Here is a 114067-nt window from a genome sequence, read left to right on the forward strand (position 1 = left end):
TACCGTCGCCTACCCGACCCTCGCAGTGCCAACGGCCTGCTCTGCACTGCGACCGTCGCCTACCCGACCCTCGCAGTGCCAACGGCCTGCTCTGCACTGCGACCGTCGCCTACCCGACCCTCGCAGTGCCAACGGCCTGCTCTGCATTGCGACCGTGCGCACCGACCCCCGCAATGCCCAGCACCGTAAGCGGCTCCCTGTCCCACACGAGCCGCCCCGCGATGCCAGCACGCCATGTCCGGCCAGCGACTTGGCGCCCGCCGCCAGGCGCCAGCCAGCGACATGCCCACCCACGCGCCGAACGCCGGGCGCCACCGCCCCCTGCCCGGCCTGCGGCCCCGCACCGCCACCCCGCACCGCCACCCCGCGTGGCGCTACCGCGCGCACAGGCCCCGCCGCCCACAATCAGCTGCACCGCCGCTTGCTGAGCCCTTCCTCCACCCGCCCGTCGCCGCGTCCCGGCGCGCCCCGCGTAGCGGCAGCTGGCCGGCGCAGCCGCGCGTACCGGATCAGCCGTAGCCGAGTTCGTGCAGGCGAGCGTCATCGATCCCGAAGTGATGCGCGATCTCATGCACCACCGTGATGTTGACCTCATCCACAACATCCTCGACCGACTCGCAGATCTCCAGCGTCGGATTGCGATAGATCGTGATCCGATCAGGCAGCACCCCGCCGTAGTAATGCCCGCGCTCAGTCAGCGGAATCCCCTCATAGATCCCCAAGAGATGCGGATCACTAGCCGGCGCATCGTCCTCCACGAACACCGCCACGTTGTCGATCAACGCCGCCAACTCCCCCGGCACCTGATCCAGCGCTTCGGACACCAGTACTTCGAAATCGGCCCGGCTCATCTCGATCACCACACCACCCTAGTGACCCGCCCCACACCCAGCGTTTCCTCACCGCCCGCCACACGCGACGACCACCCAACACGACCCCAGTGCACCCCTCCACCACGATCTCCCCTCAGATCGCCAACCACGCCCTCACAGCCCCCAATCCACGCTCCTACCCCTCCTCCACCAGCCTCAACGACCGCCCTCAAGAACTCGTTTTGGACCTCAGCCCGGTCTCCTCTATGCTTACGGCTGTCCCAAGGAGCTTCGGCTCCCGCGGTCCGAGTCCCCATCGTCTAGTGGCCTAGGACGCTGCCCTTTCAAGGCGGTAACGCGGGTTCGAATCCCGTTGGGGATACGGTCGAAAGACCGATGTCAGCAAGGCTCGAAAGATGGTGTAGCATCGTCGAGCAATCTGGCCCAGTAGCGCAGTTGGTTAGCGTGCCGCCCTGTCACGGCGGAGGTCGCGGGTTCGAGTCCCGTCTGGGTCGCCAGGAGAGTGGCGGCGGGTGTCCATCACCGCCGCCATTAATCTCTCCCGGTCAGGTAGCTCAGCTGGTAGAGCGTCCGCCTGAAAAGCGGAAGGTCGGCGGTTCGAGACCGCCCCTGACCACCCAATCTTGAGCGTGGATCTCGGTCCGAGATCCGCCCAACCTCCCGCGATTACCGCAACCGGTACCGCAACGCCTATCCGGCAACCATCTCCTCAAGCTGTTCGAGCGCCTTCCGCTGGTCCTCCAGCGATGCATGGGCATAGACAGCCATCGTCACCTGTACGTCGGCGTGCCCGACGATCGCCTGCACGATGTGCGGCGGCACCTTCAGTCGCAGGAGCAACGTCACACACGAGTGCCGCAGGTCGTGGAAGCGCATCTCCCCCAGCCCGGCCGCGCTCCGGATCGGGTACCAAGTACGCCGGAGGTTGTCCGGCTCGATCGGAGTTCCGATCTCGGTCGTGAACACGTAGCCCGTATCGACCCACTTCGCGCCGGCCAACAGCCGTTCCTTCGCCTGCTGACGCTTGTGGCTCGCGAGTGCTTCAAGACACACCTTGATCAGCGGCACGGTCCGCTTCGATTTCTTGGTCTTCGGTGTCACCGCCTGCAATGCGCCATCAACCCGTTGCAGCGTCCTGCGAACTTCGAGGGTCTTCTCCACCTGGTCGATGTCCGCCCACTTAAGGCCGAGCAGCTCGCCGCGCCGCAGTCCCATGTAGAGCGCCATGACGTACAGCGCGTAGAGCCGTGTCGGCTTGGCCGCCTTGAGCAGGAGGCGAGCCTGTTCCTCGGTTGCGCCTCGGTTGACGTCGTACTGCGCGCCTTGCACCTGGACCAGCTTGGCCACATTCCGCTGTAGGACTTCCTCTCGCACGGCGGCTTGCAGCGCGTTCCGCAGAACGGCGTGGACTTGCTCCACTAGCCGGTCTGAAGGATGGCGCTCGCAGCACTGACCGACCGCGCAGCACCTCGCCTTATCGCCCCGCCTTGCGTCGTATCCGTGCTTGCAACAAAGGCAGGTGTTCCGCAGGCGCTTCATGAACAGCCGGACATCGGCGCCGGTCAGCTTGTGCAGCTTCTTCTTGCCGATGTCGGGAATGAGATGCACCCGCGCGACCAACTCGTATCCCTGGTAGGTCTTCGGCTTCTTCGCAGGCTTCACGATGTGCTCCAGCCAATAGCGCAGGAATGCTTCCACTTGCCAGTTCGTCGCCTCAGCCGGGATTCCCTGGTCCGAGTCCGTTTGCAGTTTCCGGAGCTTCTGAACCACCACGTCACGGTCCTTGGATGAAACCTCCTTCCGGGCGGTCGTCCCATCGGCTTGCAGCACGTAGGCCGCGCCGTACCACCGGTCCTTGCTGGCGCGGTAGTAGATCGATCCGTCACCGTTCGCGGCCTTCATGCTGCGGTCTCCTCTTCCAGCAGTTGAATTGCTTCCTCCAGAGCCGAGACCCGCACCAACCGCCGAGCGCCGATCTTCACGGTCTTCAGCTTCCGGCTGCGAATCAGGTCGTAGAGAGTCGAGCGGTGAATACCCAGCCGTGCGGCAGCGTCGTCGGTGGTGATCAACAGCCGGTCCGCGTCAGCGATCTGAACCATGGTCATCTGAGGTACAGCTCCGTTCTGTCCGGGCGTGCTCATGCGGTCTCACGGGTGTCGTCGGAAAGGGCAGGAACAGGTCTGGGTCCCCAAGCCGTCCCAGCCGTCCCAGGCGTAACTTCCCTGGTCAGGCCCGGGACGGCTTGAGTGGCTGGGACGGCTTGAGCCGTCCCAGAGCTTGAAGCCGTCCCCGTGCTGACCTGCGAAGGGACGCCTGGGACGGCTGGGACGGCTTCCCCATCGGTGGTCTTCGGCTCGGGGCAATACCGGCTCCACGCGTCGGCGAAGTCGCTGCGGGCATACCCCTTGGCCTGCCCGGTGGTGAACCGAATGTTGCCGCTGCGGATCTCGAAGTCCCGCAGCAGGTTGCCCATCTTCATCGGGGTAAGACCGTTCGGTCCATGGGTTGCCCAGGGCGCTTCGGGGTCGGACTTGAGCCGGTCGAGCAGCACGGCGGTCGGCAGCGCGTCTGCGTCTTGAAAGGCAATCCGGCAGTCCGCCAGGAGCCGCGTGTGCAGCGATCCTTCGTCGCCCGCGTCGCGGTCGCTGGTGAGGGCGACAGCGGCTTTCCGTGCGGCGCGTGGCCAGTTGCCACCCGCGAGGTCCGCAACGGCAATCAGCGGCTCCCAGGTGTCTGCGGCGCGGTCTTCCAGCGGCATGTCCGGCGCGGCGTCGGTGAGGTCGTCCAGGTGCGAGGCAAGCCACTGGTTGAGCCGCTGCCGCAGCTCGTCCAGCTCGGGCCCATCGCGGCGGACTCGGTACGGCTGGACGCTCTCGCCCGGCGCACGGCGACGCATCCGGACGACAGCGGCACGGTCCTCGATCGTGTCCGGCATCGCACCGATACCGGCAAGCGCGGCCATGGCGAACGTGACGTGCTTTTCGACCTTGTCCCGTCCTGCGTTGTAGCGCAGGGTCGTACGTCCGCGCTGGTGGCCGGCGTTGAGCAGTCCGCGAAGATCTTCGTTGTCGCCCGCCTTGGCACCAAAGATCGTGTCGGCCTCATCGATCAGCAGAGTCGGCGGATCGCTCGGATTCATGCCGATCGAGCGGTAGACCGCTGACGGACTGGCATTGGTGGTCATCAACGGCCGGTGACACATGCCCTCGACCATGTCGAGCAGGCGCGACTTCCCGCACCGCTTCTCAGGTGCCCGGATCACCAACCGTGGCGCGCAATTCCATGCCGGTACTGCGTGGCTCGCAGCGATCCACAGCACGACAGCAATCAGCGCGGACGTGCTGGGCAGGATGACGTAGCGGCTGATGGTGGAGGCGACGTCGTCCAGCAGCTCGGCGCCGTCGATGGCCTCGCCCTGGTCGTGATTGTGCTCGGTCATGCGGCGATCCCTTCGTCACGGAAACCGCCGGCGATGGCGGCCCTGATATCCCGGTCGGTTTGGGCGGCTTGATGTCCTACGTAGGTCAGTGCGGTGACGGCGGCGGCCTGGTCGATGACTCCGGCCGCGACCATCCGCGCAACGCCACGTGCGGCGCCGTACAAGGTGGTGCGGCGCCTGCCTGTCGGGGCGCGACGGACGGCGTCCAGGTGGGCGTCCAGGAGCTTGTCCGGGTGGGAGATGCCCCCGCCCCGTTGCGTCGTGGCCGGGCCGGTTGGCGGGATGGACGATTCGGCCGGCACAGGTGGCAGGCACGCGGTGACGAGGGCGGGGGGCATCTCCTCCACCTCGGGTCCGGTGGTGGTCGCCCACCGGTACGGCAGCCCTGTGCGGTGGTGAATCGAGGGCGGGAGGACGACGTAACCGCCATCGGCTTTGATGTCGATTCCCGGTCGTCCTGGCATCGGCCGGGACGGCATCGGGCGGCCGGGTTCGCGGTAGTACAGGTGCTGCCCACCCGAGCCGGTGACGACCCGCAACGTGCGCGGCAGTAGGCCATCGTGGACGAGCTGGTGAAGGCTGTCGTTTCCGCCGTGGGCCGGGTCGATATCGACCACCAGGAGCCCGGACACGGCGCCGGTTCGGACGGCGAGCTGCCCGTACGGAACAGCGGCAACGATCCCTGTGAGGCGGTGTGGGTCGGTGGTGGCGGCGTAGAAGCCGTGGCAGGTCAGGTGCCCGCAGCTCGCCGGATCGTGGTCGGTCGCGGTGCGGCAGGCGTGGCAGTTGGCTACGGGCCGCTTGGACCGGGCCAGCATGAACACCGGCCAGCCACGGCCGGCGGCAGCGAGTGCAGCGGTCAGGATCTCGTTCATCGGTAGGTCCCCTCGAGGAATGTCAGGCGGCGTAGGCGTTGGGGGTGGTGTTGCGGTAGTCGCCGGTCATGCACTCGACGCAGCGGCCGTCGCTGGTGGGGATGCAGTAGTCAGTGACCGTGCCGCACTGCCCGCAGGTGCGGCGGGCTTGCATGGCTTTGTCGAGCGCGTTGAGCTGGGCCGGTGACGCGACCCGCGAGGGGCGGGCGAGGTCGAGGCGGTACAGCCACGCCCAGCGCTGCCCGTTGCGCCATACCAACAGCGCGTACGGTTCCTGCCCGCCCGGACACATCCGCATGGCGCGGAGCTGCCGGCGGGTCGCGAGTCCTGCGGGAGCCCACTTGAACTTGAACACCGGTGTGCCGTGGTGGTCCCAGCCGAGAGCTTGTTTGCCGTTCCACAGCTCGACCCAGCGTGCCCGTGCCGGGTGCAGGCTCGCCTTGTCCATCAGCCGCCTGGTCATGCCGCTGCCCCGCTCGCTTCGACGGCGGCGATCCGGCGGGCGATCCACTCGAACACCGGCACCGGCACCGAGTTGCCGAGCTGGGCATACCGCGCCGGGTCGGCCTGCGGGACGCCGTTGGCTGTAGCAGTCCAACGGTCCGGGAACCCTTGCAGCCGTTCGCATTCCAGTGGGGTGAGGCGTCGGGGGCCGGTTTCGGGTTGGACGACGTAGGTCACCATCGACGGGTCCTGTTTGTCGTTGCCGCCGTGGCTGACCAGCGAGTAGGCAGCCGCCGGCGCCCAGGTCATGCCGCCACCGTGGCCGGTTCGCTGGCTGCGGCCTGTTCCAGTGCTGCTCGCAAGGATGGCGGGAGGTTGCGGCGTCGCCGTTCGGTGCGGGTGAGCATTCCCCGGCACACGGTCGGGTTCAAGGAGTACTTGGACAGGTGCGGTCCGGTCTCCAGAATGTCCGACAAGGACGAGTCGGCGACGCCTGTGGGGTACTCCGAAACCGCGAGCGTCCAGGACCCGCCAGGCTGCGTCCATCCCGAGGCCGGCCAGGTCCCCGAGGACGGCGCCGAAGTCGTGTCCGTCGTTGACCGAGAGAAGGCCAGGGACGTTCTCGCCGACGAACCAACGGGGATGTAGTTCCGCCAGCAGTCGCGCGACGTGCACCCACAGTCCTGAGCGTGGGTCATCCAGGCCGCCACGACGGCCCCGAGATGAGTTGCCCTGGCAGGGCCATCCAGCGGCGACGACGGTTCGGTCGGGAACAACTCCAACTGCGATGAGGTCATCAGCGGTCACCTTCGTCAGGTCTTCGAACAGGGCGGTGGTCGGGAACCGGTCGGCCAGGACACCGCGAGCGGCAGCGTCGATCTCCACAGCGGCGATAGTCGGGATGCCTGCACGATGGAAGCCGAGATCGATGCCACCGATGCCCGCGCACAGCGACACCAGGTGCAGCCCGTGGCCGGTCACTTGCGAGCGCCTTTGCTGGTGGAGTTGCTGGCAGCCGTGTGGGTGCGCCGGTAGTAGGAGACGACCTTCCTGCCGAACCGGACTCGCAGGCCGGAGCCGTCGCAGCGTCCGCAGTGCCTGTAGGCGTTGCCGAACGGGGATTTGAACTTGCCGGCGCCTTTGCAGCGGCGGCACTTCCCGAACGGCCAGACAGCACAGGTGAGCAGGTAGAAGCCAGCGACGGCGATCACGATGAGTGCGACCGTGGCGATCTGTCCGGCGGCGTGGACGGTGGCGGTGAGGTCGATCGAGGCGCTACCCAGGTAGCTACCGTGGGTAGCGGCGCCTGGGATAGCGGTAGCGGCAGTGCTGGACACGGGAAGCCTCCAGAGGGCTGTTTTTGGGCGTGAGGAGCCGTGGCCGCTACCCGCTACGCGAGGATGAACGGCCAGGTGGCGGCAGGGTTGCGGGGTAGCGCGCCGGGTAGCGTTGCCGCTACCGGTAGCGGCCAGGCCGCTACTTCATCCGTCCCACCACCGCTATGCAGTTGGTGACTCTCTGTTGATCGCGGGTTAGGTGTTGCGGCGGGCGATGGCGGCGCGGATGTCGTCGGCCTTGGCGCCCTTGCGGGTCGCGCCGTCGCGTTTGACGTTGACGCTGGACACGTTCAGTCCGCGCGCCTGAGCAGAGATCGCGTCGGGGGTGGTTCCGTCGTACTGCTCGGGCATCTGGTCGGCCAGCCGGCCGGCGATGGTGTCCCAGTGCGCGGCGGTGTCGGCGCCCATCACGGTCAAGATGTCGGCCAGGACGTCACGAGAGCCGCGCCGCATCTCTTCGCCGGCGGCCATGCCGGACAGCAGCCCGAGCCGTTCCCGCAGCACGCGGGCAGCGGTCAGGATCTTGTCCGCGTCGGTGGCGTCGGCCAGCTCGGTCCGCACGGTCGGCGTCGCGTCGGACGCGCCGTACAGGTAGCCGACGCCTCGGTACTCGTCCCCGACCGGCAGGGTGGCCGCGTCGAAGCCTTCCTGATAGGCGTCACCGCCCAAGATGGCCTCGGACACGACCCGGTTGCCGCACTTCAGCGCGAACCGCAGCGTGTGGTTGTCCCTGTACCGGTTGAACAACCGGGCCACGTCGCCGGCGCCGACACCGGACGGCTTCTGGGAACTGGACTCGATGATCACCCCGGCTGATGGGCCTACGGCTTGGATGCGGGACAGCTTGGCGGCAATCTCCTTGTTCACGTTCTGGTCCTCGGTCTCGAAGTAGACCTGGAACTCTTCCATCACCAACACGAGGACGTGCAGGTCCGGATAGCGCGGATCGTTGTGGAGTTCCTCGGTCAGCTTGCCTTCGGGGCACAGCTCCACCGGCAGCGTGGTCAGGATCGAGTTCACGCGGTCAATGTGGGCAAGGATCTCGTCCAGGATCGCGCGGAACGTCTCGATCGGGTCATCGGTGTTGGGGTTGGGATGGGTACCGAAAACGATGCGGTGGGCAACCTTCTTGAACGCCAGCCAGTCAGGCGAGTTCTTCCCGTCGACCACGATCAACCTGACGTTCGGGTCCAGGGCTGCGTACAGGGCCAGCAGGCGAGCGAAGTACGTCTTGCCCTTACGGGGCTGGGCACCGACCAGCAGCGAGTTCCACATCAGCGACAGCTTCACCGGCGAGTCCCGCTCATCGCGGCCGATCACGAACGCCTTCCAGATCGAGCGGCGCTTGCAGTCCAGCAGCGACGTCCGGCCCACCGGCACCGCGAGCGGGTCACGGTCGGCCACGAACAACGTGTGCCGGCGCGAGCTGGTCTTGTCCGGCGTCAGGAACACCTGGTTCACGTGCACGTCCAGGCCGCTAGCGATCTTCTCGCGGCAGTTCGCCACGTCGGTCCAGCCCTTGCCGTACGGGAGATCCACCAGCACCTGAGACCCGGTGTTGCGGGCATCCCGCGACATCTGCGACCCGAACCGGATCTCTTGATCGGTCTTGTCGGGCTTGCCCAGTCCGGCCGCGTAGTAGGCCCGCAGCACGATGTCCGAGTTCAGCTTCCGGAACCTAGGCGCGACCACCGCAGTACCCACCAGCGTCTGACCAGCCGGACGGCCGTAGTGCGCCGCAGCAGCGACCAGACCGGCGCCGGCAGCCGCTACAGCGACCGTAGGAGCCGCATTCAGGGCGATCGGGGCACTGATGGCAAGGCCCAGGTTCTGAGCCGCGAGAACGAAGCCACGCCACAGCCGGGTCCGCTTCAGCTCGCGGTGGATCTTCTCCCACTCCTTCAGCTCGTTGCCGTCAGCGGCCTTCTGCTCCAGGGCAAACGAGTTCGGCACCCACCACCACCGCAACTGATTACGCACCACACGCGCGAACCCGCGACCGGCGAACCAACCCAGCTTGCAGCCGTACCAAGGCGACCGCACCACATGGAACGCGGCCACATGCCCCGACCGGATCAACGCGCGGCGGACCGTGGCTCGCAGGTTCTCCGGGCGCAGGTGAACCGGGATGATCGGCAGCCGCTCCCCCACAGCTGCTGCCACCGGCGCGGCAGCAGCAGTGTCCACCGGAACCAGCACCTTGCCCGCACCAGGAGCGGTGTCGGTCTCGTCGTCCAGGGCGACTTCGTAAGCGGTATCCATCCGCTCGACGTCACCGGCCGACAGCGGCACCGCAACGCCGGCCGAATCACTCTCCGGCTGGGCAGTCTCGTCGCGGCGGGCACGGCGGGCGTCCAGGTTGATCGGCTCGGGCACGGCATCGTTCAGAGGCTCGGTCATGGCTACTTCTCCCCGTTCTTGAACAGGCGGGCGCGGAGCTGACGGAACCGGCTCGGTGGCCGAACCGGCTGGGGTCCGGCGTGGACCAGGTGGGCAAGGGCGGCGCCCATGCCGAGCACGGCGACGGGCAGGCAGGCAACGACAGTGGTGATCCACCACGGCGCCTGAGTGACGCCGGCCGCGTCCAGCAGGTGATAGGCGACCTGACCGAGCGCACCCAGGACCAGCGAAGCCAGGGCGGACACCTTGGCGAACCTGCGAGCCGCTGCCGGGACCTGTCCGGACAGCCAGACCCGCAGCGCGAATGCCGCGTAAGTCTCGACCCCGATCGGGAGGGTGATGGCGGAGTTGATGGTGAAGTCGTCCGCGATACCGGGCAGCGGGTGGACGACGCCGAAGCCGGTCAGGGTTCCGAGTCCGACCCAGCCGGACCAGACCGCGACGAACGCGGGCAGTGCCAGCAACAGGACCGGCCAGGACCGCACCGGCCGACCGGTCTCAGCAGGCTGGTCCGTCGCCTGCGGGAGGGAAGCCGCGGGGACCACCTCGGAAGAGGTGGGTTCGGCAACCGTCTCCGGGTCTACAGGCGCTGTGACCTGCGGAGATGCCCCCTCGCCCGGCGCGGAGGGCATCTCTCCCTCAGCTTCGGTCGGGTCCGGGTCGGGCAGGTTCTCCACCGCGCGCAGGTGTGGCTCGGTCGGTTCCGGCTCGGGGTCTGGCGCGGCCTCCGAGCCGGGTCCGGTGATGGCATCGAGGACGGTCCGCGCCTTGTCGGCGCCGATCCGGTACTCCTTCATGATCCGGTTCCGCGACGGGACCGAACCCAGGTCTTCCGCGAGCTTGCGCGCGGCCGGGATCAGGTCCTCTACCGGGACCGGGTAAGTGCTGCGAAGTGGCGTGCTCATGCGGCAACCTCCTTGCCGGCAAGGGCGCGGCGGGCGTCAGCGACGAACCCCGACAGCGCCCACAAGTCGCCGTGGGCGGTGGCGACCTGCGCGGAATCGGCCGGGGCGTCGCCGGTCAGCGTCGCCCACAGCGCACCCAGACGGGCTTCAAGTTCGTCGTGCACCTGGTCCTCAGCGACGCCGAAGCGCTCAGCGAGAACCGCACTGAGACCGGTCGAGCGGCGGCGGCTCATCACGCGACCTCGTCGCCGTCGAGGCCACGCCAGACGATGATCTGGTCGTTGCGGTCCCAGGTCGAACCGCACGAGGAGCACTGCTCGCCACCATTGCGCAGCGAGCTGGTAACGACGCCGGACGGGCAGGCGCAGGGATGGACCCCGCCACCGGCGCGTTCGGCCAGCTTCCGCTGAACCGCCAACACGCGACGCTCAGCGCGTCGCAGCCGACGCCAGTCGATCTCGGAGGCAAACGCCCCGGCGTTGAGCTGGGCAATCTGGGCATTCAGTACGTCCAAGTTGGCCGCGATCAGCGGCCACTCACGATCGATCTTGGCGAGATCCGCCTCGGACGGTCCTTCGTCACTGACGGACGAAAGGTGGATGATGCTCATTGGGTTGTGCTCCTCTACGCAATGGACTAGTGCGACCCAGACGCCTCGGCGGTGACAGCCGCCGGGGCGTCGCTTCAAAGCTGATTCCGATCTGACTAGCCTGACTAGCCAGGTCGTCATGTGGCTAAGTTACATAGGCTGGCTAGCCAGGTCAAGCTTTTCGGGACAGCTCGCCTAGCCTGCCTAGTCGGGTAGTAGAATCCGGGTCATGGAGCAGCAGCTAGACCCGACTGACCCGCGCCCGCCGTACAAGCAGGTCGCCAACGCGCTGCGCGCGGCGATCCTTACGCACAAGTTCAAGGCCGGGGAGAAACTCCCCTCACAGAACGACCTCGCCACGCAGTACGGCGTCGCCCGCATGACCATCCAGCAGTCTCTGCGAATCCTGCGGGATGAAGGTCTGATCGTGTCGCGCGTCGGCAGCGGCGTGTACGTCCGCGAGCAGGCCGACCAGGCCGTGGGACTCCGTCCCCACATCGAGAAGGCTTTCGAGCGCGACTCAGTCACGATCGACTTTGCCGGCCTAACCGGCGAGACCCTGCTCGGCGCTCTCGAAGAGCCCATCGACCGCATCAGACGCGGCCGCCTCACCCCTCAGTCGATCACGATTCGGATGCTCCTGCCGGACCTCTCCCAGCCCATGGCCGTGCCTTCGCGCGCGGGCAAGAACCCCGGCGACGACCCGGCTGTGCGAGCACGCGTCGAGAAGATCGCGAACCGGTCGGCCGGGGAGATCCTTGAGTCGATCCGCGAGCTAGGCGAGCTGGGCTTGGTCTCCAAGGTCGCCGCCGAAGTAAGGGTCGTCGGCCTGCCGATGATGTTCAAGCTCTATGCCCTGAACGAAGAAGAGGTCTTCTTCGGCTTCTACCCCGTCGTAGAGCGCGAAGTCGAAATCGACGGCAAGCCAGTTTCGACCTTCGATGCTGTAGGCAAGGACACCGTCCTCTTCCATCACTCCACCAGCGACGACGACCGAGCAACCGGCTCGCAGTACGTCGATCAGGCGCGGCGCTGGTTCGACAGCCTCTGGGAGACCCTCGGGCAGGCCCGCGACCTATGAATACTGATCCCCTGATCCAAGTCCTCAGCTCCGCTGAAGCCCTCCTCTTCGACTTCGACGGTCCCATTTGCTCAGTCTTCGACGGCTACCCAGCTCCACAGATCACTCGCGAACTGCTAGAGCTGGCGCGCCAGATTCGCGGCGAGTTGCCGCCGGCCCTGGAACGGGCTTCAAGCCCGCACGAACTCCTCCTCGCGGCGGCAGGCGACGAGGAACTAGCCCACCAGCTTGAAGCTGCTCTCCAAAAGGCCGAACTAGCGGCGATCGAGACAGCCATACCGACGCCCGGCGCAGCCGAGTCCATCGCTGCCTGCGTCGCGACAGGAAGACTTGCAGCCGTCGTAAGCAACAACTATGCGGAAGCTGTAACGGCATACCTCGCCAGAACTGGGCTAAACGAGAGCGTTTCTCACGTCGAGGGACGCAACCCATCCGACCCCACACTAATGAAACCCGATCCGCACCTTATCGAACGAGCGGCCCGTGCTCTCGGCATCAGCCCGGCCTCATGCGTCTTCATTGGCGATCAGATAACTGACATGGCGGCGGGGCGAGCGGCAAACGTTGGAACGATCGGCTATGCCAATAAGCCAGGAAAAACAGTCGCCTTGAAATCTGCCGGTGCAAACTTCATTGTCACCAGCATGTTCGACCTGGCACGTGCAGTTCGCTAGCGTGGACTAGTCTTCCTCGGGGCTGTCCGGGTTGACAAGGTCCTCGACCGTGACGACTACCGGTGAGGCCTTCCCCTGCTGACTCGCACTGGGCGTCGGCAACGCGCGAACGCTAACGAGATAGACCCTGACACCCGAGACAGTGAGGTGCGGTGGCCACGTCTTCACCTCGTCGTCGACGACGAACGATAGAGCGCGGCCAGAAAGGTTGATCACGACCAGATACGCGACCTGTTTCCCATAGTCCAAGGCATATTGGATGGCCTGATTGAAGCCAGATGCAATCTCGCGTTTCTTGCGGCTGATCGCATCGAATACCTTGACCTCACAAACAAGAGGATCATCAGAATCAAGGGACGACAATACGTCGGACTCACCGGAAGCTGACCGCGCCTGAGAGAACGGCATATTGATACCCTCGCCGAAGAGGAAACTTCTCAGGTGCTCGTCATAGACATCCTCGGTCTTCCTGGTATCGGCCATTGCACGCTCGTAGAGACCCTCGCGATCGAACCACTCAACGCGTCGAACGTAGCGCTCAAGGACATAGAGGATACTACTCTCTGCTGCAACATGCTCTGTTAAGTAGTCGAACATAGGCTGCAGGATCTGTTCGGTGAAATCTCTCCATGCGTCGTTGAGATTCGTCTTTCTGGTGAAACTACTGGCGTAGTTGATCCCAATTCGGTCGGAGTCGATACCGTTGGCGATGTCAGCAACCATCTGCTGCATCAATCTCCAGACGAGACTTGCACGGCCCGCCTCGGTTCTACTCGGCCATACAAACGTCGCCCCATAGTCATTGAAACTCCTACGGAACGCCTCGAAGTCCAGATCAGGTTCGACGGAGTCTGCCTCTGTAAGGATGGCCAACAGCGCCGGGCGGCTCTTGAGCCAGTTGACGGTGAGACTGACCTCGTGGCCGGCTGAGCTGAACGTAGTGATCATCAGGCGACGGAATCGCTCCCGTACCGCTATTTGAAGGTCCTCTTGGTACCTCACTGCCACAGTCCCTTCAGCGCCTGTTGAATCTGGTTTTCGATCGACTCTCCCGCGTTCTGCAGACCACCGTCATTGTCCCGGAGCCAGATCCGAACGTGACAGCATGGACAGAGCACCGCGCCTTGAGCGACGATTTCGCTGTACTGAAGCCATACTTCGTAGCCGCACGCCGGGCACGCAGCCTCTAGATCGCTGTGCAGAAGTCGCAAGCCTAAAGGGTCGTCCATAGCCCAATCATGGCGCTAATCGCAGGCCCCGACGAGACCTGAGCGCCCTTCGCCTGCCGTACGACCCACATGCAGCCGTGCGTACCGCAACGGGTACCGCAACAACCACCGACGCCACGCGATGCGTTGCGCCGTCGACCCACGCGTAGCGGACATCCCATCGGATCGGCCTCGGGCCGCTGTCGAACTGAAAAGCGGAAGGTCGGCGGTTCGAGACCGCCCCTGACCACACTCACCCTCTCCGTCACCCGGGGAGGGATTTTCTTTCCCACGCGAGCGTTGCAGCCGACCTCCGTCGCTCCGCTCCTCCGGTCGGCTGCTACGCCCACTCCCACCCACCCTCCGGCTACCGCCGGCGCAGCTTGCCTCCTCCGCCGGCGTCTTCCAGCTATCGCCGGCCTTTGCGGCTGACGCCGCGTCACGGGCTATCGCCCGACTCTGCGCTGTCGCGGGGCAACCACCGGTCACGCTCACCAATCGCCTCCGGCTCACGTCACCCGCCTGCGCCGACGACTTTTGCCTGCTGACATCCGTCACATCCACATCCAGCCTGGCTCGCTCATTGCTTGTCTCGTGAACCGTCAGTGCCAGGGCTGGCGGCCGGCTCGGCAGGCCGTGGACACTTCGATACGCGGAGGGCTGCTGGAAGCAATCTGGTGCCGTGACTGCTCAGCCGAGGCAGAGCTCACCGGACGATCCCCGGCGAGGTCCTCCGCCTGCTATCGGCGAAATGGCACGAGCAGTTCCTCAGCGAATAACGCGGCGCTCTCGATGCCGCGCACGAAGTGTGGCGCTATCAGCAAGGAATAACCTCTTGCCCGCGGGTGCGGGTGAACCCGGTGCCCCTCTACCTGGACGCAGAGCGGCCTCGCACTAGCAGTTGCCCTGGATCGAACGTCGCAGGCCGCCGGAGCGACCACGACATCGGATCCGGTCAGCGCCGACGGGCCGGGCCGGGCAGAGGGTGGCGTCAAGTTCCTCTGGGCGGACGCAGGCTTTCTGGCAGCTCCTCGACGAACGGGATCTTGCTGACGGACTGGTGGTACTGCTCGGCAGCCTCCTCCACCGAGAGGTGTCCGAACTGGAGCGACGTCAGCACACCTTCAAGTTCTGTACTGCAAACCTCTGCGGCAGTGACGCGGGCTGCGAGATCCTGAGATTTGCTCAGGTTGCTGGAAACGACCGACACCAGCGAGACAATCAACGCGGCCACGCAGAGGGGCCTCCAAACAGCCGCGCCGCTGCTGAGCGACAATTCTCGTTTGACGGTGTCTGTGAATGGCATGCCCGCCAAGGCCGGACCTGCCACCAGAACGGCGGCCAACGCACTACTGATGATGCTGATATTGGTCAGGCGATTGCGGCGCGGTCGGACATCGTGCAGAAAGGCAGCGATGCCCGCGCGCCGAGTTTCGATCTTCGTCCGTAACTCTGCCCGGACTCTAGGATCGTCGTCGGACATCCCGTCCTCCTGCCTCCCCCGGCCGGCCAGGTCTGCGATCAACGGCGGCCAGCGGATAGTGCCAGGTCGTACAGGAGTCACAGAGCCTGCGATGAGGGCTCAGTCGTCGCCATGAGTCTTGCACCGCGACTTAGTTTCCGCCAGCCCGCAAGCAGCACCAAGCGGAATCACGCCGGCCATGCCGCACTAATACCTCGAGGAATGCTTACGCACGCGGCTAAATATCTAGCTCCGTTCGCGTTCAAATGTTTGTTGCAAGGGGCCAAACATGCTGAGCAACGGACTGGCCCGAGCACCCGGGAAGTGCCTGTCGGACTGCAAGGCGGAAGGTCGGCGGCTCCTCCTCGCGGAAACGGTCGGGCGGGCAAGCGGTCCGTGACATGCCTTTGGAGCCTTCGGTCTATCGTGCCGAGGGCATCCGTTTGGTTGCTGAACTCGACGGTTAAGCAGCCAGGTATCTCGCCGCGGTCGAGCGCTGAAGGCGCCTTACTCACAGAGGAAACGATGACTGACCAGTCGATCACAATGCAGCCGGTTGCCCACGTCGTTGGCGGTCGGGTCGAGCCTACGGACGACTACTGGGGTGGCACCCGAGCGATCATTCGCATCGATGACCCACGCCTCGATGTCGACTCCACCAAGGGTCTCGAAGAGTTCTCGCACCTGGAGGTCGTCTTCCATTTTCACCTGACCGATCAGTCAGACCTTCACCTCGGAGCACGGCCCGCCCGCAACAACCCTGACTGGCCGGCGGCAGGGACCTTCGCTCACCGCAACATGCGTCGCCTCAACTGGCTAGGTGTCTCCCGTTGCCGGCTGCTCAAGATCGACGGGCTGGACCTCCATGTCGAAGACCTCGATGCAGTCGACGGCACTCCCGTCCTCGACATCAAACCCTGGTTCGCCGAATTCGGCCCCCGCGGCCCAGTCCACCAACCCACTTGGCCCACCGAGATGCTCACCAACTACTTCGCCCCCGCGTCTGGCCAAGCCGATCTCTAGGCTGCCGCTAGGTCGGGCGTGTTGTTCTGGTGGCATGGCCAGTTTGAGTTCGGATCGCTTGGCGAAGTACGAACGGCGCAGTGGTTGGTTGCTCAGCGCTGCTGCGGTGCTGTTTCTGGTGGTGTACGCGTGGCCGATCCTTGATCCTGATCTGCCCAGTGGACTTGTTCGCGCCTGTTCGATCGCCAACGTGGCGATCTGGGTCGGGTTCGCCGTCGACTACCTACTGCGTCTGGGGCTGGCGCCCAGCAAGGTTCGATTTGTCCGTGGTCATGTTCCTGATTTGCTGGTCCTGGCTCTGCCGCTCCTGCGCCCTCTGCGCGCCTTGCGAACCGCCACAGCACTAGCGCGGCTCGGCCGAGCATCGATGACCTTCCGGGGCCAGACCATCGCGTACGTGGTGGGCGCCGTCACTCTGCTGGGGTTTGTTGCCGCCGTTGCTGTTCTCGACGCAGAACGCGAGAGCGAAGGCGCCAACATCAAGTCTTTTGGAGACGCCCTTTGGTGGGCGGCCACCACCATTACCACTGTGGGGTACGGGGATCAATTTCCGACGACCGCCGAAGGCAAGTGGGCAGGTGTCGGCCTGATGCTGGGCGGTATCGCCCTAGCTGGAACGATCACGGCTGCCCTGGCCTCGTGGTTCATAGAACATCTCGGCACTGTCGAAAAGGCCGATGCGGAAGCCCAACACGAGATTGCCAGCCTGACCGCCGAAGTGCAGGCGCTTCGCACTCAGCTCGCCACCGCACAGGCTGCGCACCAAGGCGACAGGTGAAGGACGATCCCTAGGCATGACGGCAATCGAAAACACCGGAGAGCGCCGGCGGCGGTGCGGTCGGGGTGCGGGGTCGCGTCAAGTGGTCGCAGAGCGGGCGACGGAGGAGCACGCGGACCGGGGTAGGTGGGAGCGGCCGACGCGGAAGCGACCGGCGCAGCCGAAAGCAAGGGCCGGCGCAGCCGGAAGCAAGGCCGGCGCAGTCGGAACACCCGGCGCAGCCGGAAGGAAGGCCGGCGGAGCCGGAGGGTGGGTGGGTGCGGGTGTAGCGGGAGTCGTGAGGAGCGGAGCGACGAATGACGGACGCGGAACTCGCGTGGGGAGATGGTTGTTTGACGGGGTTGTTGGTTGTCGGGGAAGATGTGGGGACGGCGTGCGGCTCGCGCCGCACCTTCGGTGGCCGGCCCCAGCCTGGTCCTTGGAGAAGGCAAAGGGATCTCGGATCTCGGGTCGCGCTCGTCCTGGTCGTCTGCCTCGGGCGGGGTTGCTGGGGGATCGCGTGCGAGTGCGTGGAAGGCCAGATGACAGCGCACAGGAACTTCAAGCGACGGGTTCGGGCCCGCGCCGCCAAGACGGGCGAGTCCTATACGGCTGCCCTCCGGCACTTCCGTCCTACTCCCCAGGGAGAAAAGATGCCGGAAAACTCTCAGACCAGTTTGCGGATCGCGGTTGCTCAGTCGACGGTTCGCCAGGATCCCAGTGATGCCGACGCGTTGCGTGCGAGTGCCGCGGAGGTGCGTCGGCTCATGCAGGACGCCGCGAATGAAGGCGCGCGTTTGGTGCACTTCGCCGAGGGCGCGCTCTGTTTCCCGGACAAGGTCGTGATGTCCGAGCTCGGGCCGGACGAGATCGGGCCGTCCGACTGGAGCAAGGCCGACTGGACCGTGCTCCAGGAGGAACTCGACCGGATCGCTGCTCTGTCAGGGCAACTGGGGATCTGGACCGTGATCCCCTCGATCCATCAACTGCCCGCAGCGCGCCCGCACAACAGCGTGTACGTCGTTTCTGACCAAGGCAAAATCTTTACCCGGTATGACGAACGCATGCTGTCCACCACCAAGGTCACCTGGATGTACACGGCCGGCGAGAAGCCGGTGACGTTCGAGGTCGACGGGTGGCGGTTCGGTCTCGCGCTCGGGCTGGACGTGCTGTTCCCGGAGCTCTTCACGGAATACGACCGGCTCGACGTGGACGCAGTACTGGTGTCCTATGCGACCACCGGCGTGCCGCAGAACGAGCACATCGGAGTACAGGTTCGTGGGACCGCTTCGATGAACACCTGCTGGATCAGTCTCGCGGTACCGGCTAATCCCGGCGCCGGCCTTGAGTCGGGAGTGGCTGATCCGACCGGGACGTGGGCGGCCAAAGGGCCGGAGGACGGTACGCCGGGCATCGCGGTAACCGACCTCGAGAAGGCTGAGGTGAGTCAGATCGGCCGGGATTTCCGGCGTAGGACCCGGGAACGCGTCAACTCCTGACCCAGGCCTTTGAGGGGCCACCCCAAAAGGTGGCCCCTCAAATGTCAGCCGCAGATCGCCTTGTCCACAAAGGCTTCGGCCACGTCGTCGGGATCGTTGCGGAAGGCCGGCGTGAACGCGAGGGTGACCTGTCGCTTGCCGTCCTCCGTCGAGAACGACCAGGCGTTGTAGGCGAGCGCGTCACCGTCGTTGCCGTAGACCCGGATCCCGCAAGTGGTGTCCCACCACGCCAGCCCGAGGCCGTAGTTCCGCTTGTCGGTCCCCGGCGTCTTCATTGCCTCTAGCAAGTGTTTCGGCAGCAGGGTGCCGTCGAGCAGGGCGGCGAAGAACCGGTTGAGGTCCTTGGTGGTCGAGATGATCTCGCCACCGGCACCGAACAACGTCGGGTTGATGACAGTCAGGTCGACCATCCGGGTCCCGTCGGCGTACTTGATCGGCACATACCCGTGCGGGTGCGGCCCGCGGATCCTCGGGAACGTCCCCGGTACCTCGGTACCGTGCAACCGCAACGGCCGGATCACCCGGCGCTCGATCTGGTCACCGTAGGACTCACCGGTCACCTTCTCCACGATCTCGCCGAGCAACGCGTAGTTCGTGTTCGAGTACGAGTACTGCGAACCCGGCGTCTCGAAGACAGGCGGGTGCGCCAATGCGCGCCGGATCTGCTCCTCAGCGGTCCACGTGCGCCAGCGATAGTCCAGGAACCCCGGCTCCGGCGGCCGCGTGAGTGTGCGCAGGAAGTCGTACAGACCGCTGGTGTGGTTGAGCAACTGCTTCACGGTGATGTTCTGACCGTTCGGCACGAGACCGGGCAGCCACTTCTCCACGGGGTCGTCCAACTGCAACGCCCCCTCGTCAACCAACTGCAGTACGACGGTGGCGAGGAACGTCTTGGTAATGCTGCCCGCCCGGAACCGCGCCTCAACCGGAACAGGCCGGCTCGACCCCAGTACTGCGACCCCGCTCGACCCCCGCCAGACGCCACCCTCGTCACGCACCTCAGCCAGCGCACCAAAGGCACTGGCAGTAACTACCCCATCCAGTTCTCTCTGCAACTCGGCACGGTTGCCGCCATCGCCAGGCGAAGCACTCGCAGCCACCGGCGCCGCAAGCACCCCCAGCCCGGTCGCCACAGCCACCAGCACCTGATGTACCCGCCTCATCCAGACCTCCTGTGAAAAAGTTCGTCCGGAACAGCCTCACCGAGCACGGCTCGCCAGACCTCCGGGAACGCCCCTGCTTCTCCCCCGAGGCCCGCACCCCGGATCCCTTGCCCTGGGCACCACTAGGGTTCAGGGGAACGGGAGGAGATTCGTGGTGGTTGTTGCGGCGTTGATGCGGTCAGGCCATCGGGTACTGCGGTTGTGGTGGCGGGTGCGGAAGCCATCGACGTACGGGGTGAAGGTCCTGGTCCTGCACCCGCAGCACCCGGGGCGGTGCCTGGTGGTGCGGCACTCGTACGTCGACCAGCAGTGGTGGGGACTGCCCGGCGGCGGCTACAAGCCCCACAAGGAGACGGCGGAGGCGGCTGCAGTCCGCGAGGTCTTCGAGGAGCTCTCGCTACCGATCAGCAAGACGACCGTGCTCGAGACGTTGACCACCAACCGGGAAGGCAAGGTCGACAGTCTGACGATCCTGACCGCCGAGGCCGAGTCTGAGGAGTTCAAGCTGTCGGCGGAACTGGCTGAAGCGCGTTGGGTGAGCACTGACCTGGCCGACCTCCCCGCAGACGCCTCGATCTCGCAGTGGCTGCAGCGAGCCTTGGCAGCCAGCAGACGCGGCTAGGGTTTGACCTGTGGCAAGAAAACTAAGACCAGGGCAGACGGCCGAGCTGTATGTGGTCGACGTGACGACGGGCGAGCGGAGGCTGGTCTACAGCTCCGACAGTTTGTTGTTCGAGGCCCCTAACTGGGTCGGCGACCGGTTGATCGTCAACGGCGACGGCAGCCTGTTCCACATCAACGTCACCGGTGGTGAGCTCACAAAGATCGAACTCCTCGGCGTGCCCGAGCTCAACAACGACCACGTCGTGAGCCCGGACGGCAGCACCGTTTACGTGTCGGCCGAGGACGGACATCTGTACGCCGTACCGATCGCCGGCGGGCCCGGCCGGCGGATCAGCAACGATCATGGGGTTCACCACTACCTGCACGGGGTTTCGCCGGATGGCAGCCAGCTGGCATACATCGGGTTGGAAACCAAGGACGGCCGGCGAATCACCAACGTGTACACGGTTCCTGCAGACGGCGGACCCGACGTGCAGGTGACGGATGACGAGTTCGCCGACGACGGAGCGGAGTACGGGCCTGATGGGGAGTGGATCTACTTCAACTCCGAGCGGGCGGCGACGGTGCCCGGACATGCGCAGTTGTTCCGGATCAGAGGCGAACAAACCGAGCAGCTGACCTTCGACGAAAGGGTGAACTGGTTTCCACACCCGGCCGGCTCGATGGTCGCGTACGTGAGTTTTCCGCCGGGCACGTTGGGACATCCTGCCGATGTCGATGATGTCCGCATCAGGTTGCTGGAGCCCGACGGTCAGATCCGTGAGCTGGCAAGAGTCTTCGGCGGCCAAGGCACCATGAATGTCCCGAGCTGGTCTCCAGACGGCACGTCGTTGGCATATGTCGCCTACCCCATGTCAGCTGTGGTCGGCAAAGAAGGCACAGGTCACGACCACCGCGAGTAGCGCCACCAGCACGATCACCATGCCGGTGACGAGCACAGCAACAACTCCTGTCACCGAGGCGAGAGTCAGTCCCGCTGCCGGTACCAGTAGCCGCAGCGCGCGAGCACTCGCGCGGGTAAGACCGCGGGTAAACGCAGCAAGCCCAAGCAGCGCAGTAGTTCCGACAGCAGCGAACACCAGCATGAGCAGCGGGTGCCCGCCATACGTCGCAATCGAGCAGGCTAGTCCGCTGCAGCCGGCAGGCGCTTGCAGCATCACAAAGAGCGCAAGGCAGCTGCCGATCCCCACAGCGATGAGCAACCACAGAGCGATCGTCGTACGGCGGCCCAGCGCCACAGGTTGAGGAGCCCGCCCCACCGGCACGACGTCGGACACAGCATCGAACGAGCGGACGAAAGCGGGCAGTGGTTCGGAGACACGCGGCGGAAGGAGGTCGAGGTGAGTGAGTTGATCAACCATGGCTCATCGCTCCCGGGTCGACGGAACCCTTATTAAGCGATGAATCCGGCGCTTCTCACCATCATCGATGCCTCGACGGCATCAACGAATCGCGTGTGCTGCAGCCAGTTCCGCCACCAGGCAGTCACCAGGGCCCTGCATCGTCGCGGCCCAACTGTGTCCCGTGTCGGGCGACTCGGCCAAGTCGGCCAGCTCCGCCAGCGTCGGACCACCATCGAAGACCGGCCGGTCAGTGTCCGGCACATCAGGCTTCAGTACGTCGACCAGCCGCGCCAGCCGCCGATGCCGGGCAGCCAGGTCACCCAGTCGCGCCTCGGCCATCGCGAGTCGCCACTCCCGCAGTACTGCGGCTGCTCGCCGGGCTCGTAACAGCGCGCCATCCGAGTCTGCCTGAGCCGGTACTACGTCGCTGTCGACGTCGAACACGTCAGCCCGCAAGTCCTCTGGCGACGAGCCGTGCAGCGGTACGACTCGCGCGAAGACCGGTGAATCAGCACCAAGCTGTCCGGCCTCGTCGCCGGTCACCAGCGTGAGCATGGCGGGCTGATGCACCTTGCCAGACTTGCGATCCACCAGCCGCACCAGCAGCCGGTCCGCGAGGTCAGCAGCCGGCAACCGCGGCCCATAGGCCGGCACCGTCACCAGGACAGCCGGTCCTTCGTCCAGACGGACTTCTTCCATCCGTACTTCGGCAGCCGCGCGGCCGATACCCACTACCCGGGCAGGCAGCTGACGGGGATCCACCAGACTCGTCAGCGCATCGTTGTCGACGGCCACCACCTGCAGATCGTCCCCACTGGCTTCCTCACTGGAGTAGCGGTTGACGACCGGCAACTGCGCCAACAGCCTGGCCCAGGTCCTGCCGACCTTGGCCAGCTCCTTCTCAGGACCATCGACGACCGTACGACGCAGAGTCTCGTACCCGTCGACGAGTCGCTCCAGCCCGGCGTACAGCTCGGCCGGTATCGACGTCGCCGAATCGGCCAGCGTGGAAAGGTAATCCGCGAACCCGCTGGCAGCCTGGCGCGCTATCACCAGGGCCTCGCCGATGACGCGCTCATGAACCGGCCCCGGCTCGAGCGTCTCCGCGGCCCGCTCCCGAGCGACCCCGCGCTCGGCGTCAACGAGCGCCTGGTCGAGCGGAAGCTGCAACCGGCGATTCAAGGCATCGATCGCGGCGACTCGGAGCCAGGGATCCGGCGAGGCCAGGACGAGCGACTTGTCCTCCTTGCCCCGCGACCGGCCGGACAGCAGCAGTTCGGTCCGCAACTTGCCGAGGCGGCGCCTGGCTTTCGCACCGATCAGCGCGTCCAGCAACTCCGGGTCGGCTTCTTCCCAGCGGGCGATCGCGACCGACCGCCAGCGCTGCGGCCGGGCGAGGTCGACCGCGACGTCGATGCCGAGGCCGACATCGGTCTGCCAGCACAGGTCAGCCGGATCCCGTGCCTCGACGCGGAGCTCGGGCGAGGCATCGTGGTCCGGGCTCGGTGGCGCGGTCACGAAGGCGAACATGAGCCGACCTCCCCTTACGACGGAACTTCCGCGTGTGTGCCGCCCGAGTCAGAGACTTTGCCTGTCTTTCCCTCGCCGGCGAGGATGCGGGCACCCTTGGTCAACGGGTAGGAAAGGTGGTTGTCACCAAAGGTTAGGACTCCAGCGCGTACTCGTAAAGGCCATCCGATTCCGGAGCCTTCGCCGACTGCCACGCGCGCTCGGCCCACAACCGGACCGGCACCCGCCCAGCCAGAGCCGGTTCGGTCCACGGCGGAGCCGACCGGTTGGCCAGTTCGTTCAGCGCCAGCCACCGCAGCCCGTGGTACTGGTCGACGCGGTCCCAGACCGCTCGGGTCATACCGCCGGAGGTCGGGCGGTACAGACGGCGCAGGTCGGTGGCACTGCGCAAGAGGGCTTCACGCCGGCGGTCGGTGAACTCGGCGATCCGGGTCTCCACAGCGGCGAGGTCGTCGTCCGGTGGCGATTTGGGGGCCCAGCTGCTGAGGTCGAACTCCACCCAGCAGAGGTACTCGACGAAGGCCAGCACCAGGATGTGCCTGTCCTCAGTCAGACCGATCGGGCTGTCACCCGCCCGCCTGCGGAGCTGCCTCAGTTCACCCTGTTCGCGACAGACCAGCCGAATCGTCCGGTACGCCGCCCAGCCGGGGCTGTCCGGCTCATGTTCCGGCGGCAGCGCGAGCTGGATGGCATCGATGCCATTGGGGCGCAGTACGGGCAGGTTCGGCTGTCGGCGGCGGAGGCCGGCCGCGACCTTGGCCAGCGCGGTCCAGGCCGAACCGTGATCACCGGCGGCGCGGTAGGCCATCGCCCGGGCGATCGTGCGCAACTCGGCGCCCAGCATCGCGTCGTACCGGCGGTCCTCGCGGAGCAGGCGCTGGGCGAGGCGCCACGCGCCGGCCTCCAGAGCGCCGATCGGATCGCTCGCAGCGCCGCGGTCGGTTGTCATGGCGCCACCTGCTTTCGTCACATGATCCCGCCTCATGGGGCCCGTGAACGCCTCGGTCAGGTGATCAGCGCCCCCTGCCAGCTCGGTCTACCGTATTCCTTGAGTGGCTTCGGTTGGCTACACGCAGAACTACAGTACTTACGGTAGATGTGCGGTGGAGCCCGGTCAATATTTCGCGCGTCGGTGACTTATCGCTGCCTGGCGCGTTGAGGAGGCAGAGAGTCGGTCACGGCGGGAGCCTGCGGCCATGACGGCACTCCAACTAGCTGAACTGACACCACGCGTTACAAAGTAGTAAGCAGTACAGTTGGGTGTTTCCGGTGTAGGTGGGTATAGCATCGCCGTTGTAGCGCTCGCGACGTGCGGGGCGCCGACAGATCGGGAGTGACAGTGGCCCCTTCTTCAGAGGCCGTAAGGCTCGCCAGGCGGCTCCGCGGCCTGCGTGAGTCCGATGAGTCCGGGCTGACTCAGCGGGACCTCGCCAACGCGCTGAGCGACGACTCGCGGGTGGCGGTGGCCACGATCAGCTCCTGGGAATCACTGTCCAACCCGAAGCTGCCCCCGGCCGAGCGGCTGCGCTCCTACGCACTGTTCTTCTGTACCGACCGCAGCCACGAGGGCACCCCGCACCTGCTGGCCGAGCGGGACCTGACCCCGCCCGAGCGGGAGCGCTTCGAAAAACTGCACCACGAACTGGTCGGACTGCGCGACGCGGTCCGCAACCAGAGCGGCGCATCGGGTTCAGGGGGCGGCGGCTCCTACACCTGGGACTTCGAGAGCGGCCCGATCACGATCATCTGCCCTGAGGCCGTGCCGATCGTCAACCCCGAAACGGGCCGGGAGTTCTCGCACCCGCTGGCCGACGAGCGCCACCCCAACTACACCCGGATGTTCCGGTACGCCGACCTCGACGCGCTGATGGAGCTCTGGGGACACATCCGGGCCTCCAACCCCGAGCTGCAGATCGTCCACCGGCTGCCGTCGGAGGTGATGGCCGACGACATGTCCAGCCACGTGATCGTGCTCGGTGGCATCGGTCTGAACCACGTCACCAAGCGGCTGCTGAAGACCCTGCGCGAACTGCCGGTCTCCCAGTTCGAGGTGGCCGACCTCAAGACCGGCGAGATCTTCAAGGCCAGCGACGCCAACAAGGAGTTCCGCCCGCAGTGGGAGGAAACCAGTGACGGTCCCGAGCTGGTCGAGGACGTCGCCCTGATCACCCGGGTGCGGAATCCGTTCAACCACAGCCGCACACTCACCATCTGCAACGGCATCCACAGCCGCGGCGTCCTGGGCGCCGTCCGGACCCTGACCGACGTCCGCGTCCGCGAACGAAACGAGGCCTTCTTGTCCAGCCATTTCCCGGAGGGCTCGTTCGCCCTGCTGCTGCGGGTGCCGGTGGTGAACGGCGAAGCGATCTCGCCGGACCTCGAGATCGAGGAGAACCGGCTGTACGAGTGGTCCCCGACCGACAAGGCGGCCGCGAAGTGAGCCGTCATTTCAAGCACCAGCAGTCGCACGCCTCCCTGCTGCGCGACGTGTCGAAGTCCGTCGTCCCGACCACCCGCAGCGGTCTCGACGCGATCGTGGTGCCGGCCGCCCGGGCCTCGCTGCCGCAGCACATCATCACGCTCTCGGCCGCACTGTCGGTGCCGCTCGTGGTGCTGTGCAGCCGGCAGGCGCAGGTCGACCGGGTCGCCGATCGGGTCGCCGCGACCTTCGGCGCGCGGGCGCTGATCATCGACGTACCCCAGGGCTACCCGACCCAGTGGTCCCCGCTCACCTCGGGCCAGAACTTCCTCGACGTCAGCGCCGGGCGGTCGAGCGATCTCAGCATCAAGCGCAACCTCGGCCTCCGGCTGGCCCGGCGGCGCGGCTGGAAGAAGATCCTCTTCGTCGACGACGACATCTTCCAGCTCCGCGCCCAGCACATCCACCGGATGGCCGCTCAACTCGACCGCCACCCGGTCGCGGCGATGGCCAGCCGGGAGTACCCCGACAACTCGGTCGTCTGCCACGCGCGGCGTGAGGCGGGGTTCAAGCAGGACGTCTTCGTCAGCGGTGCCGTGCTCGCGGTCAGCACGCAGCACCCCGCGATGTCCTTCTTCCCCGACATCTACAACGAGGACTGGTTCTTCTTCGCCCGGCACGCGGCCGCCCGGTCCCTGCCGAAGATCGGCGAGGTGGGCCAGGAGGAGTACGAGCCGTTCCTCGACCCGATGCGGGCCAAGCGCGAGGAATTCGGCGATCTGCTCGCCGAGGGTCTCTACAACTTGTTCGAAGGCACGGGGGGCTGGGAGTTCAAGGACCAGCTGGCCGCCGCGGCGAAGCCACGGTTCTGGCAGCAGGTCCGGGAAGGGCGCGAGCTCCTGATCGGGGAAACGGCGGAGCGGCTGACGGACGCGATGGACAAGGACGGCGCCGTCGACTCCTGGCGGATGACCGAGATGCTGACCTCGCTCGGCTGCGCCAAAGACCAGCTGGACGACATCTCCAACGAGGTGTGTGCCGACTTCATCGACGCCTGGCGAGAAGACGAGAACCGCTGGCAGACGGTACTGCGCGGCGACGGCTCGGTCCTCAGCGAACGTGACGCCCTCGACGAGCTGGGCCTCACCACCTGGCGATCCGGCGGCTACGGCCTCGGCTGGACCGCATCCGGATCACAGCTCGCGGTGTCCGCCGAGACTGAGTCCGAGTCGCTCCTCACTCCGGCCTGACGCGTCGTTCAGCGGCTGACGTTCACCGGTCGACCGGAAACCCAGCCGCTCGTACGCCGTCCGCGCCTCGACGTTGTCGGTCAGCACCCAGACTCGCCATTCCTGGACTTCTGGTTCGAGCTCGGCGAGGTAGCGCAGGAGGGTTCGCAGGACGCCGGTCCGCCGGTGGCCCGGCTCGACCCAGACGGACTCGAGGTGGCGTTCGAAGGCCGGCCGGTGCTCGACACGGACCGACCGGGTCATCCCGACGATCTCCTGCGGGCCCCGCGCGACCACCCAGACCGAGCCCTCGAAGCTCTGTCGCCAGCGCGCCTCGGTCCACCCGATCTCCGTTTGCCGGCTGGAGATGTAGGCCGTCGGCGAGTCCTCCAGGGCCCGCAGGCGGACATCCCGCAAGATCTTCCAGTCATCGGCTGCAAGCGTCTCGACATCCAAGTCCCGACCCCTCTTCCGTGCGTCCTGCGCCGGCGGAAGGCGCAGCATGTCCGTCCCGGGACGGCGACAGTCAGCCCCCTCTGGAGTTTGACCCCGGCGGCAGAACGCCAAACGGCCGTTAGTTACGAAGAGTGTTAAGTCGACAACGCCATGCAGCCTTCAACTAACCGGTTGAGCGGCGTCTGTGCTCCGTGGGGGTCGGGCTGATGAGCGCGAAAGGTTGGCCTTTTGCGTGGTGTTATGGGGTATGGGTGCGTTTGGGGAGAAGCTGGCGCGTAAGGGGTTTGGGCGGCCTGAGGGGGTTTTGGGGCGGGTTGGGGGGTGGGTGATGGCTCGGGGGAATGGGCTTACTGAGAAGCATGTGGTGGGGTTGGCGCGGTTGCAGGCTAAAGAACATGTGTTGGTGCTTGGGCCGGGGCCTGGGGTTGGGTTGATTGCGGCTGCGGAGTACGCCGGGATTGTGGTCGGGGTGGATCCGTCCGACACGATGTTGCTGGCGGCTCGGCATAACTGCGGTGAGTTGGTCGAGGCCGGAAAGGTGCAGTTGATTCGTGGGGACGCGGCCGACACGCATCAGCCGGACCAATCCGCGCATGTGGTGCTGTCGGTCAACAACATCCAGCTGTGGGAGGACCGGCAGGCGGCGTACGCCGAGATTCGGCGGGTGATGAAGCCTGGCGCGCGACTCGTCATCTCGGTGCACCAGAAGTGGCAGCCGGCCGGGATCGCTGCGGAGCTTGCGGATGCGGGCTTCACCACTGTCAGCAGCACGACCTGGGAACCACCGAGCCGCCGGACCACCACCGCCGCCATTTACCAGGCGAACAAGTAGCGGACCGACGGCCGGGGATCACGCAGCGACAGCCGCCTCCGCGATCTGTTCCGCGTCCGGCTGGAGTTGGGGCGAGGCCAGGGTCAGTACGGCGTTGGCGATCGCGAAGCCGGCCGCAACGAGCAGCCCGCGCTGGAACCCCTCGACGAGTGCCTGCTGCTGCGGGACTCCCGCCGCAATCGCTTCCGTAGTACGGGTGATGGACAGTGTCGTCACGATCGCGAGTCCGAGTGCGCCGCCGACCTGGTACATCGCGTTGACCACACCCGACGCGGCACCAGCCTCATGGTGCTCGACCTCCGAGACCGCGGTGATCTGTGCCGGTACGCCGACGCCGAGGATGCCGAAGCCGAAGATGACCAAGCCCGGCAGCAGTTGAGTGGTGTAGCTCCCGGTCGCATCGGCCTGTGAGAGCAGCAGAAGCCCGACCACACTGAGCGCCGCCCCGGACAGTTGCACAGTGCGCGTGCCGAGCCGCTGAACCAACTGAGAGGCCAGTACTGCGGCAACGATCGCTGCCCCACCCATCGGCAGGAAGTGCACGCCCGCCTCGAGCGCGGAGTCGCCGCGCACCTGCTGCAGGTAGATGGCGGTCAGGAAGAACATCGACAGGAAGCCCGCGCCGTTCAGAGCCAGCGCCCCGCTCGACACACTGAGCGCCCGCGAACGGAACAACCGCAGCGGCACCAGCGGCGCCTTCGACCGCGCCTCGACGAACACGAAGGCGGCCAGCAGCGCAACACCCGCGATCAGGAAGAACATGACCTCGCCCGAGCCCCAGCCCTTGGGCTCCGACCGGACGACGCCGTACACGACCGCCAGCAGACCCGCAGTACTGAGAACGGCGCCGGCCGTGTCGAACGTCCGGCCTCGGTTCTCGTTGTGCCGGGTGTCGCGGACGAAGACCGGGATCAGCGCGATCAGAACGACCACGATCGGGACGTTCACGAAGAAGATCCATTTCCAGCTCAGCGAATCGACCAGCAATCCGCCGGCCACCACGCCGAGAGTGCCGCCGAGACCGGCCAGACCGCCCCACACGCCCATCGCGATGTTCCGCTCCCGGCCGTGCGCGAAGGTGACGGTCAGGATCGCCAGCGCGGCAGGCGACAGCAACGCGCCACCAAGACCCTGTACTGCGCGGGCGCCGATCAGGAACTCCGACGAGTTGGCCAGCCCGGCCACCATCGAGGCCACCCCGAAGAGCACCAGGCCGCCGATGAACACCCGGCGCGGGCCGAGCAGGTCGGCCATCCGGCCACCGAGCAGCAGGAAGCCTCCGAAGAGCAGCGTGTAGGCGTTGATCACCCACTGCAGCGAGTCGGCGGAGAAGTTCAGGTCCGCCTGGATGTCGGGCAGCGCGACGTTCACGATCGTCACGTCGAGCACCACGATGAACTGCGCTAGAGCCAACACCGCGAGTGTCGCCCAGGGACTGCGTCGCATGCCTACCTCACAGAGGATGTCTACGTTGTATGTATACGCTGTATGCGTACTTAGTAGACGGTAGGTCTACGTTGTAAACTTGTCAACGTGACCCCGACCAGCACCCAGACCACCAAGCGCCTCGACCCGGCCCAGCTCGCGACCAGCGCGCTGCGGCTCGCCGACGCCGAAGGGCTGGAGGCGCTGACCATTCGCCGGCTGGCCCAGCTGCACGACGTGACGCCGATGGCCATCTACCGGCACTTCGCCGACAAGGACGACCTGCTCGCGGCTGTCGGCGACCGGATCCTGGCCGACATCGCCCTGCCCGAGCCGACCGACGAGCCGTGGGAGGCGCAGCTGCACGCAGTACTGGCCGCTTTTGTCGCCGCTCTCCGGCCGCATCCGAAGGTCGCCGGGCTGACGCTGTACCGGATCCTGATCTGCCCAGAAGGGCTGGCGATGGGCGAGCGGACGATGGAGCTGCTGACGCAGGGCGGCTTCTCCGTCGACGACGCGGCAGAGGTCGGCCGGCAGTCGCTCTGCGGGTTGATCACCCTGGTCACCACCGAGCCCGGCGCCAACGAGGACACCGACCCGATCGCCCGCGAGGACGCCTTGCGCGCCAAGCGCGCCTCGCTCTCAGCGCTGTCGCCGCACCGCTATCCGCTGATCACCTCGGCCGCGGACACCCTGATCTGTCCCGCCTCGACCGACCGGTACTACGCGCTCGGCATCAACCTCGCCGTCGCGGGCATCCGCGGAGTACTGGCGGATCTCAAGGACAGTTAGGGCTGCGCCGAAGTATTGCGGGATTACCGTCGCCGGTATGAGTCGAGCAGCTGTGCGGCAGCGATACCTGGAGATCAACGGCGTCCACCCGATGACGGCGGATGACGATGCCTACGTGACGAGGCAGTTCCGCGTCCTGGACGAGCTCTGCGCCGAACACGGTCGCGACGCGGACGCAGTACGGGCCCTGATGCTGGCGGAGAAGCTTCCACTGCCGAGTTATCTGCGCAGTGACGGCGCCGAGATGGTGCCGGCCGACTACTTCGCGCTGGCTGACCAGGTCGGCATCGACGAGCTGCAGGACTGGTTCGTCGGGCACTGGGCGGATGTGGCCGAGGGCAACGAGGAGTGGGAGGCCTACCTGAGTGGGCAGTACGTCTGCCTGCATTCGGTGTCCCCGGCAACGATCCGGCGCAAGGGCGAACTGGTCGCGGCGATCGACGCGGCCGCCGACCCCGTCGAGGCCAAACCGTTCGTCGACGAGCTGGACGCCCTCGAGCCCGAGTTCACCGGGTACGACCGGCTCCGGTTCGGTGGGCCGGTCTCCCGCGACACACACATCACCGCCTACAGACGGAACTGACGCGTGAGGTCTACGCTCCGTAGCGGAGTCACCCGATTACACGGAGGTACGTCATGGCGGGGAAGTTCGAGCTTTACGAAGACAAGTCCGGCGGGTTCCGGTTCCGGCTCAAGGCCGGCAACGGCGAGGTGATCGCCAGCAGCGAGAGCTACCAGACGAAGGCCGGCGCGCTGGGCGGGATCGAGTCGATCAAGAAGCACGCCGGCGACGCGGACGTCGACGACCAGACCGCCTGACCGGGCCGGTCCGCAGTACAGCAAGCAACGGCAGCAGTTCCCCGAAGCGGAGCTGCTGCCGTTGTGTCTGTCCGGGCCAGGTCAGAGACCCAGCTCGTGGATTACCTCGCGAACCTCCACGCCGAGCCCCTCGATCCCCGCGTCCGGGATCATCGCGGCCAGCTCGACGGCACGCTCCGGGGTCGCGCAGTCCAGCAGGTAGTAGCCCGCCAGGAACTCCTTGGCCTCCAGGAACGGTCCGTCCGTCACCGCCGGTACCCCGTCCCGAACCTTCACCACCGACGTCTTCGCCGGCTCGGCCAGCGCGACCGTGCTGTGGAACTCGCCCGACTCCTGCACCACCTTCAGGAACTTCTCGTGCCCGTCGAAGATCGCCTGCTGCTCCTCTTCACTCAGGGCAGCCAGTACGTCGGGGTTGATGTTCAGCACCACCAGGTATTTCACGATCTCTCCTTCACCGTCGGCCCCCGAGCTGGGAACCTCTCGTCATCAGTACGGAGCGGGCTCCGCCACTTTGACATAGCGTCGCGGCATGACTGAGCTGACTCTCGCCGACGTGCAGGCGGCGGCCGAACGAATCGCCGGGGTCGCGCACCGTACTCCGGTCCTGACGTCGCGCACGCTGAACGAGCGGGTGGGCGCCGAGGTGTTCCTGAAGGCGGAGAACTTCCAGCGGATTGGCGCGTTCAAGTTCCGCGGCGCCTTCAACGCGATCAGCCGGCTGTCCCCCGAACAGCTGGCTGCCGGCGTCGTGGCGTACTCGTCGGGGAACCACGCGCAAGCGGTCGCGCTGGCCGCCAAACTGGCCGGGACGACCGCGGTGAACCTGATGCCGACCGACTCGCCACCCACCAAACTGGCGGCCACCCGCGGGTACGGCGCCGAGGTCGTGACCTATGACCGGTACTCCCAGGATCGGGCGGTCCTGGCGAACCAGCTGGCCGAGGAACGCGGGCTGACCCTGATTCCGCCGTACGACCACTACGACGTCATGGCCGGGCAGGGCACGGTTGCCCTGGAGCTGATCGAGGACGTCGGGCCCCTCGGCGCTTTGCTGGTGCCGATCGGAGGCGGCGGGCTCATCGCCGGTTGTGCGACGGCGGCGTCCGCACTGTCACCAGGGATCCGAGTGATAGGTGTCGAGCCGGCTGCGGGCGATGACACGGCCCGCTCGCTGAAGGCTGGGGAGCGGGTGGAGATCGGCGTACCGCGGACGATCGCCGACGGCCAGGCGATCGCCAGCCCCGGGGAACTCACGTTCCCGATCGTTCAGCGGCTGGTCGACGGGATCGAACTCGTCACCGACGACGAGATCCGGGCGGCGATGAAGTTCGCCTTCGAGCGGCTGAAGATCGTCGTCGAGCCGAGTGGCGCGAGCGCGCTGGCCGCCCTGCTGACCGGCCGGATCCGCAACCTCCCCGACCGCGTCGGAGTGGTGCTGTCCGGTGGGAACGTGGGCCTGGAGCGCTGGCTGGAGCTGCTCGGCCGGAGCTGACTTCCGGCGCGCCCGAGTACGCACTGTGCTTGTTGTCACACACAGCCACTGAGGCAGTGTGACCGGGGTCACATTAGTCCGCTGTGCGGCGGCCTGAGACGCGCTCAGACACGCTCAGGACACCTGATGTTTACCGGAGGTCCCTGAGCCGTCAGAGAGGCGTTTGAGGCCTTTCGGGAGGGTCTCTCTCGATTTGAGGGTTTGCGCCGTGATCATTCTGTTATACAGTCGTCGGCGGTTCGACAAATGCGCCGAACTGCGGATGTGTCAACGCCGAGTCCTGCCAGGCACACCCGCTCCCCTCGAACACCACATGGCAGGAGTGGGGGACCCAGGAAGTTGGGTCCCGACCGTGAGTGGTCGGGTCCCTGGGGTGAAGTCCGCGGGAGCGGACCGGGCTATTGACTCTCAGCCCGAACCCGACAGCTAACTTCACAGGCGTCGGGAGACAACCATGCCCGTCACTGCCCGACGGACTGCGCTTCAGGGCGCCGTCAGTCAGAACAGCGATGCCAGTACCCGGCCCGCCGGTCGTACGTTGGCAAAGCACCGCAAGTCCAGCAAGTCCGTGGCCGCCCCTCGCGCCGCGGCAGCCGTCCTCTCGGTCGGTCTCGCAGTCGGTGGTGGAGCCGCGATCAGCGTCGTCACCACTCCGGCGACCGCCTCCGCGGCCAGCACCACGGCCGGTCAGGTGCGCGGCACCAGCAGCATCGCCAGTCGCCCCCTGCTTCGCTTCCGCGACTCAGGCTCCACTGTCAAGTACGTCCAGAAGCGTCTGCACCTCAAGCAGGACTACTACTTCGGCACCAGCACGGTCAAAGCGGTCAAGAGGTTCCAGGCCTCGTGGGGCATCAAGCCCACCGGCTACATGACCAAGCCCACCTGGAACCGGTTGACCTGGGCCGCCAAGCACGGCGTGCTCTACGGCCCCAAGGGCGGGTCGAGCACCACCACGACCTTCCGCGCCAAGGTTCTGCGCGAGGCCGCGAAGCTCAAGGGCACGCCGTACCGCTACGGCGGCACGACCACCCGTGGCTTCGACTGCTCCGGCTACACCGGCTACGTGTACAAGAAGGCCGGCAAGAAGCTGCCCCGTACGTCGCGTCAGCAGTACAGCGCAACGAAGCACATCAGCCGCTCCGCCGCGAAGCCGGGCGACCTGGTGTTCTTCCGCAGCGGTGGTGGCGGCGTCTACCACGTCGGCATCTACGCCGGGTCGAACATGCTGTGGCACTCCTCCAAGCCGGGCACTCCGATCGGCAAGTCGAAGATCTGGACCAGCAGCGTGGCCTTCGGCCGCGTCTGAGTTCCGGCCCGTCAGCGGCCCCGACTCCCCCCTCGGGCCGCTGACCTGACAACCGGCCGTGGCGTCGTCGCCCCCACCCCCTCCGACGACGCCCCGGCCGGTTGTCCCGTCTCTACGTGTCCAGCAGGCCCGCGTCGTGGGCGAGGATCGCCACCTGGACCCGGTTGGTGGCATCGAGTTTCACCAGCACCCGCGAGACGTGCGCCTTCACGGTCGCCTCGCTCATGAACAGTTTCCGCCCGATGTCGGCGTTCGACAGTCCGCGCGCGACCGCTGCCAGTACTTCGCTCTCGCGGTCGGTGAGCGCGGTCAGCCGCTCCCGCGCGATCCGCTGCCGGTCCGTCCGCTGGTCCGCCGCGAAGTGCCCGATCAGCCGGCGCGTGACAGCCGGCGACAGCATCGCGTCCCCGGCCGCCACCACCCGGACCGCCTGGACCAGCTCGCGCGGCGGAGTGTCCTTCAGCAGGAACCCACTCGCCCCGGCCTGCAGCGCCCGGAACACGTAGTCGTCCAGATCGAACGTGGTCAGCACCACGACCTTCGGCGGATCGGGCAGTTCCTGCACCTGCCGCGTCGCCGCGAGCCCGTCCATCCGCGGCATCCGGATGTCCATCAGCACCACGTCCGGCCGGTGCTCGCGGACCATCGCGGCCGCGTCCGCGCCGTCATCGGCCTCGGCGACCACCTCGAGATCGTCGGCCGACTCCAGGATCATCTTCAGTCCCGCCCGGACCAGCGCCTCGTCGTCCACGATCAGCAGCCGCGTCATCGTTCTCCTTCTTCGCTCACCAGGGCAGCCAGGCCTCGACCCGCCAGCCGCCGTCCGCGGTCGGCCCGGCATCGAGTCGTCCACCGGCCAGGGTGACCCGCTCGCGCAGGCCGACCAGCCCTGCGCCGGATCCCGGCAACAGTGAATCAGCAGCGACCGGCCGTACGTTCGTCACCCGCACCGTCACGCCACTCCCGGGCGCGCCGTTCACCAGTACTTCGGTGGAAACACCTCGCGCATGCTTGTGCACATTGGTCAGCGCCTCCTGCACGACGCGGTAGACCGTCCGCCCGACCAGAGCCGGTACGTCGTCCGGCAGCGACAACTCGCTGCTCACCTGTATTCCGGCCGCCTGCGACGCCTCGACCAAACGGGCCAGGTCGGCAGCTCGGGGTACCGGAGCCAGGTCGGCGCCATCCTCGCTGAGATCGGCTCGCAGTACGCCGAGAACCTCGCGGAGGTCCTCCATCGCCTGCCGGGCGGTCTCGCGGATCAGGCCGGCCGAGCTCTCGACCTTCTCCGGGCCGACGGCCGGGTTCACCTCCAGCCCACCGGCGTGCAGCGCGATCAGCGAGACCTTGTGGGCCAGTACGTCGTGCATCTCCTGGGCAATCCGGGCCCGCTCGCCCAGCCTGGCCTGGTCGGCTCTCAGCTCCCGCTCCGCCTCCGCGCGCTCGGCCCGATCCCGCAGCGACACCATCAAGTCCCGCCGGGCCCCGATGTAGGCCCCGACCGCGACCCAGGTGCCGATCACGAAGGGACCGGTGAAGAGTGCGGCCCAGAGGTTGTTGCTTCCCTCGGAGGTGGGGATGACGTACGCGACGTACCCGGCGACGGTCAGGATCGCGAGGGCGAGGTCGCGCCGCCGGATCGCCAGCGTCAGCAGCGCCAGGCCCAGCGGCATGAAGATGCCGGCGGCACCCATCGCGATCACCGCGATGGCGGTGACCACGACCGGGAAGCGACGACGCCACCACAGGGCCAGCGAGGCGACCGCTCCCAGGCCGAGCACGAACCAGTCGCTGTCCTGCCAGCCGGGGCGTCCGTTGGAGGTGGCTTGCAGGACGATCGTGAGCAGGCTGAACCCGACGTACATCAGGTCGCGAAGCCGCGGGGCATGCCGGACGAACCAGGCATACCAGCGCCGCAACCGTTGCATTCAGTCAGCGTAGTCGCGCCGGGTCACGTCTTTCGTCCCTCTTCCGGTGGGGGTCGAGGTGCCGGTTCGACGACTTAAGTAGGGGGTCGGCGGAGACGGTCGGTCGATGTGCCGAGGGGGTCCGGGCCGGAAGAGTAGCGGTCATGATCACCGTCGAGAACCTCAGCAAGCGCTATGGCGGCACCACGGCCGTCAGCGACGTCTCCTTCACCGTCGAGCCAGGCAGCATCACCGGCTTCCTCGGCCCGAACGGCGCCGGCAAGTCCACCACCCTGCGCATGCTGACGGGTCTCACCCCGCCGAGCGCGGGTCGGGCCACGATCGCCGGCAAGAAGTACTCCGAGCTGCCGAACCCCGGCCGCGTCGTCGGCGTGATGCTGGACGCGGCGGCCCAGCACCCGGGCCGCACCGGCCGCGAGACGTTGCTGCTCAACGCGTCGCTGCTCGGCGTACCGAGCAGCCGGGCGGACGAGATGCTGGAGGCCGTCGGGCTCAGCTCGGCCGCCAAGCGCCGGGTCGGGCAGTACTCGCTGGGCATGCGGCAGCGGCTAGGGATCGCGGCCGCTCTGCTCGGCGACCCGGCCGCGCTGATCCTGGACGAGCCGGCCAACGGCATGGACCCGGAGGGCATCCGGTGGATGCGTGGGCTGTTGCAGGACTTCGCTTCCCGTGGCGGCACGGTGATCCTGTCCAGCCACCTGCTGGGTGAGGTCCAGGCGACCGTGGACAAGCTGGTCGTCATCGGCGGCGGCAGGATCGTCGCGAACGGCTCCCTGGAGGAGCTGCTGGCCGGGAGCGGCACCCTCGTCCGCGGTCTCGACCCCGTCGGCCTGAACCAGGCACTGACCGCGGCCGGCCTGAGCCTCGAGCCCCTGTACGACGGGGCGCTGCGCGTCGACGCCACCGCCGAGCAGGTCGGCCGAGCCGCGGCCGCCGCCGGTCAGGTCCTCCTCGAACTCCGCGAAAGCGACGGCGCCGGCCTGGAAGAACTCTTCTTCCAGCTCACCAGCCCCACCGCCGCCGCAGCCTGATCCACCAACTTCTTCTTCCTGGAGCTCACGCCCCACCCCCACCCCGCCTTCCTTCCCTTTCTTTTCTTCTTTTTCTTCTTCCTGGAGCTCACACCATGGCTGTTTCTGAAATCACCTCTCCGGCCGTTGCGGCGGTTCCGGGCAAGCACCGGGCGGCCGTCGGCGCCTCGCTGCCCCCGGCGCGCGGCCAGTCCTTCCTCAAACTCGTCACCATCGAGCTGCGCAAGTCGGTCAACACCCGCAGCGGCCAGGTCCTGATTCTCGGCATCCTCGCCCTGGCGCTCGCCGCGCTCACCTGGGAACTCACCCACATGCAGGACGGCAAGCAGGCCTTCGACGGGTACCTGGGTGCCGCGTCGACCGGCGTGATGCTGCTGCTGCCCGTGATCGGCGTGATGGCGATGACGAGCGAGTGGACCCAGCGGACCGCGTTGACCACGTTCACGCTGTCGCCGCGCCGGATCCGGGTCCAGGTGGCCAAGTTCGTCTCCGCGGTCGTGCTGAGCGTCGTGGTGCTGAGCGTCACCGTCGTACTCGCCGTGGCTGGTACCGCGCTCGGCGGCTCGATCAGCGGCGACGGAGCGTCGTACGCCGGATTCGGGGGTGCCCTTGCCGGTGCCTACCTGACCACTGCGCTGAACGTCGTCATGGGTGCCGCCTTCGGTGCGGTGATCGCCCAGACCGCGGTCGCCATCCTGGTCTTCTTCGTCGCCCCGACCGCCTGGGCGCTGGCCGGTCCGGCGCTGTTCAAGAGCAACGCCGACTGGCTGGACGTGTTCGGCGCCTTCGGCCGGATCGCCGAGCGCGACCTGCACGGGATGGTTCCCGAGACGCTCACCGCGATCGGTGTCTGGATCGTCCTGCCGACGATCGCCGGACTGTGGGCAAGCTCACGTCGCGAGGTGAAGTAGCGCCGCGGTAAGGCGCCAAAGACGCGGGAGACCTGGCCGGTTTGAGGGGATCGGCCAGGTCTCCCGGCCGTTATCGGGCCGGTTCGGGTGTCCAGTCAGGGGGTCGGGCGTGTGTCGGAGACCGGCTCCGGGTAACCTAGAACCACGATTACTGACGACTGATCCGTGGGCGCCACGCTGCGTACCCGGTTGACTTGTGCGAGGGGGTCGACGCTATGGGGCGCGGCCGTGCAAAGGCCAAGCAGACGAAGGTCGCTCGCGACCTGAAGTACCGCACCTGGGAGACCGACTTGGAGCAGCTCAAGAAAGAGCTGTCCGGCGGGAACGAGGGCGGTGCCGCTTCTGTGAACGGTGACTACGACACTGACGCCGGCGATGACGCCGACGACTACCACCCCCGTCGGTAAAGCTGCAGCATTCTGACCTGCCCAGCGCCTCCGGGCGTCTGGGCAGGTTGATTGTGTTAGCCGACGTAGTTCCACCACACGGCAGGACAGGTGATCCCAGCCTGCCCTTTCGACACGCTGAGGTCTCCACGACCCCCGGCACCCCGGAGACTTCCGAGGTGCCCCGGATCGTTCAACCGCAGCGGCCACACCCGGCGCAGTAGCCACGGCTAACTCCCGCAGGCAACCAGCAGCGTGCCCGTGTGGGCACCCGCAGCAGCTTGCCGTGGGTGCCCCGTGGCTCAGTTGGCGTAGGTGCCTTGGAGTTCCACGCCTGCCCCGGTGTCAGCTGCGGGGCTGACCTCGCCGCAGACCCAGGCGGCGATGTCACGTTCGGCCAGGGCTGCGATCGCGCGGTCCGCGGCGGCCGGGTCCAGTACTGCGACCATGCCGACGCCCATGTTCAGCGTCTTCTCCAGCTCGAGCTGCGGGACGCCACCGAGCTGCCCGACCAGACCGAAGATCGGCGCCGGCGTCCAACTGGACCGGTCGATCCGGACCGCGAGGTCGTCGGGGATGACCCGGGCCAGGTTCGCCGCGAACCCACCACCGGTGATGTGCGACATCGCGTGCAGCGGTTTGTCGTCGGCAGCGTTGAGCTCACGGATCAGCTCGAGGCAGTGCTTCGCGTACACCCGGGTCGGGATCAGCAGCGTCTCGCCGAGCGTGCCGCCGAGCTCGGGGACCTCACGGTCGAGCTGCCAGCCGGCCCGGTCGAAGAACACGTGCCGCACCAGGCTGAACCCGTTCGAGTGCAACCCGGAGGACGCCATCGCGACCACCACGTCACCCGCACGGACCCGGTCCGCACCGATCACTTCATCGGCTTCCACGACTCCGGTCGCGGCACCGGCCACGTCGTACTCGTCGGCCTCGAGCAGCCCCGGGTGCTCGGCCGTCTCGCCACCGACGAGCGCAGTACCGGCTTCGACACAGGCTTCCGCGATGCCCTTGACGATCTGCGCGATCGTCTCCGGCACCACCTTGCCGGTGCAGATGTAGTCGGTCATGAACAGCGGCTCGGCGCCACACACGACCAGGTCGTCGACGACCATGCCGACCAGGTCGAACCCGATCGTGTCGTGCCGATCCAGCTTCTGGGCGATCGCGACCTTGGTCCCGACCCCGTCCGTGGACGTGGCCAGCAACGGCCGCCGGTACGCCGTCAGCGCACTGGCGTCGAACAGCCCGGCGAATCCGCCCAGCCCGCCGACCACCTCGGGGCGGGTCGCCTTGGCCACCCATTCCTTCATCAGCTCGACGGCCCGGTCACCGGCCTCGATGTCGACTCCGGCGGCCGCGTAGCTCGCGCCCTCGCTCACGTTGTTCTCCTTTGTGGGGCTTACGGGCCTCAAAGCCGTTACGGCCGGGACAGGGCGTCCGCGGCGCCGGCGCCACCGGACACGGTGGCCAGACCGTCGGCGTCGGTGCTCACCGGTACTTCGAGCAGGTGCTTGCCCAGGTGCTCGGGGCTCGGCAGCTCGACCGGGTAGACGCCGTCGAAACAGGCGCGGCACAGCTTGTCCTTGGGCAGCGTGGTCGCCTCGACCAGCGCGTCCAGGTCGATGTAGCCGAGCGAGTCGGCACCGAGCGAGCGGCAGATCTCCTCGGTGTTCAGCCCGTTGGCGATCAGCTCGGCCCGGCTGGCGAAGTCGATGCCGTAGAAGCACGGCCACTTCACCGGCGGTGCGGTGATCCGGACGTGGATCTCCTTCGCACCGGCCTCGCGCAGCATCTTGATCACGGCCCGCTGGGTGTTGCCACGGACGATCGTGTCGTCGACCACGACCAGCCGCTTGCCCTCGATCACCTCGCGCAACGGGTTCAGCTTGAGCCGGATGCCGAGCTGCCGAATGGTCTGGCTGGGCTGGATGAAGGTGCGGCCGACGTAGGCGTTCTTGACCAGGCCCGATCCGTAGGGGATGCCGGACTCCTCGGCGTACCCGATCGCGCCCGGTACGCCGGACTCCGGGGTGGCGATCACCAGGTCGGCGTCGGCCGGGTGCTCGCGGGCCAGCCGGCGGCCGATCTCGACCCGGGTGGAGTGGATCCGCTGGCCGGAGATCTGGGTGTCCGGGCGGGCCAGGTAGACGAACTCGAACAGGCAGCCCTTGGGGTCCGGCGTGGCGAACTTGGTGGAGCGCAGGCCGTCCTCGTCGATCGCGACGATCTCGCCCGGCTCGACCTCGCGGACGAAGCTCGCGCCGCAGATGTCCAGCGCGGCGGTCTCACTGGCGATCACCCAGCCCCGCTCGAGCCGGCCGAGCACCAGCGGGCGGATGCCCTGCGGGTCGCGGGCGGCGTACAGGGTGGACTCGTCCATGAAGATCAGGCTGAAGGCGCCCTTGACCTTCGGCAGCACCTTGGCGGCGGCCTGCTCGATGGTCAGGTCCGGGTAGCCGGCCAGCATCGAGGTGAGGATGTCGGTGTCGGAGGAGGCGCCGTGCTTGGCGTTCGCCTTCGCGTGCTCGACGCCGGCGTCGAGCCCCAGGTCGAGGTCGCCGCTGCCGCCGAGGCTGGCGGCCAGCTCACCGGTGTTGGTGAGGTTGCCGTTGTGCCCGAGCGCGATCGACCCGGTCGCGGTCGACCGGAAGGTCGGCTGGGCGTTGGCCCAGACGCTCGACCCGGTCGTCGAGTACCGGCAGTGACCGACCGCGATGTACCCCTTGAGGGAGGCGAGCGTCGCTTCGTCGAACGCCTGGCTGACCAGACCCATGTCCTTGTAGACCAGGATCTGACTGCCGTTGCTGACCGCGATGCCAGCCGACTCCTGCCCCCGGTGCTGCAGAGCGTAGAGCCCGAAATAGGTGAGTTTGGCAACCTCTTCCCCGGGAGCCCAGACCCCGAAGACGCCACAAGCGTCCTGCGGGCCTAGGTCCTGCGGGTCAAGATCATGAGTGAGCCGACCATCGCCACGAGCCACGGTCAGCAGTCTACGGGACCGGATCTACCAACAGAGATTCGCGGCACGACACTCGGGATCGCCAGGCCCCGCCGGTGCGGCGGTGGCGGCCCCGGAGCCCACCGGAATGATCACGGTCGCTGTGAGTAGCAGCGCGGATCCGACTACAGTCAGCCACTTCTTGAACACGACTCGTCCCTTCGAAATAATCGGCGACAACCAATCAAGCGCTCATTGTCGACGCATTCTGTATATGGTCGGTTCCGAACAGGAGCTGAAGGAGTGACAACTGTGCTGGAACCGCTGGGTGTGGATGATGCCACCTTCGCGGTCTACCACGCCCTCCTCAGTCATCCGGACAGCACGCCGGAGCAGATTGCCGAGCTGGTAAAGCAGCCGATCGCCCAGGTGCTGGACACGATGGCACTGCTGCGGAAGCTCGAGCTGCTGGTCCCGACCTGGGCCGACCCCGACTCCGAGCATGCGGTCCACCCCCGGGTCGGACTGTCCAGTCTGGCCGAGCGCCGTCGCGGCGAGCTGAACCAGCGGCTCAACGAGCTCAAGCAAGCAGAGTCGACGGCCGAGGTCATCGCAGAGCAGTACAACGAGCTGCTGACGTCACGCTCCAGCGGTGATGTCGAGGTACTCAAGGGCCGCGCGAATGCCTCCCGGCGGATCGAGGAACTGGGCCTGAAGACCAAGGAGACCTTCTGGGGGATGATCCCGGCCCACCTGGACGACTCCATCCACCCGGACGAGCGCTCCCCTGACATGCCGCTGCTCGAGCGCGGCCTGAAGATGCGCACCATCTACCTGCAGAGCATGACGGTCTCCAAGGCGGGTCTCGACTACGCCGCACTGCTGCATCGCCTGGGCGGCGAGGTGCGCGCGACGCCGACCCTGCCGATGCGGCTGCTGATCTTCGATCGCGAGATCGCCGTGATGGCGATGGACCCGCAGAACCCGACGGCCGGCGCGGTCATCCACCGCAGCCCCGCCGTCGTCTCGCTCGCCATCGCGCTGTTCGACGCCTACTGGTCGCGCGCGACGGAGCTCTTCTCCCCCGAGGACCGCGACAACGAGAGCCCGCTGACGCCGCACGAGGCCGAGGTACTCCGGCTATTGGCCGGCGGCGCGAAAGACGAGCAGGTGGCGCGCCTTCTCGGCATTTCCTTGCGCACCGCCCGGCGAATTACCGCCAACCTTTCCGACCGGCTGGACGCCACCTCCCGTTTCGAATTAGGAGTAGCCGCCGCCAAACGCGGCTGGGTCTGACAATTTGTCTTTCCGGTGATTTCAAAGGCAAATTGCCGGAGTCATTGATGAAGGGCCTACCTGCTTGACGATTCGGCGAGGGCGCCCTCAGACCGTCCGGCTTGCAGGGGGTGGCGGCCAAGCGCCCGGCCGCACGGAGAAATATACGGACTAGACCAATCGCCTCAGGATTGGATCGATTCAACCTGGGCGGGGGTTGTGGCCGGAAGATGCCATGGCCTTGTTTTCACGCCGGAAGAGTGCTTAGCAGCGCACCTAGATGGGCGATGAATACACCATACGTCCGCCAATCATGAGCATCACGTACTTTCAGCCATGACAATGGGCCACATTACGCCCACATTGCTGGACCGGAATTCGCCGCGGTCGGGGAAGTGGTCCACCTGCCCGGGCCCGGACCGGCGTACCGGGCCGGACCGGGTGATCCAGTGGCGGGTTAGACGGTCTTGACCGCGGCGAGGAGTTTGGTGAGGGACTCTCGGGCGTCGCCGAAGAGGAGGGTGGTTCGGGGGTCGTAGAGGAGCTCGTTCTCGATGCCGGCGAAGCCTGGGCGCATGGAGCGCTTGAGGAAGATGACTCGCTGGGCCTCGTCGGCGTTCAGGATCGGCATGCCGTAGATCGGGGCGCTCGGGGTGTTGCGGGCCGCCGGGTTGACGACGTCGTTGGCACCCACGACCAGGACGACGTCGGTCGCCTTGAAGTCGCCGTTGATCTCGTCCATCTCGCGCAGCTGCTCGTACGGGACCTGGGCCTCGGCGAGCAGCACGTTCATGTGGCCCGGCATCCGGCCGGCCACCGGGTGGATGGCGTAGTCGACCTTGACCCCGCGGCCGTGCAGCTCCTCGACCAGGTCGCGCAGGACGTGCTGCGCCTGCGCGACAGCCAGCCCGTACCCCGGCACGATGATGACCCGCTGGGCGTACCCGAGCAGGATCGCCACGTCGGTCGCAGTACCGGAGATGACCGGGCGGTCGGAGGCCGTCCCGCCACCGAGGGTCGAACCGCCCTTGACCGCGCCGAAGAGGATGTTGAAGACCGAGCGGCCCATCGCGTCGGCCATCAGCTTGGTCAGCAACGTACCGGCCGCGCCGACCAGCGTTCCGGCGATCAGCAGCAGCGCGTTGCCGAGCACGTAACCACCGGCGGCCACGGTCAGACCGGTGAAAGCGTTGAGCAGCGAGATGACGATCGGTACGTCGGCACCGCCCACCGGCAGCACCAGCATCACGCCGAGCGCGAGACCGACCAGGCAGAGCAGCACACCGACCCAGACCCGCGGGTCCGAGACCAGCCAGCCCGACAGCGCCAGCCCACCGAGGATGCCGGCCACGAACAGCACGGGCAGCCCGGGGAAGGTCACCGGCCGGCTCGTCATCAGCTCCTGCAGCTTGGCGAACGTCACCACCGAACCGGAGAAGCTGATCGCCCCGACCAGGATGGTGAAGGCGGTCGCGACGGCGGCGATGGTCTCGCCGTCGTGGACCTCGCCGAGCTCCATCAGCGCGACCAGGGCGGCCGCGCCACCGCCGACGCCGTTGAACAGCGCCACCAGCTGCGGCATGTGGGTCATCTGCACCCGGCGCGACCCGACCACACCCGCGACCGTGCCGATCAGCAGCGCGATCAGGATCGGGACCAGGTGGTCCGGCTTGTAGGCAATGAAGGTGATGATGACGGCGAGCACCGCGCCACCGGCGCCGAGCAGGTTGCCGGCCCGCGCCGACTTCGGCGACGAGAGTGCCTTCAGCGCGACGATGAAGCAGACCGCCGAGATCAGGTAGCCGATCTGGGCCCAGGTGGCGATCACTTCTGCAGCTCCTTCTTGCGCGCCGCCGGACCGCGGAACATCTCCAGCATCCGGTCGGTGACGACGAACCCACCGACCATGTTGACGGTCGCCAGTACGACGGCCAGCAGCCCGACGATCACCACGAGAGTCGACTCGGCCTGGCCGGTGACGATGATCGCCCCGACCAGGATGACGCCGTGGATCGCGTTCGCGCCGGACATCAGCGGGGTGTGCAGGGTCGACGAGACCTTGCTGATCACCTCGACGCCGACGAACGCCGCGAGCACGAAGATCGTCAGCAAAGCGATGGTCTCGGTCATGAGGCTGATCCTTCCAGCAACTGGCGGGTCGGCTCGTGCAGCACGGTCCCGTCGTGGGTGAGGCAGCAGCCGCTGACGATCTCGTCGTCGAAGTCCGGGTTGAACTCCGCGTCCCGGGTCATCAGCGTGATCAGGTTGGCGATGTTCTGACCGTAGAGCCGGCTGGCCGGACCGGCCATCTGGCTCGGTACGTTCGCACCGCCCCAGACCAGCGCATTGCCGATCATCAGTTCGGTGCCGGCCACCGAACCCTCGACGTTGCCGCCGGACTCCGAGGCCAGGTCGACGACGACCGAGCCGGGCTTCATCTGCTCGATCATCGACCGGGACACCAGCATCGGCGCGGTCCGGCCCGGTACTGCGGCCGTGGTGATCAACGCATCCGCGCCGGCCACGTACGGCGCGAGCAGGTCGCGTTGCAACTGGGCTCGTTCGGGAGTCATCTCGCGGGCGTAGCCGCCCGGCCCGTCCAGCGTGCCGAGCTCGAGCTCGATCGGCTGCGCGCCCATCGAGGCGATCTCCTCGGCGGCGGCGGTCCGCACGTCGTACGCCTTCACCACCGCACCAAGCCGTTTCGCGGTGGCGATCGCCTGCAGTCCGGCGACGCCGGCGCCCAGGACGAGGACCTGGGCCGGCGGCACCGTCCCGGCGGCCGTCATGTTCAGCGGGAAGAACCGGGGCAGCCGTTCCGCCGCGACGATGGCCGCGCGATAGCCGGCCACCAGCGCCTGCGAGGACAACGCGTCCATCGACTGGGCCCGGGAGATCCGCGGGATCATCTCCATCGCGAACGCGGTCAGCTTGGCCCGGGTCGCGGCCCGGATCACGTCCGGCGGATTCGTCGGCAGGAACGACATCAGCGCAGTACCGGCGTGCAGGCGTTGCAGCCGCTCGCGTTCGAGCGGCTGCACCGACACCACCACGGTGGCCGCGTGGTCGGCACCCCAGGCCACTTCGGCCCCGGCCTCGCGGTAGGCGTCGTCGGAGTACAGCGCGCGCTCACCGGCCGCGGGTTCGACCGCGACCTCGTAGCCGAGCTGGACGAGTTTGACGACTTGTTCCGGCACCAGGGCCACCCGGCGCTCGGCCGGTCTGGTCTCGCGCACCACTGCGATCTTCACTCGCCGAAACCTATGCCAAACACACGGTGCCCGGAAAGCCCGGTAGGGCCGATCAGGCCAAGTTCTGAAGAAGCAGTGCCTCGGCCAGACACACCTTGGCGAACTCCTCCAGGTGCAGACCCTCGTCGATGCCGTGTGCCCGGGTGTCCGGGTCCTCCACGCCGGTGACCAGAACGGAGGCATTCGGGAAGGCCTGCTGGAACTCCGCGATGAACGGGATCGAGCCGCCCATCCCGGTGTCGACGGGCTCCACACCCCAGGCCGTGCTGAACGCCGACCGGGCCGCGTCGTAGGCCTTTCCGCGCGCGTTGATCGAGCACGGCTGGCCGATATCTCCGTCTGTCACGGTGACTTCCGCACCCCAGGGCGCGTTTTCCTCGAGGTGGTTGCGCAGGGCCTCCATCGCCTTGTTGGCGTCGTCGCCGGGGGCAACGCGCAGGCTGACCTTCGCCCGGGCCACGGGGACCAACGTGTTGCTCGCGTCGGCGACCCGCGGTGCGTCGATGGCCAGTACTGCGATCGCCGGCCGGGTCCACAGCCGGTCGACCAATGTGCCCGATCCGATCAGCTTGACCGAGTCCAGCACGCTCGACTCGGACCGGAACCGGTCTTCCGGATATTCCAGATCGGCCGCGCGTGTCGCGTGCAGTCCGTCGACCGCGACGTCACCGTTGTCGTTGTGCAGGGTCGCCAGCAACCGGCACAACGCGGTCAGCGCGTCCGGTACTGCGCCGCCGAACAACCCCGAGTGGACGGCGTGCTTCAACGTCCGCACCTCGACGTAGCAGTCGACCAGGCCACGCAGCGAAACCGTCAGCGCGGGCTGGCCGATCGCCCAGTTGCCCGAGTCGGCGATCACGATCGCGTCGGAGGTCAGCTCGTCGGAGTACTCGTCGAGCAGCTGCAGCAGGGTCGGCGAACCGATCTCCTCCTCGCCCTCGACGAACACCGTCACGCCCACCGGCAGGTCGTTGCCGAAGGCCCGTACGGCGGCGAGGTGGGCGGCGATCCCGGCCTTGTCGTCGGCGGCACCCCGGGCGTACAGCCGGCCGTCGCGCTCGGTCGGGACGAACGGCTCCGAGGTCCATTCCTCGACGGCACCGGTCGGCTGCACGTCGTGGTGGGCGTAGAGCAGCACGGTCGGCTTGCCCTCGGGCGCCGGCTTCTTCGCGATCACCGCGGGCGCGCCGTCGCCGGCCCGGACGATCTGGATCGCGAAGCCTTCGGCCTCGAACAGCGCGGCGGTCGCCTCGGCGGACCGCTGGACGTCGGCCGCACGGGCCGGGTCCGCACTGACCGAGGGAATCCGGATGAGGTCCTCGAGGTCGGCACGGACAGAGGGCAGAACGCGGTCGATCGCCGCGGCTAGATCGGTCATGCGCCTACGGTACTGCGGGTCAACGACTAACCTTCCGCCAGAAGACCCCGTAGGTTTCCGCCCCAACCCGGAGGACTCGATGACCCGTCCCTTTGCGCTGCTCACTGCCTTCGTCACCACCGCCGCCGCGCTGACAGCACTCAGTACGCCGGCCAACGCCGCGATCACCTGTGACACCGAGACCACCGGTGGCTCCACGTTCTACGACGGCCCGTCGGCCTCGAAGAAGTACGACGCCCGGTTCAGCAACAGTGCGAGCATCCCCAACCTCAGCACGCACACCCCGCAAGGCGCCGGCACTTGGTACAACTGGGACGGCTCCGGCAAGAACCTGCTGCTGGTCGCCTCCTACCGCACCGGCGCCAACTCGCAGATCTACGGCATCGACCCGGCCACCGGCTCGACGGTCGGTGTAGTGGCCGTCGCGGAGTCACACGTCGGCGGGATCACTACGTCGAAGGGCTGGGCCTTCGTCTCCGGTGCCGGCAACTCCATCCGTAAGTACCGGCTCACCGAGCTCCGGGACGCACTGAAGGCAGCCGGTACGCCGTACCTGGCACAGGTCGGTACTGCGCGCGATGTCGCGGGTTCCTCGTTCCTGACCAGCTACGGCGACTCCATCTTCTCCGGCAGCTTCAACGAGACCGGCCGGGGCGCCATGTACGAGTACAAGATCAACGACGACGGCTCGCTCACCACGTTGCCGGGCGCCTGGGAGGTGCCGACTAAGACGCAGGGCCTGATGGTCACGGCGAACCACTTCATCTACAGCACGTCGTACGGTCGGGGGAACCGCAGCAACCTGTACGTCGTACGCCGGGGTCAGAAGGATCTCGATGCGGCCCGGCTGAGCTGCTTCCGGGCGCCGAGCATGACCGAGGGCATCACGGAGTACAACGGCACGGCGTACCTGGTCTACGAGTCGGGCTCACACCTCTACGCCTCGGACCCGAACACGCTGAACGTCATCCCCCGCATGCACAAGGCCACGGCGTCGTCGCTGACCGCACTGGTGCCGTAGCGGCTACTTGATGAAGGTCGCCGAGTCGAGGACCTCGGCGACCTCCTGGTTGTCGGTACTGCGCGCCTGCGTGCGCAGTACCGTCCCCGGGAGGACCAGCTCGTAGCGCTCGCCCACAGTGCTCTTCACCTTCGAGGCAGAGTCTTCGCAGGTGTAGTAGAACGTGACCTTGTCGCCGTTCCGCTCCCCCTGGCCCACGGGCGTACAGCCCGCCGGGGTCCGGCCGGTGGCCGGCAGGGTGGCTCCGCTGGGCTGCTTCTCCAGGTAGACACCCGGTACTCGGCTGTCGCTCTGCCAGTGGCTGGTGTCCGTGGTGACCAGGAGGGCCGACCCGTCCGCCGTAGTCGACTTCTGGTCCCAGTCGCGCGGGACCTTCACTGACAGGTTCTTCTCTTCCACAGTCACCGGGCGACGCATCACTACCTGGTAGCCGCCGTAGCCGCCGCCAGCAGCCAGGAGCACCGCGAGGATGACGGTGATCACCCATGCCCGCACAGAGCGCCTCGGGGCCGGGGCCGGGGCCACCACTGTCGCCGCGACCGTTGGTGCGTTGGCGGCCGACGGCGCCGTCTCCTGGTCAACGACACCAGGACCGGCCGGCACCGGCAACTGGTCGGCAGGAACGAGACCGGCCGGGATCTTGCCGGTGGTGTGCGCCTCGCGCAACGCGTCGAGGAAGCTGTCGAGATCAGGCCAGCGCTTGTCGCGATCCGGCTCGAGCGCCCGTCGTACGACGGCGTCGATCGCGTCCGGGACGTCGTCGCGCAAGGTGCTCATCGACGGCGGCGGCGACTCGATCCGCATCACCGCGCCGAGGCTGATCAGTCCATGGGGTGCCTGCCCGGTGAAGGCCGCGTAGGCGACCGCGCCGAGCGAGTAGAGGTCCGCGCGGTGGTCGAGCCGGTCGCCCATCACCTGCTCGGGCGCGACGTAGGCCGGCGTACCGCCGGGCATCGTCAACTGGGACACGGTTTCCAGCGACTTGCCCAGGCCGAGATCGCCGAGCATCGCGCGATCGCCCGACTCGTCGGTCCGGAACAGCACGTTGGCCGGCTTCACGTCCCGGTGCAGGACGCCGCGCGCGTGCAGCTGCTTCAGCCCGCTGCCGACCTGCGTGATGATGTCGACGGCGTCGGCGATCTCCAGCGGCCCGGCCTTGATCCGGTCCGCGAGCGATCCGCCGTCGGCGTAGGTGAGGACAAGGTACGGGCGGCCGTCCTCGGTCTCGCCGACGTCGTGCACGCCGACCACGTGCGGTGAGTCGACCCGGCGCAGGAAGCGGCCCTCGGCCAGAAAACGGCGCCGGACGTCGTCCTCGTCGATCCAGTTGTCGGACAGGATCTTGACGGCGACTTCGGCGTCGAGCTGTTCGTCCCTGGCCAGCCAGACGGTTGCGAAGCCACCGGCACCCACCCGGCGGACCAGGGAGTACCGGCCGATCCGCGGTGGCTGGTCCATCCCCGCATTATGCTCGATCCTTCCTGCGACCGGGTCGCCGGAGCGCGGGTTCGAGACCGAAACGGGGCCGATGCACGGTGCGAGACAAGCGACTGGTGATCTTCGTCGCGACCGTGGCAGTGGCAGCGGTGGCCGTCGGCGGCTTCCTCGCGGCCACGCGCGGTCCGCACGCCGATGCCGGCACCGCTGCTCCGCTGAGCGCCGCCGGCACTTCGTCTGCACCGAAGAGAATCCCGCCGTCGACGGTCAAGATCGACCCCAAGTCGCTCAAACCCGGTGCCGGCCCAGGCGTCACCTATCTGCGCGACCGCACCGTGCTGGGCGGCACGGGCGCCCCGGTCAAGGTGCCTGGCACAGCGGAGATCGTCGCGGTCGGTAGGCTCCGCGAGGCCGTCCTGACCATCCAGGTGACCAGCCAACGCACCTCCCTCGTCGTACTAGATGCCTCAGGCAAGCAAATCCGTCAGGTCGCCGGGATCGACTCGCTCGTCACCAGCGCCGACGGCGAGGCCGTGGCCTACGCCTCTGGCGGGCGGTTCACACCGGCCGACCAGTCGGGTGCCGGGGGCACGGTGTACTACCAGCGCTCCGCCACCGAGCCTGCCGAGAAGCTGGTCTGGCCGCGCGTCTACGAGCTCGAAGTACTCGCTGTGGTCGACCGGACCGTCTACTTCCGATCCGGCGCGACCAGTGAGCCCTGGCACCTCTACCAGTGGAAGGTGGGCAGTCCGAAGCCCACTCTGCTGAGCAAGGTCGTCTCACCGACTGTGGTGTCCCGCGACGGCACCCTGGCGGCCGGGTTGCCAGTGCTCAACGACAGTGGGATGTGTGCGGCAGTCACACCGCTACCGGCCGGCACCCAACGGTGGCGGACCTGCCAGTACAACGTGACCCGCTTCAGCCCCGGCAAAGTGTTCGCCGCCGCCATCCCACCCGACTTCCCCCTGTACGGCGAACCGCTGACGGTCGCGCTCGACCTGTCGACGGGCAACCGGCTCCGCGAGTGGACCGGGCCGTCCCTGCGCGACTCCATCGCCGAGGACGACGACCACCTGCTCCTGCAGTGGCATGACAAGGACGAACCCACCTCCCGGTCCGCCCTGGTCCGCTGCACGGTGAGCACCGGAGCCTGCGAACTGGCGTCGCCCCTTGCCGCCGGCCCACTCGTCATCGGATCGTGACCAACAAAACCAGCCGGCCCGGCGTCCCACCTCGGACGGGGACGACCAACGACCATTCGGGGGTGACGGCGATGCGGAGAAACACCCGCCTCGCCGTCATGGTCGCGTGCGTCGCGGTGACAGCGGTAGCGGTCGGCGGCGCGGTGGCCTACCAGCGTGGCCCCGTCGCCGACGGCTCAGCGGCAGGACCCCTCATCCCGCTGTCTCCGCTGAGCAGCACACCGACTCTGACCACCCCGCCTCGTACTACGCCCACGCCCAAGCCTCCCCCGACGCCGCCCGCCAAGCAGGTGCCGTCAACGAAGCAGACACCCGCACCGACGACGACTCCTCCTCCCCCGTCGACCGGGCCGGTCGAGGTCGCCGTCGTACCGGCCAAGCTCAGCAAGGGCCGGGCCCCGCAGATGGCCTACCTGGTCGACCGGGAGGTCCGCGGCGGTGGCGGCTGGACCACGAAGATCCCTGGCACCGACACGATCCACACAGTCGTCCGCAGGGGCAACGCCACCTTGGCCGCCGTGAGTAGCTCCAGCGGGGAGCGGCTGGTCACGATCGAGGCCGGCAAGGCGACGTACACGCCCGGCGTCCGCTCACTGGTCGGTTCGCGGAACGGCGCCGCGGCGGCGTACGCGGTGATGGGCACCGAGTGGCGCGGCGGTGCCGTCTACTCCACAATCTCGAGTTCGGTGCAGAAGCTGGAGGTGCCTGCCACGGCGTACCAGCTCGAAGTCGTCAGGGTGACGGACAACGGCAAGGTCTACTACCACTGGAAAGACTCCCGCACCGGCCCGTGGAAGCTGTTCGAGTGGCAGCCCGGCCAGGCGCCGACGCAGGTGAAGTCGGTCGCCTCGGCGACCATGGTCTCGGAGGACGGCACAGTGGCCGCCTCCATCTCCGACTCCGATCCCGGCGAAGTCACCCGGACCTGTTCCACCGTGACTCAGGTGGCCGCCGGGAAGCGGCTGTGGCAGACCTGCGAGAGCACAGTGCTGGGCTTCACCCCGGATCACTCCGTCACCATCGGCCGCGGCGGCGCGGGCGATGACGGCACGGCCACCAGGATCACGGCCCACGACACGGCCACCGGCAAGGTGATCCGCGAGTGGACGGGACAGTTCGGCGGCGTCCTCGCCGAGGACGACGAGCACCTGCTGATGGTCTGGGACCACGCGGTCAGCCGGATCAAGAGGTCGATCGTCCGCTGCACCATCTCGACCGGTGCCTGTGAGACGGCTGTCGGACTGACCGACAGCCAGCTCGACCTCGGTGGCTGGCGACCGTGAAGCTCCGCGCCGGATTGCCTGCCATCTCCACGGTCGCGGTCGCCGTCCTGGCCGTGCTCGGTGGCGGGCTCGTCGCGATCACGCAGCACCCGGTCACCAGCCCTGCCGCCAGTGCGGTGCCGCTGCGCGGTGATCCGGCCGAGACGCCGATCAACCTCGCCCGGCTCCCGGTCGGCCGTACTCCGCAGCTGCCCTATCTCGCCGGCCGGGTGATCAAGGGCGGCGCCGGTGGCGACATCGTCGTACCAGGCCAGGAGAAGATCCTGCAGGCCGTCCGGTACGGCGGATCGGCCTTCATCCTCCTGCAGACCGGGTCGACCGGCACTGAGCTGACCCGGATCGACAGCATCGACGGATTCGTCACCGAACGCATCCCCGACGTCCGCAGCGTCGTCGGCTCAGTGACCCAAGATGCGGTCGCCTACGCGAAAGGCAGCACGGTCTACTGGCAAGGGCTCGGCATCGACGAGCGCCGGCAGTTGAAGCGCCCTCAGGACTGGGCATCGACCGTCCTCACCGTGCTGGGCAGCACCGTGTACTTCGTTGCTTCTGCCGGCCGCGCCGCTGCCAAGGCGACACTGCATTCCTGGGACTCGGCCACTGGCAAGGTCACGACCCTCAAGGGTGTGGTGGGCTCGATCGTCGCCAACCACCAAGGCGAACTGGTGGCGATCGCTCCCCGCCGCGCCTGCTCGAACCTGCTGGAGCTGGCGTCGGGGCGGGAGCTCTGGCAGTCCTGCGGCTACGCGGTCGGTGGCTTCACCTTCGACGGCAGGACGGTCTTCGGCAGGTCGATCCCTGATGCCGAGGACCGCTCGGCCTGGGTCGCGGCCGCGCTCGACGCCCGGACGGGTGCGCTGAAACGCCGCTGGACCGGCGTACGGTTCCTGGCCGGCATTGCCGAGGACGACGATCACTTGTTGCTCACTGTGGACAACGGAACCGGGTCGCGGGGTGCGATCATCCGGTGCACGATCGGCGGCGGCACCTGTGAACTGGCGGCCGCGCAAGCTGGTCTTCGTCTGTTGGGAGCGCGCTGATGCGGAAGCTGAACACCCTTCCGGCCGTTGTCATCGTCACGGTCGCTGTTCTCGCGGTGGCGGCGGGCGGCGTGCTGGCTGCTCAGCGGAGTCCTCGCTCGGAGGGTGGCAGTGCGGCCGCGCCGTTGGTACCACCGGCCACCACGCCCCTGGCGAGCCCTGCCACCGTGTCTTCTTCGACGCCACCCGCGCTGCCGAACGGGAAGATCACCCTGAAGCTGAGCAAGCTCGACAAGGGCCGTCCTCCGCAGCTGCCCTATCTGGTCGGCCGCGAGGTGCGCGGTGGAGCCGGTGATCCGGTGAAGATTCCTGGAGCGGAGCCGATCCATCACATCGCCCGGCTGGGCAACTCGGTGCTGGCCGTGCTCGGCACGAACAAGGGCTCGGACCTGCTGCGGCTAGACAACACCGGCGAGAAGAGGCGCACGCCGGACGTCAGCAGCCTGGTACTCACCGCCGACGCTGCCTCGGCGGTGTACGCGGCACCGCGGATCGCCGACACGGGCGAGGACATCGGTGGCGGGATCGTGTACGCCGAGCAGGCCGACGGCCCCGTGCGGAAGATCGCGGTCGGTGGCTTCGGCCTCGAGGTGATCGCCTACCGAGCCGGCACGGTGTACTTCCGCTCGGCGAAGATCGAAACCGGCAAAACCTGGCAGCTGTATGCCTGGACCCCGGGCAGCCCCACAGCAACCCTGGTCAAGACCGTCCCGTCGCCGACCGCCCTGTCGAGTGACGCGACGATCGCCGCCTCACTCGACATCACCGCCGACACGTCGAGTTGCTCGGCCGTCGTCGAGGTTGCCACCGGCAAGAAACTTTGGCGGACCTGCGAGAACGGCCTCGAGGGGTTCACTCCCGACGGCCGGACGGTCATCGGCGGACCGACGTACGGCGACGGGTACGGCGCGGCCGCGACCTCGGCCCTGGACGCGCGGACCGGCAAGCTGTTGTACGAGTGGAACGGACTCGCGTTCCTGGAGACGGTCGCCGAGGACGACCAGCACCTGCTCATCCGCGCCGACGACGGCGAAGGCACCAAGGGCGCGATCATCCGCTGCGACGTCAGCACCGGCCGGTGCGAACTGGCCACCCCGCTGGCCCTCACTCAGGTCTCGATCGGGCAGTAAGGGATCAGGAGCCGGCCATGGAACGAAAGAACGGGCGACTGGTCGCTCTGGTCTCGTCGGTCGCGGTCGCGGCCGTCGTGATCGGCGGAGTGCTCGCCTACCGGCAGGCACCGGATGAGGGCGGCTCCGCGGCAGCTCCGCTGCCGGGGCAGGCCACCCCGAAGGCGCCGGTCAAGACGCCGATCGGCACGCCATCGGCGACCCCTTCGCTCATCCCGTCGCCAAGCACTCCTCCGGTCACCGCCAAACCGGTGGAGATCGAGGTGGACCTGACCAGCCTCGCCAAGGGCCGGGGCACCGACCTGGTCCACCTGGTGGGTCGCGAGGTCCGTGGCGGCGGGCCGACGGTCAAGATCCCGGGCAGTCAGCGGATCGAGAGGTTCGCCCGGCTCGGCGACGACGTGCTCGCGGTGGTCGGCACCGACGGCGCCACGACCGACCTCCTCGTCGTCGGCGCGGGCCACGCGACCAGGCGGATCCCGAAGGTCGACACCCTCGTCACCGACCAGCGCGGCACCGCAGCGGCGTACACGACGCTTCAGGTCAACGCCGAGGGGATCGTGACCAGAGGCGGCGACCTGCATCACCTGTCGGCGACCGGGGTGACCAAGACCCTCGATCTCCCCGAGGATGTGTTCGCCCTGAAGGTGGTCGCGTTGCTGAACGACAAGGTCTACTACCGGGTGACCGACGAGCAGGCGGGCGACGTCGAGCGGCTCTACGAGTGGACCCCCGGAGCCACAGCACCGAAGCTGGTCAAGACCGTCACCGCGGCGCTGCTCCTGTCCGGGGATGCGCGCTATGCCGTCTCGTGGCGCAACGGCTCGGTCAGCGTCTGCAACGCCGTACATGTAGTTGCCACTGGCAAGAAACTCTGGGAGACGTGCAAGGCCGGCCTGACGGCCTTCACCCCGGACACCCGGGTCACGGTCAGCCGCGGGCACGTCGGCGACACCCCGATTGTTCGCGTCGCCGCCCAGGACACCAGGACGGGCAAGCTGCTCCGTGCCTGGAAGGGTTTCTTCGCCAACGCGGTCGCCGAAGACGACCAGCACGTCCTGATCAGCACCGAGGGAGCCACCGGCGGCTCCCTCGTCCGGTGCGCAGTCGCCACCGGTGATTGCGAGTTCGCCGTACCCCTCGGCAACGCCGAACTGCGGCTCGACCCAGGGATGACGCCATGAAACAGCAGGACGGCCGGTTGGTCGCGTTGGTCGCCTCGGTAGCGGTGGCAGCGGTCGTGATCGGCGGCGTGCTCGCGTACCAGCAGACCCCGCAACAGGACGGCACGGCCGCGGCTCCCCTGCCCGCACAGACCCCGCCCTCCACCCCGAGTACGACGCCGTCGAAGACGCCGGCCCCGACCACTCCCTCGGGTACCCCGTCCAGCCGGCCCACCCCGTCAAGCACCCCCAGCGCCCCGAGCAAGACCCCCAGCAGCAGCACCCCGCCCGCCATCACCGGGCCCACCAGCATCACGCTGAATGCCGGCAAGCTGCCCAAGGGCCGCGAACCCCAACTGCCGTACGTGATCGGCCGTGAGGTCCGCGGCGGAGCGGGTTCGGTGCGGAAGGTCCCCGGCACCGATCCGATCTACGAGGTCGGCCGGCTCGACAACTCGGCGCTGGTCGTCGTCGACAAGGCCGGACAGCCGGAACTGCTCAAGATCGACTACGAGAGCGTCCGGCGGACCGCTGGTGTGTCATCGCTGGTGACCACGCTGGACCAGTCCGCGGCGGCTTACGCGGCGGTCAATCGCGACGCGCTCGGCAACAAGACCAAGGGCGGCGTCGTCTACTCGGAGACCGGCGGATCAGTGAAGAGCCTCAAGGTGCCGAACGGCTACGACGTTCGGGTGCTGGCCTACGCGGGCGGCCAGGTGTACTTCCGGTCGGGCGAGAGCGACGGCGGCGCCTGGACGCTCTATGCCTGGACGCCGGGTGCGGCGAAGGCCGAGGCCAAGAAGGTGACCTCGCCGACGGCGGTTTCCCACGACGGCCGGTTCGTCGCCTCCGCGAACCTGGTCAACGACGCCGGGAGTTGCAGCTCGATCATCGAGCTCGCGACCGGCAAACAACTGTGGCGCACCTGCGAGAACATGGTCGACGGATTCACACCCGACGGCGGCACCGCGATCGGTGGACCGGCGTACGGGGACGGCTACTGCTCGCTCGAGCAGAGCGCGCTCGCCGCCGGAAGCGGCCGGCTGCTCCGGGAGTGGAAGGGATGCTTCCTCGACGTCACCGCCGAGGACGACCAGCACTTCCTGATGGTCGTCGTGGTCGAGAATCAGGGCGAAGAGAACGCCAAGCGAGCGATCGTCCGGTGCAACTTCATGACCGGCGCTTGCGAACTCGCGACGGCGGCCAGGACCGGCGACCTCGTCCTCAGCAGCTGATGTCTGCCAGTAGCTAACCAGCGAGCGCTGCGCGACCGGCGACGGCAGACTGCTCATATGGAACGAGTGGTGGTGCTGGCGGACATTCATGGCGTACTGCCCGCGCTGGAGGCCGTGCTGGCGGAGCCGGACGTTGCGGCCGCCGATGTGGTGGTCTTGGCCGGCGACATCGCGAGTGGCCCGCAGCCGGTGGAGACGCTGGATCTCCTGGTGGGGTTGGGCGAGCGGGCCGTGTGGGTGCGCGGCAATGCGGACCGCGAGCTGGTGGAGATGGCTCGTGGGTCGTTCAAGGGCGACCCGCCGGACGAGGTCAGCCCATGGGCGGCTGCACAGCTCCGGTCCGACCAGGTTGAGCTGCTGGCCGGCCTGCCGACCACAGTCACCATCGGGGACACCTTGTTCTGCCACGCGACGCCCCGCGATGACGAGGAGGTGGTGCTGGTCGACAGCCCGATCTCCCGCTGGGCAGACGTGCTCAACGGCGTACCGGAGGAGATCAGGACGGTCGTCTGCGGGCACACGCACATGCCGTTCGCCCGGCAGGTCGACCGGCGACTGGTGGTCAACGCAGGCAGTGTCGGCATGCCGTACGGCGCACCCGGGGCTAGCTGGGCGCTCCTGACCTCGTCCGGCGTCCAGCTTCGTCGTACTGCGCTGCCCCCTACCGCCGCCGACCAGCTCGCCAAGCACTCGTCGTACCCGGGGATCGAGTCCTGGCTGGACGCGTACCTGCGGTCCAACTACTCCGACACCGAGGCGTTGGAGGCGTTCAGGCCGCGCTCGGAGGTCTGAGGAGCTACCGTCGGGGGCATGTTCGCGCGGCGACGGAAGCACTTCGGCACCCCGGCCGACAAGGCGACGTACGCGACCCTGCACACCGCCTCCCTGGCCACACCGAGTCTGCGCGAGGGGTTGACCCCTGCGGCCGCCGGCAAGGCCAGCAAGCACCTACGCGATCTCCTCGGTACTGCGGCCATCGCCATCTGCGACTCGTCCGGCGTACTGGCCTGGGACGGTGTGGGCGGTCCGTACGAGAGCAACCACCGTCGGGACACCAAGGCCATCGCGGCATCCACCCTGCGGACCGGGCGGACCGCAGTACTCGGTGCTCACGACGTCGCGTGCGGTGATCCCCAATGCCCGGTCCGTACTGCGGTAGTCGCACCCATCGTCACCGAGGACCGCGTAGTGGCCGTCCTGGTCGCGTACAGCCCTCGCTCCTCGGCAGCACTCGTCCGGGCGACCGAAGAGGTGGCCCGCTGGGTCTCCGGTCAGGTGGAGCTCGCTGAGCTCAACAAGGAGCGCACCCGGGCCATGGAGGCCGAGCTGCGTGCGCTCAGGGCGCAGATCAGCCCGCACTTCATCTACAACGCACTGGCGGCGATCGCCTCGTTTGTCCGGACCGACCCGGAACGCGCGCGGGAACTCCTGCTCGAGTTCGCCGACTTCTCCCGGTACGCGCTGCGCCGCGGCGGCGAGTTCACCACGTTGTCCGACGAGCTGCGCAACGTCGAGCGGTACCTGGTCCTGGAGCAGGCCCGGTTCGGCGAGCGGCTCAAGGTGTCGCTGCTGATTGCGCCCGAGGTGCTGTCAGTGGCGATCCCGTTCCTCGTCGTCCAGCCGCTGGTGGAGAACGCGGTCCGGCACGGCCTGGAGGGCACGTCCGGTGTCGGCCGGATCACCATCCGTGCCCAGGACCGCGGGCTGGAGGCCGAGATCAGCGTCGAGGACGACGGCGCCGGCAGCGACCCCGAGGTGATCCGGGCCGCGCTGGCCGGTGAGTCGAGCAACGACTCGGTCGGTCTCGGCAACGTCGACGCCCGCCTGCGCCAGGTCTACGGCGACGCCTACGGCCTGGTGGTCGAGACCGCACCCGAGGCCGGCACAAAGGTCAGCTTCCGAGTGCCCAAATACTCCTCAGGGGTGCACGCCTCCGCTTAGTGTGTGGCCATGGCTGACTCTCCCCTGCGCGCGCTGGTCGCCGACGACGAGGAGCCCGCGCTCGCCGAGCTGGTCTATCTGCTGTCCCGGGACCCGCGGATCGGCGAGATCCTCACCGCCTCGAACGGGCCGGACGCGCTGAAGATCCTGCAGGGGACCGATCTCGACGTGGTGTTCTGCGACATCAAGATGCCCGGCCTGGACGGGATCGACCTGGCCAAGGTGCTGTCCAAGTTCAAGAGCCGCCCGCAGATCGTCTTCGTCACGGCGTACGACGAGCATGCGGTGGCCGCCTTCGACCTGGACGCGGCCGACTACGTGATGAAACCGGTCCGCGCCGAACGGCTGTCCGAAGCGGTCCGCCGGGTGGTCAACGCCGGTAAGCCGGTCGCCGTGGCGCCGCAGGAGGACTCCGACGACGAGGTCATCCCCGTCGAACTCGCCGGCGTCACCCGCTTCGTCCAGCGCTCCACCGTCCGGTACGTCGAAGCGCAGGGCGACTACGCCCGGTTGCACACCGGCCAGAACTCGCACCTGGTCCGCATCCCCCTCAGCACCCTCGAAGAACGCTGGCGCGACGCCGGTTTCACCCGAATCCACCGCAGCACCCTGGTCGCCCTCGCCCACGTCGACGAGATGCGAGTCGACAGCGGCCGCTGCTCAGTCCGAGTAGGCGACGACTGGCTACCGGTAAGCCGCCGCCACACCCGAGAACTCCGCGACCTGCTAGTCCGTTCAACCTCCCTGCGAGGCTGAGATGACTACGCCGGAGCCAACGCCGCGGCGGGTTCGGGTGACCAGCCCGCGGACGAGTGCGGCCCGGCGGACTACTGCTCACACCGGGACGCGGGAGATCGACGAGCAGACGCGGGTTGGCGAGGTCTACATGAGTTCGCTGATCCAGTCGCAGCTCCGGCTGGCACTTGCCGTCGTCGCCTGTGCCGCCGTCGTGCTCGGCGGTCTGCCGCTGCTCTTCCTCCTCATCCCGGCTACCCGCACTTTCGCGATCTTCGGCGTACCGCTGCCCTGGGTCCTGCTCGGGGTCGCCGTCTATCCCGTGGTTTATGTTGCCGCCCGCATCTACGTCCGCCAGGCCGAGCGGATCGAGACCGAGTTCACCGAGTTCGTCGGGCGGAAGTAGATGTCCCCGGCAATGAGCCTGACCGCGATCGGTCTGGTGATCGTGGCAACCATCGGGATCGGGCTGTTCGGGTTGCGGATCTCCCGGACGACGAGCGACTTCTACGTCGCCAGCCGGGCCGTCACGCCGCGCTGGAACGCCTCCGCGATCAGCGGCGAATACTTGTCGGCGGCATCTTTCCTCGGCGTCGCCGGCCTGGTGCTGGTCAACGGCGCCGACATGCTCTGGTTCTCGGTCGGCTACACCGTCGGCTACCTGATGCTGCTCGTCCTGATCGCCGCACCGCTCCGTCGCTCCGGCGCCTACACCCTGCCCGACTTCGCCGAGACCCGGTTCGAGTCCGCCGTCGTACGCCGAATCTGCTCCTGTCTCGTCTTCGGCATCGGCACCCTCTACCTGCTCCCCCAGCTACGTGGCGCGGGCCTGACCGTGCACACGGTGACCGGCGCACCGACATCGGTCGGAGCCGCGGTCGTCGCATTGATCGTGGTGATCAACGTGGCCGCCGGCGGGATGCGTTCGATCACCTTCGTCCAGGCCTTCCAGTACTGGCTGAAGCTCACCGCGCTGGCCACGCCGATCTTCGTCATCCTGATCGCCTGGCGCTCGGCCGACCACCCCGTCGGAGTACTGGAGTCCCTGCAAGGTGCGGGCGCGCAATGGGCCGAGCCGCTGTCCCACGCGGGCGGACGCGACCACCCGCTCTACGCGACGTATTCGTTGCTCTTGGCCCTTTGTTTCGGAACGATGGGCCTGCCGCACGTCCTGGTCCGCTTCTACACCAACCCGGACGGCCGCGCGGCCCGCCGTACGACGGTCGTCGTGCTGGCCCTGCTCGGTGCGTTCTACCTCTTCCCACCCCTGTACGCCGTCCTGGGCCGGAGCTTCGCGCCCGACCTGATCGGCGGGGGCGCCGACACCGTCGTCCTCGAGCTGCCCGGCCGGATTTTCCCTGGCACAGCAGGAGATCTGCTCGGTGCGCTCGTCGCGGCCGGAGCCTTCGCCGCGTTCCTGTCGACGTCGTCCGGCCTGACGGTCGCCATCGCGGGCGTCATCGACCAGGACCTCCTGCGCAACCGGCTGCACCGCTTGACCGGTGGCGACTACCTGGCGGTCAACAGCTTCCGCATCGCAGCCCTGCTCGCGGTCGCGGTCCCCTATCTGGCCTTCAACCTCACCGGCGCACTGAGCCTGGCCGACACGGTGGGCCTGGCGTTCGCAGTGGCCGCGTCGACGTTCTGTCCGTTGCTGGTCCTGGGCATCTGGTGGCGGAAGATGTCCACCGTCGGCGCCGCGGCCGGCCTGGTCGTCGGCGGAGTCGCCGCGATCACCGCAGTACTGGTCAATGTCATCGGCCCGCCCTCGGCCGGCTGGCCGAAGGCCCTGATCGGCCAGCCCGCCGCCTGGACGATGCCGCTGGCCTTCCTCACCGTGATCGTCGTCTCGAAGCTCACCCCGCACAAGATCCCCCGCGGCACCGCCCGCAGCATGGTCCGGCTGCACACCCCCGAAGCCGTCGACGTGGACCGCGGCCTGCCACCCGCCTGAACCGTTCGTCGCGCTGTTCCGACCGCTCGCCGCAGGCGGGTCCGCCGTCGGCCGAAAGCTGGGGGCCGCTGAGCGCTCGGTGTGGCTGCGTGCTGTTGGTCGGCAGTGAGCTGGACCACAGTACGAGCTGCAACCCTGCGTGCCGGACTTCCGCCCGGCCTGATCACCTCTGGAGGTCCCGCGATGAGCGATAGCAGCCGCGCGGCCGGCGATCCGGACCTGACGACGTACCGAGACGTCCAGCTGTCACCGGACTTCTCCGAACTGCGTCGCCGGTTCCGGCGCTTCGTGTTCCCGATGACCGGGCTGTTCCTGGCCTGGTACTTCCTCTACGTCCTGCTCGCCGACTACGCACCCGGCTTCATGTCCCACCGGATCGGCGGCAACATCAACGTCGCGCTGCTCTTCGGCCTCGGGCAGTTCGTCTCCACCTTCGCGATCACGCTGCTCTACGTCCGCTGGGCCGACCAGAAGTTCGACCCGGACGCCAAGCACCTGCGTGACCAGATCGAGGGAGAGACCAAGTGAGCGCGCCACTGCTGTTGCCGATGGCAACCACTGTCGGGGACCCCAAGGTCAACATCGCGATCTTCGCGCTGTTCGTGGTGGCCACCCTGGCGATCGTCATCCGGGCCTCCCGCAACAACAAGTCCGCGGCCGACTTCTACGCCGGCGGCCGCTCCTTCACCGGGCCGCAGAACGGCATCGCGATCGCCGGTGACTACCTGTCCGCCGCTTCGTTCCTCGGCATCGCCGGTGCGATCGCCCTGAACGGCTACGACGGCTTCCTGTACTCCATCGGGTTCCTGGTGGCCTGGCTGGTGGCCCTGCTGCTGGTGGCCGAGCTGCTGCGGAACACCGGCCGGTTCACGATGGCCGACGTACTGTCGTTCCGGCTCAAGCAGCGTCCGGTCCGGATGGCCGCGGCCATCTCGACCCTGGGCGTCTGCTTCTTCTACCTGCTGGCCCAGATGGCCGGCGCGGGCGGTCTGGTCGCGCTGCTGCTGGGCATCGACAACCGGGCCGGGCAGAGCCTGGTCATCGCGGTGGTCGGCATCATCATGATCACCTACGTCCTGGTCGGTGGCATGAAGGGCACCACCTGGGTGCAGATCGTCAAGGCGGTGCTGCTGGTGATCGGCGCCGGCATCATGACGCTGTGGGTGCTGGCCAAGTACACCTTCAACCTCTCGGCCTTGCTGGGCGCGGCTGTCGACAAGAGCCCGGCGGCCGGTGAGAAGCTGCTCAACCCGGGACTTCAGTACGGCGCAACGGGGATCAGCAAGCTCGACTTCATCTCGCTCGGCCTGGCCCTGGTGCTCGGTACTGCGGGCCTGCCGCACGTGTTGATGCGCTTCTACACGGTGCCGAACTCCCGGGAAGCCCGCCGCAGCGTCAGCTGGGCCATCTGGATCATCGGCATCTTCTACCTGTTCACCCTGGTGCTCGGCTACGGCGCCGCGGCCCTGGTCGGTCCGGACGCCATCCGGGCAGCTCCGGGCAAGGCGAACTCGGCAGCTCCGCTGCTGGCCTACGAGCTGGGCGGGGAGATCCTGCTGGGCGTGATCTCGGCAGTCGCCTTCGCCACCATCCTGGCGGTCGTGGCCGGCCTGACCATCACGGCGAGCGCGTCCTTCGCGCACGACATCTACGGCCAGGTGATCAAGAAGGGCCAGATCGGCGGTGAAGGTGAGGTCCGGGTCGCCCGGTTCACCGTGCTGGTGATCGGCGCGGTCGCGATCATCGGCGGCATCTTCGCCAACGGCCAGAACATCGCGTTCCTGGTGGCCCTCGCCTTCGCGGTGGCGGCCAGCGCGAACCTGCCGACCATCCTGTACTCGCTGTTCTGGCGGCGCTTCAACACCCGCGGCGCACTCTGGAGCATCTACGGCGGCCTCGGCTCGGCGATCATCCTGATCGCGTTCTCGCCGGTCGTCTCCGGCAAGGTCGACAAGAAGACCGGTGCCAGCCTGTCGATGATCACCGACACCGGGATCGACTTCCACTGGTTCCCGCTGGACAACCCCGGCATCGTCTCGATCCCGCTGGCGTTCGTGCTCGGCATCATCGGCACGCTGACCAGCAAGGAAGGCACCAACGTCGACAAGTTCGCCGAGATGGAGGTCCGCTCGCTGACCGGCGCCGGCGCCGAGAAGGCGGTCCAGCACTAACACCCACCCAAGCCTGTCAGGCAGGCCCTGCTGATTCCTCGCGGACCTGCCTGACAGCTCCAACCGTCACTTCAGGGTCGGCCACAACTCCAGGAACGCAATCCGGGAAGCCTCGCCACGCTGCTCCTCCGCAGCGTGCAGCCGCCCGAAGGTGAAAGCGTTACCTCCGTCGAGATACACCTGTACTGCGAGCTCGCGGAGCAGGTCGCGGGCGACCACGCTGTCCTGGTGGTCGCCCAGCACCTCCTGGACCTCCTTGGCCCGCGAGACCAGGCCGGTCGCCTCGTCACCAAGGACGGGAACGGCCGACTCCGCGGCGTACCGGAGTCGTTTGGCGGCCTTGCGGACCTCGTGCAGTTCGTGATCCTGGGTGGCGGTGTCTTCGGCGGCTTCCATCCGCCGGACGGCCTTGCTCATCCGCTTCCAGTCGTGATCCAGCAGCTCGGGCATCTGCTTGGTGGCCTTGCGCGTCTCGCCGACCAGCGGCGGGTTGGCGATCAGCTCGTCCAGCGCGTCCAGCAGCCGGAAGTACCGCTCGCTCTCCAGTGCGGCCAGCGCCTGCACCCGGCCCGACTTGTAGACCGCGCGCAGGTGCGAGTCGATGAAATCGGCGACCTTGCCCATCACCAGCTCGACGGGCTGTGCGCCGACCGCCGTCTTGAAGTGCTCGCGCTGCACCTCCGCGTCGCGCGCGCCACCCAGCTCGCCCGCGAGCCACTTCAGCTCGGCCCGCAACCGATCGCCGGCCTCACGATCGACAACTGGCCGGTACGTCGCCAGCGCCGACCGCAGCCGCCTGGTCGCCACCCGCATCTTGTGCACAGCGTCGTGCACGTCGCGACGGACCTCCGGATCGCGCTTGTGAATCGCTTGCACCTGCTCAAGGGCGTAGGTGCGGAACAGGTCGGCCGTGCTCGGCTTCTTGGGCAGCTCCCACTTCTCGCGCGCCGGAACGCGGTCGCCGAGCGCCCGCGCCAGCTTGCTCGGGCCAGCGGCCGGCTTGGCGCCTGCGGCCCGCAGTACGGGCTCGGCGGCTTCGAGGAGGTCCGGTGAGCCGTTGACGAGCTCGATCTCCCACTCCCGCCAGGACTCCTCCGCGCCGTCGACCGTCGAAGTCACGTGGTCGTCGCTGACCTCGGCCAGCACCTCACCGTCGGCGTCCAGCAGCCGATGCACGATCCGCCGCGTTTTCAGCGTCACCACCGGGACGAGTTCGTTGTCCCGGGCATGCACCCGGACCGTCCGCACGACCTGCAGCGGCACCTTCTCAACGGACCGGCCGAGCGGGTGCTGGATCTCCAGCCGCTCACCCGACGCCACCGGCAGCTTCACGTGCCAGCCGTCGTCCTCACCACCGGTCCGGCGGCGCAGCGTCACCTTGGCCGCGGCCAGATCGAGCGCGGCCGTGTCGAAGTAGACGGCCTCGAGACTCAGCTCGACAGGTTGCGCGACGCGCTCGACCCCCGGCAGCTCGTGCAACGCGGGGAAGATCGCGTGCTCGTCGACGTCGTACTTGGTCTCGATCTCGAGTTGCTCAGTCGGCGGCATGTCCCTTGTTTACCAGCCGCGATCAATCCCTCATAACCGGTCGGCGGCGGCCAGGAGCTCCGCCTGCACCCGCTCCAGATCACGGTCCTGTACGCCGGTCAGCCCAGCCCGCGTCTCCCGCGGATACGGCTGCCGCCGCCGATTCACTTCGAGCCCCACCACCAGCAGCACCAGGACTATCACCATCACTTCCATGCCCGGCTCCTTTCGCGGTTCCCTCAGTTCCAACTTCGCGGCACAATGGTCCGGTGAACAGGTCCAATCAGGTCGAGATTGGTAGGTCCAAAGTTGCGGGGGCGGACTTTCTTCAGCTTCGGCCGGAGGAGGCGCCGGCTGGTGGGCTCGCCGATTGGCTGGCCGGACGCTTCCGGGATGCGATCGCCGACGGGCGGCTCGCCGTCGGGAGCAGGCTGCCTGCGACCCGCCAGCTCGCGGCCGAGCTCCAGGTCTCCCGGGGTGTGGTGACCGAGGCCTACCAGCGCCTCACCGAGGACGGTCATGTCAGCGGCCGGGGCCGCGCAGGTACCGTCGTGGTGGCCGCGCCCATCGGCACCACCTCCGCTGCGTCTGGACGCGCCTTCGCCAGGCGTCCCGCGCTCGACGAGCCCGGGCTGGAGATCTTCGATGCGATGCGAGCCGTCGAGGCGCGGATCGACCTGACGCCGGGCATCCCCGATCTCGCCGCGTTTCCCCGGGCCGCCTGGCTGAAGGCGGAGCGCGCAGTACTGGCCGAGTTGTCGGCGTCAGCCTTCGGCTACGGAGACCCAGCCGGTACGCCGGCCCTGCGGCGGGCCGTCGCGAACTGGCTCGCGCGCAATCGCGGGATCAAGGCCGACCCGGCCGACCTGATCATCGTCGCCGGTGTCTCGCAGGCGATCGGGCTGGCCGCCCAGGTGCTGGGCCGGGAAGGCATCACCGAGCTGGCGGTCGAGGATCCCGGTTCGCTCGGATCGCGGCAACACCTGCAGCTGTGGGGAATGCGGACACCGCCGATCCCGGTCGATGCGGACGGTCTGCGGGTCGACGTACTGCGCGACAGTGGCGCCCCGGCCGTGATGGTGACGCCTGCGCATCAGTTTCCGACGGGCGTAGTACTGGACGGTGAACGGCGCCGGGAATTGATGCAGTGGGCAACTGATGGCGGGTTGATCCTCGAGGACGACTACGACGCGGAGCACCGGTACGACCGGCCGCCGGTGCCTGCGGTGCGGGCGATGCTCGCGGAGCACGTGATCTACATGGGCAGCGTCTCGAAGTTGCTCGCCCCAGCGTTGCGGATCGGGTGGATGCTGCCCCCACCGCAGTACCGGGAGGCGCTGGTCGGCGCGAAACGGCAGGCGGACCTCGGCAACGCGGCCCTGCCACAACTCGTCCTCGCCCACCTGATGGAGTCGGGAGAGCTGGAACGCCAGCTCCGCTACGTCCGCCGTCGGCACCGGATCCGCCGCGACGCGATGATCGAGGCCATCGGCAACCATTTGCCAGCAGCAACAGTTCACGGAGCGGCCGCTGGTCTGCACCTCACCATCACCTTCGACGAGACGGACCTGAGCGATCTCACCCTGGCCTCCGCCGCACTCGATCGGGGCGTGAAGACCCAGCCGCTGTCCTGGCATTGCCAGGACCCCCGGTCGCCGGGCCTCGTGCTCGGCTACGCCGCCCGCACCCCGACGGAGATCACGGAAGCTGTCGCGACGATCGGCGAAGCATTCTCAGCCTGCTCGGTTCGCTCGGGTGAGGAGAAATAGCAGATAGGGAGCGCCGAGGAACGCGGTGACGACTCCGACCGGAAGCGCGATGGGAGCGAAGAGTTCGCGGGCCAGCAGATCCGAGGCGACGACCAGGAGGGCACCGATGGCGCCGGCGGGCAGCAGTCCGGCGACGCGTCCGGCCAGGGTGAGCGAGACCGCCGCGATCACGGCGGTGGCAGCCCAGGCGATCGCGGCGACCACGACGCTCGATGTCTTCACAGCTCGGCCAGCTTGCGGCGGCGGACGAGGGCGATGAACAGCGGGGCGCCGATCAGGGCAGTGATGATGCCGACCTGCAGCTCGTCGGGCCGGGCGACCAGTCGGCCGACGATGTCAGCCAGCAGCAGAACGGTTGGCGCTAGAACAAGGGACCACGGAAGGATCCAGCGATAGTCGGGACCGGCCAGAGCCCTTGCCACGTGAGGGACCGCGAGTCCGACGAAGGCGATGGGCCCGGCCATTGCGGTCGCAGTACCGGCCAGCAGTACGACGGCGAGGGCGGCCGTGACGCGGACCAGGCCGACTCTGGCTCCCAGCGTGACAGCGAGGTCGTCGCCGAGCGCCAGCTGGTTGAGCGAACGTCCCAGGGGCAGTGCCAAGAAAATGCCAACAGCAATGAAAGGAAGGGCCTGGACGATGATCGAGCTGGTTGCCATGGTCAACGAGCCGGCGACCCAGAAGCGAAACTCGTTCAGGGTGGACAGATCCAGCAAGGTGATTGCCGAGGTCATCGATCCGAGCAGCGCGGTCAGCGCAGCGCCGGCCAAGGCGAGCTTCACCGGTGTGGCGCCACCGCGACCGGCCGAGCCGACGAGGTAGACAACAACGGTCGCGATCAGTGCGCCACCCATCGCGAACCAGACATAGCCGGTCAGCGACTGGACGCCGAGCAGGCCGATCGCAGCCACGACTGCCAGTGCGGCGCCCGCGTTGACACCGAGGATGCCAGGATCAGCCAGTGGATTCCTGGTGATCCCCTGCATCACGGCGCCTGCCAGGCCGAGTGCCGCGCCGGCCAGCAGGCCTGCCGCAGTACGGGGAAAGCGTAAGTAGCGGATCACTCGGTCCTTGTCCGATCCGGTGAAGTCCGCCGCTGCGACGTAGACGTCGTGCGGGCCGAACCACTGGTTGCCTGCGACAAGCGAAAGCACCACTACGGCCAGCAACAACCCGCAGGCCGCCAGGAGACCGGCGGCCCGGCCACTCCAGGACCGAGTCACTTGACCAGGTCGGGGTGGATCAGTTTCGCGATCAGTTCGGTGGAGTTGGCGCCACGGACACCCGCCGAGTGATGGGCGAACAGCCACGGTACGACGCGCTTGTTCCGGACCGCTTTGAGATTGGCGTAGGCCGGGTTGGCCAGGATCTTCTGGACCTCCGGCTGGACCTGCGCTCGAGTCGCTGCCCGTGGCGCTGGAGACGTCGTTGAACCCGGAGAGCACGAAGTCGGGGTTCCTGGCTGAGCAGCCCAGTGCGTGCGCCAGCTCGATGGCCGGCTGGTACGCCGCGAACACCCGCTGGCGCAGCAGCAGCCAGCGTTTTCACGCGCGCCTCCAGCACCTCGTGGACGGTGTGACAGCGCTGTGGCCGGTCTCCTGGCTGACGGGTACCGCGCTCGCGGGTCTGACCTTCCCAGTCAGTGCTGACCAGTGGTCTCCGAAATGGAACAACCCACGTACATCCCGATCACAGTGGCGAGGGCCGCGCCGGCATCACACCGGCTTCCCGAACACCACGGCCCCGCCAACCTACCGGTAGAGCGAGGAGGTGGCGAGCGCGAGCTTGACCATGTCGTCCTTGTCGGCGGTGCCGGCGGGGAGGGGGACCAGCTCGACGATCTTGCCGGTCCCTACGCGGATCAGGGTGCGACCGGTGGCGGTGTCTACGTAGCCCTCGTCGCCCAAGGGGATCGAGAGGGAGGTGGCGGCCTTGCGGGTGGGGGCGATGACGGCTTCCGCATCGGCGACCCGGCGGGCAGTCGTGTAGAGCACGCGGGTCTTGGTGATCCAGCCGCAGACGATGTCGCCCACGTCGGTCTGGCCGTCGCGCCGGAGGGCCGCCTCCGCGCCCATCACCTTCGCCGCGGCCGGCGTCCCGCGCTCGCACTCCGGCCGGGTGATGAGCGGCCCGGGCTCCGGCAGCCCGTCAGCCTGCTGAGCCACCTCGTTGGCCAGTACTACGTACTTCGCCAGCGTCGCGGCCGGCCCGCTGACCTTGCGGAGCTTCCCGTCGAGCAGGAACACCACGAACCGGCTGGTCCCGAACCCACCCTGGCCGACCGTCACCGGCTTGGCCGGCTCGCCCTTGGTCGCGTCGTACGCCTTGCGGGCCGCGGCAAGGTCCGCAGGAGTCGCCGGCATGACAGACGTGCCAACCCGCAGTACGGGACCGGTTGGGCTCGTGCTGAGCCCCAGCTGGCACACGTCGTACGTCGGGAAGCCGAACTCCGCCGGGGGCGGCTTCAGCTGGATCTGCACCACCGGGACGCCCAGTGTCGTCTGCACCAGCGTCTGGTCCATCCGCACGCACAGGGTTTCCGCCACCTTGGCGGTAGGCGGCGTACTCGGCGTCGCGCTCGGTGTAGGCGTCTCAGTCGGGGTAGTGCTGATGGACACGAGTGGCGGGACACTGGGCGCGGTCTCGCCACCAGGGCCGCCACAACCGGCCAACAACGCAGTACTGCCGAGCAGAGCCACCACCGAACGAGTACGCATGATCACAGAGCCTACTTCTTGGCCCTATTCGCGGCTCTCGACGAACTCCTTGGTCTTGGCGATTGCGAAGCCCCAGGTCTGCTGGACGGTCGGCGACGGTGGGACCGAGATCTCGTCGGCATTCGTCAGTACGTCGATCAGGACCGGCCCCGGCGTCTTGAGTGCCTGCTCCACCGCACCCTCCACCTCCCCGGGCTGCTCCACCCGGAAGCCGGTCAGCCCGATCGCCTTGGCGACCTCCGCGAAGTTCGGGTTGGCCAGCTCGGTCCCGTACTCCGGCAGCCCGACCTGCTCCATCTCCAGCTTCACCATGCCGAGCCGGCCGTTGTTGAAGACCACCAGCTTCACCGGCAGCTCGTAGGACACCGCGGTGATCAGATCGCCCAGCAGCATCGACAGCCCGCCGTCACCGCAGAAGGCGACCACCTGCCGGTTGCGGTCCAGCGCCGACATCCCGAGCGCCTGCGGCATCGCGTTGGCCATCGAGCCCAGGTTGTACGAGCCGACCAGCCGCCGGTCGCCGCGCATCCGGACGAACCGCGACAGCCACACCGTCGACATCCCGGTGTCGGTGGTGAACAACGCGTCGTCGGCCGCGTGCCGGTCAACCGCGGCCGCCAGCAGCTCAGGCCGGACCCGGGCATCCGGGTTGTCCACCTTGCGCCGCAGCAGCCCCTTGGGCTTGCGGTCGAAGGCAGGGTCGGTGAACTGCTGCTGCCGCTTCCGCCAGGCGGCGTACGACGCTCTGGCCTTGTCCAGGTGACCTGTGTCGCTCTTCTGCTCCAGGAGTGGCAGCAACTGCGCCAGGGTCGGCTGCGCATGTCCGACCAGCCCGTGGTCGGCCGTCACCCGCCTACCGATGTGGTCGCCCCGCAGATCCAGCTGTACGACGGTCTTCCCTGTCGGCAGGAAGTCGCGGTACGGGAAGTCGGTCCCGACCAGGAACAGCACGTCACAGCCGTCGAAAGCCACCTTGGTCGCGTGGTTGCCGATCAGCCCGGACTGGCCGACCTCCTGCGGCAGGTTCTCCTCGAAGCGCTCCTTTGCCTTCAGTGTGAGCACCGTGGGCGCTGCCAGCGTGCTGGCGAGCTGCTGCACCTCCGTCAGCGCCTCCCGCGCCCCGATACCGACCAGCAGCGTCACCTTGTCAGCAGCGTTGAGCACAGCCGCGACCTTCTGGAGCTCCGCAGCGTCCGGCACAGTGTTCGAGGCAGGCTCCAGGAACCGCGGTACTGGCGTGTCCTTCGGTACTTCGAGGCCGCCGACGTCACCAGGGATCGACAGTACTGCGACGCCGCGCTCGGCAAGCGCCGTGTTGACCGCCTGCTCGATCAGGCCGGGCGCCTGCTCCGGAGTCGACACGGTCGCGCTGAACACGGCGACGTCCGAGAACAGCACATCGTTGTTGACCTCCTGGAAGTAGTCGCTGCCGATCTCCTCGCGCGGCACCTGACCGCAGATCGCAAGGACGGGCACCCGCGACTTGGCGGCGTCGTACAGGCCGTTGAGCAGGTGGATGGCTCCCGGGCCGACTGTCCCCATGCAGACGCCCAGCCGCCCGCTGATGGCCGCCTGGGCGCCGGCAGCGAAGGCACCAGCCTCCTCGTGCCGTACGCCGATCCACTCGATCCGGTCCTCGCGCCGGATCGCGTCGGTGACCGGGTTGAGCGCGTCACCGACGACTCCCCAGACGGAGCGGACGCCGTGCTCGGCCAGCGACTCCACCAGCAGTTCGGCAATGCTGCTCACAAGGCTCTCCTCAGGTCGACGAGTCCCCCGACCCGCCTGTACCCACCCCCGTCCGGAGATCACGTTCGCGCACGGCGTGCTCGTCGGTCCGGGCGTCGTACCGCCAGAACTCGCGCAGCCAGGCCGCCGTACCGACGACACCCACGACGCAGAGCGCTCCACCGCTGACGATCGCGAACCGGACGCTGGTCAGGTCCGCGACCAGGCCGGAGCGGGCCTGGCCGCCGAGCGGGCCGAGGGAGTAGCCGAGCATCTCGATCCCGGCCAGCCGGCCGCGCATCTCGTCCGGGATGGTCTGGTTCCAGATCACCGACCGGAACAGCACCGACACCATGTCGGCGCCGCCGGCGATCGCGAAGAAGCCGATCGCGAACCAGATGTTCGGCGCCAGCCCGGCGATGCCGACCGACGCTCCCCAGACGATCGTCGCCAGCACCACCGCCCGGCCCTGGTGGTGGACGCGTTTGGCCCAGCCGCTGGTCAGGCTGGCACACATCGCGCCGATCGCCTCGGCGCTGTAGAGCAGGCCGAGCAGCTTGGGTTCCTTGAGGATGTCCGTGGCGAACGCCGGGAACAGCACGATCGGCATGGCCATGAACATCCCGACCATGTCGACCAGGTAGGTCGCCAGCAGGTCCTTGCGGCGGTAGGCGTAGACGATGCCCTCGCCGATCCCTCGCAGGCTGGGCGGCTTGCTGTGCTCACTCGTCCTGTACGAACCGAGCCCGGCGTACAGGGCGGTCGCGATGACGAGACCGACCAGCTCGATCGCGAACGCCCAGGTCACCCCGGCCGTGCCGACCAGTACGCCGCCGAGCGCCGGCCCGGCGAGTTGGCCGATCTGCATGGTCAGCGAGGTCAGCGCCACCGCCGCGGCCATCTCCTCGTGCTTCACCACCCGCGGGAACAACGCCTCCCGGCTCGGCCGCTGCAGCGAGGTGGCGATCGCGTTGAGACCACCGCAGACGTAGATCAGCCAGACCTGCGGGTTGGCCAGCAGCGAGTTGCTCAGCATCACCGCGCAGATCAGCGCCTGGGCGACGCCGGTCGCGATCAGCATCTTGCGGCGGTCGACGTGATCGGCCAGCGCACCGCCGTACAGGCCGAAGACAACCAGCGGGACGATCGTCACCAGGCCCATCGCGCCGACCGCGAAGTTGGAACCGGTCAGCTGGTAGAGCTGGAACGGCAACGCAACGTAACCGACCATGCCGCCGAGGAAGAACACCGAGCCGGAGACCACCAGGATCCGGAAGTCGCGCGATCCCCGCCACGGCGTCAGATCGATCTTCAGCCGGGCCAGCCGGGTCCGCAGACTTGTTGCCACCGGCCCATGGTGTCAGTCGAAGTGACCCCGGATGAACCGGTTTTCCCTCTACTGTCTGCCACTGCACCTGGACTGGACCGGAACCGGCCCGCCGTCCACCGCGTCAATCAGCACGACCACCGAACAGACAGACGGAGAACCAGCATGATCTCGAGCTCGAAGGTCCGTACCCGGGCGATCGCCCTCCTCGCGGCAGGTGCCGCGGCCGCCAGTACGGCGCTGCTCGCCCCCACCGCCGCCCAGGCCGGTACGCAGACTACGCAGACTCAGACGGCCGCGGTCTCGAGCGTGCTGCTGCCGGGGCAGTACCTGAAGGCCGGCCAGTACCGCCGCTCGCAGAACGGCGTCTACACGCTCATCATGCAGACCGACGGCAACGCGGTGCTCTACAAGGGCCGGACGGCACTGTGGAGCACGCAGACGAACCGCAAGGCGTCGTCGCTGGTCATGCAGCGCGACGGCAACCTGGTGGTCATCTCCGGCCGGACGCCGGTCTGGTCCAGCGGCACGCACGGCAGCACCAACGCCTTCCTCGCCGTCCAGAACGACTCGAACCTGGTCATCTACAACGTCCGCAAGAAGCCTGTCTGGCACCGCAACATGGTGATCAGCTCGCTGTACGGCGGCCGGGCGCTGAAGGCTGGCCAGGCGCTCTACTCGTACAACCGGGTCTACCGCCTTCAGATGCAGACCGACGGCAACCTGGTGCTCGTGCGGGGCAACAAGCCGCTGTGGAGCACCAGGACGATCAGCAAGGGTGCCTTCGCCGTAATGCAGACCGATGGCAACTTCGTCGTCTACAGCGCCGCCAAGAAGCCGCTGTGGCACAGCAAGACGACCCGCCGGGGCGCCGTCCTGGTGATGCAGAACGACGGCAACCTGGTCATCATCCACGGCCGCACGCCCATCTGGGCCACCGGCACCACCGGCCGCTGACTTCAAGGAGGTCACACCCGCATGTTCAAGAGCAAGCTCCGCTCACTTGCCGCCGTCGCCACCGGCCTGGCCGCTATCGCCACCGGCGCCGCGCTGACCGCACCGGCTCAGGCCGCCACGACTGTGACCGAATCCGTTGCCCAGACCGCCGCGATCTCCAACACCCTGCTGCCCGGCCAGCGGTTGGCATCCGGCCAGTACATCCGTTCCACGGATCGCCAGTGGACCCTGGTGATGCGCCCTACCGGCAATCTGGAGTTGGTCCGGACAGGAAGCGGCAAGGTCTGGGAAACCGGTACCGCCCGCGCTGGTTCCGTCATGGTGATGGGGACGGACGGCAGCTTCAGGCTCGTCCACGGCCGGACGACGTACTGGATCGGTGGCGCGTCCGCGAGCCCGAACGCCAAGCTCGTGCTGCCGACGGACGGGCTGCTGACGATCTACAACGGGCGCGGCCGGTCCATCTGGAACTACAAGATGATCATCGGCACCATGTACCCGGGCAACCGGATCTACGCTCCGGCTCCGGGCGGGTGGGCGCCGGTCGTGCTGTTCTCCGCCAACCGGGCCTACTCGCTGCAGATGCGCGCGAGCGGTGCACTGGAGCTGATGAAGGACAACAAGACCAGGCTGTGGTCCGCGCCCTACAAGCCGTACGCCGGCTCGTGGGCCTTCCTGACCACGGACGGCACCTTCGGTGTCGCGCAGACCTGGGACACGGTGTGGACCGTCCCCACCCGCAGGTCCGGCACCGTCCTCCACCTTCGCAACGACGGCAAGCTCCTCCTGATCCACGGCCGTACCGTGGTCAGAACCCTGTACTGAGCGGCAGCAGGTTGGTGAGGTCCGTGCGTTCACCCGACGCGCGGACCTTGCCCGTCTGCCGCGCCTCCGCCCAGGTGGTGCGGCCGAGCGCCAGGTCGATCCACAGCTCGGCCGGCATCTCGATCACCGCACCCGGCGTACCGCGGGTGTGCCTCGGCCCCTCGATGCACTGCACCGCTCCGTACGGCGGGACGCGGACCTCCACCGCATGGCCCGGCGCCTTGGCGACAAGGAGCTTCAGCAACTCCTTCACCAGCAGTTTGAGTTCCGCCCGGCCGGCCTCGCCGGCGTCGTACGAGCGCAGTGCTTCGTCCATCTCCACAGGCGGCAAGGTTACGCGGTTTCGCCGACGCCCCCTTCGTACCTGATAATCAACAGGCGACTAGACGCGGAAGTGAGGTCGGGATGCTCACGCCCAGGCACCAGGCGCTGCTGGCGACACTTGCGGGGATGACCGTGGGGGTGGCCGTCTTCGGCACCGTCCTGGCCATCAACGGCAACTTCTCCGGCGGCGGCACTCCATCGAGCCAGGTGGTGAACAGTCAACCCGTCCAGACGCCGAGCAAGGGCGACGGTCTGCAGGCCGACTCGTTGCAGTTCGCCTCCGAGGCGTTCGGCGACGACAAGGCGCCCGCGACCGCGGACGTGCCAGTCGGCTGGAAGAGCACGCAGACCGGCACCAGACCGAAGTACGTCGATCCCACCGGCGTGTGGCAGGTGCGTTTCGACGTCCGCGGCAGCGACGAGTCGCCGGCCGATCTGGTCGCCGCCCGCGAGCGGAGCATCGACGAGAAGGACCTCAAGGTCATCAGCCGCGACGGCGGCACGCTGATCTACACCTACGAGGACGAGACCCGTGGCCCGCGGATGGGGCTGTCCACGTTCCGCCCCACCGCCGACGGCGAGGGCACGGTGGCCGAGATCACCGTCGGCGGCCGCCCGCAGGACGAGGCCGGCCTCCGCGCCGTCCTGCAGCGCGCCACCGAGACCCTGCAGATCTCCGGCGCCGGCGACACCCGCCCGAACTAGCTGACGGTCAGCACTTGATGTCGCCGGCCGGCGGCGTGCCCTTGAGGAGATAGGTCTCGATGGCGTCGTCGACGCACTGGTTGCCTTCGTTGTAGCCGGTGTGACCGTCACCGTCACGGGTGATCAGGACGCCGCTGTCGAGTTGCCCGGCGAGTCCGACCGCCCAGTCGTACGGCGTGGCCGGGTCGCGGGTGGTGCCGACGACGACGATCGGCTTGGCACCGGTCGCCTTGATCGTGTGCGGCTTGTCGGTGGCCTTCACCGGCCAGTTCGCGCACGGCAGCGAGCCCCAGAGCAGGAACGCGCCGAACCGCGGCGACTGGGCCTTGAACTTCGGCTCGTCGGCCTTCGCCTCGGCGACCGAGGCGATGTCCGGGCGGTCGAGGCAGTTGACCGCGTAGATCACCTCGTTCTGGTTGTTGCCGTAGCCGCGCGGCGAGCGGTCGGTGTACTCGTCGGCGAGGGCGAGCAGCCGGCCGCCCTTGCCGGCGATCCCGTCCACCACCGCGTCCTCGAGCCGCGGCCAGTAGTCCTTCACGTACAGCGGGAAGATCACGCCCAGGACGACCAGTGCCTGCGTCACCTCACGCTTGCCGTCACCGGGAAGCGGGGTCGCGTCGCTGCTGGTGATCAGCTGGTCGACCTTCGCGAGCACCTCCGCCTTCGAGCTGCCCAGCCGGCACGACCGCTGCGCGCAGTCCTCGGCGAAGGCCTCCAGCGCGGTGTCGAAGCCCTTCGCCTGGGCGATGTTGTTCTCCTCGGACGTCTTCGACGGGTCGACCGCACCGTCGAGGACGAGCCGGCCGACGTTCTTCGGGAACAGCTCGGCATAGGTCGCGCCCAGCAGGGTGCCGTAGGACATGCCGAGGTAGTAGAGCTCGGAGTCGCCGACGATGCCGCGCAGTACGTCGATGTCGCGGGCGGCGTTCTTGGTGGAGACGTGTGGCAGGAGGTCGCCGGAGCGCTGCTGGCACCCGTCGGCCAGCGCCTTGGCCTCGGTGTTCAGCGCGTCGATCTCGGCGTCATCGTCCGGGCTTCCGTCGGCGGCGATGAACTTGTCCAGCTGCTCGGTGTCGAGGCAGCGGACCGGGGTCGAGTCACCCACTCCGCGCGGGTCCCAGCCGACCACGTCGAACTTGCGCAGCAGCGGCGCGCCGAGCACGAAGCCGGCGGCTGCCGCGAACTCCTGGCCGGAAGCGCCCGGACCGCCTGGGTTGATGAACAGTGTGCCGATCTTGCCGGTCCGGTCGCGCGCGGGAACCTTGCGGGCGCGCAGCTCGATCGTCTTGCCGTCGGGCTTGCTGTAGTCGAGTGGCACGTTGATGATGGCGCACTGGTTGCCCGAACCACACCGCTGCCAGTTCGGCTGCTGCTGGTAGAACTTCTCCAGCCCCGCCGGCACTGGCCCGGCCGGCCCCTTGGGCGCAGTACTGGACTGAGTCCCAGCCGGCCCGTCAGCATCCTGAGCCCGGCTCGCCACGCCACACGCACTCACCATGAGTGCCAGGCCCACCACCACCACGGTCATCCTGCGCATCATCACAGCGAGCTGTCTCCCGTACCCTCGTCCGACCCATCCTGTACTGCGGTGTCAGTCTCGCCGTCGTTGTGGGTCAGCCGACGGCGCCGACGCGGTTTGCGCTTCCGCGGAGCGTCCTCCGCCGCCGGTTCCGGGCTGGGCTCCGGCGGTTCGGGTGGGAGGACGGGTGGGGCGTCCGGGGTGGTGGTGGGAGACGCCTCGTACTGCTGGCGAGGGGAGCAGACGTCTGCTCGGCTGCAGGCGCAGCGGCGGCCTGAGGCGGCCAGGCGGACCACCACCGTGTCGCTGGGGACGTTGTGCCCGACCACCACGCCGTCACCCGCGGGGGTTTCGACCGGCGTACCGGTGGCTGGTGCTTTGGCGTTGAACTCCTGGTAGAGCGGGTGCTCGTACTTCAGGCAGCACATCAGCCGCCCGCACGCCCCGGAGATCTTCAGCGGGTTGAGCGGCAGGTCCTGGTCCTTCGCCATCCGCACGCTGACCGGCTCGAAGTCCTTCAGGAAGGTCGCACAACACAGGTCGCGCCCACACGGCCCGATCCCGCCCTGCAGCCGTGCCTCGTCGCGGGCGCCCACCTGACGCAGCTCGATCCGGGCTCGCAGCCCGCGGGCCAGGTCGCGGACCAGTTCGCGGAAGTCCACCCGGTGCGGCGCGGAGAAGTACACGATGACCAGCTGGTCGACCTCCGGGCGGCGGTCGACGAAGTCGATGCCGACCACCTTCATCGGCAGCCCGTGCTCGCGGATCAGCCGCTTGGCGGTCAGCCGCGCGTCGGCCCGGCGCTGCCGATTCTGCTCGTCGCGCTCCAGGTCGGCCGGGGTCGCGACGCCCGCACACAGCGGCAGCCCACCGATCTCCTCGGTCACGTACTGCGGCGCCCAGACGCACTCGGCGACCTCGGGGCCGTCGTCGGTCGGGACCAGCACTTTGTCCCCGACCCGCGGTCTGTGCGGGCCGGGGTCCAGGTAGTACAGCCGTCCGTACCGCTCGAACGACACCGCCATCACCATGCCCACGGCGCCCAGACTACGTGCCTCTCAGCGTTTGCTGTCTTTGACTGTCCTGGTCAGGGCCTGGTCGTCCGGCCCGTAGGCGGCACAGACGACCAGGCGGTCGCCGCTGTCCCAGTACTCCTTGTCCGGGTACCAGTAGTCGGATCGGAGCTCCGACTTGTCCACGGTGGTGCCGACGTACTTGCCGAACTCGGCGTCGCAGCGGGCGTGCGACAGCTTGTCCACCTGGCTGTCGCCCGGGTAGGGACCGGCCTCCAGGGTGACGTTGGAGACGATCTCCCCGTCGTGCGCCTCGGTACAGCTCCGGCGGTAGACCTTGTCCTCTCCCCAACCGTCGTCGAAGCACTCCCCGACCGCCAGCGAGTCGACCGAGGTGCTGGAACCCGAGGCACTGTCGGAGTCGTCGAGACCGCCGACGATGATCGCGATCGCGATCAGCGCGACGCCGAAGGCGGTGACCAGGCCGCCGACGATGATCCCGGCAATGGCCTGTCCTTTGCCGGCCTCACCCCGCCGCTTGATCTGCACCAGCGCCGCGATCCCCAGCCCGACCCCGACCGGCGCGCTGAGCCCGATCACGAGCCCGCCCAGCCCGCAGACCAGCGCCGCGGTCGCCAGACCGTTCGTCTTGACCATCGGCGTGCCCGGATAGCCGTATCCATAGCCATACCCGTACGGCGGCGGATACTGCTGCCCGTACTGCGGCTGCTGCCCAGGTGGCTGCCAGCCGTACGGCGGCGGATTCACCGGCTCCGGCGGACGCCCGTATGTCGGGAACGCGCGTGGCGTGTCCTGCGGCCGGTTGGGATCCGGCGGCCCTTGCGGATAACTCACAGCCCTCCCCTAACGCTGGGATCCGCGCATGGACCCGGTCAGCTGCTCGCCGGGTTTCCCGACCATGCACAAGACGTTGCCATCAGCAACCGCTTGATCCTCCAGCACGACGTAGTACATGTCCAGTTCCGACCGCTCGTACGGCTTGCCGATGAACGCCTCGAAGGCGGTCGCGCACTGCTGGGTCGCGACCACGCCCTTCTGGTCCGCCGACAGCCCGGTCAGCATCGCACGGACCTTGGCGTACGCCTCACCCGAGTGCGCTGCGGCACAGTCCGCGATCTTCACCTGGCGCAGCGTGTCCACCTCCAGGTCGGCGTCGAAGCACTGCGCGACCCGGACCTGCGAGATCGTCGTGGTGCGGCCGATGCCCGCGCGCCGTTCGCCGTCCAGGTTGAGCACGGCGGCGACACCGATCGCGATCAGCCAGCACAGGCTGATCACCAGCGCGCCGACCGCCAGTCCCCGGCCGCGGGCCGCCGTCCGGCGGATTCGCGACAGCGCGATCAGCCCGAGCACCGCGGCGATCGGCACCAGCCCGGGCAGGCTGGTCGCGAAGGCCGCCACGGCCCAACGGTCCAGCCGGCGCTGCGCGGGGATCGGTACGCCGGTCAACCAGGACTCCGCCGACGGGAGCGGAGCCCGGGCAGGCTGGATCGGCGGCGGCTGGGTCAAGAAGCATCCTTCGGAAGGGTCACGCCTGGCGGGGTCGAACCCTCGCCCACCCACTCATCGGCGGCGCCTCCGCCTTCGTTACATCTCAGCCCTCGAACAGCGCGATCGTCATCGCCTCGAGCGCCAGCAGCGGTGCGACATTGCCTTCGATCGCCTCGCGGCAGCCGGTCAGCGCGTCGATCCGCCGGATCGTCTGCTCGGGGGTGGTCCGGCCTGCCAGGCGCTGGATGTCCTGGCTCAGCTCGGCGTTGATCAGCTCCGCGCCGGCGCCGGTCTGGAGGACCAGAACGTCGCGGTACAAGGCCATCAGGTCGACCAGGGACCGGTCGAGGACGTCGCGTTCCCAGCGTTTGGCGCGCGCCTTCTGCTGGTCCTCGAGCTCTTTCAGCGCGGCCCCCGCCTCGCGGGGCCGGGCGCCCTTGGTGCCGACACCGAGCGCCTGCTCGAGCTCGGCTCGTTCCTTCTCGTCGACCTTCGCCGCACTGGCCTTGGCCTCTTCCTTCGCCGCGTCGACGAGTCGCTGCGCCGCCTTCAGGCAGGCACCGATGTCGTGCAGCTCGAAAGGAACCTCCAGCACCCGGGTCCGCCGGCTCCGCACCTCGGCGTCGCGAGCCAACGCCTTGGCACGACCGATGTGCCCCTGCGCCGCCCGCGCCGCGAAACCGGACAGCTCGGGCTCGATCCCGGACTGCCGGGTCAGCATCTCCGCGACCGCGGCCACCGGCGGGGTGCGCAGTACGAGCAGGCGGCAGCGGGAACGGATCGTCGGTACGACGTCCTCGACGGTCGGAGCGCACAGCACCCAGACCGTCCGGGCCGCGGGCTCCTCGATGCTCTTCAGCAACGCGTCGGCGGCCTGCTCGGTCAGCCGGTCCGCGTCCTCGACCACCATCACCTGCCAGCGCCCCTGGGTCGGACTCATCGCAGCCCGGCGAACCAGTTCGCGGATCTCGCTGACGCGGATCGACAGCAACTCGGTACGGATCAGCGAGACGTCGGGGTGCGCGCCGTTGAGCGCAGTACGGCAGACGGCGCACTCGCCGCAGCCGTCGGTCAGGCATTGCAGGGCCGCGGCGAAGGCCCGGCCGGCGTTGGACCGGCCAGACCCAGGCGGGCCGGTGATCAGCCAGGCGTGCGTCATCCCGGCCGTCGCCGCACCACTCTCGCCACGCAACCGCGCCGACGCCCCGGCAACGGCCTTACGCAGTACGGCGACCGCGGGCTCCTGCCCGACCAGGTCATCCCAAACGGTCATGGCCCTACCTTCGGCAACATCGGGAGCAAGCGCGACCGGATCTGCTCGGCCAACTGGGCCCGGTCCTGGGTCGCGTCGAGGACGAGGTAGTGCTGCGGCTCGGCGGCCGCGAGCTCGAGGAACGCCTTGCGGACGCGCTCGTGGAAGTCCGCCGACTGCGCCTCGATCCGGTCCCGCTCCTCGAACCGGCCGAGCCCGCTCTTGGGCGGCAGGTCCAGCAGGATGGTCAGGTTGGGGCGCAGGTCGTCGGTGGCCCAGCGGTTCACGCGTTCGACGTCGGCGAGGTCCAGGTCGCGCCCGGAGCCCTGGTACGCGAGCGCGGAGTCGACGTACCGGTCGGTGATGACGACGGTGCCCGACTTCAGCGCGGGTTTGATCACCGAGTCGACGTGTTCGGCCTTGTCGGCGGCGTACAGGAGTGCCTCGGCACGGTGCGAGATGTCGCCGGTCGCGGGGTCGAGCACGATCTGGCGCAGCGTCTTGCCGAGGGGTGTGGCGCCCGGCTCGCGAGTGAGCAGGACTTCGTGGCCCTGCTCGGTCAGCCACTCGACCAGCAGCGCCGCCTGCGTCGACTTGCCCGCGCCCTCGCCGCCCTCGAGCGCGATGAAGAAGCCGGTCGTCGGGTACACCCCGGGCGTCTTGCCGAAGCTGCGGCGCAGATCCCGCCAGAACGGTACGCCGGGACGGTCGTCCATCTGCCGCCACGCGACCAGACCGATCACGCCGGCCAGTGCAGCGGCGATCAGCATCGTCATCGCGGCACCGTTGTAGCTGACCGAGCGGTCGCCGACCGACACCGTGCGCCGGCCGATCGCGCCCGCGATGAACGGCGCGATCGCGAGCGTCACGGCCAGCACGGTCCGGACCGCCGACTGGACGAACGCGAAGGTCCGCCCGCGCACGTTGTCCGGCACCTCCAGCCCGAGCAGCGTGTACCCCGAGACCCACGAGGCGCCGGCGCAGAAACCCAGCACGACCGCGATCATCGTGGCGATCTCGATCTGCTGGATCAGCGCGAGCCCGGCCAGCCCGATCCCCGAGCCAACCAGCCCGGCAGAGAACAGCCTCCGCCGCGACAGGCCGGAGAACAGCCGGGGCGCGAACCCCATGCCCAGGGCCAGACCGCCGAAGACCGCCCCGAACAGCACGCCGTAGCCCGGGTCGCCCGCGTCCAGGTCCTCGACGTACGTGCGGCCGAGGCCGATCACGACCGCACCGGCCGCGAAGGCGCCCGAGATACCGACGACGAGTCCGCGCACCACCGGCGTACCGGTGACGTAAGACCAGCCCTCGACCATCGTGCGCCACAGTGTCGGGTGTTCCTCGTGCTCGTGGCCGCCTGCCCGGCCGATCTCCGCGACCGACACGATGGCCAGCGCGGAGATGACGAAGGTCGCGGCGTTGACGTAGACGGCCAGATCGATCGAGAAGTCGCCGAGGCCGCGGGTGACGAGCGTGATCGCGGTGAAGATCGCGGCGGCCGGCAACGCCGACCCGTACGTCGTGATCAGGCTGATCTGGTTGGCGGCCTCCAGCCGGTGCCGGGGAACCAGGTTCGGCACGCTGGCGTCCTTGGCGGGCCCCCAGACGAGGCTGACGATCTCGATCAGCACGGTGGCCACCAGCACCCAGGTCAGGGTGCCGACGATCGGGATGCTGACGAAGAACGCGGCCCGGATCAGGTCGCCGAGGATCATCGTCCAGCGCCGGTCCAGCCGGTCCGCGATCCAGCCCGCGACCGGCCCCATCACCAGCGCGGGCAGGACCCGCAGGAACAGCACCCCGCCGATGGCGAAGTTGGCCGCCTGGTAGTCGTCCCCGGCGAACGCCTTCGCCATCGCGGTCAGCGCCAGCAACCCGATCCAGTCACCGAGGCTGGACAGCCCGAAGGCGATCCAGAGGCGCCGGAACGCCCGGATCCGCAACACCGCGCGCAGGTCGTGCGCCGGTGCAGGATCAGTCAGCGGGTCATACACCTCCGGCACATCCGGAAGCCTAGTCGGGCGAGCCGACAGCTTCGTACTTGCGTGCACAACGACAGGCAGTAGTCGTGGCTGTCGCCGCTGAAGAGGCGTTTCCGGTGCCCAGGACGAGCGGGTAGAGGAGCACCAGGTAACCGCCGCCGAGGGTCACAGGTCTAGGCCGGTATGGGTCGAACTGTCACCTACTGAACTTGACCGAGAGCGAGGCCGGAGCCGTCTTCAGTTGGTACTGGGTGGGAAGGACCGGGCCGCAGGAGTTGGAGCCGATGCCTGCTTGGGCCAGGTCGAGGGTGACGTAGGTGGTGTCGCCTGCGACCAGGTCCGGGGCGTGCTTCGCGTTGGCCAGGTCGGCTGTTGTCCAGTCGCGGACGGTCAGGCCGAAGAGGTCAGGCGCGGCCTCGACCCGCAGTGAGTCCAGCTGGGCCCAGCGGGTGTCGATGCGATGACCGTTCTCCTGCGGACGCACGTACGGCGTCTGCAGCTGCTCGACCGTGGCGGAGTACTTACCCACCGCAGCAGCCGCGCGGGTGTCGACGTACGCCTCACCCGGACCGGTGCCGAACCACTCGATCTGGCTGACCTTCGGCAGCTCGAACGTGATGCCGAGCCGCGGCAGTGCAGCCGGGTACTGCCCGTCAGGCTCCACCGACAGATCCAGTACTACGGAACCGTCCTGCGCATGAGTCCAGCGCCAGGTGGCGACCAGACCCCACTGGAGCGCGGGCGGCGCAGTACGGGTGACCACCTCCCAGGCTCCGTCGACCAGCCCAGCCGACACCACCCGGTGCTGGACCCGGTGGAGCCCAGCCTCAATCCAAGCCGTAGATACCCCGGGAATCACGTCGTTATCAATCGGAGCCCGCCACACATCCAACCGAAGATTCCGAACCCCCAACGACTCAACGTCAATGCCGGCAACTCCCGCGCTGACATCCTCCCCAGCATCACTCCTCGCATGCCGCGCCTCGGCTGCGCTTGCGCTAGCCGACGAGGCCGGGGCGGCTGTCCCAGCGATGTGGCGGGCGCCAGTCGGGTGGTCTAGGCGTACTTGGCCCCACGCCACTCGGTGGCCGGCCTTGGCCCAGGGGGTGGCTTCTGTGAGTTCTGCGGTGACAGTCACCCAGGTCTCGGGCTGGACGTCGACCGGAGGGAGTTCCACCGTGACGGTCTCGCCAGGAGCGATCGTGGGCACCGTCAGCGTCCCGCTGTTCACCCGCTCGCCGCCGACCTCGGTGACGATCCGGAAGGTGAGGTGGCTCGTGTCGAGCACCTCGTACCGGTTGGTGATCGTGATGCCGCTCGAATCGCCACCGATCACCAGCGGCTCGATCACCTTCACGTACTCGTGCATGCCCGGCGACGGCGTCCGGTCCGGGAACAGCAGCCCGTCGCAGACGAAGTTGCCGTCGTGGATCTCCTCGCCGAAGTCACCGCCGTACGCGTAGATCTCCTGGCCGTCGACCGTGGTCCGCAGCCCGTGGTCGATGAACTCCCAGATGAACCCGCCCTGGCAGCGCGGGTACTTCTCGAACAGCGCGCGATAGTCGGACAGCCCGCCCGGCCCGTTGCCCATCGCGTGCCCGTACTCGCACAGGATGAACGGCAGTCCCCGGTACGACGTGGGGTCCTCGCCGATCTCGGTGACCTTCTCCAGCGAGGTGTACATCTGCGAGTACACGTCCACGAACTCCGCGTGCGTGTCCCGCTCGTAGTGCACCGGCCGGGACGGGTCGCGGTCGTGGGTGAAGGCATACATCGACTTCAGGTTGTCGCCCATCCCGCACTCGTTGCCGAGCGACCAGAGCACGATGCTCGGGTGGTTCTTGTCCCGCTCGACCATCCGGCGCATCCGCTCGACCAGGTCGGCCTCCCAGCGCGGGTCCATCACCGGGTTCGGCAGTTTCGGCGGCTGCGGCTCGTACCCGAAGCCGTGCGTCTCCAGGTCGCACTCGTCCACGACGTACAGGCCGTACTGGTCGCACAGGTCGAGGAAGTGCGGGTGCGGTGGGTAGTGGCTGGTGCGGACCGCGTTGATCCCGGCCCGTTTCATGATCAGTACGTCGTCGAGCATGTCCTGCTCGGTCAGCGCCCGCCCTCGATCGGGGTGGAACTCGTGCCGGTTGACGCCACTGAAGAGCACCCGGTTGCCGTTGACGGTCAGTACGCCGTCCACGATCGCGATCGTGCGGAACCCGATCTTGAGGCGGACGTCGCCGCCGGCGGTTCGCAGTACGGCGTCGTAGAGGCGCGGGCTCTCGGCGCTCCACGGCTCGACACTCGGGACGGGCGTCTCGAAACCGGTCGGGAACTCCAGGCCCAGCTCCTCGACGACGACGGTGCCCGGGACGTCCGAGTCGACCTTCAGCGTGCCGGAGCCGTCGGCGTACGTCGCGTGCACGAACACGTCTGTCGGCGCCTGCGGGTTGAGGCCGAGCAGGTTGACCTCACGGAAGATGCCGGACAGCCACCACATGTCCTGGTCCTCGACATAGCTGCCGGCCGACCACTGGTGCACCCGGACGGCGATCTTCACCTCATTGCCCGGGGCAACCAGTTCGGTGAGGTCGAACTCGGTCGGCAGCCGGGAACCCGACGACCAGCCGATCGGCTCACCGTTGACGAACACCGCGAAGCGCGAGTCGACGCCCTCGAACCGGAGGATCACCCGGCGCCCGTCCCAGTCGGCCGGCACGGTCACGGTCCGCACGTAGTCACCGGTCGGATTGGCCGTCGGCACGTGCGGCGGATCCACCGGGAACGGGTAGTCGATGTTCGTGTACGCCGGTGCGCCGTACCCGCTCAGCTGCCAGTGACCAGGCACCACGATCGTGTCCCAGCCGGACACGTCGGGGTCCTTCAGGTCGCCCGGCGCCTCGGCCAGGCTGGGTGAGAGCCGGAAACTCCACTCCCCACTCAGCGGCACCCGGGCGGCATCATCGTCGAGCCAGGCCCGCGGGGACAGCACACCGGCGCCGGAGGCGAAGTCTTCGACATAACTGTGGTCGTAGGTCACAGGCATCGACCCTACGACCGATCTGTTCACAATTCCACACCGATGAACAGATATGGACAACATCACGAACCTCGCCTTCCTCGCGGTGCTGGCCAGGAACGCCTACCATCGCGGCCCATGAGCGCCTCTCCTACTGAGCAACCCGCCGATCTCGACCTGGTCCGCAGCTCCTACGACCGCGTCGCCGACAACTACGTGGAGATGAACGTCGGCGACATCAGGAAGTACCCCTGGCTGCGGGCCGCGGTCGACGGGTTCGCGGCCGCAGTACAGGGTCTCGGCCCGGTCCTGGACGTCGGCTGCGGTCCTGGAGCCGTCACCGGATACCTGGCCGAGCGCGGTCTGGACGTCTCCGGCGTCGACCTCTCACCCCGCATGGTCGAGCACGCCCGGCGGCTCTACCCGGATCTGAAGTTCGACGTCGCCTCGGCCACCGAGCTGAACCTGCCGGACGCGTCGTACGGCGGAATCCTCGGCTGGTGGTCGCTCTTCAACCTGCCGCGCCACATCCTTCCGCAGGTCTTCGAGACCTTCGCCCGAGCCCTGGTCCCCGGCGGCCACGTCATCATCGGCATGCACATGGGTGACCACGACATCGAACGCACCGAGGCGTACGGCGCGGTCCCAGTCTCTTGGACCACTCACCTCTGGCAGCCGGACGATCTCTGGCCGATGCTCACCAAAGCGGGTCTGACGTCAGTCGCCGAAATCACGCTCACTGAGAGCGTCGCCGGCGTACCGTCGCTGATCCTCGTGGCCCAGCGCCCAGCCGGCTAGCTCGAGCTGCTGCAGTCCTTGCAGAGGCCGACCAGAGCGACCTGCTCCGGCGCGAGATGGAAGTCCAACTCGCGCTGGAGCTTGCGGCGGACCGGGTCGAGGATGTCGCCGGCCACGTCGAGCACCGTGCCGCAGTCGCTGCAGCGAAGGTGGAGATGACGCGGGGCGAGTTCACCCGCCAGGTGGTACGTCGTACCGGCGCGGCCGAGGTGGACGTGCGTCACCAGGCCGAACTCGCCCAGTGCGTCCAGGGCCCGATAGACCGTCGCCCGGTGGATTCCCGGCCGCAACTGCTCGGCTCGTTCGCCGATCTGTTCCGCGCTCAGGTGTTCGTCGGTCGCGGCCAGTACTTCGACCACGGCGAGCCTGGCCGGAGTCACTCGCTCGCCTCGTTCGCGGAGGCGTTGCGCGGTGACCTCGGCCGGGCCCTTCGCAGTACCGGGCATTAGGCCTTCTTGGCGGTCTTCTTGGCGGTCGTCTTCTTGGCCGCGGTTTTCTTCGCAGTCGTCTTCTTGGCCGCCGTCTTCTTGGTGGCGGTCTTCTTCGCGGCCGTCTTCTTCGCGGCCTTCTTGGCGGTCTTCTTCACCGGCCCGCGGGCCCGCTTGTCGGCCAGCAGCTCGGCGGCGCGCAGCAGCGAGATCGTCTCGACCGAGTCGTCCTTGCGCAGCGTCGCGTTGGTCTCGCCATCGGTCACGTACGGACCGAAGCGGCCTTCCTTGACCACCACCGGCTGACCCGACTCCGGGTCCTCGCCGAGCTCCTTCAGCGGCGGCGCCGCGGCCCGGCGGCCACGCTGCTTCGGCTCGGAGTAGATCTTCAGCGCCTCCTCGAGAGTGATCTCGAAGAGTTGCTCCTCGGACTGCAGCGACCGGGAGTCCGTGCCCTTCTTCAGGTACGGCCCGTAGCGCCCGTTCTGCGCGGTGATCTCGTCCCCGGACTCCGGGTCCTTGCCGACCACGCGCGGCAGCGAGAGCAGCTTCATCGCGTCGTCGAGCGTGACCGTGTCCAGTGCCATCGTCGACAGCAGCGAGCCGGTCCGCGGCTTGGCGCTCTTCGGCGCGTCCTCGGGCAGCACCTCGGTCACGTACGGCCCGTAGCGACCCGCCTTCGCGACCACCTTGAGTCCGGTGTCCGGCGCGTTACCGAGTTCCAGCTCGACACCCGACGGCTGGCTCAGCAGCTCCTTGGCCCGCTCGACCGTCAACTCGTCCGGCGGCAGGTCCTCGGGCACGTTCGCCCGGGTCTCGTCCGGACCCTCGACGTACGGCCCGTACCGGCCGACGCGGACGACGATCCCGCTGTCCGGCGGGCCGACCGGGAAGGTCGACATCTCCCTGGCATCGATGTCGCCCAGATCGCTGACCATCGACTGCAGGCCTTCGATCCCGTCGTCACCGAAGTAGAACCGGCCGAGCACACCTTCGCGCTCGAGGTTCCCGGCGGCGACGTCGTCCAGCACGTCTTCCATCGAGGCCGTGAACGCGTAGTCGACCAGCCGGGTGAAGTGCTCCTCCAGCAGCCGGACGACGGCGAACGCCAGCCAGGCCGGCACCAGCGCGTTGCCCTTCTTGTACACGTAGCCACGCGCCTGGATGGTGCCCAGGATCGACGCGTACGTCGACGGCCGGCCGATCTCGCGGTCTTCCAGCTGCGCGATCAGCGTCGCCTCGGTGAAGCGCGACGGCGGCTTGGTCTCGTGCCCGGAGGCGACCACCTCAGTGGCCGGCAGGACGTCGCCCTCGGACACGTCCGGGATCTGCGTCTCGCGGTCGTCGGTCTCGGCGGACGGGTCGTCCGCGCCTTCGACGTACGCCTTCAGGAAGCCGTGGAAGGTGATCACCCGGCCGGACGAGGTGAACTCGCAGTTCTCCCCGGTCGAGGCCTTCGCGTCGATCTTGATCGAGACGCTGTTCCCGGCCGCGTCCTTCATCTGCGACGCGATCGTGCGCATCCAGATCAGCTCGTACAGCCGGTACTCCGGGCCACTCAGCCCGGTCTGGGCCGGCGTCTGGAAGACCTCGCCGGCCGGCCGGATCGCCTCGTGCGCCTCCTGGGCGTTCTTCACCTTGGAGGTGTAGACCCGCGGCTTGTCCGGCAGGTACGACGCGCCGTACAGCTCGCGGACCTGCGCCCGGGCCGCGGTGATCGCGGTGTCGGACAGCGTGACGCTGTCCGTTCGCATATAGGTGATGTTGCCGTTCTCGTACAGCCGCTGCGCGATCTGCATCGTCTGCGAGGCGGACATGTTGAGCTTGCGCCCGGCCTCCTGCTGCAGCGTGGTGGTCCGGAACGGCGCGTACGGCTTGCGGGTGTACGGCTTGGACTCGATCGAGCGGACCGTGAAGGTCGAGTCCCGCAGCGCCGCGGCCAGCGCGGTGGCGGTCGACTCGTCCAGGTGGACGGTGCTGTCGCTCTTCAGCTCGCCGTTGGAGGCGAAGTCACGGCCCTGGGCGATCCGGCGGCTGTCCACCGAGACCAGCCGGGACGGGAAGATCCGCGGCGTCTTGCCCTCGCCGGCGTCGAGCTTGGCATCCAGGTCCCAGTACGACGCGGAGCGGAACGCGATCCGCTCCCGCTCGCGGTCGACCACCATCCGGATCGCGACCGACTGGACCCGGCCCGCCGACAGCTTCGGCATGACCTTCTTCCACAGCACCGGCGAGACCTCGTAGCCGTACAGCCGGTCCAGGATCCGCCGGGCCTCCTGGGCGTCGACGAGCGCGTCGTTGATGGCGCGCGCACTGCCGACCGCGTCCTGGATCGCCTTCGGGGTGATCTCGTGGAAGACCATCCGCTTGACCGGGATCTTCGGCTTCAGCTCGTCCAGCAGGTGCCACGCGATGGCCTCGCCCTCGCGGTCCTCATCTGTGGCCAGGTAGAGCTCGTCGGCGTCCTTCAGCAGGTCCTTCAGCTTGCGGATCTGCGCCTTCTTGTCGGCCGGGACGACGTACAGCGGGTCGAAGTGGTCCTCGATGTTGACCCCGAGCCGCGCCCAGGGCAGGCCCTTGTACTTCGCCGGGATCTCGTCGGCACCCTTCGGCAGGTCCCGGATGTGGCCGAAACTCGACTCCACCACGTATCCGGCGCCCAGGAAACCGGCGATCATCCGCGCCTTCTTCGGCGACTCGACGATCACCAGTCGACGCGAACCACCAGCGGCTGCCGTCGCCGACGAGCTGCCCGATGCTTTCGTTCCTGTTGCCCCTGCCACTGCGCTCCTTGCCTGTCAACGCCATCGATGAACACTTGCGGCCGGACTACTTGTTCCCCCGAGCACAAACCGCACCGTCCGAAGACAGCGTACGGCCGACAGCAACGCATTTCTCAACGCACGGTAACCGCTCGGGGCGCCTTCAGCCTCATCAGGGTTTCAGAAAGTGGCGGAAAAACGAGTCCAGCGCATGTCGCACGAACCCCACCGAGACATCCGGATCGGCCATTGCAAGGCCGGTTCAGGTCCATTGCGTGCCGTAGGCGGCGCGGCAGCCGCGGCAGTGAGTTGAGGACGAATCTCACATCCGCCGTCCGCGTGTCAGTGGCCTTCTTCACAGCACCCGCCTCATCCCACGGCAGCGCCTCCCCCGTGTGATCAATGGTCATCACGACGTAGCCATGGCTGGCCAGGTCCTCGGCCTGCGACGCACCCGGCCCGGGTGAGTAGAGCAGTACCGGGTGCCGTCCCCAGGGCTTGGCGCGGGTCCGGCCGGCGTACTGGCGCTGGGGGGACCTGGTTGGGTACCAGACGCTCACCGTCAACTCCCGCCGCCGGGCATCCGTGAGGTGCAACTCCGTCGTTCCGACCGAGTACGGTCCGGTTGGCTTCGGCAGCACCACCCGGTACGGCGTACTGACGGCTGAGGCGACTGCCACTGGCGACGAGACGTGGGCGGCCGTGGCCGGGACGGCGACAACAGTGATGGAGGTGGTGAGGACTGCTGCGAGGGTGCGGCGCCAGATCATCCCCTCAGCAAATCGGAGCAACCGCCCCGGCGAATCGTCCTAAGGCGTGATCCCTAGTCATCCTCAAGTAGCACTCCGTACCTGTCAGCGCACGAAGCTGATCTCCGGGAAGTCCGGCGACTGGTTCTCGAGAAGCGGCTGCGGGTGGTCGCGGAGGGTCTGGTCGAAGAACGCGGTCAGATAGGTCCGCTGAGCCAGCATGGCGCGCGAGCGGTCGACGATGCCAGTGGTGTTCGCCTGGACCTGGTTGGCGATGTCCTCGTCGTGGATCAGGCCGAAGACCACGTCGTACCAGAAGAACTGATAGTCGGTGAAGCCGAACTGGTACGAGCCGGGCAGCTGCAGGTTGAGCTTCCAGCCCCTCTGCGCTTTCCACCACGATGCCCACGACTTGTCGTAGTACTCCGCGTCCGGCCGGGTCCGCTGCGTGGTGTCCGACCCGAACAGCAGGAACGGTCGGTCCAGTCCGTGCACCGCGGCCGCCCCGAGCATGTTCTTCTCGGGGTCGTACGCGAGCGTGCCGTCCAGGTTGACGCCGGCCCTGATCCGGCCGTCGGCGTACATCGCGTTGGCCGCCGTGTGGCCGCCGGCCGAGAACCCGAACATCCCCACCGAGTGGATGTCGAGCGCCTGGCGCAGTCCGCGCGGGAGCTTGCGACCGTCGGCGTCCGGGTTCCGGCCGCGGGACAGCAGCGTGAGCTGGTCGAGCACGAACCGGGTGTCGGCGACGCGGGTGCCGATCAGCGACTCGAGCTGTTCAGCGGTCGGCTCCTGGATCTCGGAGCCCGGCACGAACCTGCCGCCCGGAAACTCGACCGGCCCCTCGTGGGTGTGGTCCATCGTCACGACGACGTACCCGCGACTGGCCAGCTCCTCGACCAGAGCCGTGTTGTAGAACCGGCTCAGCTGATAGCCGGGCGAGAACAGGACGACGGGATGCCTGCCGAGCTGCGCCGGTACGCCGACGCGGGCGTGGGTGTCGCTCAGCGCGAAGCCGAAGACCGGGTCGCGCGTGCCGAGCAGCTTGGAAAGCGCAGGGTTCACCGCGGCAGAGGTCTTCTCCGGCATGTACTTCGCTGTCGGGCCGTCCGCATCGCGTCGGGCGGGGTACCAGACGCTGACCATCAACTCCCGCTGGCGAGTGTGGTCGACCAGGTGCAGCTCGGTCGTGCCAATCCTGTTCGGTCCGGTCGGCGCAGGCACGGAGATCTTCACCGGCTCGTACTTCGAAGCCGCGGCCGTGACGGTCGCTGACCCGTTGTCGCGCTCACCCGGCGGGTAGGCGTGGGCCAGCGCGGGCGTCGAGAGGAGCGCGATCGCCGCCGAGCCGGCGACCAGCAGACGGCGGCGGCTGAAGCTTTGACAGTTCGGCATGCGCAACATCGTCGCCGCCGGGCCCGCCGCTCGGGCCCAACGCTCGATGGAGACCCCATCTCAACTTCATGACGGTCCAGCCGGGCCGAACTAGTGACAAGAGTCCGTCCGGTGGGTTATCAATGGCGCAATCCTGTTCATAGATGCGTGAAGTGAGGCACTCGTGAGCATCTTTGTCCGCGTTAAACGTTCAGCTCTCATTGCCGGGACATCCCTGGCCCTACTCGCGGGTGCCCTGGCCACTGCCACCGGTCCCGCCAACGCAGAACCGGCCGCTGGCACCTCGCTGGGAGCGGTGACCGACTTCGCTGCCGACGGTTCGCAGTACACGCTGAGTGCGGGTACGGCCAAGGTGCGCGTCGTCTTCCTGAAGGACGACGTGTTCCGGATCTGGCTGGCGCCGGACGGCACGTTCGCCGACCCGGCCAACACGCCACCGACCGATCCGAACGCTCCCGCGTCGAACATCGTCGTCAAGACCGACTACGCCAAGCCCGCGACCAACTGGACCGACAAGGGCACCTACTACTCGCTCACGACCGGGAAGATCGAAGTACGGGCGAACAAGTCGCCGCTGCGCTTCTCGCTCTACCGGGCGAACGGCCAGCAGGTCTGGTCGGAGACAGCACCCCTGTCCTGGACCGACACCTCGGCCAGCCAGTCGCTGAGCCGCGGCGCCACCGAGCAGTACTTCGGCGGCGGCATGCAGAACGGCCGGTTCTCGCACCGGGACAAGACCATCACCGTCGCCCGCGACTTCAACTGGGAAGACGGCGGCAACCCGAACGCTTCGCCGTACTACATGAGCACGGCCGGGTACGGCGTACTGCGGAACACGTTCGCGCCGGGTAGCTACAGCTTCACCGAACCCGTCGTCACCAAGCACGACGAGAAGCGGTTCGACGCCTACTACTTCGTCGGCGACCTCAAGACCTCGCTGGACCGCTACACCGAACTCACCGGCCGGCCGTTCATGCCGCCGATCTACGGGCTCGAGTACGGCGACTCCGACTGCTACAACCGCGGTCACTACGCCACCGACCCGGACCCCAGCAACGACTGGAAGGTCAACCCGGACAAGGTCACCACGCTGGACGCCGTCAAGGTCGCCCAGAAGTTCGTGGACAACGACATGCCCGGCGGCTGGATGCTGGTCAACGACGACTACGGCTGTGGCTACTCCAACAACACCGAGTCGGAGCTGGTCGAGGGCACCTGGTGGGGCAAGCGGGACATCCCCGCGCTCAAGGAGACCGGTGACGAACTGCGCAAGCGGAACATCCAGATGGGCCTGTGGACGCAGTCGTCGCTCGACCGCCAGCCGGCCGAGGTCGGCGAAGCGGGAGTCCGCGTACGCAAGCTGGACGTCGCCTGGGTCGGCCCTGGCTACCGGTACGCGCTGAGCGCCTGCGACACCGCCCATGACGGCATCGAGCAGCACAGCAACGCCCGCGGTTACGCATGGATGGTCGAGGGCTGGGCCGGCGCGCAGCGATGTGCGGTGCAGTGGACCGGCGACCACAGTGGTTCGCTGGACGCGATCAAGTGGCAGATCCCGGCCATCACCGGCTCCGGCAACTCCGGAATCGCCTACAGCGCAGGTGATGTCGACGGCATCTTCGGCGGCTCACCGACCAGCTACACCCGTGATCTGCAGTGGAAGGTGTTCAACCCGGCCTTCATGACCATGTCGGGCTGGGCGACACCGGCGTACAAGCAGCCGTGGATCCACGGTGAGCCGTACACGTCGATCAACCGCAAGTACCTCAAGCTGCGGGAGCGGCTGCTGCCCTACTTCTACTCGTACGCCGCCGAGGCGCACGCGACCGGCGCTCCGCTGAACCGCTCGCTGGTGCTGGAGTACCCGAACGACCCGAAGACCTGGGACGACACGACGAAGTACGAGTTCCTGGCCGGCAAGGAGTTCCTGGTCGCGCCGATGTTCGGTGCGGACGAGGTGAAGAACGGGATCTACCTGCCCAAGGGCAACTGGGTCGACTACTGGACCGGCAAGGTCTACCAGGGGCCGACCACCGTCAACGGCTACCACGCGAAGCTCGACACGCTGCCGCTGTTCGTCAAGGCCGGCGCCGTCGTACCGATGTGGAAGGCTGGTATCAACTCCGCTGCCCAGCAGGGCTTCGGCGACCGGCTGACCGTCGACATCTACCCCGAGGGCAAGTCGTCATTCCGGCTCTACGAGGACGACCGCGTCACCCGCGACTACAAGCAGGCGAAGTCGGCCACGCAACTGCTCGAAGTGACCGCGCCCGTCGCCGCTCGTGGTGACGTCACGGTCAAGATCGGCGCCAGCAAGGGCTCGTACGCCGGTAAGCCGGTCGCACGTCCGTACGAGCTGACCGTCCACACCGGCAGTGCCCCGCGCGACGTCTCGGTGGACAACGTCCTGCTCACCAAGCAAGCCAGCAAGGACGCCTACCTCGCAGCCACCACCGGCTGGTACTACGAGAACGGCGTCGTCCTCGTGAAGACCGCAGCCATCTCCACTTCCCGTGAAGCCACTGTCCGGCTCGGAGGGACGACATCGGTCGGCGGTGGCAAGACCGTCCTGGAATCCTTGGGTACTCCGGAACTTTCGTCGCCGTCCCTGTGGAACGCACCGGGCCAGGCCACCGAACTCACGGCCAGCTTCACCAACCCCGGTACGACGACGATGCGCGACGTACGACTCGCCCTGGATCTGCCGGCCGGATGGACCTCGACCGGTACCAGCACCTTCGCCAAGGTCGATCCGGGCCAGACAGTCACCACCAAGCTCGCGGTGACACCCGACGCCTCGGTCAAACCCGCCAGCTTCACCTTGCGGCTGGACGCGTCGTACCTGGTGCATGAGACCAGGTACGAGAACAGCACCGTGGCGACCGCACAGTTGCCCTACGCATCGTTGTCCCAGGCAGCGACCGTGGTCGGCATCAGCGACGCGTCGAGCTTTGCCAAGGGCAACTTCGACGGATCGGGCAACAGCTTCAACGGCGAGGCCCTCGCCGCGGCCGGCTACACCCCGGGCGCCAAGGTCACAGTGCAAGGCGCCGAGTTCACCTGGCCAACCGGAGCCCCCGGTACGCCGAACCTGGTCAAGAACCAGTCGGCCCCGATCCTGGTCTCCGGCACCGGTTCGCACCTGGCCCTGCTCGGCGCGGGCGCGAGCCTCAATGCCAAGGGCAGCGTGACAGTGATCTACACCGACGGCACCGAGTCGCAGGCGCCGTTCCAGTTGCCCAACTGGTGTTGTCAGGACCCGACCACGGGCGGCGCGAAACTCGCTGTCTCCGTCAAGGGCCGCTACACCCAAGCCGGGCTGGCCAACACCACCACGGACTACCGCGTCTTCTACACCGCAGTACCGCTGACACCGGGTAAGACAGTGAAGGCGATCAAGTTGCCCGGTGGTGGTCTCGGCTTCTTCGCAGCCACGCTGGCGAACAAGCCGTTGCCCCCGGCGCCGACCGGCGAACCCTGGGTGAGCGACCTGGAATGGGTTGACTCGAGCAACGGCTGGGGGCCGGTCGAACGGGACAAGAGCAACGGCGAGGACGCTGCCGGCGACGGGGCTACCCTGACCCTCGACGGCACGCAGTACGCGAAAGGCCTGGGCACGCACGCACCGTCCACGGTCACTGTCCGGCTCGGCGGGAACTGCACCGGCTTCACGGCCAAGGTCGGGATCGACGACGAGATGGCGGACCGGGGCAAGGTGAGCTTCAAGGTGCTGGTCGACGGTGTGGTGAAGTACACATCGGATCTGCTCACCGGAACCTCGCCCACGGTGCCCGTCAGCGTCGACACGACCGGTGGCCAACTCCTGACCTTGCAGGTCACCGACGCCGGCGACGGCGTCACCAGTGACCACGCCGACTGGGCGGAGGCGCGACTGGCCTGCAAGAGCGCCTGACCGGAGCGCCGAACCTGCCCGGCGCAAGCGACTTTCGGCTGGACTTTCCCTGAGCTACCCCGGAACCCACCTGATCGCCGTCCCAGGGGACGGTACAGGTGGGTTCCGGTGGTGTGCGGGCCCTCGTCCATGACAAGGTCTGTGCTGGCACCTCGAACGCAGCACCGTGGCCCCCTCCCATGGTGGTGCAGGAACCACCATGGGAGTAGTGCCAAGACCATCAGATCTGGTCCCCGGGACGACTACTTTTCACTGTAGACGGAGCCACAGGGGGCTGCGGTTCAGAGAGGGCGCGTGGGAGTCATGGTTGCGACATACCTGAAGAGATGGGTCGGCAGCCGGGTCTTGAGCAGAACCACCCGCAAGGGTGGTCTCAACCTGTCCAAGATGCGGGTCTTCCCGCGTCAGGTCTCGATGCCGCTGCGGCGCGAGGGCCTGGATCCGGTCCCGGAGCTCGGCGCGATCCGGGAGACCGAGCCGGTGCACAAGCTGGCCAACCTGTTCGGGCTGAACGTCTGGATGGTCACCGGCCATGCCGAGGCCAAGGCGGTGCTCGCGGACTCCACGAACTTCAGCAACGACATCCGGCCGATGATCGGCTCGGACCCGAACAAGCCGTCCGAAGGCATCGGCGGGCTCGGCTTCACCGATCCGCCGGACCACACCCGGCTGCGCAAACTGCTCACTCCCGAGTTCACCAAGCGCCGGCTGGCCCGGCTGGAACCGATGATCGAGAAGATCGTCAACGACCAGCTAGACCTGATGGAGCTCAAGGGCCCGGTCGTCGACATCGTCACGGACTTCGCCTTCAACGTGCCGTTCCTGCTGATCTCCGACCTGCTCGGCGTCGAGGAATCAGACCGCGACCGGTTCCGCGCCCTCGGCCCGGCCCGGTTCGACCTGTCCGGCGGCGGCATCGGCGTCTTCGGCTCGGCCAGCGAGTCGCGTGAGTTCCTGTTCGAGATCGTCGGCAAGCAGCGCAAGCACCCAGGCGACGGCCTGATCGGCTCGATCATCCGCGAACACGGCGACACCATCGACGACATCGAGCTCGGCGGCCTGGCCGACGGCGTCTTCCTCGGCGGCTACGAGACCTCCGCAAGCATGCTCGCCCTCGGCACCCTGGTACTCCTGCGCGACCCGGAGAACTTCGCCCGGATCCGCAACGAGCCCGAATCGGTGGACGCCGTCGTCGAGGAGCTGCTGCGCTACCTGACGGTCGTCCAGGTCGCCTTCCCGCGGTTCGCCAAACACGACCAGGAACTGTTCGGCCAGCAGGTCAAGAAGGGCGACCTGGTCGCCGTATCGCTGTCCGGCGCCGATCGCGACAAGGCGGTCTTCGGCGACGACGCAGAAGACTTCTGGCCCCGCCGCAACGCCCCCGCCGCCCACCTAGCCTTCGGCCACGGAATGCACCGCTGCGTAGGCGCCGAACTGGCCCGCATGGAACTACGAGCCGCCTTCAGCGCCCTGGCAAACCGTTTCCCCGACCTCTCCCTAGCCATCCCCGAAGAAAAACTCCGCTTCCGAGACTTCTCCATCGTCTACGGCGTCGAGTCGCTCCCAGTCCAACTCCACGCCGCCAAAGAACAACAGGTCGCCGGCTAACCCCCACGCGGCCGGTCCCGCCGGGTAAGCGGGATGCCGTGGGGTCACCCCCACGCGGCCTCCGCTTGCCCGCTCCTACGTCGCGTGCCGCTACGACCGCTCCCACCCACCCAGCGTTCAGCGCTCCTACGTCACGCGAATGCGACCACGGTGCCGGCCGGCCCTGCGGTATAGGCGGCAAGCGGTGGGAGTGTTCCCACGCGGCCGGTCCCGTCGGGTAGGTGGCACGGCGGTGGGGGCGCCCCACGCCGCCTCGCCTGCCCGCTCCTCCGTCGCGTGCCGCTCGACCGCTCCCACCCACCCGGTGTTCGGCGCTCCTACGTCGCGCGAATGCGACCACAGTGTCGGCCAATCCCGTCGGTTGGCAGCAAGCGGTTAGGGCGGGCTCCCATGGGCTTGCCTCCGGGCGGTGGATGGGAAGCCGTGGGCTCCCGTCACTCTTCGTCACACTGACAGCAATCAAGACACCTTGTTTTCCTTGTGGATAAAGGATTCGGCGGTATCGCGATTTGCGATGTTCGCTCACTCAGAGTAGTATCGACTGTATGTTCGAATATGAACTCGCAGATCTCGACGCGGCGCAGACGCTCGCCGCGTCGGTGCGGGAGCAGGCCCGGGAGAACGACGCCGCCATCCAGCGGCTGCTGCTGGCTGCGCACTACGCGGACCTGCATCCCAGCCCGGCGATGCTTCCCGGCGACCAGAGGTCTCCCGGCGGCGAGCGCGAGATCCGGTACGGCGGGCCGGGCTGCCCGGGTGTCGCCGAGTTCGCCGTTGCCGAGTTCGGTGTGGTGCACGGTGTGTCCACGGAGTCGGCGGCCAAGTTCATCGGGCAGGCGCTCGCGCTGCGCCACCGCCTGCCACTGATCTGGCAGCGCATCGAGGCCAGGGAAGTCACTGCCTGGAAGGCCCGCCAGATCGCCACCGCCTGTGTAGAACTCTCGATGGAAGCAGCCGCCATCGTCGACGCCCGCGTCGCGGCTGTTGTCGACACCGTGGGCCCGATCCAGCTGCGCAACATCGTCAAAGCCGCTGTGTGGGATGCCGACCCGGAAGCCGCCAAGGCCGCAGCCGAACAGAAGGCCCGCGAACGCGGAGTGTGGGTCGGCCGCTCAGACGATCACGGCACCAGCGCCGTGTTCGTGAAAGCCCGTACCGGTGACGTGATCCGCTTCGACGCAACCATCAACCAGATCGCCGACGCCCTCACCGCCCTTGACGGCCCAGTCCCCCGAGATCTCCAACGAGCAAGAGCATTCGGCGTGCTCACCGACCCCTCGCTAGCTCACCACCTCCTCCAAGTAGCCCAATACCTAGCGCCCGCAGACGAATTTCCGGCAGCCGAACCACCGCCAGCTGAACCGCCTCTGCGTGAGTCTCAGGCGGACCAACCCCCTGCAAACGAGCCGCCTCTGCATCACCTGCGGGCGGACGACCGTCCCGCAGACGAGTCGCCTCTGCACGACCTTCGGGCAGACGACCGTCCCGCAGACGAGCCGCCTCTGCACGACCCTCGCGCGGAGGGGCCTCCTACAGACGAGCCGCCTCTGCATGATCCTCGGGCGGACGAACGGCCTGCAGACGAGCCGCCCGCAGACTCACTCGCCACCTGCGCATCCCCAGCGGATCCGACCGAAGGTCGTCTCCAATTGGAGCCGTCGACCTGGAGAATGCCGGCCACGGAGGCGCCGCCGATCGAGATGGTGGCCGGGCGCACCGGCGCGATCACCATGCTGGAAGGCGTATCCGCTGCCGGCGAACTGGTCGCCGACCTGTTCCTGAACGACAAGCAACGCGCGGATGCGGGCCACGACACGGCACCCCAGAGCCCGCCAAACCACCGTCCCATCGACCCACCTCAAGCAACGCGCCCCACCAGCGTGGCCGAAGAGATCGTTGCGAACCTGAACGCGTCACCGCGCCAAGGACTCGCCGCGAAACTGTCCGCGATCAAGGAGTTCTCCGACCGCAACGGCGGCACCAGACCCGGGCGCACCAAGCTCTACGTCCACCTCACCGACGAGACCCTGCTCGCCGGCAGCGGCTGCCTGCGCGTGGAAGGCTTCGGGCCGGTCTACGCCCAGCTGGCCGAACTCGTTGGACACGATCGCATCACCGTCCAGCCCGTCATCGACCTGCACGACCAGATCAACGTGAACGCGTACGAGATTCCCACCCGGCTCCGGGAACGCATCAAGCTCACCTACCCTGTCGAACAGTTCCCCTACGGTCCTGGCGAAACCACCAACCGCACCGACATCGACCACGCCGTCCCCTACGATCCGGCCGGACCCAAGGGTCAGACCAGCACCGCCAACCTCAGACCTCTCCGCCGCCGCAGCCATCGCGTCAAGACCTTCGCCGGCTGGAAGTCCAGACCGCTCGACGGCACCGGGCTGGAATGGACCACCCGCCACGGCTTCAAGTTCCGTGTGGACCACACCGGAACCCACCCGGTCCCCACCGACGACCCATAACCGCGGGGCAAGTGTCGGATCGGGTCAGGCGTTTTCGTTGCAGAGTAGAAGCCGCCGTACCGAGGGCGGCGCGAGGGCAAAGGAGACCATCATGAGCACCACCTTCACCGTCGACTTCTTCTGCAGCGTGGACGGCTACGGCTCGGCCGAGGGTTGGCCGGGATATTGGGGAAAGGAGGGCCCCGAGGTCGTAGAGGATCGGGTGCGCACGTTCGCGCAGGACCAGGTTCTCGTTTTAGGTGCCACGACGTTCCGGGCGTTCCGGCAGTTCGTGGTCGAGTACGACGAGCCGTACTACGAGAGCCTGAACCAGTTGCCGAAGATCGTGTTCTCCAGCACGCTCGAGGAGCCGCTCGGGTGGCGGAACTCGACCGTTCTGAAGGAGGATGCCGTGACCGCGATCGAGCGTCTGAAGCGCACCACGGACGTCCCGATGCGTTCGCACGGCAGCATCTCGCTGAACCGCGCCCTGCTCGCGGCCGGTCTCGTCGACCGGCTCGAGATCATGATGTTCCCCGCCGTCACCGGCCATGCCGGCCGAGCGGCCCTCCTCCACGGCGGTGCCGAACTCGACCTGGAACTCGTCGAGTCCACCGTGCTCGATGGCCGCACCCAGAAGCTCGTCTACATCCCCCACCTCCGAAACCGCGCTGGGCAGTGACAGTGGGCTCCGTCGCAGCCACAATGGGCGGTCTTACCTGAGCAGTTCGTAGCTAGAACGGGGAGGCGGGCGATGGGAGCGGGGCAGTTGTCCGCGCGGCTCGCGGCGGCGATGACGCTGGCTCAGTCGGGCGGTCATGTGGTCGCGGCCGCTCAGGTCGATGCCATCCGCCACGAACTCGGTGGTGTCCCGAGCTACGAGCTGGCCGCGGCGGAGTACGTCCGTGGGGTGACTGCGCACCACGCCAGCGATGCCGACGAGGCTCTGGCCGCGGTGGAGGCGTGTCTCGCCGTCGCCCGCGCGATCGACGAGCCGGGCTGGGAAGCCAACGCGCTGCCGATCCGGATCATCACGCTAGCCAGGAGCGGGCGCGGTGGTGACACCATCGCCGACCTGGTGGCCGCGGAGTACGCCCTCAGCCGAACTAGCGATCCGGGGCTGACCAGTTGGGCGCACACCGGCATCGGCTACGCGTACGACGTACTGCGGCTGTTCGAACTGTGTATCCCGCACTATGAGCTTGCCACCGGCATCGACGTCGATGTGCTCGAACTGGCCGAGTCCCCTGCGATCGACCGGCTCAACCTGGCCGAGACCTATCTGCGCTGGGCCCACGAGCTCGAGCGGCTCGGTGACCCGTCGTACCAGGCGGAGATCGATGAGCGGCTGGCCGCTGCGGCGCACTGGGCGCGCGAGGCCGAGCTGGTGATGGTCGACGACGAGAGCCAGGAGTTCTGGCGGTTGAGCGCGCGACTCTGGCTGGCGGCCGCCGCGACCTCGACTGATCCTGCTGCCGCCGCTGACGAGCTGACAAGACTCCGGGACGAAATCAACAAGCTCGGTGAGACCGAGCGGCTGGCGATCGCGGGTGCCTACCTGGCAAGGGCTTTCGCCGCGCAGGAGCTGTGGGACCGGGCCCGCGCGGCGGCTGATCGGGCCATCGATGATCTGCTCCCGCTGGCCGATCCGTCGACTCAGGTCCTGGTCCTGCAGACGCGTTCCGAGCTAGCCGCGCAGACAGGCGAGCCTGGCGCCACGGCCGCCCTCGGCTATGCCCGTTCGGTGGCGCGCGCCTGGTGGAAGGAACGCCAGCGCGGGCTGAACGCAGTACGGCATGCCCTGATCGCTCATGACCTCTCGGCCCGCCATGATGCCGAGTGGCACGCCGCGCGGCAGGACGCGTTGACGGGGCTCGGCAACCGCCGGGCGTTGGACGAGCGGCTGTCCGCGGCCCGGGATTCCCAGCGGGCGGTAACGCTGCTGGCGATCGATGTCAACGATTTGAAGGTCGTGAACGACACGTTCGGGCACGCCTGTGGCGACGAGTTGCTGCAGGTTGTTGCAAAGCTGCTGGTAGAACAGGCGAGAGCCACCGATGCCGTGATTCGATCGGGAGGGGACGAGTTTTTCGTGGTGCTGGACCAGCCGGATGCCAAAGGTGGCGCACAGCTGGCCGAGCGGGTCCGGACCGCGGTCGCCCTGGTGGCGGCGACGACGGCCAAGCCGTGGCTGAAGAAGCTGGGGCTGAGCATCGGGTACGCCGCTACTGCGGAGGGCGTGCCGGTGGAGTTGCTGGTCCCGATGGCGGACAGCCGGCTGTACGAGGACAAGCGCCGCCCGAGATGAAGTCGGGTCGAGCAGGACAACACGGGGAGGCCGGGTGCGCGAGACGTCGGGGGTGACCGCGCGGATCGCTGCGGCGATGACGCAGGCCCAGTCGGGCCACTCGTCCGCCGCGGCGACCGATATTCGCCTGTTGCTCACCGAACTGGGGACGGAGCAGTCCAGCGAACGCGCCGCCGCGGAGTACGTCCGGGCCGTCGCGGCGCATCACGCCACCGATGCCGAAGCGGCCCTGGACGCCGTCGACGCCTGCATCCGGGTGTCCCGGGCGATCGACGAGCCCGGCTGGGAGGCGAACGCGCTGGCCGTCCGGATCGTCACGCTGATCCGGACCGGCGAAGGTGGTGACTCGGTTGCCGACCTGGTCGCCGCGGAGAACGCGTTGTCCAGGACCAGAGACCTGGGTCTCGCGAGCTGGGCGCACACCGGTCTGGGCTATGCCTATGACCTGCTGCGCCTGTTCGAGTTGTGCATCCCGCACTTCGAGTTCGCCGCCGCGGCCGATGTGGATCCGCTCGGGCTGCCCGAGTCGCCGGCCATCAACCGGCTGAACCTGGCCGAGTCGAATCTGCGCTGGGCGCACGAGATGGAGCGGCTCGGCGATCCGGCGTACGACGAGGAGATCCTGCGCCGGCGCCAGGAGGCCAGACGGTGGGCGGCCGAGGCGAACGAAGTGATCGTCCGCGCGAACCTGATCGGTTACTGGCCACTCACCGGCCGAATGTGGCTGGCGGCAAGCGACTTCGACGCCGATCCGGGCGAGGCGGTGGTCATCCTGAAGGACTGCCGCGACCAGCTGGCCAAGCTGGGCTCACTCGAACTCGCCGCGATCGCCGGCGCTTACCTGGCGAAGGCCTATGCGTCACTGGGCCGGCCCGAGGAGGCGTTGGAGGCCGCCGAGCGGGCGGGGACCGATCTGCCGCCGACATCGGATCCGCCCGTCGAGGCGCTGGTCCGGCACACCGCAGTACGGATTGCCGCCGATTCGGGGGATGCGGGTGCGGCCTCTGGATTGCAGTACGCGCGAGCGATCACCCGGGGTTGGTGGGCCGAGCGGTTGCGCGGCCTGTACGCCGTACGGAGTGCGCTCGCGACTCATGACCTCTCCATCCGGCATGACGCCGAGTGGCGGGCGGCCCGCGAGGATCCGCTGACGGGTGTCGGCAACCGGCGGGCGCTGGACGAGAGGATGAGCGCGGCGCTCGACTCGGGCCGTTCGGTCGCAGTCCTGGCGATCGACGTGGACAACCTGAAGATCGTCAACGACAGTCACGGCCATGCCTGCGGCGACGACGTACTGCGCAGCGTCGCCCAGTTGCTGACCGAGCAGTGCCGGGCCGAAGACGTTGTCGCGCGAGCCGGTGGTGACGAGTTCGTCGTCGTGCTGGACAACCCGGACGAGCGCGGGGCCGGCGAACTGGTCGAGCGGATCATGGCGGCGGCGGACCGATTCGCCCGAGGAGCGGTCGATCCGTGGTTCGCCATGCTGCGGTTGAGTATCGGGCACGCGAGCAGCACGGAAGGCGTACCGGTTGCCGACCTACTGACCGCCGCCGACCAGCGGATGTACGAAGAGAAGCGTCGCCGCCGCGCCTCGTCCACCTGATCAGCCAGTCAGGAAGCCCTCCCTGATCAGGTTGGCGATTTTCGGTAGGTAGTCGGCGTGCAGGTCGTCGCGCTCCAGCAGGCTGGCCAGCGCATCAAGGATCTGGCCGACGCTCAGGTCACCGTCGCACGCACCGACGAAACCGGCGAGCACGGTGTCGACCTGCTCGGCCCGTCGCATACCTCGCTGCCGCCGCAGCACGATCGTCGTCGGATCCTCCGCGCCCGGCGGACCGGCCGTCTCCTGTACTACGTCGTCGGCCATGGTCAGGTAGAGCCCGGTGAGATCCGCCGGCAACGCCTCGGTCCGCTCGAACCTGTCGAGCACGTGCGGCCCGATCGGTTGCTCGATCTCGTATGGCCACTCCTCCGCATCCAGGCTACCCGCGGTGTTGTGCAGGTTGATCCAGCCCATCCCGATCGCCTCTACCTGCTGCTCGTCGAGCCACCGCAGCCACGCGTCGTACCGGCTCGTGTACTCCGGGCGCCCGTGCAGGCCCGCGTCGCGCAACCACAGCTCCACGTACTCCGCTGGGTCGAGCTGCTCGCGTTGCACGACCCACGCGGACCTGTCACCGGTCCAGCCCGCAATGCGCTCCTGCCAGTCCCGCCCGCGGACACAGGCCCAGTTAGCCAATAGCTGGCACCAACCGCCGTCCGTCAGATGCTGAGGAGCCTGCCGGACCAACTGCTCGACAACAGCGTCTCCGGCGAACCCTGTCTCGCGGTAGGTCAGCCGGGCATCCGCCGCGGGCGGCGCGATCACGTACGGCGGGTTGCTCACGATCAGGTCGAACCGCTCACCCTCGACCGGTTCGTAGAGACTGCCGTCCCGGACGTCGAGCTCGACCCGGTTGAGCGCCGCGGTCCACCGGGTCAGCTGGAGCGCGCGGGGATTGACGTCGGTGGCAACGATGTGGCCGATCCGGTCGGCGAGGTGGAGCGCCTGGATGCCGCACCCGGTGCCGAGGTCGAGCGCCTTCTCGGCCTTGATCGGCACGGTCAGCTTGACCAGGCTCAGGCTGGCCGGCGCGATCCCCAGCACATAGTCCGGCCGCATCGGCTCCCGCCGGCCGTCCAGCCCGGGAGTCAGATCGGCGACCACCCACCAGTGCCGGTCGTCCTCCGCGTACGGCCGCACGTCGAGCGCCGCGGCAAGCTGATGACCGGCCTCCTTGATGATGCCCAGAGCAACCAATTTGTCCAGTGCGCCCGGAAACGCTTTCTCTGCAAGCTCTCGTGGCACCGGCCGTTGGAGCAGAAACAACCTGGTCAGCGTGTCGAGCGGATCACCCGCAGCGGTCCGCCGGAAGGCAACCGTCGTCTCGTTGCGCCCCAGCGCCTGGTTGCCCTGAGCACCCAACCGCTCCGCCACCCCCTCGACCGTGTACGCCGCTGCCTCGAAGGCAGCGCGCAACCGGTCGGCCAGGTCCGCATCCAGCTCTCGCTCGTCCATATTCCTATCTTCGCAGGCCGCCGCCCAGGCGGCGGACAGTTATCCACAGGTTCACAACTTCTCCGTTCCAGCCGCCTCGACGCTGGCAAGATTTCAAGTGTCAGAGGTCAGCAAATGAAGGGGAAACGCAATGAAGACTCGAGTGGGGATCGCCGCGGCCGCGGGACTGCTGGTCGTGTCCGGCTGTGGCGCAACGGGTCTGCGGACCGGCGCGGGGACGGTCGAGAAGGAGACGGCGTCGGCTTTCCTGACCACCGCCGAAAGCGACTGGCACCGACAGGTAGATGCGGAGCCGACCAAAAATCTCAGCCCGGCGGCGCGCTGCTATTTCGTTACCGGTGCCGACGGCAACCAATCGCTCGGCACCATGGCCTGCGGTCCACTGCGCCGGCTCGGCAGCGCCGAGCGGCAGGTGTGGGACGTCGTCCGGATCGAGACCACCGGCGGCGACAAGCCAGGTCTCCAACTGCCCGATGGTGAGCAATGGAAGAAGTCCCAGCTCCGGCCGGACAGCAGCGACCTGTGGCGACCGGACGACAAGGCGGCCGATGACAACGCAGACAGCTTGGCGGCGCCACCACCACCCGCCGCCCCTGCTGGGCTGACCTCGGTGACCGTCAAGAGCGAAACGCTCGAACTCAAAGCGGTCACGGGGAAGTTGGTGGTCCCCGACGGCACGGTCACACTCAAAGGCCTCGCCAGCCCGGCTACGTTCGGCAGCGGGCTCCAGCAGGTTGCGCCGGCGACTGGAGAGAAGTTCGTCGTCGCCGTGTTCGGCACAAGTCCGACCATCGATCCGCTGACTGGCGACGCCGCGTACGACCGGAAAGCGGTCAAGAACACGCCTACAACACAGTGGACGATCACGGTCGGCGACCAGCAGCGACCAGTCGAGGTGCTCCCCCAAGACGACGCCACGACGACCGCCGAACAGACCCTGCTCGTCTCGGTCCCGAAGGACAGCTCCGAGGTGCTGCTGACGGCCACCAGCGGGCCGGTCGTGCAGTCGCTGTCACTGACCACGGGCCAACGGACGTCGACCGACATCGCAGCGGCGTACTACCGCGCTGGGGTGTCCGCAGATTTGAACAAGTCGCTGCCGACGACTGTTCGCAACGTCGGCTACTTCAAGAGTTCCTATTCGCTCTCACTCGGGAAGGCGGCGCTGACGCCATGGGACCCAACTCGCGGCTGGGCACCGCAGGGAAAGGCTTGGGCTCGGGTCCAGGTCACCTCGACCCTGGACTACTCCAACTTCACCTACAAGGCCGCCTGGGGCTCACCCTTCCTGACCGCGACCGCGGACGGCGCCCCGGTCCCGGCCATCACAGGCGATCCGGACACGGAGGTGATCGCGATCCCAGTACCGGCAACCACGAAGACACTTCAACTCACGGCGAACACCGCCCTGAAGTTCAACGGCCGCAACTCAAGCGCCGTACCGACCTCGGGCACGGTCACCTTCCCACCTTTGACGGCGACCGCAAGCTTCCAGTGATCAGGTGGCTTTGGCGGTGACGTACAGAACGGTGCCGCCCTCGGTGAAGTCGTCGGGTTCCAGCCGGCTCAGCTCCCGCTCGGCAGCCGCCAGGCAGGCCGTACGCCGGTCCGGTGGCAACTGCTCGATCCGTCGGGCCATCGCGCCGATCACTTGCGAGTGGGCCAGGAACTGGGCCGCGGTCGGCTGGTGGTGGAACCGCTCGACGGTGATGTCGACATTGCCGAAACCCGCGGTCTGCAAGGCGGTCTCGAACCTACCTGGATTGGAGGTGACGTCATGGGAGGGCATCTGCGGAGCCGGGTCGGGCGGAGCGCCGTACTCGTCGATCACCCCGACCCAGACCTCGTACGCCCGGTGCGGGTCATGCTCGAACCAGGTGACGGCTCCGAACGATCCGCCGGTGACCAGTGTTCGGTGCACCTCGGAGAGCGCCCGTGGGAGGTCGGGGACGTGGAAGAGGACGAAAGGCATCAGTACGGCGTCGAGTACGCCGGAGCGGAACGGCAATGCCTGGGCGTCAGCGGCCACGCGGTCGAACCGAGCGGGGGCCTGCCGGAGCATCTCCTCGGTCAGGTCGACCCCGACCACCTGCGCATCCGGAGCCAGCCGCTCGAGATCAGCCAGCACCAGCCCAGGCCCGCATCCGACCTCCCCTACCCAACGAACCGCCCGACCGTCAGGCAGGAGGCGTTCGGCCAGGGCGCGGCCGTGGCGGGCGAGCGTTTCCGCCCATTGCCCGGCGTAGGTCGTGGCAACCCGGCTGTAGTTGGCCCGAATCGCCGCAGTCGTCTTCTCACCACCGGTCGTCATGACTGCACCGGCCTAGAAGTAGTACGGCGTTGCGGTGCGGAACAGCTCGACCAGCTTGGCCTTCACCTGGTCGCGATGCGGCACCTGGGTGATCCCCTCATCGCCGAGGCGGACACCGTGGTCGACCAGCAGGTAGACCACGCGCAGCGTGCGCAGAGTGTTGGAAACTTCCGGCCGTATCCCGGTGGTGGAGACCGTGGCGACCGCGCGCACGCCCGGGTCGAGCCAACCGATCGCGTCCTCCTCGGACAGATCCGGCCGGGTCAGCGCGACCGCGAGAGCGAAGCCCAACCGGTCGTCCTCGAAGTCCCGCAGGACGTACTCCGTCGGCGTCAGGAGCCGCCCGACGCCCAGCCGGAGCATTTGCACAGGCTCGACCGCCTGAACGCGCGCCAGGGCCGCCAGGAGATCGCTTCCGTGGGCGATCGCATGCAGCCAGCCCAGCTTGGGATCGAAGCCGCGCAGATCGTCCTCAGCGACGTACCAGCGCTCGAACGGCGGCACCCAGGACGGTTCGAAGACGCCCCGGGAGACGATCGAGTCGAGGATCAGCGGCGCGAACGTCCGCGCCTGGATCTCGGGGTCGGCGAACCGGGTCACCATCTCGTCCCCGAGCGCGCGCAACTGGTCCGCCGAGAGGGTGCCGTTGCCGATCCAGGTGGCCAGCGTCGAATAGGCCTGCCCGTCGCGAACCTGCGGATCCGGCGACCGGAGCATCAGCGACAGCTCGGCGATCACGTCGTCGAGTGGCCGATCAGCCGGTACGGCGAATCCGTCAGCGCGTACCTGCGCCCAATCGGTCATGCAGCGCAGGCTAACAAAGGAAACGGCCCACGGGACATCTGTATCCAGATGTTCCATGGGCCGTTAGCGGCCAGGACCCCTCAGCCCGGCCGGGCTCACATGTCAGGCGTCGCGCTTGCTCGCGGTGACCAGTGCGATCACCAGCAGGCCGATGCCCCAGGCTGCGAAGTACGCCATCGCCCACCAGGGCGACAGGGAGGTCGAGGCGCCCGCCGCGTCAGCGCCGGCCAGGCCCATGTCCTGACCGCCGTTGATGAACTGGTTCGCGTTCGTGAACGGCGACCACTTCTGCAGGTCGTCGCCGACCTTCGGGATCAGCGGCAGCAGGCTCTCCACCAGCAGCGGCCAGAGGATCAGGATGGCGATCGCGCCGGCGCTCTGCCGGATCAGGATGCCGACCGCGATCGCGAAGATCGCGGCGACACCGTAGACCAGGCCCTGACCGAAGATCAGCCGCCACTCGGCCGAGGTGTCGATCGCCATGTCGGCGCTGCCGGCCAGCAGGTAACCCATCGCCCAGGAGCCCCAGGAGGCGACCAGACCGACCACCGCGGCCAGCCCGGCGACCACGACGGTCTTGTTCAGCAGCAGGACCGCACGCTGCGGGACAGCCTGGAAGCTGGTCCGGATGGTGCCGAACCGGTACTCGGTGGTGACGGCCAGCGCGGCCATCACCATGATGACCATCTGCCCCAGGTTGACGCCGAACTGCGACATCGCCGGGGTGATCTGGGCTTCGTCGGGCCCGGAGGCCAGGCCGGTGGCGAGCGAGGCCAGGCCGATCGAAAGCACGGCGGCGATGATCATGCACCACCACGGCGACCGGGTGGAGAAGAGCTTGATCCGCTCGACGGTGATCAACGACATGTCAGTTGTCCTCCTTCGGCCCGGCGGCCACCTCGACGCCGGAAACCGGCGGAACCGCGGTCGGGTCGGTGACCGCGGCGATCTCGTCGTGGGCGTGGTACTCCACCGAGTCGCCCGTCATCTGCATGAAGGCGGCCTCCAGCGAACCGCGCTGCAGCGTCAGCTCGTGCAGCACGATGCCCTGGGCGGCGGCGGTCTCGCCGATCGCGTCGGTGGTCAGGTCGCCCTCGACGAACAGCACCTTGCCGTCGTCCTGGCCGTCCTCGATCCGGGTGACCAGGTTCTGCTGCTGCAGCACGCTCTGCAGCTGGTCGAGCTGCGGGCTGCGCACCTTGACCGTGGTGCCGCTGGCGCGGTCGACGAACTCCGTGGTGGAGCTCTGCGCGATCAGCTTGCCGCGGCCGATGACGATCAGTTCCTCGGCGGTCAGCGCCATCTCGGACAGCAGGTGGCTGGACACCAGCACGGTCCGGCCCTCACCGGCCAGCCGGTGCATGAAGGTCCGGATCCAGACGATGCCCTCGGGGTCGAGACCGTTGACCGGTTCGTCGAAGAGCAGGACCTCCGGGTCGCCGAGCAGAGCACCGGCGATGCCGAGCCGCTGGGACATACCGAGAGAGAAGGCGCCGGCCCGCTTGTTCGCGACCGAGGTCAGGCCGACCATCTCCAGCGCCTTGTCCACACTGGACTTCGGCAGCTTGTTGGAGGCCGCCATCCAGGCCAGGTGTGACCTGGCCGACCGGTTCGGGTGCACCCACTTGGCGTCCAGCAACGCGCCGACCTTGGTCAGCGGCTGGTGCAGGTCGCGGTACCGCTGGCCGTCGATCCGGACGTCGCCGGAGGTCGGGGTGTCCAGGCCCAGGATCATTCGCATGGTGGTCGACTTGCCGGCCCCGTTCGGGCCGAGGAAGCCGGTCACCTTACCGGGCTTCACCTCGAATGAAAGGTTGTCAACGGCAACAGTTGCGCCGTATCGCTTGGTGAGGCCTTTTGCCTCGATCATCCCGTACTCCTCGTTCGGTGGCGCGCCAATGAGTTCATGGGCGGGCGGTGTCTCGATCAGTATCGAGGTCAGACCTGGCGATCACATCGGACCCCGGGAGGATCCGGTGTGTCCACCCTCAGGGGGATTCTGCCGTCCTCCCGCCCGGGGATGCCATCGGTTAACTCCCTGACCCGCCCCCGACGATCCCGTACTCCGACCCGCTCCGCATCCGACCAAAGTCGACAACTGGTAGCCGAATGGCTTTCCTGCAAGGAAAATCCATCGGCGCTCAATGAAAGTGACTCCCAGCTGATGGTCGGTGTCACAAAGACGAGAGGCCCGCCGGAACGGGTCCGGCGGGCCTCTCGGCGTACTGCGTCAGTCGGTCAGGCCGCTGCGTTGACCTCGGCCGGGGTGTCCGAGATGACGGACTCCCGGCGCTTCGAGATCACCACTGCCACCGCGATGACGGCGACGGCCACCAGCGCGATGATGATCCGCAGCGGGGTGTTGGTGTCCTCGCCGATCGTCGACATCCCGACGACGGCCGGAGCGATCAGCACCGAGACCAGGTTCATCACCTTGATCAGCGGGTTGATGGCCGGACCGGCGGTGTCCTTGAACGGGTCGCCCACGGTGTCACCGATGATGGTGGCCTCGTGCGCCGGCGAACCCTTGCCGCCGTGGTTGCCGTCCTCGACCAGCTTCTTCGCGTTGTCCCAGGCGCCACCGGAGTTGGCCAGGAAGACGGCCATCAGGGTGCCGCTGGCGATCGCGCCGGCCAGGTAGCCGGCCAGCGCCGAGGCGCCCAGGCCGAAGCCGACCGCGATCGGGGCCAGGATCGCGAGCAGACCGGGGGTGGCCAGCTCACGCAGCGAGTCGCGAGTGCAGATGTCGACGACCTTGCCGTACTCCGGCTTGCCGGTGCCCTCCATGATCCCGGGGATGTCGCGGAACTGGCGACGAACCTCGTAGACGACCGCACCGGCGGCCCGGCCGACGGCGTTGATCGCGAGACCGGAGAACATGAACACCACGGCCGCACCGATGATCAGGCCGACCAGCGTGGACGGGTCGAAGACCAGCGCGTCCATGTTGAACGCGGCGTCACCGGCCTCGTTCAGCACCGAGTAGATCGAGTCGGTGTAGGACCCGAACAGCGCGGTCGCCGCGAGCACCGCGGTGGCGATCGCGATGCCCTTGGTGATCGCCTTGGTGGTGTTGCCGACGGCGTCCAGCTCGGTCAGGATCTGGGCGGCTTCGCCGTCCACGTCACCGGACATCTCGGCGATGCCCTGGGCGTTGTCCGAGACCGGGCCGAAGGTGTCCATCGCGACGATGACACCGACGGTGGTCAGCAGACCACAACCGGCCAGCGCGATCGCGAACAGCGCGACCACACCGCCGCCACCGACCAGGAACGCGCCGTACACGGCGGCGGCGATCACCAGGGCGGTGTAGACGGCCGACTCGAAGCCGACCGAGATGCCCGACAGGATCACCGTGGCCGCACCGGTCAGCGACGTCTTGCCGACGTCCTTGACCGGCTTGTCCTCGGTACCGGTGTAGTAGCCGGTCAGCGCCAGGATGACCGCGGCCAGCACGATGCCGATGATCACCGAAACGGTGGCGATGATGCGCGGGTCGCCGTCGTTGGCGGCGATCGCGTCGGTGGCGCCGGTCAGGCCGGCGAAGCTGTCCGGCAGGTAGACGAAGGCTGCGACCGTACAGAGCACGGCCGAGATCAGCGCGGAGATGTAGAACGCCCGGTTGATCGTGCGCAGGCCGTTCTCACCGGCCCGCGGCTTGGTCAGGTAGACACCGATCACCGCCGTGATGACGCCGATGGCCGGCACGATCAGCGGGAAGATCAGGCCCTGCTCGCCGAAGGCCGCCTTGCCCAGGATCAGCGAGGCGACCAGCATGACGGCGTAGGACTCGAACAGGTCCGCGGCCATACCGGCGCAGTCACCGACGTTGTCGCCCACGTTGTCGGCGATGGTCGCCGCGTTGCGGGGGTCGTCCTCGGGGATGTTCTGCTCGACCTTGCCGACCAGGTCGGCGCCGACGTCGGCGGCCTTGGTGAAGATACCGCCGCCGACCCGCATGAACATGGCCAGCATGGCGGCACCGAAGCCGAAGCCCTCCAGCACCGTGGGCGCGTCGCCCTCGAAGAACAGCACCACGACGGCCGCGCCCAGCAGGCCGAGACCGACGGTGGCCATGCCGACCGTGCCACCGGTACGGAACGCCACCCGCATGGCGGGCTCACGTCCCTCGGCCCGCGCGGCGGCGGCGACCCGGACGTTGGCCCGGGTCGCGAGCCACATGCCCAGGTAACCGATGGCGGCGGAGAAGCCCGCGCCGATCAGGAAGAAGACTGACCGGAAGATCTTCAGCGTGGTCTCGTTGCCGTCACCGTGCACGGGCAACAGGAACAGCAGCAGGAACGCCACCACGGCAAAGACCGACAGCGTCTTGAACTGGCGGGACAGATAGGCCGCAGCCCCTTCCTGCACCGCCAAGGCGATCGTCTTCATGTTCTCGGTGCCATCGTTCGCGGCAAGCACCTGACCGCGGAACACCATCGCGATGGCGACCGCGAAGATCGCGATCACTCCGACGACGATGACCAGCGTGGTGTTGCTCGACGAAAGATCCACCGCTTGTACAGCAAGCAGCCCGGACATCCGTCCTCCTTGTAGGCAACCCTCAGGGCTGACGGCCCCCGTACTGCCGTGACCGAAGGGTTGAGAATTACGACACAGCGCCAAAGGCCTGACGCGGTGGGTCACTCTAACGGGTCAGCAACCAGACCTGACGACAGGGTGGTCTACGTCATACCCGCTGCCGACGGCCTCAGATGGCCGAGGCGACGTCCGGGTGGATCTCGAAGACCTTGGTCAGGCCGGTGATCCGGAAGATCTTCAGCAGCCGTTCCTGGGTACAGACCAGCGACAGTGATCCGTCGTGGGTCCGCACCCGTTTCAGTCCGCCGACCAGCACGCCGAGGCCGGTGGAGTCCAGGAACTCCACCCTTTCCAGGTCGACGACCAGGTCGTAGTGACCTTCGTCCACCAACGTGACAATGGTTTCGCGGAGTTTCGGCGCGGTGTAGACGTCGATCTCCCCACCCACCTCGACGACGGTGCGCCCACCCTCCGTGCGCGTCGTCAGCGACAGATCCACTTCGGCCTCCGTTCCCGTGAACTGTTGCATTCAACCATGTACGGACCGTGCGTGCCCGTCCAGTTAGGGTCGGAGTATGAGTGAGGCGGCCGACGTACTCAAGCGGCTCGCGGCCGCGCCCGGCCGCGCCGAACGGCTGACCCATGTCGAGTCCGTTCCACCCCGGCTGGGTAAAACGGGCGTTTGGCCGCGCTGGACGCCACCCGAGGTGCTCAGCCAACTGGCCGACTGTGGCATCACCGCGCCCTGGAGTCATCAGGTCGAGACCGCCGAAGCGGCGTACAGCGGCAAGCATGTGGTGGTCGCAACCGGTACTGCGTCCGGCAAGTCGCTCGGCTTCCTCTTGCCCGCCTTCGCGACGTTGAGCATCGCGCACGCGGCGTCACCGCATCGACGGACGGCGTCTGTTCTGTACCTGTCTCCGACCAAGGCGCTGGCGCACGACCAGTTGCGGGCGGTCTCGGCGTACGCGGTGCCAGGGTTGCGCGCGACGACGCTCGACGGCGACTCGGAGCGGACCGAGCGGGACTGGGCTCGCGACCACGCCACCTATGTCTTGAGCAACCCGGACATGCTGCATCGGTCCGTCCTGCCGAACCACCAGCGCTGGGCCAGGTTCCTGGGCTCGCTGCAGTACGTAGTGGTGGACGAGTGCCATCACTACCGAGGCGTGTTCGGGGCCCACGTCGCCGGCGTACTGCGCCGGCTGCGGCGCGTCTGCGCGCAGTACGGGGCGCATCCGATCTTTGTCTGCGCTTCGGCGACTGTTGCGGAGCCTGCTGTCTCGGGTGAGCGGCTGACCGGCCTGCCGATGGTGGAGGTGGTGCAGGACGGCTCACCGCGAGGCGGCATCTCCTTCGGCCTCTGGGAGCCCCCGCTGACCTCCCTCCGCGG

101 protein-coding genes, 3 tRNA genes, 1 pseudogene and 2 riboswitches (1 of these 107 cut by a window edge) are annotated in these 114067 nt (G+C 67.8%); of the genes and pseudogenes, 49 read left to right on the top strand and 56 right to left on the bottom strand.

Annotated features, from left to right (window positions below; genetic code table 11):
- Positions 1-509 precede the first annotated feature (509 nt).
- Complete coding sequence (locus AB0F51_RS06490; RefSeq protein ID WP_360275026.1) at positions 510-860, bottom strand: metallopeptidase family protein; 351 nt, start codon at positions 858-860, stop codon at positions 510-512.
- A gap of 261 nt (positions 861-1121) precedes the next feature.
- Here AB0F51_RS06490 and AB0F51_RS06495 point away from each other — a divergent pair.
- The 3 genes from AB0F51_RS06495 to AB0F51_RS06505 all read left to right on the top strand — a co-directional run bounded on the left by AB0F51_RS06495 (position 1122) and on the right by AB0F51_RS06505 (position 1449).
- Positions 1122-1194: transfer RNA gene (locus tag AB0F51_RS06495), tRNA-Glu, on the top strand.
- A 59-nt stretch (positions 1195-1253) separates the two neighbouring features.
- Positions 1254-1330: transfer RNA gene (locus AB0F51_RS06500), tRNA-Asp, on the top strand.
- 46 nt (positions 1331-1376) lie between these two features.
- Positions 1377-1449: transfer RNA gene (locus AB0F51_RS06505), tRNA-Phe, on the top strand.
- Positions 1450-1523: 74 nt separating this feature from the next.
- Here the strand turns inward: AB0F51_RS06505 and AB0F51_RS06510 are convergent.
- From AB0F51_RS06510 to AB0F51_RS06565, 12 genes and pseudogenes are all read right to left on the bottom strand, one after another.
- Positions 1524-2735, bottom strand: coding sequence for a tyrosine-type recombinase/integrase (locus tag AB0F51_RS06510; RefSeq protein ID WP_360275029.1), 1212 nt, complete (start codon positions 2733-2735; stop codon positions 1524-1526).
- Entirely contained in the window at positions 2732-2938 is a 207-nt protein-coding gene (locus tag AB0F51_RS06515) for a helix-turn-helix domain-containing protein (protein WP_360275032.1), read from the bottom strand. The genes AB0F51_RS06510 and AB0F51_RS06515 overlap by 4 nt, the downstream gene beginning before the upstream one ends.
- A gap of 32 nt (positions 2939-2970) precedes the next feature.
- Entirely contained in the window at positions 2971-4272 is a 1302-nt protein-coding gene (locus tag AB0F51_RS06520; protein WP_360275035.1) for a DUF3631 domain-containing protein, read from the bottom strand.
- Positions 4269-5147 (bottom strand): bifunctional DNA primase/polymerase, encoded by an 879-nt coding sequence (locus AB0F51_RS06525; protein WP_360275038.1) that lies wholly within the window; start codon positions 5145-5147, stop codon positions 4269-4271. Before AB0F51_RS06525 ends, AB0F51_RS06520 begins: the two co-directional genes overlap by 4 nt.
- A gap of 22 nt (positions 5148-5169) precedes the next feature.
- The gene (locus AB0F51_RS06530) at positions 5170-5610 is read right to left on the bottom strand and encodes an RRQRL motif-containing zinc-binding protein (RefSeq protein ID WP_360275041.1); all 441 of its coding nucleotides are present in this window, start codon (positions 5608-5610) and stop codon (positions 5170-5172) included.
- Positions 5607-5900, bottom strand: a complete 294-nt coding sequence (locus tag AB0F51_RS06535; protein ID WP_360277221.1) for a DNA cytosine methyltransferase — start codon at positions 5898-5900, stop codon at positions 5607-5609. The genes AB0F51_RS06530 and AB0F51_RS06535 overlap by 4 nt, the downstream gene beginning before the upstream one ends.
- Before the next feature lie 195 nt (positions 5901-6095).
- Positions 6096-6572: pseudogene (dcm, locus tag AB0F51_RS06540) on the bottom strand (DNA (cytosine-5-)-methyltransferase); the annotation flags it as partial.
- Positions 6569-6928, bottom strand: coding sequence for a hypothetical protein (locus AB0F51_RS06545; RefSeq protein WP_360275044.1), 360 nt, complete (start codon positions 6926-6928; stop codon positions 6569-6571). The pseudogene dcm and the gene AB0F51_RS06545, both read right to left, overlap by 4 nt.
- 195 nt (positions 6929-7123) lie before the next feature.
- Entirely contained in the window at positions 7124-9328 is a 2205-nt protein-coding gene (locus AB0F51_RS06550) for a cell division protein FtsK (protein WP_360275047.1), read from the bottom strand.
- A gap of 2 nt (positions 9329-9330) precedes the next feature.
- Positions 9331-10233, bottom strand: coding sequence for an ABC transporter permease (locus AB0F51_RS06555; RefSeq protein ID WP_360275050.1), 903 nt, complete (start codon positions 10231-10233; stop codon positions 9331-9333).
- Positions 10230-10466, bottom strand: coding sequence for a hypothetical protein (locus AB0F51_RS06560; protein ID WP_360275053.1), 237 nt, complete (start codon positions 10464-10466; stop codon positions 10230-10232). The genes AB0F51_RS06555 and AB0F51_RS06560 overlap by 4 nt, the downstream gene beginning before the upstream one ends.
- Complete coding sequence (locus tag AB0F51_RS06565; protein WP_360275056.1) at positions 10466-10843, bottom strand: DUF6284 family protein; 378 nt, start codon at positions 10841-10843, stop codon at positions 10466-10468. Before AB0F51_RS06565 ends, AB0F51_RS06560 begins: the two co-directional genes overlap by 1 nt.
- Positions 10844-11051: 208 nt before the next feature.
- Here AB0F51_RS06565 and AB0F51_RS06570 point away from each other — a divergent pair, with 208 nt between their 5' ends.
- The gene (locus AB0F51_RS06570; RefSeq protein WP_360275059.1) at positions 11052-11903 is read left to right on the top strand and encodes a GntR family transcriptional regulator; all 852 of its coding nucleotides are present in this window, start codon (positions 11052-11054) and stop codon (positions 11901-11903) included.
- Positions 11900-12577 carry an HAD family phosphatase gene (locus tag AB0F51_RS06575; RefSeq protein ID WP_360275062.1) on the top strand — a complete coding sequence of 226 codons (678 nt, stop codon included), beginning with the start codon at positions 11900-11902 and terminating at the stop codon, positions 12575-12577. The genes AB0F51_RS06570 and AB0F51_RS06575 overlap by 4 nt, the downstream gene beginning before the upstream one ends.
- A gap of 6 nt (positions 12578-12583) precedes the next feature.
- Here the strand turns inward: AB0F51_RS06575 and AB0F51_RS06580 are convergent, their stop codons facing one another.
- Positions 12584-13525 carry a hypothetical protein gene (locus AB0F51_RS06580; RefSeq protein ID WP_360275064.1) on the bottom strand — a complete coding sequence of 314 codons (942 nt, stop codon included), beginning with the start codon at positions 13523-13525 and terminating at the stop codon, positions 12584-12586.
- A 1251-nt stretch (positions 13526-14776) separates the two neighbouring features.
- Complete coding sequence (locus tag AB0F51_RS06585) at positions 14777-15268, bottom strand: hypothetical protein (protein WP_360275067.1); 492 nt, start codon at positions 15266-15268, stop codon at positions 14777-14779.
- A 504-nt stretch (positions 15269-15772) separates the two neighbouring features.
- Here AB0F51_RS06585 and AB0F51_RS06590 point away from each other — a divergent pair.
- The 3 genes from AB0F51_RS06590 to AB0F51_RS06600 all read left to right on the top strand — a co-directional run bounded on the left by AB0F51_RS06590 (position 15773) and on the right by AB0F51_RS06600 (position 18526).
- Positions 15773-16270: an SAM-dependent methyltransferase gene (locus tag AB0F51_RS06590; RefSeq protein ID WP_360275069.1), complete on the top strand. Its 498-nt coding sequence runs from the start codon at positions 15773-15775 to the stop codon at positions 16268-16270.
- Positions 16271-16304: 34 nt separating this feature from the next.
- Entirely contained in the window at positions 16305-17048 is a 744-nt protein-coding gene (locus AB0F51_RS06595; RefSeq protein WP_360275072.1) for a potassium channel family protein, read from the top strand.
- Between the two features lie 632 nt (positions 17049-17680).
- Positions 17681-18526: a carbon-nitrogen hydrolase family protein gene (locus AB0F51_RS06600; RefSeq protein WP_360275075.1), complete on the top strand. Its 846-nt coding sequence runs from the start codon at positions 17681-17683 to the stop codon at positions 18524-18526.
- 44 nt (positions 18527-18570) lie between these two features.
- Here AB0F51_RS06600 and AB0F51_RS06605 read toward each other — a convergent pair whose 3' ends face one another.
- A complete protein-coding gene (locus AB0F51_RS06605) occupies positions 18571-19689 on the bottom strand; it encodes a serine hydrolase domain-containing protein (protein ID WP_360275077.1) in 1119 nt (372 codons plus the stop codon).
- A gap of 151 nt (positions 19690-19840) precedes the next feature.
- Here AB0F51_RS06605 and AB0F51_RS06610 point away from each other — a divergent pair, with 151 nt between their 5' ends.
- Together AB0F51_RS06610 and AB0F51_RS06615 are read left to right on the top strand one after the other, a co-directional pair.
- On the top strand, positions 19841-20311 hold the full coding sequence (locus AB0F51_RS06610; RefSeq protein WP_360275080.1) for an NUDIX domain-containing protein: 471 nt from the start codon (positions 19841-19843) through the stop codon (positions 20309-20311).
- A 10-nt stretch (positions 20312-20321) separates the two neighbouring features.
- Entirely contained in the window at positions 20322-21215 is an 894-nt protein-coding gene (locus AB0F51_RS06615; protein WP_360275083.1) for a biopolymer transporter Tol, read from the top strand.
- Here AB0F51_RS06615 and AB0F51_RS06620 read toward each other — a convergent pair.
- The 3 genes from AB0F51_RS06620 to AB0F51_RS06630 all read right to left on the bottom strand — a co-directional run bounded on the left by AB0F51_RS06620 (position 21168) and on the right by AB0F51_RS06630 (position 24135).
- A complete protein-coding gene (locus AB0F51_RS06620) occupies positions 21168-21674 on the bottom strand; it encodes a hypothetical protein (protein WP_360275086.1) in 507 nt (168 codons plus the stop codon). The two genes, AB0F51_RS06615 and AB0F51_RS06620, sit on opposite strands and share 48 nt — an antisense overlap.
- 81 nt (positions 21675-21755) lie before the next feature.
- Entirely contained in the window at positions 21756-23186 is a 1431-nt protein-coding gene (locus AB0F51_RS06625; RefSeq protein WP_360275089.1) for a hypothetical protein, read from the bottom strand.
- 133 nt (positions 23187-23319) lie between these two features.
- Positions 23320-24135 carry a hypothetical protein gene (locus tag AB0F51_RS06630; protein ID WP_360275092.1) on the bottom strand — a complete coding sequence of 272 codons (816 nt, stop codon included), beginning with the start codon at positions 24133-24135 and terminating at the stop codon, positions 23320-23322.
- Between the two features lie 390 nt (positions 24136-24525).
- On the opposite strand from AB0F51_RS06630, the gene AB0F51_RS06635 reads away from it, so the two are divergent.
- A complete protein-coding gene (locus AB0F51_RS06635; RefSeq protein ID WP_360275094.1) occupies positions 24526-25626 on the top strand; it encodes a hypothetical protein in 1101 nt (366 codons plus the stop codon).
- Positions 25623-26855, top strand: coding sequence for a hypothetical protein (locus tag AB0F51_RS06640; RefSeq protein ID WP_360275097.1), 1233 nt, complete (start codon positions 25623-25625; stop codon positions 26853-26855). Before AB0F51_RS06635 ends, AB0F51_RS06640 begins: the two co-directional genes overlap by 4 nt.
- Here AB0F51_RS06640 and AB0F51_RS06645 read toward each other — a convergent pair.
- Complete coding sequence (locus AB0F51_RS06645) at positions 26799-27290, bottom strand: GNAT family N-acetyltransferase (RefSeq protein WP_360275100.1); 492 nt, start codon at positions 27288-27290, stop codon at positions 26799-26801. The two genes, AB0F51_RS06640 and AB0F51_RS06645, sit on opposite strands and share 57 nt — an antisense overlap.
- Before the next feature lie 328 nt (positions 27291-27618).
- Here AB0F51_RS06645 and AB0F51_RS06650 point away from each other — a divergent pair, with 328 nt between their 5' ends.
- A complete protein-coding gene (locus AB0F51_RS06650; protein ID WP_360275102.1) occupies positions 27619-28122 on the top strand; it encodes a class I SAM-dependent methyltransferase in 504 nt (167 codons plus the stop codon).
- An 18-nt stretch (positions 28123-28140) separates the two neighbouring features.
- On the opposite strand, the gene AB0F51_RS06655 is transcribed toward AB0F51_RS06650, so the two are convergent.
- On the bottom strand, positions 28141-29568 hold the full coding sequence (locus tag AB0F51_RS06655; RefSeq protein WP_360275105.1) for a DHA2 family efflux MFS transporter permease subunit: 1428 nt from the start codon (positions 29566-29568) through the stop codon (positions 28141-28143).
- Positions 29569-29655: 87 nt separating this feature from the next.
- Here AB0F51_RS06655 and AB0F51_RS06660 point away from each other — a divergent pair, with 87 nt between their 5' ends.
- The 3 genes from AB0F51_RS06660 to AB0F51_RS06670 are packed head-to-tail and all read left to right on the top strand — an operon-like array spanning position 29656 to position 31158.
- A complete protein-coding gene (locus tag AB0F51_RS06660) occupies positions 29656-30339 on the top strand; it encodes a TetR/AcrR family transcriptional regulator (protein WP_360275108.1) in 684 nt (227 codons plus the stop codon).
- A 37-nt stretch (positions 30340-30376) separates the two neighbouring features.
- Positions 30377-30922 carry a DUF6058 family natural product biosynthesis protein gene (locus AB0F51_RS06665; RefSeq protein WP_360275111.1) on the top strand — a complete coding sequence of 182 codons (546 nt, stop codon included), beginning with the start codon at positions 30377-30379 and terminating at the stop codon, positions 30920-30922.
- 53 nt (positions 30923-30975) lie between these two features.
- Positions 30976-31158, top strand: coding sequence for a YegP family protein (locus AB0F51_RS06670; protein WP_360275115.1), 183 nt, complete (start codon positions 30976-30978; stop codon positions 31156-31158).
- Positions 31159-31239: 81 nt separating this feature from the next.
- On the opposite strand, the gene AB0F51_RS06675 is transcribed toward AB0F51_RS06670, so the two are convergent.
- Positions 31240-31602, bottom strand: coding sequence for a YciI family protein (locus tag AB0F51_RS06675; RefSeq protein WP_360275117.1), 363 nt, complete (start codon positions 31600-31602; stop codon positions 31240-31242).
- 88 nt (positions 31603-31690) lie between these two features.
- Here AB0F51_RS06675 and AB0F51_RS06680 point away from each other — a divergent pair, with 88 nt between their 5' ends.
- Together AB0F51_RS06680 and AB0F51_RS06685 are read left to right on the top strand one after the other, a co-directional pair.
- On the top strand, positions 31691-32653 hold the full coding sequence (locus AB0F51_RS06680; protein WP_360275120.1) for a threo-3-hydroxy-L-aspartate ammonia-lyase: 963 nt from the start codon (positions 31691-31693) through the stop codon (positions 32651-32653).
- Positions 32654-32914: 261 nt separating this feature from the next.
- Positions 32915-33108: riboswitch (cyclic di-AMP (ydaO/yuaA leader) on the top strand.
- Complete coding sequence (locus tag AB0F51_RS06685) at positions 33108-33959, top strand: NlpC/P60 family protein (RefSeq protein ID WP_360275123.1); 852 nt, start codon at positions 33108-33110, stop codon at positions 33957-33959. It overlaps the preceding riboswitch by 1 nt.
- Positions 33960-34071: 112 nt before the next feature.
- Here the strand turns inward: AB0F51_RS06685 and AB0F51_RS06690 are convergent, their stop codons facing one another.
- Both AB0F51_RS06690 and AB0F51_RS06695 read right to left on the bottom strand, forming a co-directional pair.
- Positions 34072-34728 (bottom strand): response regulator transcription factor, encoded by a 657-nt coding sequence (locus AB0F51_RS06690; protein WP_360275126.1) that lies wholly within the window; start codon positions 34726-34728, stop codon positions 34072-34074.
- 16 nt (positions 34729-34744) lie between these two features.
- The gene (locus AB0F51_RS06695) at positions 34745-35887 is read right to left on the bottom strand and encodes a histidine kinase (RefSeq protein ID WP_360275129.1); all 1143 of its coding nucleotides are present in this window, start codon (positions 35885-35887) and stop codon (positions 34745-34747) included.
- Positions 35888-36030: 143 nt separating this feature from the next.
- On the opposite strand from AB0F51_RS06695, the gene AB0F51_RS06700 reads away from it, so the two are divergent.
- From AB0F51_RS06700 to AB0F51_RS06710, 3 genes are all read left to right on the top strand, one after another.
- Positions 36031-36918, top strand: coding sequence for an ABC transporter ATP-binding protein (locus tag AB0F51_RS06700; RefSeq protein ID WP_360275132.1), 888 nt, complete (start codon positions 36031-36033; stop codon positions 36916-36918).
- A gap of 95 nt (positions 36919-37013) precedes the next feature.
- Positions 37014-37829, top strand: coding sequence for an ABC transporter permease (locus AB0F51_RS06705; RefSeq protein WP_360275134.1), 816 nt, complete (start codon positions 37014-37016; stop codon positions 37827-37829).
- A gap of 215 nt (positions 37830-38044) precedes the next feature.
- The gene (locus AB0F51_RS06710; RefSeq protein WP_360275137.1) at positions 38045-38236 is read left to right on the top strand and encodes a DUF3073 domain-containing protein; all 192 of its coding nucleotides are present in this window, start codon (positions 38045-38047) and stop codon (positions 38234-38236) included.
- A 281-nt stretch (positions 38237-38517) separates the two neighbouring features.
- Here AB0F51_RS06710 and purM read toward each other — a convergent pair whose 3' ends face one another.
- Positions 38518-39597, bottom strand: coding sequence for a phosphoribosylformylglycinamidine cyclo-ligase (purM, locus tag AB0F51_RS06715; RefSeq protein ID WP_360275140.1), 1080 nt, complete (start codon positions 39595-39597; stop codon positions 38518-38520).
- Positions 39598-39635: 38 nt separating this feature from the next.
- Positions 39636-41198 (bottom strand): amidophosphoribosyltransferase, encoded by a 1563-nt coding sequence (gene purF / locus AB0F51_RS06720; RefSeq protein ID WP_360275143.1) that lies wholly within the window; start codon positions 41196-41198, stop codon positions 39636-39638.
- A 261-nt stretch (positions 41199-41459) separates the two neighbouring features.
- Here purF and AB0F51_RS06725 point away from each other — a divergent pair, with 261 nt between their 5' ends.
- Entirely contained in the window at positions 41460-42452 is a 993-nt protein-coding gene (locus tag AB0F51_RS06725) for a LuxR C-terminal-related transcriptional regulator (protein WP_360275146.1), read from the top strand.
- A 436-nt stretch (positions 42453-42888) separates the two neighbouring features.
- Here AB0F51_RS06725 and AB0F51_RS06730 read toward each other — a convergent pair whose 3' ends face one another.
- The 4 genes from AB0F51_RS06730 to AB0F51_RS06745 are packed head-to-tail and all read right to left on the bottom strand — an operon-like array spanning position 42889 to position 47060.
- Complete coding sequence (locus AB0F51_RS06730; RefSeq protein ID WP_360275149.1) at positions 42889-44259, bottom strand: NAD(P)(+) transhydrogenase (Re/Si-specific) subunit beta; 1371 nt, start codon at positions 44257-44259, stop codon at positions 42889-42891.
- Entirely contained in the window at positions 44256-44561 is a 306-nt protein-coding gene (locus AB0F51_RS06735) for an NAD(P) transhydrogenase subunit alpha (RefSeq protein ID WP_360275151.1), read from the bottom strand. The genes AB0F51_RS06730 and AB0F51_RS06735 overlap by 4 nt, the downstream gene beginning before the upstream one ends.
- The gene (locus AB0F51_RS06740) at positions 44558-45682 is read right to left on the bottom strand and encodes an NAD(P) transhydrogenase subunit alpha (RefSeq protein ID WP_360275154.1); all 1125 of its coding nucleotides are present in this window, start codon (positions 45680-45682) and stop codon (positions 44558-44560) included. Before AB0F51_RS06740 ends, AB0F51_RS06735 begins: the two co-directional genes overlap by 4 nt.
- 52 nt (positions 45683-45734) lie before the next feature.
- Positions 45735-47060 carry a dipeptidase gene (locus tag AB0F51_RS06745; RefSeq protein ID WP_360275157.1) on the bottom strand — a complete coding sequence of 442 codons (1326 nt, stop codon included), beginning with the start codon at positions 47058-47060 and terminating at the stop codon, positions 45735-45737.
- Positions 47061-47139: 79 nt separating this feature from the next.
- On the opposite strand from AB0F51_RS06745, the gene AB0F51_RS06750 reads away from it, so the two are divergent.
- Complete coding sequence (locus AB0F51_RS06750) at positions 47140-48081, top strand: hypothetical protein (RefSeq protein WP_360275159.1); 942 nt, start codon at positions 47140-47142, stop codon at positions 48079-48081.
- A gap of 3 nt (positions 48082-48084) precedes the next feature.
- On the opposite strand, the gene AB0F51_RS06755 is transcribed toward AB0F51_RS06750, so the two are convergent.
- Positions 48085-49539, bottom strand: a complete 1455-nt coding sequence (locus AB0F51_RS06755; RefSeq protein ID WP_360275161.1) for a serine/threonine-protein kinase — start codon at positions 49537-49539, stop codon at positions 48085-48087.
- A gap of 77 nt (positions 49540-49616) precedes the next feature.
- On the opposite strand from AB0F51_RS06755, the gene AB0F51_RS06760 reads away from it, so the two are divergent.
- From AB0F51_RS06760 to AB0F51_RS06820, 13 genes are all read left to right on the top strand, one after another.
- The gene (locus AB0F51_RS06760; RefSeq protein ID WP_360275163.1) at positions 49617-50720 is read left to right on the top strand and encodes a hypothetical protein; all 1104 of its coding nucleotides are present in this window, start codon (positions 49617-49619) and stop codon (positions 50718-50720) included.
- A 71-nt stretch (positions 50721-50791) separates the two neighbouring features.
- The gene (locus AB0F51_RS06765) at positions 50792-52003 is read left to right on the top strand and encodes a hypothetical protein (protein WP_360275166.1); all 1212 of its coding nucleotides are present in this window, start codon (positions 50792-50794) and stop codon (positions 52001-52003) included.
- On the top strand, positions 52000-53043 hold the full coding sequence (locus AB0F51_RS06770) for a hypothetical protein (RefSeq protein ID WP_360275169.1): 1044 nt from the start codon (positions 52000-52002) through the stop codon (positions 53041-53043). The genes AB0F51_RS06765 and AB0F51_RS06770 overlap by 4 nt, the downstream gene beginning before the upstream one ends.
- On the top strand, positions 53043-54173 hold the full coding sequence (locus AB0F51_RS06775) for a hypothetical protein (protein ID WP_360275171.1): 1131 nt from the start codon (positions 53043-53045) through the stop codon (positions 54171-54173). The genes AB0F51_RS06770 and AB0F51_RS06775 overlap by 1 nt, the downstream gene beginning before the upstream one ends.
- Before the next feature lie 17 nt (positions 54174-54190).
- On the top strand, positions 54191-55357 hold the full coding sequence (locus tag AB0F51_RS06780) for a hypothetical protein (RefSeq protein WP_360275173.1): 1167 nt from the start codon (positions 54191-54193) through the stop codon (positions 55355-55357).
- Positions 55354-56571 (top strand): hypothetical protein, encoded by a 1218-nt coding sequence (locus AB0F51_RS06785; protein WP_360275176.1) that lies wholly within the window; start codon positions 55354-55356, stop codon positions 56569-56571. Before AB0F51_RS06780 ends, AB0F51_RS06785 begins: the two co-directional genes overlap by 4 nt.
- 57 nt (positions 56572-56628) lie before the next feature.
- Complete coding sequence (locus tag AB0F51_RS06790) at positions 56629-57363, top strand: metallophosphoesterase family protein (RefSeq protein ID WP_360275179.1); 735 nt, start codon at positions 56629-56631, stop codon at positions 57361-57363.
- Between the two features lie 18 nt (positions 57364-57381).
- The gene (locus tag AB0F51_RS06795; protein WP_360275181.1) at positions 57382-58512 is read left to right on the top strand and encodes a histidine kinase; all 1131 of its coding nucleotides are present in this window, start codon (positions 57382-57384) and stop codon (positions 58510-58512) included.
- A 9-nt stretch (positions 58513-58521) separates the two neighbouring features.
- Positions 58522-59268 carry a LytTR family DNA-binding domain-containing protein gene (locus tag AB0F51_RS06800; RefSeq protein ID WP_360275184.1) on the top strand — a complete coding sequence of 249 codons (747 nt, stop codon included), beginning with the start codon at positions 58522-58524 and terminating at the stop codon, positions 59266-59268.
- 1 nt (position 59269) lies between these two features.
- Entirely contained in the window at positions 59270-59653 is a 384-nt protein-coding gene (locus AB0F51_RS06805) for a hypothetical protein (protein WP_360275187.1), read from the top strand.
- Between the two features lie 12 nt (positions 59654-59665).
- Positions 59666-61201 (top strand): cation acetate symporter, encoded by a 1536-nt coding sequence (locus AB0F51_RS06810; RefSeq protein WP_360275190.1) that lies wholly within the window; start codon positions 59666-59668, stop codon positions 61199-61201.
- Between the two features lie 183 nt (positions 61202-61384).
- Positions 61385-61729, top strand: coding sequence for a DUF485 domain-containing protein (locus AB0F51_RS06815; RefSeq protein WP_360275192.1), 345 nt, complete (start codon positions 61385-61387; stop codon positions 61727-61729).
- 20 nt (positions 61730-61749) lie between these two features.
- The gene (locus tag AB0F51_RS06820; RefSeq protein ID WP_360277224.1) at positions 61750-63372 is read left to right on the top strand and encodes a cation acetate symporter; all 1623 of its coding nucleotides are present in this window, start codon (positions 61750-61752) and stop codon (positions 63370-63372) included.
- Positions 63373-63438: 66 nt separating this feature from the next.
- Here AB0F51_RS06820 and AB0F51_RS06825 read toward each other — a convergent pair whose 3' ends face one another.
- Complete coding sequence (locus AB0F51_RS06825) at positions 63439-64920, bottom strand: CYTH and CHAD domain-containing protein (protein WP_360275195.1); 1482 nt, start codon at positions 64918-64920, stop codon at positions 63439-63441.
- Between the two features lie 30 nt (positions 64921-64950).
- Complete coding sequence (locus tag AB0F51_RS06830; protein ID WP_360275197.1) at positions 64951-65115, bottom strand: hypothetical protein; 165 nt, start codon at positions 65113-65115, stop codon at positions 64951-64953.
- Between the two features lie 53 nt (positions 65116-65168).
- Here AB0F51_RS06830 and AB0F51_RS06835 point away from each other — a divergent pair, with 53 nt between their 5' ends.
- Positions 65169-66668: a PLP-dependent aminotransferase family protein gene (locus AB0F51_RS06835; RefSeq protein WP_360275200.1), complete on the top strand. Its 1500-nt coding sequence runs from the start codon at positions 65169-65171 to the stop codon at positions 66666-66668.
- Here AB0F51_RS06835 and AB0F51_RS06840 read toward each other — a convergent pair.
- The 5 genes from AB0F51_RS06840 to AB0F51_RS06860 all read right to left on the bottom strand — a co-directional run bounded on the left by AB0F51_RS06840 (position 66633) and on the right by AB0F51_RS06860 (position 72461).
- Entirely contained in the window at positions 66633-66890 is a 258-nt protein-coding gene (locus AB0F51_RS06840; RefSeq protein ID WP_360275202.1) for an iron chelate uptake ABC transporter family permease subunit, read from the bottom strand. The two genes, AB0F51_RS06835 and AB0F51_RS06840, sit on opposite strands and share 36 nt — an antisense overlap.
- Positions 66887-67891 carry an iron chelate uptake ABC transporter family permease subunit gene (locus AB0F51_RS06845; protein ID WP_360275205.1) on the bottom strand — a complete coding sequence of 335 codons (1005 nt, stop codon included), beginning with the start codon at positions 67889-67891 and terminating at the stop codon, positions 66887-66889. Before AB0F51_RS06845 ends, AB0F51_RS06840 begins: the two co-directional genes overlap by 4 nt.
- 347 nt (positions 67892-68238) lie before the next feature.
- Positions 68239-68423, bottom strand: a riboswitch (cobalamin riboswitch).
- Complete coding sequence (locus AB0F51_RS06850; RefSeq protein WP_360275207.1) at positions 68420-69385, bottom strand: hypothetical protein; 966 nt, start codon at positions 69383-69385, stop codon at positions 68420-68422. It overlaps the preceding riboswitch by 4 nt.
- Positions 69386-69409: 24 nt before the next feature.
- Complete coding sequence (locus tag AB0F51_RS06855; protein ID WP_360275210.1) at positions 69410-71134, bottom strand: thiamine pyrophosphate-dependent enzyme; 1725 nt, start codon at positions 71132-71134, stop codon at positions 69410-69412.
- A 10-nt stretch (positions 71135-71144) separates the two neighbouring features.
- Positions 71145-72461: an MFS transporter gene (locus tag AB0F51_RS06860; protein ID WP_360275212.1), complete on the bottom strand. Its 1317-nt coding sequence runs from the start codon at positions 72459-72461 to the stop codon at positions 71145-71147.
- A 144-nt stretch (positions 72462-72605) separates the two neighbouring features.
- On the opposite strand from AB0F51_RS06860, the gene AB0F51_RS06865 reads away from it, so the two are divergent.
- Both AB0F51_RS06865 and AB0F51_RS06870 read left to right on the top strand, forming a co-directional pair.
- Positions 72606-73397, top strand: a complete 792-nt coding sequence (locus tag AB0F51_RS06865; RefSeq protein ID WP_360275214.1) for a hypothetical protein — start codon at positions 72606-72608, stop codon at positions 73395-73397.
- Positions 73398-73418: 21 nt separating this feature from the next.
- Positions 73419-74222: a hypothetical protein gene (locus tag AB0F51_RS06870; protein WP_360275217.1), complete on the top strand. Its 804-nt coding sequence runs from the start codon at positions 73419-73421 to the stop codon at positions 74220-74222.
- Here AB0F51_RS06870 and AB0F51_RS06875 read toward each other — a convergent pair.
- Entirely contained in the window at positions 74206-74538 is a 333-nt protein-coding gene (locus AB0F51_RS06875) for a sterol carrier family protein (RefSeq protein WP_360277227.1), read from the bottom strand. The two genes, AB0F51_RS06870 and AB0F51_RS06875, sit on opposite strands and share 17 nt — an antisense overlap.
- An 89-nt stretch (positions 74539-74627) precedes the next feature.
- Between AB0F51_RS06875 and AB0F51_RS06880 the strand changes: the two genes are divergently transcribed.
- Positions 74628-75251: a hypothetical protein gene (locus AB0F51_RS06880; protein ID WP_360275220.1), complete on the top strand. Its 624-nt coding sequence runs from the start codon at positions 74628-74630 to the stop codon at positions 75249-75251.
- Between the two features lie 7 nt (positions 75252-75258).
- On the opposite strand, the gene AB0F51_RS06885 is transcribed toward AB0F51_RS06880, so the two are convergent.
- The 7 genes from AB0F51_RS06885 to AB0F51_RS06915 form a co-directional block, all read right to left on the bottom strand.
- Entirely contained in the window at positions 75259-76779 is a 1521-nt protein-coding gene (locus AB0F51_RS06885; RefSeq protein ID WP_360275223.1) for an alpha/beta hydrolase, read from the bottom strand.
- A gap of 11 nt (positions 76780-76790) precedes the next feature.
- A complete protein-coding gene (gene ricT / locus AB0F51_RS06890; protein ID WP_360277230.1) occupies positions 76791-77801 on the bottom strand; it encodes a regulatory iron-sulfur-containing complex subunit RicT in 1011 nt (336 codons plus the stop codon).
- 27 nt (positions 77802-77828) lie between these two features.
- Positions 77829-78638: a DUF4190 domain-containing protein gene (locus tag AB0F51_RS06895; protein ID WP_360275225.1), complete on the bottom strand. Its 810-nt coding sequence runs from the start codon at positions 78636-78638 to the stop codon at positions 77829-77831.
- A 9-nt stretch (positions 78639-78647) separates the two neighbouring features.
- Positions 78648-79313: a DUF4190 domain-containing protein gene (locus tag AB0F51_RS06900; protein WP_360275228.1), complete on the bottom strand. Its 666-nt coding sequence runs from the start codon at positions 79311-79313 to the stop codon at positions 78648-78650.
- 85 nt (positions 79314-79398) lie between these two features.
- Positions 79399-80568: a DNA polymerase III subunit delta' gene (locus tag AB0F51_RS06905; protein WP_360275231.1), complete on the bottom strand. Its 1170-nt coding sequence runs from the start codon at positions 80566-80568 to the stop codon at positions 79399-79401.
- The gene (gene tmk, locus AB0F51_RS06910; protein ID WP_360275234.1) at positions 80565-82553 is read right to left on the bottom strand and encodes a dTMP kinase; all 1989 of its coding nucleotides are present in this window, start codon (positions 82551-82553) and stop codon (positions 80565-80567) included. Before tmk ends, AB0F51_RS06905 begins: the two co-directional genes overlap by 4 nt.
- 175 nt (positions 82554-82728) lie before the next feature.
- A complete protein-coding gene (locus AB0F51_RS06915) occupies positions 82729-85569 on the bottom strand; it encodes a glycoside hydrolase family 2 TIM barrel-domain containing protein (RefSeq protein ID WP_360275237.1) in 2841 nt (946 codons plus the stop codon).
- Between the two features lie 111 nt (positions 85570-85680).
- Between AB0F51_RS06915 and AB0F51_RS06920 the strand changes: the two genes are divergently transcribed.
- Positions 85681-86340, top strand: coding sequence for a class I SAM-dependent methyltransferase (locus AB0F51_RS06920; protein ID WP_360275240.1), 660 nt, complete (start codon positions 85681-85683; stop codon positions 86338-86340).
- On the opposite strand, the gene AB0F51_RS06925 is transcribed toward AB0F51_RS06920, so the two are convergent.
- The 3 genes from AB0F51_RS06925 to AB0F51_RS06935 form a co-directional block, all read right to left on the bottom strand.
- Positions 86337-86786, bottom strand: a complete 450-nt coding sequence (locus tag AB0F51_RS06925; RefSeq protein WP_360275243.1) for a Fur family transcriptional regulator — start codon at positions 86784-86786, stop codon at positions 86337-86339. The two genes, AB0F51_RS06920 and AB0F51_RS06925, sit on opposite strands and share 4 nt — an antisense overlap.
- The gene (gene topA, locus AB0F51_RS06930) at positions 86786-89476 is read right to left on the bottom strand and encodes a type I DNA topoisomerase (RefSeq protein WP_360277233.1); all 2691 of its coding nucleotides are present in this window, start codon (positions 89474-89476) and stop codon (positions 86786-86788) included. The genes AB0F51_RS06925 and topA overlap by 1 nt, the downstream gene beginning before the upstream one ends.
- Before the next feature lie 908 nt (positions 89477-90384).
- On the bottom strand, positions 90385-91674 hold the full coding sequence (locus AB0F51_RS06935) for a hypothetical protein (protein WP_360275246.1): 1290 nt from the start codon (positions 91672-91674) through the stop codon (positions 90385-90387).
- A 295-nt stretch (positions 91675-91969) separates the two neighbouring features.
- On the opposite strand from AB0F51_RS06935, the gene AB0F51_RS06940 reads away from it, so the two are divergent.
- The 6 genes from AB0F51_RS06940 (at position 91970) to AB0F51_RS06965 (ending at position 103562) form a co-directional block, all read left to right on the top strand.
- A complete protein-coding gene (locus AB0F51_RS06940) occupies positions 91970-95587 on the top strand; it encodes an NPCBM/NEW2 domain-containing protein (RefSeq protein ID WP_360275248.1) in 3618 nt (1205 codons plus the stop codon).
- Between the two features lie 303 nt (positions 95588-95890).
- Positions 95891-97195: a cytochrome P450 gene (locus AB0F51_RS06945; protein WP_360275251.1), complete on the top strand. Its 1305-nt coding sequence runs from the start codon at positions 95891-95893 to the stop codon at positions 97193-97195.
- A gap of 509 nt (positions 97196-97704) precedes the next feature.
- On the top strand, positions 97705-99672 hold the full coding sequence (locus tag AB0F51_RS06950) for a hypothetical protein (protein ID WP_360275253.1): 1968 nt from the start codon (positions 97705-97707) through the stop codon (positions 99670-99672).
- A 91-nt stretch (positions 99673-99763) separates the two neighbouring features.
- Positions 99764-100333 carry a dihydrofolate reductase family protein gene (locus AB0F51_RS06955; RefSeq protein ID WP_360275256.1) on the top strand — a complete coding sequence of 190 codons (570 nt, stop codon included), beginning with the start codon at positions 99764-99766 and terminating at the stop codon, positions 100331-100333.
- 72 nt (positions 100334-100405) lie between these two features.
- The gene (locus tag AB0F51_RS06960) at positions 100406-101959 is read left to right on the top strand and encodes a GGDEF domain-containing protein (protein ID WP_360275259.1); all 1554 of its coding nucleotides are present in this window, start codon (positions 100406-100408) and stop codon (positions 101957-101959) included.
- 34 nt (positions 101960-101993) lie between these two features.
- Positions 101994-103562, top strand: coding sequence for a GGDEF domain-containing protein (locus AB0F51_RS06965; RefSeq protein WP_360275262.1), 1569 nt, complete (start codon positions 101994-101996; stop codon positions 103560-103562).
- Here AB0F51_RS06965 and AB0F51_RS06970 read toward each other — a convergent pair whose 3' ends face one another.
- Positions 103563-105017: a class I SAM-dependent methyltransferase gene (locus AB0F51_RS06970; protein WP_360275265.1), complete on the bottom strand. Its 1455-nt coding sequence runs from the start codon at positions 105015-105017 to the stop codon at positions 103563-103565.
- Positions 105018-105147: 130 nt separating this feature from the next.
- Here AB0F51_RS06970 and AB0F51_RS06975 point away from each other — a divergent pair, with 130 nt between their 5' ends.
- Positions 105148-106515, top strand: a complete 1368-nt coding sequence (locus AB0F51_RS06975) for a hypothetical protein (protein WP_360275268.1) — start codon at positions 105148-105150, stop codon at positions 106513-106515.
- On the opposite strand, the gene AB0F51_RS06980 is transcribed toward AB0F51_RS06975, so the two are convergent.
- From AB0F51_RS06980 to AB0F51_RS07005, 6 genes are all read right to left on the bottom strand, one after another.
- On the bottom strand, positions 106516-107328 hold the full coding sequence (locus tag AB0F51_RS06980) for a class I SAM-dependent methyltransferase (RefSeq protein ID WP_360275271.1): 813 nt from the start codon (positions 107326-107328) through the stop codon (positions 106516-106518).
- Between the two features lie 12 nt (positions 107329-107340).
- Positions 107341-108132 (bottom strand): DUF2785 domain-containing protein, encoded by a 792-nt coding sequence (locus tag AB0F51_RS06985; protein ID WP_360275274.1) that lies wholly within the window; start codon positions 108130-108132, stop codon positions 107341-107343.
- 102 nt (positions 108133-108234) lie between these two features.
- Positions 108235-108999 carry an ABC transporter permease gene (locus tag AB0F51_RS06990; RefSeq protein WP_360275277.1) on the bottom strand — a complete coding sequence of 255 codons (765 nt, stop codon included), beginning with the start codon at positions 108997-108999 and terminating at the stop codon, positions 108235-108237.
- A 1-nt stretch (position 109000) separates the two neighbouring features.
- Positions 109001-110002 (bottom strand): ATP-binding cassette domain-containing protein, encoded by a 1002-nt coding sequence (locus tag AB0F51_RS06995; protein ID WP_360275280.1) that lies wholly within the window; start codon positions 110000-110002, stop codon positions 109001-109003.
- Between the two features lie 368 nt (positions 110003-110370).
- Complete coding sequence (locus AB0F51_RS07000) at positions 110371-112674, bottom strand: sodium-translocating pyrophosphatase (protein WP_360275282.1); 2304 nt, start codon at positions 112672-112674, stop codon at positions 110371-110373.
- 169 nt (positions 112675-112843) lie between these two features.
- On the bottom strand, positions 112844-113173 hold the full coding sequence (locus AB0F51_RS07005) for an STAS domain-containing protein (RefSeq protein WP_360275284.1): 330 nt from the start codon (positions 113171-113173) through the stop codon (positions 112844-112846).
- A gap of 76 nt (positions 113174-113249) precedes the next feature.
- On the opposite strand from AB0F51_RS07005, the gene AB0F51_RS07010 reads away from it, so the two are divergent.
- Positions 113250-114067, top strand: partial view of a DEAD/DEAH box helicase gene (locus AB0F51_RS07010; protein WP_360275287.1) — the 5' portion only. The gene runs 1489 nt beyond the window's last position; only the first 818 of its 2307 coding nucleotides appear in the window; its start codon is at positions 113250-113252; its stop codon lies beyond the right edge, outside the window.

The sequence above is a fragment of the Kribbella sp. NPDC023855 genome, assembly GCF_040639475.1.
Classification (GTDB): Bacteria; Actinomycetota; Actinomycetes; order Propionibacteriales; family Kribbellaceae; genus Kribbella.

What these genes read in the sequence shown, in the direction of transcription:
- AB0F51_RS06510 (WP_360275029.1), bottom strand. Translation starts at nt 2,735, where the DNA reads ATGAAGGCCGCGAACGGTGACGGATCGATCTACTACCGCGCCAGCAAG.
- AB0F51_RS06515 (WP_360275032.1), bottom strand. Translation starts at nt 2,938, where the DNA reads ATGACCATGGTTCAGATCGCTGACGCGGACCGGCTGTTGATCACCACC.
- AB0F51_RS06520 (WP_360275035.1), bottom strand. Translation starts at nt 4,272, where the DNA reads ATGACCGAGCACAATCACGACCAGGGCGAGGCCATCGACGGCGCCGAG.
- AB0F51_RS06525 (WP_360275038.1), bottom strand. Translation starts at nt 5,147, where the DNA reads ATGAACGAGATCCTGACCGCTGCACTCGCTGCCGCCGGCCGTGGCTGG.
- AB0F51_RS06530 (WP_360275041.1), bottom strand. Translation starts at nt 5,610, where the DNA reads ATGACCAGGCGGCTGATGGACAAGGCGAGCCTGCACCCGGCACGGGCA.
- AB0F51_RS06535 (WP_360277221.1), bottom strand. Translation starts at nt 5,900, where the DNA reads ATGACCTGGGCGCCGGCGGCTGCCTACTCGCTGGTCAGCCACGGCGGC.
- AB0F51_RS06550 (WP_360275047.1), bottom strand. Translation starts at nt 9,328, where the DNA reads ATGACCGAGCCTCTGAACGATGCCGTGCCCGAGCCGATCAACCTGGAC.
- AB0F51_RS06555 (WP_360275050.1), bottom strand. Translation starts at nt 10,233, where the DNA reads ATGAGCACGCCACTTCGCAGCACTTACCCGGTCCCGGTAGAGGACCTG.
- AB0F51_RS06560 (WP_360275053.1), bottom strand. Translation starts at nt 10,466, where the DNA reads ATGAGCCGCCGCCGCTCGACCGGTCTCAGTGCGGTTCTCGCTGAGCGC.
- AB0F51_RS06565 (WP_360275056.1), bottom strand. Translation starts at nt 10,843, where the DNA reads ATGAGCATCATCCACCTTTCGTCCGTCAGTGACGAAGGACCGTCCGAG.
- AB0F51_RS06570 (WP_360275059.1), top strand. Translation starts at nt 11,052, where the DNA reads ATGGAGCAGCAGCTAGACCCGACTGACCCGCGCCCGCCGTACAAGCAG.
- AB0F51_RS06575 (WP_360275062.1), top strand. Translation starts at nt 11,900, where the DNA reads ATGAATACTGATCCCCTGATCCAAGTCCTCAGCTCCGCTGAAGCCCTC.
- AB0F51_RS06580 (WP_360275064.1), bottom strand. Translation starts at nt 13,525, where the DNA reads ATGATCACTACGTTCAGCTCAGCCGGCCACGAGGTCAGTCTCACCGTC.
- AB0F51_RS06585 (WP_360275067.1), bottom strand. Translation starts at nt 15,268, where the DNA reads ATGTCCGACGACGATCCTAGAGTCCGGGCAGAGTTACGGACGAAGATC.
- AB0F51_RS06590 (WP_360275069.1), top strand. Translation starts at nt 15,773, where the DNA reads ATGACTGACCAGTCGATCACAATGCAGCCGGTTGCCCACGTCGTTGGC.
- AB0F51_RS06595 (WP_360275072.1), top strand. Translation starts at nt 16,305, where the DNA reads ATGGCCAGTTTGAGTTCGGATCGCTTGGCGAAGTACGAACGGCGCAGT.
- AB0F51_RS06600 (WP_360275075.1), top strand. Translation starts at nt 17,681, where the DNA reads ATGCCGGAAAACTCTCAGACCAGTTTGCGGATCGCGGTTGCTCAGTCG.
- AB0F51_RS06605 (WP_360275077.1), bottom strand. Translation starts at nt 19,689, where the DNA reads ATGAGGCGGGTACATCAGGTGCTGGTGGCTGTGGCGACCGGGCTGGGG.
- AB0F51_RS06620 (WP_360275086.1), bottom strand. Translation starts at nt 21,674, where the DNA reads ATGGTTGATCAACTCACTCACCTCGACCTCCTTCCGCCGCGTGTCTCC.
- AB0F51_RS06625 (WP_360275089.1), bottom strand. Translation starts at nt 23,186, where the DNA reads ATGTTCGCCTTCGTGACCGCGCCACCGAGCCCGGACCACGATGCCTCG.
- AB0F51_RS06630 (WP_360275092.1), bottom strand. Translation starts at nt 24,135, where the DNA reads ATGACAACCGACCGCGGCGCTGCGAGCGATCCGATCGGCGCTCTGGAG.
- AB0F51_RS06650 (WP_360275102.1), top strand. Translation starts at nt 27,619, where the DNA reads ATGGCTCGGGGGAATGGGCTTACTGAGAAGCATGTGGTGGGGTTGGCG.
- AB0F51_RS06655 (WP_360275105.1), bottom strand. Translation starts at nt 29,568, where the DNA reads ATGCGACGCAGTCCCTGGGCGACACTCGCGGTGTTGGCTCTAGCGCAG.
- AB0F51_RS06665 (WP_360275111.1), top strand. Translation starts at nt 30,377, where the DNA reads ATGAGTCGAGCAGCTGTGCGGCAGCGATACCTGGAGATCAACGGCGTC.
- AB0F51_RS06670 (WP_360275115.1), top strand. Translation starts at nt 30,976, where the DNA reads ATGGCGGGGAAGTTCGAGCTTTACGAAGACAAGTCCGGCGGGTTCCGG.
- AB0F51_RS06680 (WP_360275120.1), top strand. Translation starts at nt 31,691, where the DNA reads ATGACTGAGCTGACTCTCGCCGACGTGCAGGCGGCGGCCGAACGAATC.
- AB0F51_RS06685 (WP_360275123.1), top strand. Translation starts at nt 33,108, where the DNA reads ATGCCCGTCACTGCCCGACGGACTGCGCTTCAGGGCGCCGTCAGTCAG.
- AB0F51_RS06690 (WP_360275126.1), bottom strand. Translation starts at nt 34,728, where the DNA reads ATGACGCGGCTGCTGATCGTGGACGACGAGGCGCTGGTCCGGGCGGGA.
- AB0F51_RS06695 (WP_360275129.1), bottom strand. Translation starts at nt 35,887, where the DNA reads ATGCAACGGTTGCGGCGCTGGTATGCCTGGTTCGTCCGGCATGCCCCG.
- AB0F51_RS06700 (WP_360275132.1), top strand. Translation starts at nt 36,031, where the DNA reads ATGATCACCGTCGAGAACCTCAGCAAGCGCTATGGCGGCACCACGGCC.
- AB0F51_RS06705 (WP_360275134.1), top strand. Translation starts at nt 37,014, where the DNA reads ATGGCTGTTTCTGAAATCACCTCTCCGGCCGTTGCGGCGGTTCCGGGC.
- AB0F51_RS06710 (WP_360275137.1), top strand. Translation starts at nt 38,045, where the DNA reads ATGGGGCGCGGCCGTGCAAAGGCCAAGCAGACGAAGGTCGCTCGCGAC.
- AB0F51_RS06735 (WP_360275151.1), bottom strand. Translation starts at nt 44,561, where the DNA reads ATGACCGAGACCATCGCTTTGCTGACGATCTTCGTGCTCGCGGCGTTC.
- AB0F51_RS06745 (WP_360275157.1), bottom strand. Translation starts at nt 47,060, where the DNA reads ATGACCGATCTAGCCGCGGCGATCGACCGCGTTCTGCCCTCTGTCCGT.
- AB0F51_RS06750 (WP_360275159.1), top strand. Translation starts at nt 47,140, where the DNA reads ATGACCCGTCCCTTTGCGCTGCTCACTGCCTTCGTCACCACCGCCGCC.
- AB0F51_RS06755 (WP_360275161.1), bottom strand. Translation starts at nt 49,539, where the DNA reads ATGGACCAGCCACCGCGGATCGGCCGGTACTCCCTGGTCCGCCGGGTG.
- AB0F51_RS06765 (WP_360275166.1), top strand. Translation starts at nt 50,792, where the DNA reads ATGCGGAGAAACACCCGCCTCGCCGTCATGGTCGCGTGCGTCGCGGTG.
- AB0F51_RS06775 (WP_360275171.1), top strand. Translation starts at nt 53,043, where the DNA reads ATGCGGAAGCTGAACACCCTTCCGGCCGTTGTCATCGTCACGGTCGCT.
- AB0F51_RS06780 (WP_360275173.1), top strand. Translation starts at nt 54,191, where the DNA reads ATGGAACGAAAGAACGGGCGACTGGTCGCTCTGGTCTCGTCGGTCGCG.
- AB0F51_RS06785 (WP_360275176.1), top strand. Translation starts at nt 55,354, where the DNA reads ATGAAACAGCAGGACGGCCGGTTGGTCGCGTTGGTCGCCTCGGTAGCG.
- AB0F51_RS06790 (WP_360275179.1), top strand. Translation starts at nt 56,629, where the DNA reads ATGGAACGAGTGGTGGTGCTGGCGGACATTCATGGCGTACTGCCCGCG.
- AB0F51_RS06795 (WP_360275181.1), top strand. Translation starts at nt 57,382, where the DNA reads ATGTTCGCGCGGCGACGGAAGCACTTCGGCACCCCGGCCGACAAGGCG.
- AB0F51_RS06800 (WP_360275184.1), top strand. Translation starts at nt 58,522, where the DNA reads ATGGCTGACTCTCCCCTGCGCGCGCTGGTCGCCGACGACGAGGAGCCC.
- AB0F51_RS06805 (WP_360275187.1), top strand. Translation starts at nt 59,270, where the DNA reads ATGACTACGCCGGAGCCAACGCCGCGGCGGGTTCGGGTGACCAGCCCG.
- AB0F51_RS06810 (WP_360275190.1), top strand. Translation starts at nt 59,666, where the DNA reads ATGAGCCTGACCGCGATCGGTCTGGTGATCGTGGCAACCATCGGGATC.
- AB0F51_RS06815 (WP_360275192.1), top strand. Translation starts at nt 61,385, where the DNA reads ATGAGCGATAGCAGCCGCGCGGCCGGCGATCCGGACCTGACGACGTAC.
- AB0F51_RS06820 (WP_360277224.1), top strand. Translation starts at nt 61,750, where the DNA reads ATGGCAACCACTGTCGGGGACCCCAAGGTCAACATCGCGATCTTCGCG.
- AB0F51_RS06825 (WP_360275195.1), bottom strand. Translation starts at nt 64,920, where the DNA reads ATGCCGCCGACTGAGCAACTCGAGATCGAGACCAAGTACGACGTCGAC.
- AB0F51_RS06830 (WP_360275197.1), bottom strand. Translation starts at nt 65,115, where the DNA reads ATGGAAGTGATGGTGATAGTCCTGGTGCTGCTGGTGGTGGGGCTCGAA.
- AB0F51_RS06850 (WP_360275207.1), bottom strand. Translation starts at nt 69,385, where the DNA reads ATGCGTACTCGTTCGGTGGTGGCTCTGCTCGGCAGTACTGCGTTGTTG.
- AB0F51_RS06865 (WP_360275214.1), top strand. Translation starts at nt 72,606, where the DNA reads ATGATCTCGAGCTCGAAGGTCCGTACCCGGGCGATCGCCCTCCTCGCG.
- AB0F51_RS06870 (WP_360275217.1), top strand. Translation starts at nt 73,419, where the DNA reads ATGTTCAAGAGCAAGCTCCGCTCACTTGCCGCCGTCGCCACCGGCCTG.
- AB0F51_RS06875 (WP_360277227.1), bottom strand. Translation starts at nt 74,538, where the DNA reads ATGGACGAAGCACTGCGCTCGTACGACGCCGGCGAGGCCGGCCGGGCG.
- AB0F51_RS06880 (WP_360275220.1), top strand. Translation starts at nt 74,628, where the DNA reads ATGCTCACGCCCAGGCACCAGGCGCTGCTGGCGACACTTGCGGGGATG.
- AB0F51_RS06885 (WP_360275223.1), bottom strand. Translation starts at nt 76,779, where the DNA reads ATGACCGTGGTGGTGGTGGGCCTGGCACTCATGGTGAGTGCGTGTGGC.
- ricT (WP_360277230.1), bottom strand. Translation starts at nt 77,801, where the DNA reads ATGGTGATGGCGGTGTCGTTCGAGCGGTACGGACGGCTGTACTACCTG.
- AB0F51_RS06905 (WP_360275231.1), bottom strand. Translation starts at nt 80,568, where the DNA reads ATGACCGTTTGGGATGACCTGGTCGGGCAGGAGCCCGCGGTCGCCGTA.
- AB0F51_RS06915 (WP_360275237.1), bottom strand. Translation starts at nt 85,569, where the DNA reads ATGCCTGTGACCTACGACCACAGTTATGTCGAAGACTTCGCCTCCGGC.
- AB0F51_RS06920 (WP_360275240.1), top strand. Translation starts at nt 85,681, where the DNA reads ATGAGCGCCTCTCCTACTGAGCAACCCGCCGATCTCGACCTGGTCCGC.
- AB0F51_RS06925 (WP_360275243.1), bottom strand. Translation starts at nt 86,786, where the DNA reads ATGCCCGGTACTGCGAAGGGCCCGGCCGAGGTCACCGCGCAACGCCTC.
- AB0F51_RS06935 (WP_360275246.1), bottom strand. Translation starts at nt 91,674, where the DNA reads ATGCCGAACTGTCAAAGCTTCAGCCGCCGCCGTCTGCTGGTCGCCGGC.
- AB0F51_RS06945 (WP_360275251.1), top strand. Translation starts at nt 95,891, where the DNA reads ATGGTTGCGACATACCTGAAGAGATGGGTCGGCAGCCGGGTCTTGAGC.
- AB0F51_RS06955 (WP_360275256.1), top strand. Translation starts at nt 99,764, where the DNA reads ATGAGCACCACCTTCACCGTCGACTTCTTCTGCAGCGTGGACGGCTAC.
- AB0F51_RS06960 (WP_360275259.1), top strand. Translation starts at nt 100,406, where the DNA reads ATGGGAGCGGGGCAGTTGTCCGCGCGGCTCGCGGCGGCGATGACGCTG.
- AB0F51_RS06970 (WP_360275265.1), bottom strand. Translation starts at nt 105,017, where the DNA reads ATGGACGAGCGAGAGCTGGATGCGGACCTGGCCGACCGGTTGCGCGCT.
- AB0F51_RS06975 (WP_360275268.1), top strand. Translation starts at nt 105,148, where the DNA reads ATGAAGACTCGAGTGGGGATCGCCGCGGCCGCGGGACTGCTGGTCGTG.
- AB0F51_RS06980 (WP_360275271.1), bottom strand. Translation starts at nt 107,328, where the DNA reads ATGACGACCGGTGGTGAGAAGACGACTGCGGCGATTCGGGCCAACTAC.
- AB0F51_RS06985 (WP_360275274.1), bottom strand. Translation starts at nt 108,132, where the DNA reads ATGACCGATTGGGCGCAGGTACGCGCTGACGGATTCGCCGTACCGGCT.
- AB0F51_RS06990 (WP_360275277.1), bottom strand. Translation starts at nt 108,999, where the DNA reads ATGTCGTTGATCACCGTCGAGCGGATCAAGCTCTTCTCCACCCGGTCG.
- AB0F51_RS06995 (WP_360275280.1), bottom strand. Translation starts at nt 110,002, where the DNA reads ATGATCGAGGCAAAAGGCCTCACCAAGCGATACGGCGCAACTGTTGCC.
- AB0F51_RS07000 (WP_360275282.1), bottom strand. Translation starts at nt 112,674, where the DNA reads ATGTCCGGGCTGCTTGCTGTACAAGCGGTGGATCTTTCGTCGAGCAAC.